The organism is Massilia sp. IC2-477 (assembly GCF_020707265.1).
GTDB lineage: Bacteria > Pseudomonadota > Gammaproteobacteria > Burkholderiales > Burkholderiaceae_D > Telluria.
In genome coordinates, this window is record NZ_JAJFEQ010000005.1 from 1 (window position 1) to 111,205 (window position 111,205).

The 111,205-nt window shown below is 66.1% G+C and carries 108 protein-coding genes and 2 tRNA genes (1 of these 110 cut by a window edge); 40 read left to right on the forward strand and 70 right to left on the reverse strand.

The annotated features are described in order from the left end of the window. Positions 1–217: 217 nt before the first annotated feature. Positions 218–580, reverse strand: a complete 363-nt coding sequence (locus LK542_RS24940) for a hypothetical protein (protein WP_373889532.1) — start codon at positions 578–580, stop codon at positions 218–220. On the opposite strand from LK542_RS24940, the gene LK542_RS11210 reads away from it, so the two are divergent. The 15 genes from LK542_RS11210 (at position 543) to LK542_RS11280 (ending at position 16,547) form a co-directional block, all read left to right on the forward strand. Next, complete coding sequence (locus LK542_RS11210; protein ID WP_374040135.1) at positions 543–2,174, forward strand: polysaccharide biosynthesis protein; 1,632 nt, start codon at positions 543–545, stop codon at positions 2,172–2,174. The genes LK542_RS24940 and LK542_RS11210 overlap by 38 nt on opposite strands. A gap of 37 nt (positions 2,175–2,211) precedes the next feature. Next, on the forward strand, positions 2,212–3,540 hold the full coding sequence (locus LK542_RS11215; protein WP_227811972.1) for a nucleotide sugar dehydrogenase: 1,329 nt from the start codon (positions 2,212–2,214) through the stop codon (positions 3,538–3,540). A gap of 47 nt (positions 3,541–3,587) precedes the next feature. Beyond that, positions 3,588–4,649: a Gfo/Idh/MocA family protein gene (locus LK542_RS11220; protein WP_227812253.1), complete on the forward strand. Its 1,062-nt coding sequence runs from the start codon at positions 3,588–3,590 to the stop codon at positions 4,647–4,649. 1 nt (position 4,650) lies between these two features. Continuing rightward, a complete protein-coding gene (locus tag LK542_RS11225; protein ID WP_227811973.1) occupies positions 4,651–5,253 on the forward strand; it encodes an acyltransferase in 603 nt (200 codons plus the stop codon). A 10-nt stretch (positions 5,254–5,263) separates the two neighbouring features. Continuing rightward, positions 5,264–6,400, forward strand: coding sequence for a DegT/DnrJ/EryC1/StrS aminotransferase family protein (locus LK542_RS11230; protein WP_227811974.1), 1,137 nt, complete (start codon positions 5,264–5,266; stop codon positions 6,398–6,400). A gap of 8 nt (positions 6,401–6,408) precedes the next feature. After that, on the forward strand, positions 6,409–7,704 hold the full coding sequence (locus LK542_RS11235) for a lipopolysaccharide biosynthesis protein (protein ID WP_227800936.1): 1,296 nt from the start codon (positions 6,409–6,411) through the stop codon (positions 7,702–7,704). Beyond that, complete coding sequence (locus LK542_RS11240; protein WP_227811975.1) at positions 7,701–8,987, forward strand: hypothetical protein; 1,287 nt, start codon at positions 7,701–7,703, stop codon at positions 8,985–8,987. Before LK542_RS11235 ends, LK542_RS11240 begins: the two co-directional genes overlap by 4 nt. After that, positions 8,950–10,077, forward strand: a complete 1,128-nt coding sequence (locus LK542_RS11245; RefSeq protein WP_227811976.1) for a glycosyltransferase — start codon at positions 8,950–8,952, stop codon at positions 10,075–10,077. The genes LK542_RS11240 and LK542_RS11245 overlap by 38 nt, the downstream gene beginning before the upstream one ends. A gap of 87 nt (positions 10,078–10,164) precedes the next feature. Continuing rightward, entirely contained in the window at positions 10,165–10,851 is a 687-nt protein-coding gene (locus LK542_RS11250; protein ID WP_227811977.1) for a hypothetical protein, read from the forward strand. Between the two features lie 5 nt (positions 10,852–10,856). Beyond that, positions 10,857–11,645 (forward strand): hypothetical protein, encoded by a 789-nt coding sequence (locus LK542_RS11255; protein ID WP_227811978.1) that lies wholly within the window; start codon positions 10,857–10,859, stop codon positions 11,643–11,645. Positions 11,646–11,671: 26 nt separating this feature from the next. Beyond that, a complete protein-coding gene (locus LK542_RS11260) occupies positions 11,672–12,919 on the forward strand; it encodes a glycosyltransferase family 4 protein (protein WP_227811979.1) in 1,248 nt (415 codons plus the stop codon). Then, a complete protein-coding gene (locus tag LK542_RS11265; RefSeq protein WP_227811980.1) occupies positions 12,912–14,138 on the forward strand; it encodes a DegT/DnrJ/EryC1/StrS aminotransferase family protein in 1,227 nt (408 codons plus the stop codon). The genes LK542_RS11260 and LK542_RS11265 overlap by 8 nt, the downstream gene beginning before the upstream one ends. Continuing rightward, the gene (locus LK542_RS11270; RefSeq protein ID WP_227811981.1) at positions 14,135–14,725 is read left to right on the forward strand and encodes a sugar transferase; all 591 of its coding nucleotides are present in this window, start codon (positions 14,135–14,137) and stop codon (positions 14,723–14,725) included. The genes LK542_RS11265 and LK542_RS11270 overlap by 4 nt, the downstream gene beginning before the upstream one ends. A 15-nt stretch (positions 14,726–14,740) precedes the next feature. Next, positions 14,741–15,331 carry a hypothetical protein gene (locus LK542_RS11275; protein ID WP_227811982.1) on the forward strand — a complete coding sequence of 197 codons (591 nt, stop codon included), beginning with the start codon at positions 14,741–14,743 and terminating at the stop codon, positions 15,329–15,331. Positions 15,332–15,356: 25 nt separating this feature from the next. Then, positions 15,357–16,547 (forward strand): acyltransferase, encoded by a 1,191-nt coding sequence (locus LK542_RS11280; RefSeq protein WP_227811983.1) that lies wholly within the window; start codon positions 15,357–15,359, stop codon positions 16,545–16,547. Between the two features lie 1,049 nt (positions 16,548–17,596). Here LK542_RS11280 and LK542_RS11285 read toward each other — a convergent pair. The 11 genes from LK542_RS11285 to LK542_RS11335 form a co-directional block, all read right to left on the reverse strand. After that, the gene (locus tag LK542_RS11285) at positions 17,597–19,873 is read right to left on the reverse strand and encodes a polysaccharide biosynthesis tyrosine autokinase (RefSeq protein ID WP_227811984.1); all 2,277 of its coding nucleotides are present in this window, start codon (positions 19,871–19,873) and stop codon (positions 17,597–17,599) included. A gap of 39 nt (positions 19,874–19,912) precedes the next feature. Next, positions 19,913–21,052 carry a polysaccharide biosynthesis/export family protein gene (locus LK542_RS11290; protein ID WP_227811985.1) on the reverse strand — a complete coding sequence of 380 codons (1,140 nt, stop codon included), beginning with the start codon at positions 21,050–21,052 and terminating at the stop codon, positions 19,913–19,915. A gap of 107 nt (positions 21,053–21,159) precedes the next feature. Further along, positions 21,160–22,887: an energy transducer TonB gene (locus LK542_RS11295; RefSeq protein WP_227811986.1), complete on the reverse strand. Its 1,728-nt coding sequence runs from the start codon at positions 22,885–22,887 to the stop codon at positions 21,160–21,162. Positions 22,888–22,982: 95 nt separating this feature from the next. After that, entirely contained in the window at positions 22,983–23,948 is a 966-nt protein-coding gene (locus LK542_RS11300) for an MBL fold metallo-hydrolase (protein WP_227800922.1), read from the reverse strand. A 98-nt stretch (positions 23,949–24,046) separates the two neighbouring features. Next, a complete protein-coding gene (locus tag LK542_RS11305; RefSeq protein ID WP_227811987.1) occupies positions 24,047–24,388 on the reverse strand; it encodes a DUF5710 domain-containing protein in 342 nt (113 codons plus the stop codon). A gap of 40 nt (positions 24,389–24,428) precedes the next feature. Continuing rightward, positions 24,429–24,505: transfer RNA gene (locus LK542_RS11310), tRNA-Arg, on the reverse strand. 74 nt (positions 24,506–24,579) lie between these two features. Then, positions 24,580–24,656: transfer RNA gene (locus LK542_RS11315), tRNA-Pro, on the reverse strand. A 41-nt stretch (positions 24,657–24,697) separates the two neighbouring features. After that, entirely contained in the window at positions 24,698–26,038 is a 1,341-nt protein-coding gene (glmM, locus tag LK542_RS11320) for a phosphoglucosamine mutase (RefSeq protein WP_227811988.1), read from the reverse strand. Between the two features lie 73 nt (positions 26,039–26,111). After that, positions 26,112–26,957: a dihydropteroate synthase gene (folP, locus tag LK542_RS11325; RefSeq protein ID WP_227811989.1), complete on the reverse strand. Its 846-nt coding sequence runs from the start codon at positions 26,955–26,957 to the stop codon at positions 26,112–26,114. A gap of 95 nt (positions 26,958–27,052) precedes the next feature. Continuing rightward, positions 27,053–28,936 (reverse strand): ATP-dependent zinc metalloprotease FtsH, encoded by a 1,884-nt coding sequence (gene ftsH / locus LK542_RS11330; RefSeq protein WP_227800918.1) that lies wholly within the window; start codon positions 28,934–28,936, stop codon positions 27,053–27,055. A gap of 216 nt (positions 28,937–29,152) precedes the next feature. Further along, the gene (locus LK542_RS11335) at positions 29,153–29,800 is read right to left on the reverse strand and encodes an RlmE family RNA methyltransferase (RefSeq protein WP_227800917.1); all 648 of its coding nucleotides are present in this window, start codon (positions 29,798–29,800) and stop codon (positions 29,153–29,155) included. Positions 29,801–29,844: 44 nt separating this feature from the next. Here LK542_RS11335 and yhbY point away from each other — a divergent pair, with 44 nt between their 5' ends. Further along, on the forward strand, positions 29,845–30,315 hold the full coding sequence (gene yhbY, locus LK542_RS11340; RefSeq protein WP_227800916.1) for a ribosome assembly RNA-binding protein YhbY: 471 nt from the start codon (positions 29,845–29,847) through the stop codon (positions 30,313–30,315). An 87-nt stretch (positions 30,316–30,402) separates the two neighbouring features. Here yhbY and LK542_RS11345 read toward each other — a convergent pair whose 3' ends face one another. The 8 genes from LK542_RS11345 to LK542_RS11380 form a co-directional block, all read right to left on the reverse strand. Then, entirely contained in the window at positions 30,403–30,873 is a 471-nt protein-coding gene (locus LK542_RS11345; protein WP_227811990.1) for a DUF4149 domain-containing protein, read from the reverse strand. Continuing rightward, a complete protein-coding gene (greA, locus tag LK542_RS11350) occupies positions 30,873–31,352 on the reverse strand; it encodes a transcription elongation factor GreA (RefSeq protein WP_227800914.1) in 480 nt (159 codons plus the stop codon). Before greA ends, LK542_RS11345 begins: the two co-directional genes overlap by 1 nt. Positions 31,353–31,452: 100 nt before the next feature. After that, positions 31,453–34,683, reverse strand: a complete 3,231-nt coding sequence (gene carB / locus LK542_RS11355) for a carbamoyl-phosphate synthase large subunit (RefSeq protein WP_227800913.1) — start codon at positions 34,681–34,683, stop codon at positions 31,453–31,455. Continuing rightward, complete coding sequence (gene carA, locus LK542_RS11360) at positions 34,684–35,847, reverse strand: glutamine-hydrolyzing carbamoyl-phosphate synthase small subunit (RefSeq protein ID WP_227800912.1); 1,164 nt, start codon at positions 35,845–35,847, stop codon at positions 34,684–34,686. A 504-nt stretch (positions 35,848–36,351) separates the two neighbouring features. After that, positions 36,352–36,762 (reverse strand): heme-binding protein, encoded by a 411-nt coding sequence (locus LK542_RS11365; RefSeq protein WP_227800911.1) that lies wholly within the window; start codon positions 36,760–36,762, stop codon positions 36,352–36,354. A 12-nt stretch (positions 36,763–36,774) separates the two neighbouring features. Further along, positions 36,775–37,695, reverse strand: a complete 921-nt coding sequence (locus LK542_RS11370) for a patatin-like phospholipase family protein (protein WP_227811991.1) — start codon at positions 37,693–37,695, stop codon at positions 36,775–36,777. Between the two features lie 60 nt (positions 37,696–37,755). Then, a complete protein-coding gene (locus LK542_RS11375; RefSeq protein WP_227811992.1) occupies positions 37,756–38,712 on the reverse strand; it encodes a hypothetical protein in 957 nt (318 codons plus the stop codon). 48 nt (positions 38,713–38,760) lie between these two features. Then, positions 38,761–40,233: a hypothetical protein gene (locus tag LK542_RS11380; protein ID WP_227811993.1), complete on the reverse strand. Its 1,473-nt coding sequence runs from the start codon at positions 40,231–40,233 to the stop codon at positions 38,761–38,763. A gap of 274 nt (positions 40,234–40,507) precedes the next feature. Here LK542_RS11380 and LK542_RS11385 point away from each other — a divergent pair, with 274 nt between their 5' ends. After that, positions 40,508–41,134 (forward strand): hypothetical protein, encoded by a 627-nt coding sequence (locus tag LK542_RS11385; protein ID WP_227811994.1) that lies wholly within the window; start codon positions 40,508–40,510, stop codon positions 41,132–41,134. A 51-nt stretch (positions 41,135–41,185) separates the two neighbouring features. Here the strand turns inward: LK542_RS11385 and phoR are convergent, their stop codons facing one another. The 10 genes from phoR to alr form a co-directional block, all read right to left on the reverse strand. Next, positions 41,186–42,478 carry a phosphate regulon sensor histidine kinase PhoR gene (gene phoR, locus LK542_RS11390; protein WP_227812254.1) on the reverse strand — a complete coding sequence of 431 codons (1,293 nt, stop codon included), beginning with the start codon at positions 42,476–42,478 and terminating at the stop codon, positions 41,186–41,188. 31 nt (positions 42,479–42,509) lie between these two features. Further along, positions 42,510–43,196, reverse strand: a complete 687-nt coding sequence (locus LK542_RS11395; protein ID WP_227811995.1) for a response regulator — start codon at positions 43,194–43,196, stop codon at positions 42,510–42,512. Positions 43,197–43,198: 2 nt separating this feature from the next. Further along, complete coding sequence (phoU, locus tag LK542_RS11400; protein WP_227800908.1) at positions 43,199–43,900, reverse strand: phosphate signaling complex protein PhoU; 702 nt, start codon at positions 43,898–43,900, stop codon at positions 43,199–43,201. 40 nt (positions 43,901–43,940) lie between these two features. After that, a complete protein-coding gene (gene pstB, locus LK542_RS11405) occupies positions 43,941–44,735 on the reverse strand; it encodes a phosphate ABC transporter ATP-binding protein PstB (RefSeq protein WP_373889539.1) in 795 nt (264 codons plus the stop codon). A gap of 33 nt (positions 44,736–44,768) precedes the next feature. Beyond that, complete coding sequence (gene pstA, locus LK542_RS11410) at positions 44,769–45,626, reverse strand: phosphate ABC transporter permease PstA (RefSeq protein WP_227811996.1); 858 nt, start codon at positions 45,624–45,626, stop codon at positions 44,769–44,771. Next, a complete protein-coding gene (gene pstC, locus LK542_RS11415) occupies positions 45,626–46,651 on the reverse strand; it encodes a phosphate ABC transporter permease subunit PstC (RefSeq protein ID WP_373889530.1) in 1,026 nt (341 codons plus the stop codon). The genes pstA and pstC overlap by 1 nt, the downstream gene beginning before the upstream one ends. Positions 46,652–46,723: 72 nt before the next feature. Continuing rightward, positions 46,724–47,761 (reverse strand): phosphate ABC transporter substrate-binding protein PstS, encoded by a 1,038-nt coding sequence (pstS, locus tag LK542_RS11420; protein WP_227811997.1) that lies wholly within the window; start codon positions 47,759–47,761, stop codon positions 46,724–46,726. Between the two features lie 520 nt (positions 47,762–48,281). Further along, complete coding sequence (locus tag LK542_RS11425) at positions 48,282–48,602, reverse strand: PilZ domain-containing protein (RefSeq protein ID WP_227800905.1); 321 nt, start codon at positions 48,600–48,602, stop codon at positions 48,282–48,284. Between the two features lie 58 nt (positions 48,603–48,660). After that, a complete protein-coding gene (radA, locus tag LK542_RS11430) occupies positions 48,661–50,037 on the reverse strand; it encodes a DNA repair protein RadA (protein WP_227811998.1) in 1,377 nt (458 codons plus the stop codon). Then, positions 50,030–51,136 (reverse strand): alanine racemase, encoded by a 1,107-nt coding sequence (alr, locus tag LK542_RS11435; protein WP_227811999.1) that lies wholly within the window; start codon positions 51,134–51,136, stop codon positions 50,030–50,032. The genes radA and alr overlap by 8 nt, the downstream gene beginning before the upstream one ends. Positions 51,137–51,284: 148 nt before the next feature. Here alr and lplT point away from each other — a divergent pair, with 148 nt between their 5' ends. Continuing rightward, positions 51,285–52,535 (forward strand): lysophospholipid transporter LplT, encoded by a 1,251-nt coding sequence (lplT, locus tag LK542_RS11440; protein WP_227812000.1) that lies wholly within the window; start codon positions 51,285–51,287, stop codon positions 52,533–52,535. A 44-nt stretch (positions 52,536–52,579) separates the two neighbouring features. Here the strand turns inward: lplT and LK542_RS11445 are convergent, their stop codons facing one another. Genes LK542_RS11445 through tsaB form a run of 4 tightly spaced genes read right to left on the reverse strand, consistent with a single transcriptional unit; the run spans position 52,580 to position 55,560 of the window. After that, positions 52,580–53,533, reverse strand: a complete 954-nt coding sequence (locus tag LK542_RS11445) for a DUF1853 family protein (RefSeq protein ID WP_227812001.1) — start codon at positions 53,531–53,533, stop codon at positions 52,580–52,582. Further along, the gene (locus tag LK542_RS11450; RefSeq protein ID WP_227812002.1) at positions 53,517–54,380 is read right to left on the reverse strand and encodes a uracil-DNA glycosylase; all 864 of its coding nucleotides are present in this window, start codon (positions 54,378–54,380) and stop codon (positions 53,517–53,519) included. Before LK542_RS11450 ends, LK542_RS11445 begins: the two co-directional genes overlap by 17 nt. Then, the gene (gene rimI, locus LK542_RS11455) at positions 54,377–54,847 is read right to left on the reverse strand and encodes a ribosomal protein S18-alanine N-acetyltransferase (RefSeq protein WP_227812003.1); all 471 of its coding nucleotides are present in this window, start codon (positions 54,845–54,847) and stop codon (positions 54,377–54,379) included. The genes LK542_RS11450 and rimI overlap by 4 nt, the downstream gene beginning before the upstream one ends. Further along, on the reverse strand, positions 54,844–55,560 hold the full coding sequence (gene tsaB / locus LK542_RS11460; RefSeq protein ID WP_227812004.1) for a tRNA (adenosine(37)-N6)-threonylcarbamoyltransferase complex dimerization subunit type 1 TsaB: 717 nt from the start codon (positions 55,558–55,560) through the stop codon (positions 54,844–54,846). The genes rimI and tsaB overlap by 4 nt, the downstream gene beginning before the upstream one ends. An 82-nt stretch (positions 55,561–55,642) precedes the next feature. Between tsaB and LK542_RS11465 the strand changes: the two genes are divergently transcribed. After that, positions 55,643–56,062 carry a thioredoxin family protein gene (locus LK542_RS11465; protein WP_227800897.1) on the forward strand — a complete coding sequence of 140 codons (420 nt, stop codon included), beginning with the start codon at positions 55,643–55,645 and terminating at the stop codon, positions 56,060–56,062. Between the two features lie 126 nt (positions 56,063–56,188). Here LK542_RS11465 and LK542_RS11470 read toward each other — a convergent pair whose 3' ends face one another. Continuing rightward, positions 56,189–58,495: a xanthine dehydrogenase family protein molybdopterin-binding subunit gene (locus tag LK542_RS11470; RefSeq protein ID WP_227812255.1), complete on the reverse strand. Its 2,307-nt coding sequence runs from the start codon at positions 58,493–58,495 to the stop codon at positions 56,189–56,191. Further along, complete coding sequence (locus LK542_RS11475) at positions 58,464–61,646, reverse strand: EAL domain-containing protein (RefSeq protein ID WP_227812005.1); 3,183 nt, start codon at positions 61,644–61,646, stop codon at positions 58,464–58,466. Before LK542_RS11475 ends, LK542_RS11470 begins: the two co-directional genes overlap by 32 nt. A gap of 179 nt (positions 61,647–61,825) precedes the next feature. On the opposite strand from LK542_RS11475, the gene LK542_RS11480 reads away from it, so the two are divergent. Beyond that, positions 61,826–62,332, forward strand: coding sequence for a DUF1993 family protein (locus LK542_RS11480; protein ID WP_227812006.1), 507 nt, complete (start codon positions 61,826–61,828; stop codon positions 62,330–62,332). Positions 62,333–62,447: 115 nt separating this feature from the next. On the opposite strand, the gene LK542_RS11485 is transcribed toward LK542_RS11480, so the two are convergent. Together LK542_RS11485 and LK542_RS11490 are read right to left on the reverse strand one after the other, a co-directional pair. Continuing rightward, positions 62,448–62,657 (reverse strand): DUF1289 domain-containing protein, encoded by a 210-nt coding sequence (locus LK542_RS11485; RefSeq protein WP_227812007.1) that lies wholly within the window; start codon positions 62,655–62,657, stop codon positions 62,448–62,450. Further along, complete coding sequence (locus LK542_RS11490) at positions 62,638–63,207, reverse strand: DUF1415 domain-containing protein (protein WP_227812008.1); 570 nt, start codon at positions 63,205–63,207, stop codon at positions 62,638–62,640. Before LK542_RS11490 ends, LK542_RS11485 begins: the two co-directional genes overlap by 20 nt. Before the next feature lie 322 nt (positions 63,208–63,529). Between LK542_RS11490 and LK542_RS11495 the strand changes: the two genes are divergently transcribed. Together LK542_RS11495 and LK542_RS11500 are read left to right on the forward strand one after the other, a co-directional pair. Continuing rightward, positions 63,530–64,846 (forward strand): transglycosylase SLT domain-containing protein, encoded by a 1,317-nt coding sequence (locus tag LK542_RS11495; protein ID WP_227812009.1) that lies wholly within the window; start codon positions 63,530–63,532, stop codon positions 64,844–64,846. 380 nt (positions 64,847–65,226) lie between these two features. Further along, positions 65,227–66,888, forward strand: a complete 1,662-nt coding sequence (locus LK542_RS11500) for a DEAD/DEAH box helicase (RefSeq protein ID WP_227800892.1) — start codon at positions 65,227–65,229, stop codon at positions 66,886–66,888. A 67-nt stretch (positions 66,889–66,955) separates the two neighbouring features. Here the strand turns inward: LK542_RS11500 and LK542_RS11505 are convergent, their stop codons facing one another. Together LK542_RS11505 and LK542_RS11510 are read right to left on the reverse strand one after the other, a co-directional pair. After that, positions 66,956–67,231 (reverse strand): hypothetical protein, encoded by a 276-nt coding sequence (locus LK542_RS11505; RefSeq protein ID WP_227812010.1) that lies wholly within the window; start codon positions 67,229–67,231, stop codon positions 66,956–66,958. 33 nt (positions 67,232–67,264) lie between these two features. Further along, positions 67,265–67,531: a hypothetical protein gene (locus tag LK542_RS11510; RefSeq protein ID WP_227812011.1), complete on the reverse strand. Its 267-nt coding sequence runs from the start codon at positions 67,529–67,531 to the stop codon at positions 67,265–67,267. A 172-nt stretch (positions 67,532–67,703) separates the two neighbouring features. On the opposite strand from LK542_RS11510, the gene senB reads away from it, so the two are divergent. Next, the gene (gene senB, locus LK542_RS11515; protein ID WP_227812012.1) at positions 67,704–68,693 is read left to right on the forward strand and encodes a selenoneine biosynthesis selenosugar synthase SenB; all 990 of its coding nucleotides are present in this window, start codon (positions 67,704–67,706) and stop codon (positions 68,691–68,693) included. Further along, positions 68,690–69,745, forward strand: a complete 1,056-nt coding sequence (gene selD, locus LK542_RS11520) for a selenide, water dikinase SelD (protein ID WP_227812013.1) — start codon at positions 68,690–68,692, stop codon at positions 69,743–69,745. Before senB ends, selD begins: the two co-directional genes overlap by 4 nt. On the opposite strand, the gene LK542_RS11525 is transcribed toward selD, so the two are convergent. From LK542_RS11525 to egtD, 5 genes are all read right to left on the reverse strand, one after another. Continuing rightward, positions 69,732–71,054, reverse strand: a complete 1,323-nt coding sequence (locus LK542_RS11525) for a glycosyltransferase (RefSeq protein ID WP_227812014.1) — start codon at positions 71,052–71,054, stop codon at positions 69,732–69,734. The two genes, selD and LK542_RS11525, sit on opposite strands and share 14 nt — an antisense overlap. Next, positions 71,008–71,190, reverse strand: a complete 183-nt coding sequence (locus LK542_RS11530; protein ID WP_227800886.1) for a hypothetical protein — start codon at positions 71,188–71,190, stop codon at positions 71,008–71,010. Before LK542_RS11530 ends, LK542_RS11525 begins: the two co-directional genes overlap by 47 nt. A gap of 126 nt (positions 71,191–71,316) precedes the next feature. Continuing rightward, entirely contained in the window at positions 71,317–72,252 is a 936-nt protein-coding gene (locus LK542_RS11535) for a YihY/virulence factor BrkB family protein (RefSeq protein ID WP_227812015.1), read from the reverse strand. Beyond that, a complete protein-coding gene (gene egtB, locus LK542_RS11540; RefSeq protein WP_227812016.1) occupies positions 72,249–73,466 on the reverse strand; it encodes an ergothioneine biosynthesis protein EgtB in 1,218 nt (405 codons plus the stop codon). Before egtB ends, LK542_RS11535 begins: the two co-directional genes overlap by 4 nt. Next, a complete protein-coding gene (egtD, locus tag LK542_RS11545; protein WP_227812017.1) occupies positions 73,466–74,437 on the reverse strand; it encodes an L-histidine N(alpha)-methyltransferase in 972 nt (323 codons plus the stop codon). The genes egtB and egtD overlap by 1 nt, the downstream gene beginning before the upstream one ends. 193 nt (positions 74,438–74,630) lie before the next feature. Here egtD and LK542_RS11550 point away from each other — a divergent pair, with 193 nt between their 5' ends. The 6 genes from LK542_RS11550 to LK542_RS11575 all read left to right on the forward strand — a co-directional run bounded on the left by LK542_RS11550 (position 74,631) and on the right by LK542_RS11575 (position 79,098). Then, positions 74,631–75,521 carry a putative selenate ABC transporter substrate-binding protein gene (locus tag LK542_RS11550; RefSeq protein ID WP_227812018.1) on the forward strand — a complete coding sequence of 297 codons (891 nt, stop codon included), beginning with the start codon at positions 74,631–74,633 and terminating at the stop codon, positions 75,519–75,521. 13 nt (positions 75,522–75,534) lie between these two features. Next, positions 75,535–76,353 carry a phosphonate ABC transporter ATP-binding protein gene (locus LK542_RS11555; protein ID WP_227812019.1) on the forward strand — a complete coding sequence of 273 codons (819 nt, stop codon included), beginning with the start codon at positions 75,535–75,537 and terminating at the stop codon, positions 76,351–76,353. Beyond that, entirely contained in the window at positions 76,353–77,186 is an 834-nt protein-coding gene (locus LK542_RS11560) for an ABC transporter permease (RefSeq protein ID WP_227812020.1), read from the forward strand. The genes LK542_RS11555 and LK542_RS11560 overlap by 1 nt, the downstream gene beginning before the upstream one ends. Beyond that, positions 77,183–77,974: a phosphonate ABC transporter, permease protein PhnE gene (gene phnE, locus LK542_RS11565; protein WP_227812021.1), complete on the forward strand. Its 792-nt coding sequence runs from the start codon at positions 77,183–77,185 to the stop codon at positions 77,972–77,974. Before LK542_RS11560 ends, phnE begins: the two co-directional genes overlap by 4 nt. 12 nt (positions 77,975–77,986) lie before the next feature. Next, a complete protein-coding gene (locus tag LK542_RS11570; protein ID WP_227812022.1) occupies positions 77,987–78,631 on the forward strand; it encodes an ABC transporter ATP-binding protein in 645 nt (214 codons plus the stop codon). A 179-nt stretch (positions 78,632–78,810) separates the two neighbouring features. Beyond that, a complete protein-coding gene (locus tag LK542_RS11575) occupies positions 78,811–79,098 on the forward strand; it encodes a hypothetical protein (RefSeq protein WP_036211798.1) in 288 nt (95 codons plus the stop codon). A gap of 38 nt (positions 79,099–79,136) precedes the next feature. Here the strand turns inward: LK542_RS11575 and LK542_RS11580 are convergent, their stop codons facing one another. The 11 genes from LK542_RS11580 to LK542_RS11630 form a co-directional block, all read right to left on the reverse strand. Then, on the reverse strand, positions 79,137–79,598 hold the full coding sequence (locus tag LK542_RS11580; protein WP_227812023.1) for a hypothetical protein: 462 nt from the start codon (positions 79,596–79,598) through the stop codon (positions 79,137–79,139). Positions 79,599–79,804: 206 nt separating this feature from the next. Then, positions 79,805–80,941, reverse strand: a complete 1,137-nt coding sequence (locus LK542_RS11585; RefSeq protein WP_227812024.1) for a two-component system response regulator — start codon at positions 80,939–80,941, stop codon at positions 79,805–79,807. Next, complete coding sequence (locus tag LK542_RS11590) at positions 80,938–83,982, reverse strand: response regulator (RefSeq protein WP_227800875.1); 3,045 nt, start codon at positions 83,980–83,982, stop codon at positions 80,938–80,940. Before LK542_RS11590 ends, LK542_RS11585 begins: the two co-directional genes overlap by 4 nt. A gap of 16 nt (positions 83,983–83,998) precedes the next feature. Further along, positions 83,999–84,793 (reverse strand): ABC transporter substrate-binding protein, encoded by a 795-nt coding sequence (locus LK542_RS11595; protein WP_227812025.1) that lies wholly within the window; start codon positions 84,791–84,793, stop codon positions 83,999–84,001. An 80-nt stretch (positions 84,794–84,873) separates the two neighbouring features. Beyond that, a complete protein-coding gene (locus tag LK542_RS11600; protein ID WP_227812026.1) occupies positions 84,874–85,872 on the reverse strand; it encodes a hypothetical protein in 999 nt (332 codons plus the stop codon). 75 nt (positions 85,873–85,947) lie between these two features. Beyond that, a complete protein-coding gene (locus LK542_RS11605; RefSeq protein WP_227812027.1) occupies positions 85,948–86,541 on the reverse strand; it encodes a hypothetical protein in 594 nt (197 codons plus the stop codon). A gap of 52 nt (positions 86,542–86,593) precedes the next feature. Further along, positions 86,594–86,803, reverse strand: a complete 210-nt coding sequence (locus tag LK542_RS11610) for a hypothetical protein (protein WP_227800871.1) — start codon at positions 86,801–86,803, stop codon at positions 86,594–86,596. 26 nt (positions 86,804–86,829) lie between these two features. Next, positions 86,830–87,111, reverse strand: coding sequence for a hypothetical protein (locus LK542_RS11615; protein ID WP_227800870.1), 282 nt, complete (start codon positions 87,109–87,111; stop codon positions 86,830–86,832). After that, positions 87,108–87,635 carry a hypothetical protein gene (locus tag LK542_RS11620; RefSeq protein ID WP_227812028.1) on the reverse strand — a complete coding sequence of 176 codons (528 nt, stop codon included), beginning with the start codon at positions 87,633–87,635 and terminating at the stop codon, positions 87,108–87,110. The genes LK542_RS11615 and LK542_RS11620 overlap by 4 nt, the downstream gene beginning before the upstream one ends. A 160-nt stretch (positions 87,636–87,795) precedes the next feature. Then, complete coding sequence (locus LK542_RS11625; RefSeq protein WP_227812029.1) at positions 87,796–88,968, reverse strand: diguanylate cyclase; 1,173 nt, start codon at positions 88,966–88,968, stop codon at positions 87,796–87,798. Positions 88,969–88,982: 14 nt separating this feature from the next. Next, on the reverse strand, positions 88,983–89,258 hold the full coding sequence (locus LK542_RS11630) for a hypothetical protein (protein ID WP_227812030.1): 276 nt from the start codon (positions 89,256–89,258) through the stop codon (positions 88,983–88,985). Between the two features lie 83 nt (positions 89,259–89,341). On the opposite strand from LK542_RS11630, the gene LK542_RS11635 reads away from it, so the two are divergent. The 3 genes from LK542_RS11635 (at position 89,342) to LK542_RS11645 (ending at position 93,449) form a co-directional block, all read left to right on the forward strand. Then, entirely contained in the window at positions 89,342–90,103 is a 762-nt protein-coding gene (locus tag LK542_RS11635; protein ID WP_227800866.1) for a fused MFS/spermidine synthase, read from the forward strand. 118 nt (positions 90,104–90,221) lie between these two features. Continuing rightward, a complete protein-coding gene (locus tag LK542_RS11640; protein ID WP_227812031.1) occupies positions 90,222–93,098 on the forward strand; it encodes an EAL domain-containing protein in 2,877 nt (958 codons plus the stop codon). Between the two features lie 117 nt (positions 93,099–93,215). After that, complete coding sequence (locus LK542_RS11645) at positions 93,216–93,449, forward strand: hypothetical protein (protein WP_227812032.1); 234 nt, start codon at positions 93,216–93,218, stop codon at positions 93,447–93,449. Positions 93,450–93,473: 24 nt separating this feature from the next. On the opposite strand, the gene LK542_RS11650 is transcribed toward LK542_RS11645, so the two are convergent. Together LK542_RS11650 and LK542_RS11655 are read right to left on the reverse strand one after the other, a co-directional pair. Further along, the gene (locus LK542_RS11650; protein ID WP_227812033.1) at positions 93,474–93,848 is read right to left on the reverse strand and encodes a hypothetical protein; all 375 of its coding nucleotides are present in this window, start codon (positions 93,846–93,848) and stop codon (positions 93,474–93,476) included. A 67-nt stretch (positions 93,849–93,915) separates the two neighbouring features. Beyond that, complete coding sequence (locus LK542_RS11655) at positions 93,916–94,053, reverse strand: hypothetical protein (RefSeq protein ID WP_227812034.1); 138 nt, start codon at positions 94,051–94,053, stop codon at positions 93,916–93,918. A gap of 155 nt (positions 94,054–94,208) precedes the next feature. Between LK542_RS11655 and LK542_RS11660 the strand changes: the two genes are divergently transcribed. Next, on the forward strand, positions 94,209–94,406 hold the full coding sequence (locus LK542_RS11660) for a hypothetical protein (RefSeq protein ID WP_227812035.1): 198 nt from the start codon (positions 94,209–94,211) through the stop codon (positions 94,404–94,406). A gap of 154 nt (positions 94,407–94,560) precedes the next feature. On the opposite strand, the gene LK542_RS11665 is transcribed toward LK542_RS11660, so the two are convergent. Continuing rightward, the gene (locus LK542_RS11665) at positions 94,561–94,752 is read right to left on the reverse strand and encodes a hypothetical protein (protein ID WP_227812036.1); all 192 of its coding nucleotides are present in this window, start codon (positions 94,750–94,752) and stop codon (positions 94,561–94,563) included. A 55-nt stretch (positions 94,753–94,807) separates the two neighbouring features. Continuing rightward, a complete protein-coding gene (locus LK542_RS11670) occupies positions 94,808–94,990 on the reverse strand; it encodes a hypothetical protein (protein WP_227800859.1) in 183 nt (60 codons plus the stop codon). A 127-nt stretch (positions 94,991–95,117) separates the two neighbouring features. Between LK542_RS11670 and LK542_RS11675 the strand changes: the two genes are divergently transcribed. Next, positions 95,118–96,020: an alpha/beta hydrolase gene (locus LK542_RS11675; protein ID WP_227812037.1), complete on the forward strand. Its 903-nt coding sequence runs from the start codon at positions 95,118–95,120 to the stop codon at positions 96,018–96,020. Here LK542_RS11675 and LK542_RS11680 read toward each other — a convergent pair. Continuing rightward, positions 96,017–96,313: a 2Fe-2S iron-sulfur cluster binding domain-containing protein gene (locus LK542_RS11680; RefSeq protein ID WP_227812038.1), complete on the reverse strand. Its 297-nt coding sequence runs from the start codon at positions 96,311–96,313 to the stop codon at positions 96,017–96,019. The two genes, LK542_RS11675 and LK542_RS11680, sit on opposite strands and share 4 nt — an antisense overlap. A gap of 114 nt (positions 96,314–96,427) precedes the next feature. Here LK542_RS11680 and LK542_RS11685 point away from each other — a divergent pair, with 114 nt between their 5' ends. Beyond that, a complete protein-coding gene (locus tag LK542_RS11685) occupies positions 96,428–97,450 on the forward strand; it encodes a L,D-transpeptidase (protein ID WP_227812039.1) in 1,023 nt (340 codons plus the stop codon). Positions 97,451–97,478: 28 nt separating this feature from the next. Next, a complete protein-coding gene (locus LK542_RS11690) occupies positions 97,479–98,189 on the forward strand; it encodes a M23 family metallopeptidase (RefSeq protein ID WP_227812040.1) in 711 nt (236 codons plus the stop codon). Here the strand turns inward: LK542_RS11690 and LK542_RS11695 are convergent. Both LK542_RS11695 and LK542_RS11700 read right to left on the reverse strand, forming a co-directional pair. After that, the gene (locus tag LK542_RS11695) at positions 98,186–99,979 is read right to left on the reverse strand and encodes a M4 family metallopeptidase (protein ID WP_227812041.1); all 1,794 of its coding nucleotides are present in this window, start codon (positions 99,977–99,979) and stop codon (positions 98,186–98,188) included. The two genes, LK542_RS11690 and LK542_RS11695, sit on opposite strands and share 4 nt — an antisense overlap. Positions 99,980–100,086: 107 nt before the next feature. Further along, positions 100,087–102,219 carry a TonB-dependent receptor gene (locus LK542_RS11700; RefSeq protein WP_227812042.1) on the reverse strand — a complete coding sequence of 711 codons (2,133 nt, stop codon included), beginning with the start codon at positions 102,217–102,219 and terminating at the stop codon, positions 100,087–100,089. A gap of 112 nt (positions 102,220–102,331) precedes the next feature. On the opposite strand from LK542_RS11700, the gene LK542_RS11705 reads away from it, so the two are divergent. Then, positions 102,332–103,546, forward strand: coding sequence for a PepSY domain-containing protein (locus tag LK542_RS11705; RefSeq protein WP_227812043.1), 1,215 nt, complete (start codon positions 102,332–102,334; stop codon positions 103,544–103,546). Here the strand turns inward: LK542_RS11705 and LK542_RS11710 are convergent. From LK542_RS11710 to LK542_RS11725, 4 genes are all read right to left on the reverse strand, one after another. After that, positions 103,543–104,193: a hypothetical protein gene (locus LK542_RS11710; RefSeq protein WP_227812044.1), complete on the reverse strand. Its 651-nt coding sequence runs from the start codon at positions 104,191–104,193 to the stop codon at positions 103,543–103,545. The genes LK542_RS11705 and LK542_RS11710 overlap by 4 nt on opposite strands. Before the next feature lie 9 nt (positions 104,194–104,202). Beyond that, positions 104,203–105,387, reverse strand: coding sequence for a zinc-dependent alcohol dehydrogenase (locus LK542_RS11715; RefSeq protein WP_227800850.1), 1,185 nt, complete (start codon positions 105,385–105,387; stop codon positions 104,203–104,205). 176 nt (positions 105,388–105,563) lie between these two features. Beyond that, a complete protein-coding gene (locus tag LK542_RS11720; protein ID WP_227812045.1) occupies positions 105,564–106,421 on the reverse strand; it encodes a neutral zinc metallopeptidase in 858 nt (285 codons plus the stop codon). Positions 106,422–106,435: 14 nt separating this feature from the next. Then, positions 106,436–106,624: a hypothetical protein gene (locus LK542_RS11725; RefSeq protein WP_227800848.1), complete on the reverse strand. Its 189-nt coding sequence runs from the start codon at positions 106,622–106,624 to the stop codon at positions 106,436–106,438. A gap of 162 nt (positions 106,625–106,786) precedes the next feature. Here LK542_RS11725 and LK542_RS11730 point away from each other — a divergent pair, with 162 nt between their 5' ends. Beyond that, a complete protein-coding gene (locus tag LK542_RS11730; RefSeq protein WP_227812046.1) occupies positions 106,787–107,722 on the forward strand; it encodes a class I SAM-dependent methyltransferase in 936 nt (311 codons plus the stop codon). 191 nt (positions 107,723–107,913) lie between these two features. Here the strand turns inward: LK542_RS11730 and LK542_RS11735 are convergent, their stop codons facing one another. The 3 genes from LK542_RS11735 to LK542_RS11745 all read right to left on the reverse strand — a co-directional run bounded on the left by LK542_RS11735 (position 107,914) and on the right by LK542_RS11745 (position 110,642). After that, positions 107,914–109,368, reverse strand: coding sequence for a glycoside hydrolase family 30 beta sandwich domain-containing protein (locus LK542_RS11735; RefSeq protein ID WP_227812047.1), 1,455 nt, complete (start codon positions 109,366–109,368; stop codon positions 107,914–107,916). 90 nt (positions 109,369–109,458) lie between these two features. After that, a complete protein-coding gene (locus LK542_RS11740; RefSeq protein ID WP_227812048.1) occupies positions 109,459–109,881 on the reverse strand; it encodes a DoxX family membrane protein in 423 nt (140 codons plus the stop codon). A gap of 59 nt (positions 109,882–109,940) precedes the next feature. Beyond that, complete coding sequence (locus LK542_RS11745) at positions 109,941–110,642, reverse strand: YjjG family noncanonical pyrimidine nucleotidase (RefSeq protein WP_227812049.1); 702 nt, start codon at positions 110,640–110,642, stop codon at positions 109,941–109,943. Positions 110,643–110,759: 117 nt separating this feature from the next. On the opposite strand from LK542_RS11745, the gene LK542_RS11750 reads away from it, so the two are divergent. Continuing rightward, positions 110,760–111,205, forward strand: the beginning of a protein-coding gene (locus LK542_RS11750) for a nodulation protein NfeD (RefSeq protein WP_227812050.1). 904 nt of this gene lie beyond the right edge of the window; only the first 446 of its 1,350 coding nucleotides appear in the window; its start codon is at positions 110,760–110,762; its stop codon lies beyond the right edge, outside the window.

The following is a 111,205-nucleotide window of genomic DNA, read 5'->3' on the forward strand; positions in this document are numbered from 1 at the left end:
TCCTAGTATTATTTTTCCGGCATTTCAAATTAATTCACTTGCTGCCGTTGAGTCAGGTCAAACTCCATTAGGAGTGGACGCCAGATAATAAATTTACAAAACTACCTTACTTATTTTCCGAATAAAGATCCGGATAACTCCCATTACAGGAATGCGTTTGCATTCGCTATCACGGCATTTCACCCATTCCTAACCAGCAGCGGATTGCCATGTCCAATTACAGCGCCGATCTTTTCAGACAGCTTTGCGTACGAATGGTGTCGATGAGCCGCACCAGCAAGATCGCCATGATGGTCACGGCCGATTTGCTGGCATTACCGGTCTGCTTTCTGATTGCGATGATATTGCGTGGCGGCGATTTGCAGCTCGCGAAGAATTTCGGACCGGCCTCGTATGCGCTGGTGGCCGTGGTGACGATCGCCGCTTTTTCGGTATCCGATTTATACCGCGCGGTTATCCGTTTTATCGACCAGCGATTATTGAGTTTCACCGGCGCCGCACTCGCCTTTGCCATCTTGTGCGTGTATGTCGTATTAATCATCATGAACGAGCCGCGTTTCCCGCGCAGTGCGCTCGCCATTTACTGGTTCGTGGTGTTTTCCTATGTCGTCATTTCGCGCATCGGCCTGCGCAACCTGTTGCGCGCCCATGGCGGGCGGCGCTCGTCCACCTCCGACGCGGTCGCCGTCTATGGCGCTGGCGAGGCCGGGGCGCGCCTGGTGCAGGCGATGCGCCACAGCGACGAATACCGTCCGGTCTGCTTCTTCGACGACAAGCGCGCCCTGAACGAGCGCACCATCGCCGGGCTGCGCGTGTTCAACACTACCCGCTTGGCCGAACTGGTCGCGTCCCAGGGCATCCGCACCATTGTTATCGCCCTGCCCTCGGTGTCGCCGGAGCGCCTGCGCGACATCATGCAGCGCCTGGGCCAGGCCGGGGTCCCGGTCAAGATCCTGAGCCGCCTGGTCGACCTGGCCGACGACCGGCCGCCGGCGCGCGGCTCGATCCGCGAACTCAAGTTCGAGGACCTGCTGGGCCGCCCGCCGGTGCCGCCGCGGCTCGACCTGTTCGCCCGTTGCGTGCGCGGCAAGAACGTGCTCGTCACCGGCGCCGGCGGTTCCATCGGCAGCGAACTGTGCCGCCAGATCGTCACCCTCACGCCGCACGAGCTGCACCTGCTCGATCACTCCGAATACGCCCTGTATACCATTCGCCAGGAGCTGACCGCGCGCTTCCCGGGGCTGGCCATCCACGCCCACTTGGGCTCGGTCTGCAACCACGAACTGGTCGAGCGCATCCTGCGCGACGGCAAGGTCGACACCATCTACCACGCCGCCGCCTACAAGCACGTGCCCCTGGTCGAGGCCAACATCGTCGAGGGCCTGCGCAACAACGTGATCGGCGCCCAGGTGGTGGCCAGCGCCGCGGCCCGCCACCGGGTCGAGACCTGCGTGCTGATCTCCAGCGACAAGGCGGTGCGTCCGACCAACATCATGGGCGCCAGCAAGCGCATCGCCGAGCTGATCTTCCAGGCGGCCGCCGTGCGCCACGGCGCCCACACCACCTTCTGCATGGTCCGCTTCGGCAACGTGCTGGGCTCGTCCGGCTCGGTGATCCCGCTGTTCCAGCGCCAGATCGCGCGCGGCGGGCCGATGACCATCACCCACCCCGAGGTGTCGCGCTACTTCATGCTGATCGCCGAGGCGGCCCAGCTGGTGATTCAGGCCGGCGCCATGGCCAAGGGCGGCGACGTGTTCGTGCTCGACATGGGCGAGCCGGTCAAGATCGTCGACCTGGCGCGCACCATGATCGCCATGTCCGGCCTCACCGAGCGCACCCCGCAAAACCCGCGCGGCGACATCGAGATCCAGTTCGTCGGCCTGTTCCCGGGCGAAAAACTGCACGAGGAGCTGCTGACCGAGGGCACCGTCTTCCCCAGCGAGCACCCCCGCATCATGCGCATGAAGGAAAGCGCACTGCGCCCCAGCGTGCTGGAAACCTGCATCACCTGCCTGATGATGGCCTGCGAGACCCATGAGCGCGGCACCATCGAATCGATGGTCAAGGCCATTGTCGCCGAATACGTGCCCACCACCCCCGATGTCGCGCCGCCTCTCGTGGCCGACACCCAGTCCCCCAGCCTGATCAAGAAATTCGTGCCTTTCCGTATCTGACACTTCCCTTTACCGCCACTGACCGACGAGGAAACACATGCGCGACGAGAACACCTCCCCACACCTGGAGCAGCTGCTGGCCAAGCTGCGCGACCGCACCGCCGTGATCGGCATCGTGGGCCTGGGCTACGTCGGCCTGCCGCTGACCCTCTGCTACGCCGCGCAGGGTTTCAAGGTGCTCGGGATCGACATCGATACCGACAAGGTCGAGCGCCTGAACCGTGGGGAAAGCTACATCAAGCACATCGACGCCCGCGCGATCGGCGCGGCGCGCGAACTCGGCTTCGAGGCCACGGCGGACTTCACCCGCGCCGGAGAGCCGGACGCCCTGATCATCTGCGTGCCGACCCCCTTGAACGCCTTCCGCGAACCCGACCTGTCCTATGTGCTGGGCACCGTCAGCGCCCTGCTGCCCTATGTGCGCGAAGGCCAGGTGGTCTCGCTGGAAAGCACCACCTACCCCGGCACCACCGAGGAAGAATTGCGCCCGCGTCTGGAGTCACGCGGCTTTACCGTCGGGCGCGATTTGTTCCTGGTGTTCTCGCCCGAGCGCGAAGACCCGGGCAACCCCGATTTCCAGACCCGCACCATTCCCAAAGTATGCGGCGGCACCACGCCCAATTGCCTGGAAGCGGGGCTGGCCCTGTACCGGGCCGCGGTGGACCGCGTGGTGCCGGTCAGCTCGACCCGCGCCGCCGAGCTCACCAAGCTGCTGGAAAACATCCACCGCGCGGTCAACATCGGCCTGGTCAACGAAATGAAGATCATTGCCGACCGCATGGGCATCGACATCCACGAGGTCATCCGCGCCGCCGCCACCAAGCCCTTCGGCTTCACGCCCTACTACCCGGGCCCCGGCCTGGGCGGCCACTGCATCCCGATCGATCCCTTCTACCTCACCTGGAAGGCGCGCGAATACGGCGTGCACACCCGCTTCATCGAGCTGGCCGGCGAGATCAACAGCGACATGCCGCACTGGGTGATCGGCAAGGTGGCCGACGCCCTCAACGAGCGCGGCCGCTCGATCATGGGCAGCCGCGTGCTGGTGCTGGGCATCGCCTACAAGAAAGACGTCGAGGACATGCGCGAATCGCCCTCGGTGGCCCTGATGGAGATCCTGCGCCGCAAGGGCGCCACCGTCGACTACTCGGATCCGCACGTGCCGGTCTTCCCGCGCATGCGCGAACACCGCTTCGAACTCTCCAGCGTGCCCTTGAGCCCGAACGCGATCGCGTCCTATGACGTGGTGCTGGTGGCCACTGCCCACAGCGCCTTCGACTACGAGCTGGTGCGCCAGTACGCCAACTTGATCGTCGACACCCGCGGGGTCTACACGGAGCGCCTGCCGAACGTCGTCAAGGCCTGAACCACGAGAAGCGCCGCATGAGCACCCGAACCACGCCGGAGAACACGATGCGTTCCTACCCCCCTGCCATTCTCGACCGCAAGATCCGCTTTGCCCTGGTCGGCTGCGGCCGCATTGCCAAGAACCACATGAACGCCATGCGCGAGCACCACGATCGCTGCGAGCTGGTGGGTGTCTGCGATGTCGACCCGCGCGCCCTCGAAGCCGCCGCCGGCGCCACCGGCGCCCGCGCCTGGCGCAGCCTGGACCGCATGCTGGAAGAATGCGAGGCCGACGCCTTCGTGTTGTGTACCCCATCCGGGCTGCATCCGCACCAGGCGATCCAGGTGGCGCGCGCCGGCCGTCACGTCGTCACCGAAAAGCCGATGGCCACGCGCTGGGAAGACGGCAAGGCCATGGTCGCCGCCGCCGACGCGGCCGGGGTGCGCCTCTTCGTGGTCAAGCAGAACCGCCGCAACGCCACCTTGCAGCTGCTCAAGAGCGCGGTCGAGAAGAAGCGCTTCGGGCGCATCTACATGGTCAACCTGAACGTGTTCTGGACCCGGCCCGACGAGTACTACAACAGCGCAACATGGCGCGGCACCTGGGAGTTCGACGGCGGCGCCTTCATGAACCAGGCCAGCCACTACGTCGACCTGATCGACTGGATCGTCGGGCCGGTGGAAAGCCTGCAAGCCTATACGGCGACGCTGGCGCGCGACATCGAGGTCGAGGACACCGGCGTGATCAGCCTGCGCTGGCGCAACGGCGCGCTCGGCTCGATGAACGTGACGATGCTGACCTACCCGCGCAACATGGAAGGCTCGATCACCATCCTCGGCGAGCACGGCACCGCGCGCATCGGCGGGGTGGCCGTCAACGAAGTACAGCAGTGGGAATTCGCCGCACCCGACCCGGACGACGAACGCATCCGCGACGTCAGCTACCAGACCACCTCGGTGTACGGCTTCGGCCACCCGCTCTACTACGACAACGTGATCAAGGTGCTGCGCGGCGAGGCCGAGCCCGAAACCGACGGTCGCGAAGGCTTGAAGTCGCTCGAAGTGCTGGTGGCGGCCTACCGCTCGGCCCGCGACGGCAAGCGCATCGCACTGCCGCTGGAGTACTGACATGGCGATCGTCATCCATTCCAGCGCCATCGTCGACCACGGCGCCGAGCTCGGCGACGGCACCCGGGTCTGGCACTTCGCCCACGTCTGCGCCGGCGCGCGCATCGGCAGCGACTGTTCGCTGGGCCAGAACGTCTTCGTCGGCAACGACGTCGTGCTCGGCAATGGGGTCAAGGTCCAGAACAATGTCTCCATCTATGACGCCGTCAACCTGGAGGACGACGTCTTCTGCGGTCCCAGCATGGTGTTCACCAACGTCTACAACCCGCGCGCGGCCGTCACCCGCAAGCACGAATACCGGCGCACGCTGGTGCGGCGCGGCGCCACCATCGGCGCCAACGCCACCATCGTGTGCGGGGTCACCGTGGGTGAATACGCCTTCGTCGCCGCCGGCGCCGTGGTCAACCGCGACGTGCCCGCTTTCGCCCTGGTGGCCGGGGTGCCGGCGCGCCAGATCGGCTGGATCAGCCGCTTCGGCGAGCGCCTGGACCTGCCGCTGCCGGGCTCCACGCACACGTCCGAGGCGCGCTGCCCGCACACCGGCGACCTGTACGTGCTGCATGAAGGCGTCTGCCGCCTCGAGCGCGCCGCCGTCCAACCCTGACGAGGACCCCATGGATTTCATCGATCTCAGACTGCAATACCTCGCTTCGCGCGAACTGATCAACGCCCGCATCCAGGCCGTCCTCGACCACGGGCAGTACATCATGGGACCGGAAGTGGCCGAGCTGGAGGGCCGCTTGGCCGCCTTCAGCGGCGCGCGCCACTGCATCACCGTGTCCTCCGGCACCGAGGCGCTGGTGATCGCCCTGATGGCGCTCGGCGTCAAGCCGGGCGACGAAGTCATCACCACGCCGTTTTCCTTCATCGCCACCGCCGAGGCGATCGTGCTGCTGGGCGCCACGCCGGTATTCGTCGACGTGCAGCCCGATACCTGCAACCTCGACCACCACCTGCTGGAACAGCGCATCACGCCGCGCACGCGCGCCATTATTCCCGTTTCGCTGTACGGCCAGCCGGCCGACATGGACGAGATCAACGCCATCGCCGAACGCCACGGCCTGGCCGTGATCGAAGACGCCGCCCAAAGCTTCGGCGCCAGCTACCGCGGGCGCAAGAGCTGCAACCTGTCGACCATCGGCTGTACCAGTTTCTTCCCGAGCAAGCCGCTCGGCTGCTACGGCGACGGCGGCGCCCTGTTCACCAATGACGACGCCCTAGCGGCGGCCATGCGCGAAATCCGCGTGCACGGGCAATCGCGCCGCTACGTGCACACCCGCATCGGGGTCGGCGGACGCATGGACACCCTGCAATGCGCCATCGTGCTGGCCAAGCTCGAGCGCTTCGAGTGGGAGATCGAGCAGCGCCAGCGCGCCGCCGCCTGCTATGACGACCTGCTCGGCACGCTCGGGGAGGCACTCGCCCCGGTCGGCTGCCGCCCGGACCGGACCAGCGTCTACGCCCAGTACACGCTGCGGGTGCGGCCGCCCCAGCGCGAGCGGATGCAGGAAGTCCTGCATGCGGCCGGGATCCCGACCGCCGTCCATTATCCGGTCCCGATCGACCGCCAGCCCGCCTACGCGCACTGGGCCGCCCCCGGCGGCTGTCCGGTCGCCGCGCGCCTCGCCCAGGAAGTGCTGAGCCTGCCCATGGGTCCCTACCTCGACCGCGCCAGCGCGCACCGCGTGGTCCAGGCCCTGGGCCAGGGACTGGCGCAGCTGCAGGTGCAGTCCGGCGAGAAGGCCGCCTGAGCGGATCCATGATGCAGCGGCTGGACAAACGACTGCGCAGGCGGATCGCCCAGCGTCTTGGGCACAGCGCGTCCTTCTGGCGCAACGTGGCCACGGTGCTGGGCGGCGCCGTCGGCGCGCAGGCGCTGCCGCTGCTGGCCGCGCCGCTGCTCACCCGCATGTGCACCCCGGGCGAGCTCGGCGCCTACAGCGTCTGGCTCGGCATCGTTGCCATCGCCGCGATTGGCGCCACGCTGCGCATGGAAGCGGCGATGATTCTCGACCATGAGCCGGAGCGCCAGCGCGCCTGCTTCCGGGTCGTGTTCTACAGCACCACCGTCACCGCCCTCCTGCTCACCGGGCTGGCGGTGGGGGCGCGCCTGGCCGGCGTGGAAGCCGCGGGACGCCTGTCCTGGACCGCCCTGCTCACCCTGGGGGCCGGCACCTGGCTCACCGGCTGCATGCAGACCACGCTCGCTTTTGCCACCTCACACAATGCCTTCGGCAAGGCGGCGCGCGCCAAGGTCGCCACCGCCGCCGTCATCGTTGCCTCCCAGCTGGCCCTGCTGCAGGCCGGCCTGGGCGGCGTCGGCCTGGTGCTCGGCCACTTGCTCGGCACCGCCGCGGGCTTCGCCACCGCGCGCCTGCTGCTGCGTCCGCCGAAGGCGCCGATCGGCTGGCGCCTCGACGCCCAGCAGCGCGCGCACCTGGCGCGGCACCGGAAGTTCTGGCGCTACTCGCTGCCCTCGAACCTGCTCAACGGCGCGGTCAGCCAGCTGCCGCTGTTCCTGATCGGCATGCGCCACGGCGCGCTGGCCGCCGGCCTGTACGCCCTCACCCAGCGCGTGCTGGCGGCGCCGGTCTCGCTCGTTGCCTCCTCGATCCTGGAAGTCTTCAAGCGCGAATCGGTGCGCGAATTCGAAGAGCACGGCAACTGCGCGCGCGCCTATCGCCACACCTTCAAGGCGCTGGCCCTGCTGGGCGCCGGTCCCTCGCTGGTGCTCCTGCTGTTTGCGCCCTACCTGTTTGCCTGGGTGTTCGGCGCCAACTGGCGCGCTTCTGGCGAACTGGCCCAATTGATGGCCCCGCTATTCCTGTTGAACTTCATCGCCAGCCCGCTCAGCTACGTGTTTTTCGTGGCCGGGCGCCAGCAGGCCGACCTGTGGTGGCAGGTGAGCCTGTTCGCCATGACCCTCGGCGCCTTCCTGCTCCCGGGCAGCGTGGCCCAGAACGTGCTGTGCTACACGATCGGGTACTGCATCCTCTACCTGGTCTACCTGCACATGTCCTGGCAGTGTTCGCGCAACGTCCTGGCGGCCGCATGACAACCCGGCACACGCCTGAAGTCCAGCTGCGCGGCCGCGAAGGGCGTGACCAGCTGGTGCTGGTCGCCTGCTTCTTCATGCTGTTTCCCGGCTTTTTCTTCTACCACAGCCTGCTCGGCACGGGCACCACCGGCGCGTTCCTGGGAGGCTATTTCGCCCCGGTGGCGGTGGCCTTCGCCCTGCCCGTAGGCCTGGTCTACCTGGCCCGCATGCGGCGCGACCCGCGCCGGCTGACCATGGTCGACCTGCATTACGGCCTGTTCTTCGCCTATTTCCTCACCGTGGTGGCGGTCAACGGCGCCGTCGGCGCCAACCGCACCATCGTGACCAACCACATCCTGGCCGTGCTGTTCATGGTGCTGGTCTACATCCAGTTCAGCTTCATCGACTTCGACAGCCGGCGCTTCCGCGTCGTCGGCCTGCTCAGCCTCGCGGCAATGTCCACCATCGCCTTCGCCAACTCGGTCGACGGGGTGTTCTACCTGGGCTCGCTCGGCATGGCCAAGGATGCCGACGCACTCGCCACCTACCAGGGTTTTTCGCGCTCCTACCTGTTCACCTACCTGGCGATCGTCAGTTTCACCCGCACGCTGCCGCTGCGCCTGGTGCTGCATGCGCTGGGCGCGGCCACGCTGTTCGTCAACACGGCCCGTAGCGAATTCGTGGCCCTGCTGTTCGCCATCCCCGTTATCGAGTTCTATTACTCGCGCCACAAACTGTATTTCCTGCTGGCGGCCGCCATGCTGGCAGTCCTGGTGTCCATGTATTTCGACCAGATCCTGGCGGCCTTGCCCGCCAACCGCATCCTCGAACTGCTCGACCTGTCGCACTCGACCTCGGCCAACAAGCGCCACCAGCTCACGGTGCACGCCTGGCAGACCGTTGCCGCCCACCCGCTGTTTGGCGACTACGCCAGCTACAAGCCGGGCTATTACTCGCACAACGTGCTGTCGGCCTGGGTCGACCTCGGGTTGTTCGGCATGATCTACCTGGCGGCGCTGGCGGTGCTGCCGATCACCCCGATGTTCATCCACGAATACTTCGCCGCCCGCGAACGCGGCCTGTTCATGTGCGCGTTTGCCTTTGCCTGCGTCACCGTCCTGCTGCTGCTGACATCCCATTACTTCACCGACATGCTGCTCAGCGCCACCCTCGGCGCCTGCGCACGCTACTCCTACGAGAGGAAACATGGCCCGCATCGCGCACCTCAGCTCGGCACATCCGCGCTTCGATACACGGATTTTCGTGAAGCAGTGCCGCAGCCTCGCCAGCCACGGGCATGAGGTGGCCCTGGTGGTGGCCGACGGCCTGGGCGAGGCGCGCTGCGACGGCATCCGCATCGTCGACGTCGGCCGCCCGTCCGGCCGGCGCGAGCGCATGCTGCGCACCACCGGCCGCGTGGGCCGCGCGGCGCTGGCGCTGGACGCCGACGTCTACCAGCTGCACGACCCCGAACTGATCCCGGTCGGCCTGCTCCTGGCCCTGGCCGGCCGCCGGGTGGTGTTCGACGCCCACGAAGACGTTCCTTCCCAGCTGCTCGACAAGCCCTACCTGTCGCCGCGCAGCGCGCGCGTGGTATCGCGTGCCTATGCGGCGCTCGAACGGCTGGCCCTGCGCCGCTTCGATGGGGTGCTGGCCGCCACGCCCCTGATCCGCGAGCGCCTGGCCGCCTTCAACCCGTTGACCGTGGACATCAACAATTTCCCGCGCGCCGAGGAGTTCACGCAGGCACCGGATAAGGCAGCCGACGCCGGCGTGCGCAACAGCTTCTGCTACGTCGGCAGCATCTCGGCCATCCGCGGCGTGCGCGAACTGGTCGCGGCATGCGCGCTGCTGCGCACGCCGGCCCGGCTGGCGCTGGCCGGCGGCTTCGCCGAAACGGAGCTGGAAACGCAGGTCCGGCGTCTTCCGGGCTGGAACCGCGTCGACGCCCTGGGCCACCTCGACCGCAGCGGCGTGGCCGGAGTGATGGAACGGGCCTTCGCCGGCCTGGTCACGCTGCTGCCGACCGCCAGCTACCGGGAAGCCCTGCCGGTCAAGATGTTCGAGTACATGGCGGCCGGCATTCCCGTGATCGCCTCGGACTTTCCCCTGTGGCGCGAGATCGTCGAGGGCAGCCGCTGCGGCCTGTGCGTGGATCCGCACGACCCGGCCGCGATTGCCGCCGCCATCGACCATCTGGCAAGCCACCCCGGCCTGGCGCGCGAGATGGGCGCCAACGGCCGCCGCGCCGTCTTCGAACGCTACAACTGGGATCGCGAAGCGGACAAGCTGAACGCCTTCTATGCCGACTTGCTGACGCCGCGGCCGACACGCAGCCGCTTTTCGGGAAAAGGCGCTTTTCCGGCCCGTTCGATGCGATCGACCGATTGAATGCACAGGTCCGGCTTTACGTTAGTTCAAAAGGAATCGGGGCCATCCGCCGTATTGTCTAGTTATTAAAGAATGTTGAGATCGACTATGTTCCTGCAACATTACAATACGTTTCTTGAGGTAATGAAATTGCCGCGTGCCCGGCTCAATTTCTCGCAGCGTATCGATCCGGACGATATCCAGGCCACTTACCGCAATTACACGAAACCGCATCCGCGTTTCAAGATCATCCGCCATAAAACCATTGGCGCGGCGCTGATCGATCTCGCCCAATTTCCCCACCGCGAAGCCTACCTGGAACATATCAAGGGAAAGAACCACGGCGGCTACCACGCCAGGCGCGCGCGCAGCCGCGGTTATGTCGTGCGCGACATCGATCGCAATGCCTATGTCGACGATATCCACGATATCAACACCAGCCTCGACACGCGCCAGGGTCGGCCCCTAGACCGGAAATATTTTGAAAAACAGGAACGCTTCGACAATCAAGATCATTTCCGCTATTGGGGCGTATTGAATGCGCAGGGAAAACTCGTCGCTTATGCCACCCTCGGCATTTACGGGAATTTCGCTTCCTTTTCCCAAATGATGGGAATCCGGAATAACGACGGCATCATGCATCTGCTGCTCAGCGAAGCGGTATGCCAGCTGATCGACGCCGGCCAGGTGCGCTACATCATGTACGACACCTTCTTCGGGGCCCAGCCTGGCCTGCGCCACTTCAAGACCATCCTGGGCTTTCGCCCCTACCGCGCCAGCTATACGCTGCAATAAACGCCATGCTCAACCGTGTCTATGCCGATTACCTGATGCCGAGCCGCCTCGGCGAATACGAGGCCCTGGTACGCAAGGTGGCCGCCGCCGGCTATACCCAACTGTCGGTGCGCGACTTCTTCCGCCAGGTCCGGCGCAGCGGCTGCGCGCCCGGTGGACCGCTGGGGCGCAGCTTCGTGCACCGCCACGACATCGACAGCGACCTGCGCACTGCCAGGAAGATGTTCGAGATCGAAACGCGCCACGGCGTCCGTGCCAGCTACTACTTCCGCCTCAGCACGCTCGATTTCGGCTTCATGCGCGAGATCGAAGCGGCCGGCAGCGAAGCAAGCTACCACTACGAAGAAGTAGCCGATTTCGCCAAGCGCCACCGCCTGCGCAGCGCCGACGCGGTGCGCGCGCGCTTTCCCGAGATCCGCGAACAGTTCGCCCGCAACGTCGCCCGCATCGTCGACGGCCTCGGTCTTCCACTCACCACGGTGGCCAGCCACGGCGATTTTGCCAACCGCCGCCTGAAGGTGATCAACCACGAGCTGCTGCGCGACGATGCGCTGCGGCGGCGCTGCGGGATCGAATGCGAATCCTACGACGCCGAGCTGCTGCGCTGCTTCGACATCTACATCAGCGACCGCAAATATCCGGTCTATTACTACCCGCTGTCCCCATTCGACGCACTGGGAGAATACCGGCACATCTGCCTGCTAACCCACCCGGTGCAGTGGGAAACCAACTGGGTCGAGAGCACGCGCTGCAACGTGCGCCGCCTGGTCGAAGAAGTGGCCTGGCGCGCATAGCGCCGCCGCGCACAGTCCGCACAATCATGAACATCCTCCTGATCAACCACTACGCCGGATCGGTCCACCACGGCATGGAGTACCGGCCCTACTACCTCGCGCGCGAGTGGGTGCGGCTCGGACACCGGGTCCGCATCGTCGCTGCCAGCCATGCGCACGTGCGCACGCGCCAGCCCGCGCTGGCCGGCCGCAGCCGGCGCGACGAAAACATCGACGGCATCGACTACACCTGGTTCGCCACTCCGCCCTACCGCGGCAATGACCTGGCGCGGGTGCGCAACATGGGTGCCTTTGTCCTGCGCCTGTGGGTCGAAGCGCGCCGGCTGACGCGCGAGTTTGCCCCGGATGTCGTGATCGCCTCGAGCACCTATCCGCTCGACATCTGGCCGGCACACCGCATTGCGCGCCTGGCCGGAGCGCGCCTGCTGCACGAGGTGCACGACCTGTGGCCGCTGTCGCCAATGGAACTGGGCGGCTTCTCGCGCCGCCACCCTTTCATTCGCCTGTTGCAGGCGGCCGAGGATTACGCCTGCCGCCATGCCGACACGATCGTCTCGATCCTGCCCAAGGTGCGCGAGCACCTCGAAGCGCGCGGCATGGCGCCGCACAAGCTGCACCTGATCCCGAACGGCCTCGATCCGGCCGAGTGGCTGGCCGCGCCGCCGGCCCTGCCCGAGGCGCTCGACGCCCTGCTGTCCGGCCTGCGCGCCCAGGGCCTGGCGGTGGTCGGCTACGCCGGCAGCCACGGCCTGGCCAACGCCCTCGACACCCTGCTCGAAGCCGCCAGTCTCATGAAGAACCAGCCGCTCGCCTTCGTGCTGGTGGGCGACGGCCCGGAAAAGCCGCGGCTGGAGCGGCGTGCGCGCGAGCTGGGCCTGGCGCGCGTGCACTTCGTGGCGCCGGTGGCCAAGGTCCAGATCCCGGCCCTGATGGCGCGCCTGGACATCGCCTACCTCGGCTGGCAGCGCCAGCCCCTGTACCGCTTCGGCATCGCGCCCAACAAGCTGCTCGACTACATGATGGGCGGCTGCCCGGTGCTGCACGCGGTGGAAGCCGGCAACGATCCGGTGCGCGAAGCCGGCTGCGGCATCACAGTAGCGCCGGAAGACCCGGCCGCCGTCGCCCGCGGCCTGGCGGCGCTGCTGGCCATGAGCCGCGCCGAGCGCCGCGCGCTCGGCGAGCGCGGGCGCGCCCACGCCCTTGCCAACCTCACCTACCCCGTCCTCGGACGACGTTTCCTGACCACTTTCGCACACGAGGTTCCCCATGGCTGAACAGGCACAGGCACAGGCTCAGGCAAAAACACAAACAGCGCCGAGCGCCGATCCGCTCGACGATCTTCCTTCGCGCTTCCTGCCCTTCGCGCTGCCCGACATCGGCGACGAAGAAATCCGCGCCGTCGAAACCTGCCTGCGGTCCGGCTGGGTGACCACCGGCCCGACCACGCGCCGCTTCGAGCAGGATTTCCGCGCCTACCTGGGCGGCGACGTCGAGGCGATCGCCGTCAACTCCGCCACCGCCGGCCTGCACCTGGCGCTGGAAAGCGTGGGCATCGGCCCGGGCGACGAAGTCATCGTGCCGACCATGACCTTCACCGCCACCGCCGAGGTGGTGCGCTACCTTGGCGCACGGCCGGTGTTCGTTGACATCGATCCCGCAACGCTCAATATCTCGCCGGCGGCGGTGGCGGCGGCGATCACGCCGCGCACCCGCGCCATCATGCCGGTCCACTACGCGGGCCTCGCCTGCGACATGGACGCGATATTGGCGCTGGCCGCGCGCCACGGCCTGCGCGTGATCGACGACGCCGCGCACGCCTTTCCCACCCGCCTGGACGGCAAGCTGGTGGGCACCCTGGGCAGCGACATCACCGTCTTCAGCTTCTACGCCAACAAAACCATGACCACCGGCGAAGGCGGCATGATCGTCACGCGCGACCCGGAACTGGCCGCGCGCATGCGCTGCATGCGCCTTCACGGGATCAGCCGCGACGCCTTCGACCGCTACACCTCGCGCGTGCCGGCCTGGTACTACGAAGTGATCGCGGCCGGCTTCAAGTACAACCTGACCGACATCGCCGCGGCGATCGGGATCGAGCAGCTGCGCAAGATCGACCGCTTCCAGCAGCGCCGCAGCTGGCTGGCGCAGCGCTACGACGAAGGCCTGGCCGGACTGCCCTTGCTGCTGCCGGTCCATCCGGAACTGGGCAGCACCCACGCCTGGCACCTGTACGTGGTGCGCCTGAGCGAAGGCGCGCCGATCGGGCGCGACGAGCTGATCAATGCCCTGGCCGAGCGCGGCATCGGCACCAGCGTGCACTTCATTCCACTGCACCGCCAGCCCTACTGGCGCGACAGCTGCGGCCTGAATCCCGAAGCCTTCCCGGTGGCCGAGGCCAGCTTCGAGGCGATGCTGACCCTGCCTCTGTACACGCGCATGCGCGACTCCGACCTCGACCGCGTGGTCGCGGCCCTGCACGAGCTGCTGTCATGAGCAAGCGCGCCTTCGACCTGCTGGGCGCGACGCTGGGACTGGTGCTGCTGGCGCCGCTGCTGATCTTGATCGCGCTCTGGATCAGGCTCGATTCGCGCGGCCCGGTGCTGTACCGCCAGCAGCGCGTCGGGCGCGGCGGCCAGCTGTTCACGATCTACAAGTTCCGTACCATGGCGCAGCGCCAGGTCGACGGTCCCGAGCTGACGGTCGGCGCCGATCCGCGCGTGACCCGTGCCGGACGCTTCCTGCGCCACTACAAGCTGGACGAACTGCCCCAGCTGTGGAACGTCATGGAAGGCAGCATGAGCCTGGTCGGTCCGCGTCCGGAGGTGCCGCGCTACGTCGACTGCTACCCGCTGGAGCAGCGGCGCCTGGTGCTGTCGGTCGCGCCCGGCATCACCGACTGGGCTGCGATCCGCTACAAGGACGAGAACGCAGTCCTGGCGCGCGCGGCCGATCCCGAGCGTGCCTACGTGGAGTCGGTCCTGCCGGTCAAGCTCGACTACTACGTGCGCTACGTCAGGGAGCGTACGTTCTGGGGCGACATCCGCATCCTGGCGCACACCCTCGCTGCAATCGTGCGCTGAGCGGCGGCTTACACCATGCGTCTCCTGCATCTGGGCGACCTCGAGCTGACCCTGCCACTGGCCGTGGCGGCCGGCGGCTGGCTGCTTGCCGCACGCGCCTGGCGCGCGGCCGGTGCCTGGGCCCTGCTGTACGCGGGCGCCATGGCCCTGGTCGGCGGCAGCAAGGTTGCCTACCTTGGCTGGGGCACGGACATTGGCGCCCTCGATTTCAAGGCCTTCAGCGGCCATGCCGCCGGCGTGACGGCCGTGTACCCGGTGCTCGGCTACCTGCTATGCCGGCCGATCGGGCGCGCCTGGGGGCTGGGCGCCGCGGGCGGCGGATTGGCCCTCGGCCTGGTGCTTGCCGTCGCGCTGGTCGGGCAAGGCGAACATGCGGTGGCGGAAGCGGCCACCGGCTGGCTGCTTGGCGCCGGCGCCAGCCTCGGCACCCTGTACCAGCTTGAATCGCGCGGCGTTGCGCCCGGGCCGGCCTCCGCTGCCTGCGCGGTCGCACTCTTTCTCGTAGCGGCGCTGTTGATGCAATCGGCGCATGTCGGCTACTGGATGATCAGGCTCGCGCTCGCGCTGTCGGGCAATGCACGTCCATTTTCCTGGGACACATGCTAGCGTCTATTTACCAATGGAGAGACTCATGACTTCCTTCCCCTCGATACATTGGCAGGCACGGGCGCCACTGGGCGAGAACGCAGTGCAGTCCCTGCTGATTTCGGCGCTGCGGGGGCTGGCGGCCCTGCAGGTGGCGGCGTCGCACCTGCGCGCCGAAATCTATCCCGGCCTGCGCACGCTCGAAGACCCGACCCTGGCCTACCTGGGCCTGGCCTTCTTTACCGGCTTCGCGCACCAGGCCGTGATCGTGTTCTTCCTGATTAGCGGCTGGCTGGTGGGCGGCAGCCTGATGAACCGCTTCGGCAAGCCGCAGGCGCTGGCCCATTATGCGATCGACCGCTTCACGCGGCTGTGGACGGTCCTGGTCCCTACCCTGCTGCTGACCCTGGGCGTCGGCCTGCTGATCGGCGCCGCCACGCCCGGGCCGGTCGACTTCGACCCCGCCAACGAATTCTCGGCGGCCTCCTTTGCCGGCAACCTGTTCGGCCTGCAGACAGTCACCGTGCCCGACTATGGTGGCAATTATCCGCTGTGGAGCCTGGCGCATGAAACCTGGTACTACATCCAATTCCCCCTGCTGTTGCTGGCTATCGCCGGCACCGGCGTACTGCGCCGCGCGGCCGCGGCGGCCGCCCTGGTCCTGCTGCTCGCGACGCTGCGCGACATGATTTCGCTGTACTTCGCCATCTGGCTCCTGGGCGCCGCGTTCTCGCGCATCCGCATCGATTGCGGCAAGCTCTGCCGCGGTCTTCTGCTGGTGCTGACCCTGGCGCTGTTCGTCTATTACCGCCTGCGCGGCAACAACGACGACCTCGTGCCCGGCTCCTTCGTGCAAGACATCATGTGCAGCATTCCTTTCCTGTTCCTGCTGGCTTCGCTCCAGCAAGGGGTGGATGTCAAGGCGCCAGCCTACGTCCGGGCCAACCGGGTGGCGGTGTTCTTCTCGGAGTTCTCGTTCTCGCTCTACGTGCTCCACATCCCCGTCATCGAACTGATGCGCTACCTCGGGCGCCAGTTCCTGGGACGCGACCGCCTCGATCCTGCCGTCGCCACCGACTACCTGTGGTACTTCACAGTGCTCGGCACGATCGTGGTGGTTTCGTATGTGTTCTATCTGCTGTTCGAACGGCACACCATCCGGATCCGGAATGCGCTCAAGGGCTGGCTGCTGACGCCGCGGGCCAAGCCGGTGCAGGTGGTGCTGTCCCCGGACTGAAGGAGTTCGTCGGTGCAGAAGTGGCCAGCGCCCGGCCAGCAACCATGGTTGGTCGCCGGGCCACGATCTGCGCCTTGCCCGGCCGCGTTGCTGCCTGACGATGCGTAGCGCGGTCCTTCGAGGCCCTTGCGATTCCGGTCAGGTGGCCGGAAGGATACTTCCGTCTTCAATACCCGGCAGGATTCTCCAGCGCTCTCAAGCGCTCTGCCGATAGTCTCTGGAGACCGGCGGCTCGGAACGATAAGCCCGAGAACGGGACGGTCTCGAATCAGCGGTGCGTGTGCAGACGTAAGCATGGATGGTCGCTCATCCTCCGTCGAACCTCGGTCTCCATCACTCGGCGAGCGTCAGGACCGTGCACGCCGGCCCCGGCGACCGTTGACAGGCGAGCGCACTGTGGGCCGGCGATCCGTCCACATGCTTTTCTCACACCGGCATACTGCCCAACCCGGCAGGCCCGCTGCAAGGAGCCGGCCTGGCGCCACCTCTTGGCGGCCGCGCCAGCATGCAGGTGATGCGGTCTGGCTGAGCGACATGCGGTCACCTGTAAGTAGAGGACAGGTCGCAGCGTCGCGATCAATCACGCTGGCTGGGTTGGCAGGCAAAAATGTGCTGGGATGCCATGTCCGCATTCAGCGGAGAGATCGACGCGAGAGATCAATCGGTCGGATGTCTAAGACCAGGGCGCCACGAAGCACCGCCCCTTTGATGCAGGTGGCCAGGCACGTCGCACAGAAAGAGCGCTCCGCCGGCACAGCGCGAAGCGCACGCAAACACCATGCGTAACAGTGAGTTTTTTTACCGCCCGACAGTGATCACCGGCGCGTAGGAGCATCCAAGGCTCGGGTGTCGTCATACGGCCGACACGCCGGGCATCTTGCTCCCCCAAGGGCAGCAGCCGCGCTCCGGACTTCTGGCGGTGTCAGCGCCGGCCGCACCCAGGACACCCCGTTCGGCTGATGCGCTCCAGCTGCGCTGAGGCCCCTGTCTGACCTATTGGTGCCGGCGCTACCGAGGACTCCTCGTCTGGCCCACGTTGCCGGCACTGATCAGGCAACATAGGCCAGCTGCGGCCCACCGCCATACTGCGACCGATAATCGCCCAGCCTGAGCGCCATGTCGTTGAACAGCACTCCGCGCGGCGAGATCCCCGCGTGGTTCAGGCGCTTGATCGATTCGTTGATCTGTCCCTCGGTGGTCACCCCGGAGCGTGTCACCAGGAAGACGGCTCCCGCATGGGCGCCGATGATCAGGGCGTCGGCGACGGCGAGCAGCGGCGGCGGATCGATCAGCACCAGGTCGTACATGGGGCTGACGGTCTCGAGCAGGTTGCCGAAGTTCAGGTGCAGCAGGAACTCGGCCCGGTTGGAGGGCAGCTCGCCGGTCGGGATGAAATCGAGGCGCTCGAGCACATCGCGATGGATGACTTCGTCCACGGTAGCCCCGCCGGCGATCGCCCGCGACAGCCCCTTGCCCCGGTCGACGCCGAAGTAGCGGTGCAGGTGGCCGTTGCGCATGTCGGCGTCGATCAGGAGCACCCGCTTGCCGCTGGCCGCCATCACCGCTGCAAAGTTTGCGGCAATGAAGGACTTGCCGAGGTCGCGCGTCGGCCCGACCATCATGACCACGTTGTTCTTGAAGTGCGGCATCGAGAACTGCAAGGCGGCGCGGAAGCTGCGCAGGCTCTCGACTGCCGGATCCTCGGGCAGGATCTGCGCCAGCAGCGGCAGCACGCCCCCGGGCTTCGACTTGCGCATCAGCTTGTCCTGGTTGCCGCTGTGCGGAATCGAGGCGTACACGACCCGCGCGCGCAGCATGCGCTCGATCTTCTGCGGGTCGTCGATCCCGCCGCGCATGGCCTTGCGGGTAAAGGCGATCAGGGTGCCAAGGAACAGGCCGGTGACGACCGCCATCGCGACGATCAGGGGCCGGTTCGGCTTGATCGGTTTTTCCGGCGCGATCGGTGCATCCACCAGGCGCACATTGCTGACCCGCCCGACGGAAATCAGGCGCAGCTGCTGCGCCGTGTTCGACAGCGCCGTGTACAGGTCGGTGTTGACCTTGATGTCGCGGGTCAGGCGCGCCTCGTCCTGCTCCATCACAGGCAGGGTGCGGATGCGGCCGGCGATGGCTTCGATCTCGGCGTCGACCTCCTTGCGCTGGCGGTTGACGGCGGCCACCACCGGGTGGTCTTCGGTGAAGCGGGCCAGGAGTTCGGTCTTCTTCTGCATCAGTTCCATGCGGCGCGTGCGCGCCGCCGCGGCCTGGGTCAGGCTCATGCGGGCCTCCTCGCGCAGGTCGACGGTGCCGTGCGCATTGCGGAACTGGTTGTAGCGGTCTTCGGACTGCTCCAGCTGGCGCTTGAGGATGGGCAGCTGCTGGTTCAGGAAGGCCAGCGACTTCTCGGCTTCCTCGGTCTTGCGCGCCAGGTTCTGGCGCATGTACTCGCGCCCGATCTCGCTCAGCAGGCTGTTGATGCGCGCCGAGCTCTCCCCCTGCAGCTTGACTTCGATGACGCCGGACTGCTTGCCCTGCTCGGTGATCACCATCGAGCTCTGGATGGCCTGGATCGTGCCCAGGCGCGACTTGCGCTTGATGCGAAAGCGTGCGCCCGGATTGGCATACAGGCGGTCGACCTTGATTTCGAGCAGGCCGTCCGGCAGCGGGACCCGGTAGCGCTGGCCGACGGTGCCGTCGAAGGCCAGCCGTTGGCCGCCGCCCGAGAAGCGGTAGCGGTTGCCGGCGCGCGCGGTGAGCACGAATTCGCGGTTGAGCCAGGACTCGGGCACCTCGAACACCGACACGTCGGCCTTCTCGCCGCCCCACACGTAGCCGCCATAGCCGAACAGGCCCGGGTTGGACAGGTTGCCCGCGTTCTGGGTAGCGAACCAGAAGCCGGCCACGGGAAAGTACTTGGGCTGGACTTCGATGTAGAGCTGCAGGTTGTCGACCGCGCGCGAGACGACCATGCGCGAGCGCAGCAGCTCCATCTCGGCGATGGCCGCCTTCTTGGTTTCGAACAGGGACGAGGCCTCGCTCAGGATGTTCTTGGACGCGTTCGGGCTTTCTTCCTCGACGTGGATCATGAGGTTGGCCTCGTACACCGGCTTGGCCACCAGCGCGTACAGCACCGCCACCACGGTAATAAAGGCCGTGATGCTGCCGATCAGCCAGCGGCTGTCGTACAGCGTGTTGAAGTAGCCTTTCAGGTCGACCGTGGGTTCCTCCGGCAGGGGCTCCGGCGGCCGTGGATCGAAGGGCACCGACAGCACCGGTGGACTGTGCGCGATGTGGGTCAGCGGGTGGGCGTCGGCAGGATTGCTCATGGTGGCAGACCTCGCAGAGACGGTAGGCGAAAGCGGTGCTCAGGGACGGGTGGTGACGCCGACTGCGGAGGTCAACGCGCCCGGGAACAGCAGGCTCAGCTGCCGGTTCCAGTTGGCCAGCGGCGAGGCGGCTACGTAGACGACGTCCTTTGGCCGCAGCTCGAAGGATTCCGCCATCGCCAGCGCGCCGCTGACGCGGGCGTCGAGCTGGAACACGCGGGTGCGCTCGGGCGTCTTGCGCACCACGTAGATCTGGCGCGCGTCGCCGCTCAGGGGGCTCACGCCGCCGCTCTCGCCGAGCGCCTCGTTCAGGGTCAGGCGGCCGTTGTGCATCGTGAGGGCGCGCGGGGTGACCACTTCGCCGGACACGAACACCTTGCTTTCGTCGCGCGAGTGGACGCGCACCACGTCGCCGGGCGCCAGCAGCACGGTGCCCGGGTTGACGCCTTTCTGCACCAGGTCGCGCAGGTTGATCAGGTAGCGGCCGGGACCGCGCTCGATCATGATCCGGCTCTGGTCGGCGCTGGGCAGCATGCCGCCGGCGCGGTTCAGCGCTTCGACCAGGGTCATCGGAATGTCGTTGATGGCCTGCAGACCCGGCGCCTTGACCTCGCCGTCGATGTAGACCCGCTTGCTGCGGTAGGACTGCACGCGCAGGGTCAGGCTGGGATGGGCGATGTAGCGCGCCAGCTTCTTGGTGATCATGGCCCTGGCCTGCTCCTCGGTCAGCCCCTCGACCTGCAGCAGGCCGATCAGCGGGAACTGGATGCGGCCCTGGTGGTCGACCGCGAAGCCGGGCGGCACGGCAGTCGGCGGCAGCGTGCCGCTGTCGAAGGCGGCCGTGGCGGCCGTCATGCCGCTGCCGGCCAGCTCGGGGTGATCCCAGACGACGATCGACAGCACGTCGCCCTGGCCGATCGTGTAGGGAGCGGGATTGGGATTGATCAGGGGCGTGAGGTCTTGCCGGGCCTGCTCGGCCAGCGCGCGCCGCTCGCTCTCGATGAGCTGTTCGGTGATCTTCTCGGTAGGCGGGGCTTCGCCCTCGCCGTCCTTGCCGCCACCCGCAAACTGGATGCCGGTGGTGCAGGCCCCCAGCGCAGCGCAGAGGCCCAGGCTGCAGACCAGATTAACAGCGAGCCGCCGCCAAACGACTATTGCAACTGAACAAAAGGAAGCCATGATTGTTGCCTATCAAAAATAGACGCAGTTCTGGAACGGTTCAGTCCAGCGTACGGCGTCCATCAGGCTTGGCTTTGCAGCTGATCAAATAGCGGATGCGCGGCAGATCAGCGGATTTCCTCGAGTAATTTCAGGCCATCGGCGAAGCGCCAGACGCGCCGGATCTCGATGACGTCGAAGCGCGCCGCGACATTCGGCGGGAAGGCGGAATAGCGGGCATTGAGCTGCACGAAGCGGCGCACGGCGTCGTCCATGTCGGCGCGGCCGCTGGAACGCACGATGGTCACGTCGTCGACGCTGCCGTCGCTGCGCAGGGACAGGCTGACCAGCGGGTCGATCCGCACGTCTTGCAGCGAGAAGCGGGCGCCGCCCAGGATCGCGGTGCGCTCCAGTTTCTGGCGCACGCTGTCGACGTACAGGCGCAGCGGCACGTCGCGCTCGCCGCCGTCGGCCAGCACCCGGCGCGCATTGCTGGCGCTGTCTTCCGGCCGCGTGGGCGGCGGCGCCACGTTCGGAATGGTCAGGCCGCGCAGCAGCTCACGGGCGCGGCTCGCCATGGCGCCGCCCGGGATCGCGCCGCCCGGACGGTCGCCCGCGCCGCTTCCCGCGCCCGGTCCGCCGGGGCCCGGATTGCCATTGCCGGGTCCCGGTCGGGACTGCGCCGCCAGGCGTTCGGCGGCTGCGCGCCGTCCCGCCTCTTCGGCGCGCTCGCGCGCCTGCCGTTCGGACTGGGCGCGCTCCTCGGCCAGGCGGCGCGCTTCCTCTTGCGCCTGGCGCTGGAGCTGCTCTTCGGCGCGCTGGCGTTCGCGCGCCTGGGCCTGGCGGCGCTCGGCTTCCTCGAGCGCCAGCCGTTCAGCGGCCACCCGTTCCAGCTCGCGCTGCTGCTGCGCCTGGCGCGCCAGGACTTCCTCGCGTCCGCGCAGCTGCGCCAGGCGCTGCTGTTCGGCCTCGGCGCGGCGCCGCTGTTCCAGCTGCTGCTGGGCGATGAGCTGTTCAGCCTGGCGCTGTTCGGCCTGGCGCTGCTCGGCCAGCTGCCGTGCCTGCTCGACTGCCTGCTGTTGCGCCATGCGCTGCGCTTCCGCCTGCGCCGCCTGCTGCTGCGCCAAAGCTTCACGTGCGCGTTGCGCGTCCACTTCACGCTGGGCCGTGAGCCGCTCCTGCTCCTCGCGCAGCTGGCGCGCGTTCTCCTCCTTGCTACGCGCTTCCTCGGCGGCGGCCAGGCGCGCCGCTTCTTCCTGCTCAAGGCGTTGGGCGGCGGAGCTGCGCTCCGCCTCCTCGGCGCGGGCCGCGATCGCCATGTCCTCAGGCTGCGCTTTCTCCTCCGGTTCACCGCTGACGGTACTCGGGATGGCGCCTGGTTCGACTTCGGGCAGCGGCGGCGCCACCGCAAACGCGGCATCGGAGTCGGTCGATGCGATCAGGGGCGGCGCCACCGGCATGCGCAGCTTGCGGCGCGTGGGTCTCGCGGCGCGCTTCGGCGCCGGCGTGGCCTGCGCCAGTTTCGGTGGCTCGGGCGGACGCGGATCGACCAGGCGCAAGCCCGTGGCCGGCGCCACAGGCGACACCGGAAGCGGAGGCGGAGGCGTTGCGGCCAGGGGCGGCGTCGGCGTCGGAGGAAGCGCAGAAAGCGGAGGAAGCGGCTGCGGCGCAGGGGTCGGCGGCGACGCCAGCCTGACCTCGATCGGTCCGCCGGGACCGGCGTCGAACCCGGGGATGCCGAACTGCAGCGACAGCAGCAGGGCGTGCAGCAGCGCCGACACCGCGATGCCCGCAACGAGCCGCCGGTCGCGCTGGGCCAGGGAATCGTTCGGACTAGGATCGTGCGCTCGGGGCATGCCGTGGCTGATGCGAATATTGTCAGGCTGGCATCATAACGTTTACTCAGCAGTATGGCGAGGCGCGCACGATTGAAGCCGGCGTGCCCTCCCCGCTAGCGTTGGACCCGGGTGAACGAATACGTTTCGCCGTGCGCCAGGTAGACCACGTCCTTCTCGAGCCCCGCCGCCTTGACCTCGCGCGCGAAGTCCTCGAGCGGCGACTTGAACACGTCGTAGTCGTTATAGTGGATCGGCACGGTCTTCTTCGGACGCACGACCTGCATCATGCGCACGCCGTCCTTGCCATCCATCGTCACCTTCAGCACGCCGAGGATGCGGGTGCCGCCCAGGTGCAGCAGGGCCAGGTCGATGTTCGGGAAACGCTGCGGAATGGCGCGGATGTCGTCGTAGACCAGGGTGTCGCCGCTGATGTACATGCGGTAATCGGGGGCCGCGGCATCAGGCCCGAAATCGAGGATCGAGCCCATCACCTTGGGCAGCAGCACGGCCACGCCGGCCGGACCGTGGCGTCCTGGCGTGGCGGTGATGCGCAGGTTTGATGCGCCCTTGCTGACCTGCAGCTTGTCCCAGCTGCTCAGGCCAAAGGTGCGGGTAAACCCGAGGCGCTTGAGCCGCTCGCTGCCTTCCTTGGTGGTGACGATCGGCGTGGCGCGATTGAGCTTTTTCTCCACCAGCTGGTCGAAGTGGTCGCCGTGGAAGTGCGACAGCACGACCAGGTCGATCGGCGGCAGTTGCTCGAACTTGATGGCGGGGTTCGTCTTCCGTTCCGAAGTCAGGCCATAGCCGAGGTGCACGTGGTCGCCCTTGTGCAGGAAATTCGGGTCGGTCAGGATGGTGAAGCCCTGGTAGCGGATGATCACGGTCGCCGTGCCGATGAACTGGACCGTGCCCGTGTTCGCGTCCTGTGCCGGGGCCTCTGCCCCTGCCAGTTGCAGGGTGAAGGTCTCGCCCTGTGCCGGCGTGGCCGGAGCATCGGCGGCGCGCGCCGCGGGGACCATTGCGCAGGACAGCGCCATCAGGATGCAGAGGCAGGGCTGGAACAGTCGTGCTAAAGGCATGGGTGTCTCCGGGATCGTGCGCACCGGGTGCGGTGAGCGATGCCAGAACGTTAACACGGTAGCGCAGCGGGCGGCGTCCGCTTGCCTGAGGGATCGAATCAGCGTTTGCCGACCATGGCGGCCAGTTGCTGGCGCGCCTTTTGCCATTCGGTGCCGCTGAGAAGCGCCGTACATTGCGGACAGGGTTCGAAGGGATTGCAGTCGTGTTCGAGCGCGATGTAGTTGGCGCCGGTCACCAGTTTTCCCGCGTAGCTGTCGACGCGCCCCTTCGATGCCGCAGGCGCGGAAGCCGCACCATCGATCCCTTGAGCAGCCCACTTCGCGAAAGCCTCGGTGGCGACACCGTCCGGCACATACCAGCGGCGTTTGGTGGGATTCCAGCGGGCGCCGAGCGCCTTCGCCTCATCCTTTTCGGCATAGGGAACAGTCAGGAAAAGCATGCAGTCCTAGAGTCTCGTTCAAGAATGGTCAATCGCGTGGTGGCCTGCCCAGCTGGGTTCGAACCAGCGACCCTCAGCTTAGAAGGCTGATGCTCTATCCAACTGAGCTATGGGCAGATCGGACGGCGCGCCGTGTGGGTGCGCGCCGGAAATGAAACGGGCTGTCGAACGACAGCCCGCGGAGGAAGCTTTGGTCGGAGTACAAGGATTCGAACCTTGGACCCCCTGGTCCCAAACCAGGTGCGCTACCGGGCTGCGCTACACTCCGATCTGGGGCCGATGATACTCCCGCAGCCGGTGCGCGTCAAATCACGCAGCCAGCTTGTCCGCGATGCGGCGCGCCATGCTCTCGGCGATGTCGGCTTCCTTGGCCTCGACCATGACACGGATCAAGGGTTCAGTGCCGGAGGCGCGGATCAGCACGCGGCCGGACTCGCCCAGCTCGCGCTCGACCGCTTCTTTCTCGGCCACCAGGGCGCCGTCCTTGGTCCAGTCGAAGCCTGGATTGACGCGCTTGTTGATCAGGGTCTGCGGATACAGCTTCAGTTCGCTGCAGCATTCGGACAGAGATTGACCGCTGCGCTTGAGCGCCGACAGCACCTGCAGCGCCGAGACAATGCCGTCGCCGGTGGTGTGCTTGTCCAGCGCCAGCAGGTGGCCCGAGCTTTCGCCGCCGAACAGCCAGCCGCGCTCCTGCATCACTTCCAGCACGTAGCGGTCGCCGACCTTCGCGCGCGCAAAGCCCACGCCCATCTGCTTGAAGGCAACTTCCAGCGCCATATTGGTCATCAAGGTGCCCACCGCGCCGGCCACCGGGCCGGTCGACAGGCGGTCGCGCACCATCAGGTACAGCAGCTCGTCGCCGTTATAGACGCGCCCTGCTGCATCGACCATGATCAGGCGGTCGGCGTCGCCGTCCAGCGCGATGCCGAGGTCGGCCTTGTTGGCGACCACCGCTTCCGACAGCGCCTTCGGTGCGGTGGCGCCGACGCCGGCGTTGATGTTGAAGCCGTCCGGCGAAGCGCCGATCGAGACAACTTCGGCGCCCAGTTCATGGAACACGTGCGGGGCGATGTTATAGGCGGCGCCGTGGGCGCTGTCGACCACGATCTTCAGGCCGCGCAGGTCCAGTTCGTTCGGGAAGGTGCTCTTGCAGAATTCGATGTAGCGGCCCTGGGCATCGCGCAGGCGGGTCGCGCGGCCCAGCTTGTCGGACGGGACGCAGCCCATCGGCTGGTCGATGGCTTCTTCGATTTCGAGCTCGACAGCGTCCGGCAGCTTGGTGCCGTGTTGCGAGAAGAACTTGATGCCGTTGTCCTGGAAAGGATTGTGCGAGGCCGAGATCACCACGCCGGCCTGCAGGCGCAGCGCGCGGGTCAGGTAGGCGATGGCGGGGGTCGGCATGGGACCGGCCAGCATCGAGTCCACGCCGGCGGCCGAGAAACCCGCTTCCAGCGCGGCTTCCAGCATGTAGCCCGAGATACGGGTGTCCTTGCCGATCAGGACGACCGGACGGCCGCTGCTCGACTTGGCGCCCTTGGCCAGCACCCTGCCGGCTGCGTAGCCGAGGCGCATGACGAATTCCGGAGTAATCGGCGCCTCCCCTACCAGACCGCGAACACCATCCGTACCGAAATATTTGCGTGCCATTTTCTTCTCTTTCTTTCCGTAATTAAACGCCGGGCGTATTTTATCTGTAGTAATTATTTCACGTCGTCACGATTCATTCATGCGCGGCATGCCAAACCTTCAGCGCGTCGACGGTCTCTGCGACATCGTGCACCCGTACAATTCTAGCGCCATGCGCTACCGCAGCCAATGCGCCAGCAATACTGCCTGCAATACGTTGCTCCACCGGACGCCCGGTGACAGCACCGATCATCGACTTGCGCGACAGGCCGGCGAGCACTGGCAGGCCGACCGCATCGCGGATCCGGCCGAGCGCGCGCAGCAGCGCGTAGTTGTGCTCGACCGTCTTGCCGAAACCGAAGCCCGGGTCGATGCAGATGCGCTCGCGTGCGATGCCCGCGCGCACCAGGGTGTCCACCCGCTCGTTCAGGAAGTCGATCACCTCGCCCACCACGTCGACGTAGCTCGGGGCCTGCTGCATGGTCTGGGGCGTGGCCTGCATGTGCATCAGGCACAGGCCGCAATCGCTGTCGCGCACCGCCTCGATCGCGCCCGGCGCGCGGAAGCCGTTGATGTCGTTGATCATGTCGGCGCCGGCGATGATCGCCTCAACCATGACTTCCGGCTTGCAGGTGTCGACCGACAGCGCGCAATCGAGCGTGCGCAGCGCGTACAGGGTCGGCATCACGCGCGCCAGCTCTTCGGCCACCGGCACGCTGGGGGAGCCCGGGCGGGTTGATTCGCCGCCGATGTCGATCATGGTGGCGCCGTCGCGGATCATTTCCTCGGCGTGCGACAGGGCGAACTCGAGGCCCTGGTAGCGCCCGCCGTCGGAGAAGGAATCGGGTGTAACGTTCAGGATGCCCATCACGATGGGATGGGTGGAGGCTGGGCCGTCCAGCGCGAAGCTGTACTGGCCGCATTGCAGTTGCTTGGGCATGGGGAAAAACGGGGTAGCGAACGGGTTACGTAAACGAGCAAAAGGCATCCTGGGGATGCCTTTTGCTTGGGTGAATCAGCGAATCAAACTGCAGATCACGCCGGTGCGGTCGCGTTCGGCGCCACGCCACCGCCGCTGTCGCCCGGCGGGTTACGCTTGGTCAGCAGGCCGGTCTTCGGCTGGCGCGGCTCGCGGCCGGCCATGATGTCGTTGATCTGCTCGGAGTCGATGGTTTCCCAGTCGAGCAGCGCCTTGGTCATCATCTCGACCTTGTCGCGGTTTTCTTCGAGCAGGCGGCGCGCCAGGGCGTACTGCGTGTCGAGGATATTGCGGATCTCGGCGTCGACCTTCTGCTGCGTCGCTTCCGAGATGGTCTTGGTGGCGCCGCCAAAGAAGCCTTCGTTCTCGCTGTCTTCGTAGACCATCACGCCCATGCTCTCGGACATGCCGAAGCGGGTCACCATCGAACGGGCCAGCTTGGTGGCACGGGAGAAGTCGTTCGAGGCGCCGGTCGACATCTGGCCGACGAAGATCTCTTCGGCGATGCGGCCACCGAACAGGATCGAGATCTCTTCCAGCATCTTGTCCTTGTAGCCCGACAGGTTGTCGTGCTCCGGCAGCTGCCAGGTCAGGCCGAGGGCATAGCCGCGCGGCATGATCGTGACCTTGTGCACCGGGTCCGCCTTCGGCAGCAGCTTGGCGACCACCGCGTGGCCCGACTCGTGGTAGGCCGTGTTGCGGCGCTCTTCCTCGCGCATGACCATCGACTTGCGCTCCGGGCCCATGTAGATCTTGTCCTTGGCGTCTTCGAAGTCGATCATCTCGACCAGGCGCTTGCTGCGGCGCGCCGCGAACAGCGCTGCCTCGTTGACCAGGTTGGCCAGGTCGGCGCCCGAGAAGCCCGGGGTGCCGCGCGCCAGGATGTCGGCCTTGACGTCGGTACCGATTGGCACCTTGCGCATGTGCACGTTCAGGATCTGTTCGCGGCCGCGGATGTCCGGCAGGCCCACCATCACCTGGCGGTCGAAACGGCCCGGACGCAGCAGCGCCTTGTCCAGCACATCGGCACGGTTGGTGGCGGCGATGACGATCACGCCCGACTGCGCCTCGAAGCCGTCCATCTCGACCAGCAGCTGGTTCAGCGTCTGTTCGCGCTCGTCGTTACCGCCGCCCATGCCGGCGCCGCGATGGCGGCCGACCGCGTCGATCTCGTCGATGAAGATGATGCAGGGCGAGTGCTTCTTGGCGTTCTCGAACATGTCACGGACGCGCGATGCACCCACGCCGACGAACATCTCGACGAAGTCGGAACCCGAGATCGAGAAGAACGGTACTTTCGCTTCGCCGGCAATGGCGCGCGCCAGCAGGGTCTTACCGGTACCCGGAGGACCGACCATCAGCACGCCGCGCGGGATACGGCCGCCCAGCTTCTGGAATTTGGTCGGGTCTTTCAGGAAGTCGACGATTTCCGAGACTTCTTCCTTCGCTTCGTCGCAACCGGCGACGTCGGCGAAGGTGACGGTGTTATTGGTTTCATCGAGCATGCGCGCCTTCGACTTGCCGAAGGAGAAAGCGCCGCCCTTGCCGCCGCCCTGCATCTGGCGCATGAAGAACACCCACACGCCGATCAGGAGCAGCATCGGGAACCAGGAGATGAAGACCTGCTGCAGGAACGAAGGTTCCTCGGGCGGCTTCACGTCGAAGCGCACGCCGTTCTCGCGCAGGTCGCCGATCAGGCCGCGGTCGAGGATGGTCGCGGTGGCGCGGACCTTGCTATCGTCCTGGCGGGTCGCGGTAATGTTCGAGCCCTCGATCACGACGTCCTTGATGCGACGTGCCTTGACTTCGTCGAGAAGCTCGGAATATGCGATGGTCTTGCTGCCGCCGGCGACGCTGTGGTTGTCGAACTGCTTGAACAGCATGAACAACAGCAGCGCAACGACCACCCAGATGGCGGATTTGGAAAACATATTATTCACGAAAACTCCTCCGATGCGATCGCATCTCTACCGATTTCAGTATGACGATTTTAACCGCAATAAGCCGACGCCGCCACGCAACGTAAGCAATAGTGCCAAAATGCCATTTTTCTACGTACTGCCGGGCTCGCAACCGTTTGCGCAGCCAGCCTCACGCGGCTGATGTGCGGTTGCCGCGCCGAATATCAAGGGCAAAACGCATTCCAAATGCGGATTTCACGCTGCTGGATTCTTCAGACCGCGCCCAAGCAGGAAAATTTCAGACGATTTGTCCCGGCTTGCCTTTGGTTTGACCTGTTTGACCGTCTTGAATTCATCCCGGAATTTCTCCAGTATCTGAGTAAATCCCATATCTTTAAAGCACTTCACCAGCAATGCGCCACCCGGTTTCATGTGCATTTGAGAAAACTCAATGGCGAGGTCGATCAGGTGTTCCATTCGCGCCGCATCGGCGGTTGGAATACCGGACAGGTTGGGCGCCATGTCGGACAGGACCAGGTCGGCCTTGCGGCCCTGCAGCAGCTCGTCGAGCTGCCCCAGGACTTCCTCTTCGCGAAAATCGCCCTGGATGTACTGGACGTCGGCAATCGGCTCCATCGGCAGCATGTCGAGGCCGATGATGGTGCCGTTGATGCCGCCGCCATCAGCGCCGGCCAGCTTGCGCCGGGTGTACTGGGCCCAGCTGCCGGGGGTGCAACCGAGGTCGACGATGACCTGGCCCGGCTTGATCAGTTTCTCGCCCTCGTCGATTTCCTTGAGCTTGTAGGCGGCGCGGGCGCGAAAGCCCTCTTTCTGGGCCAGTTTGACGTAGGGGTCGTTAATATGGTCGTGCAACCAGTTTTTGTTTAATTTGTTCTTGGCCATTCGCGTAGAATACTGCTTTTAAAGGTACTTCCCAAAAAATTATTATGCTTAAACTCACTCCGGCCGAGCGCAGCGCTCTGCGCGCCGAGGCCCACGGACTCAACCCAGTCGTCATGATCGGCGAATCCGGCCTGACCGAATCGGTCATGAAGGAAATCGCTTCGAGCCTGGACGCGCACGGCCTGATCAAGGTACGCGTGTTCGGCGACGACCGCGAAGCCCGCATCGAGATGTATGAACAGATCTGCGAGCAACTGGACGCGGCGCCGGTCCAGCACATCGGCAAGCTGCTGGTGCTCTACCGTCCGAAGAAGGAAGCCGTCAAGGAACGCAGCAGCAAGAGCGGCAAGGGCATGCGCGAAGTTACCATCGTCAAGGCCAGCGCCAGCGGCACCAAGAAGCCGAGCGTCACCAAGGTCATGCTGAAGGGGAACGAACGCGTCACCGCGGGCGGCAACATCAAGCGCGCCAAGCCGCGCCAGACTTCGACCAAGAAGAATTCGCTGAACAAGTGATGGCACGCGCCGAGCGAAAACCGGGGAAACCCGGTTTTTTTTCGCCTGCCGAATCGAGCATCAGCCTTCTAAGCTGAGGCTCTCCGGTTAACGGCTTTTCAGAACGAGGATCGCGGCCAGAATACTTTCCACCACGTGGAACAGCTGCGACACTCCATGCATGACGGCGAATTGCGTCCAATACGGCGACGCCCTCACCCCGCCCGGCCCGGCCAGTTCGCGCATCTGCGCCATGGCCGGCTGCAGGCCGATCCACATCACCAACGCACAGGCCAGCATGGCCAGCACCAGCAGGTTCAGGGAACGGCGCCGTCCCGCATCAAGGTCGGGCGAGAGGCGCACCAGTGCCAGCATGACCGCAGCGCTGGCGATCGATACCCACCCAAGGCGATGCAGCAGCACCGCCACGACATCGCCAGCAACAAGGCTCGGCACCGCCGCAAACACCGCGGGCGCCGCGATATAGCCGAGCACCCACAGCGTTCCCGCCCACAGCACCGCCACCAACAGCCTTGCGGCCGCCAGGCGCGATGCCGAGCGCGAGGAGCTGTCCGCCATCAGACGTAGCGGACTTCGAGGATTTCGTATTCGCGCGGACCCGACGGAGCCTGCACTTCCACCACGTCGCCGGCGTACTTGCCGATCAGGGCGCGGGCGATCGGCGAGGTCACCGACACCTTGTTCAGCTTCAGGTCGGCTTCGTCGATGCCGACGATCTGGTAGCTCACCTTCTGGCCGCTTTCCAGGTCTTCCAGGTCGACGGTCGAGGCGAAGACGACGCGGCCTTCCGCATCCAGCGTGGCCGGGTCGATGATCTGGGCAGCGCTCAGCTTGCTTTCCAGCTCGGCGATGCGCCCTTCGACGAAGGCCTGGCGCTCTTTTGCGGCATCGTACTCGGCATTCTCGGACAGGTCGCCGTGCGAACGCGCCTCGGCGATGGCGTCGATGACGACACGGCGCTCCTTGGTCTTGAGCTGGTGCAGCTCTTCCTTCAGGAGTTCGGCGCCGTATTTGGTCAGTGGTACGGTAGTGTTCATGTCGCTCTATGCTGTTCGTGATTGGAGGTACCAAGTGAAAACCACAGAGGCGCGCGACGCTAGCCGCGCGAGCTCTGTGGTTCTTGGTACTACTTGCTGCTTAGTTTAAGGTTTTATGGAGACCTTGTAAATCATAGACGCGCAGCTCGTCCAGATGGCGCATGCCTTCGATCGCGGCTTCGGCGCCGGCGATGGTGGTGTAGGTCACCACGCGCGACTGCAGGGCCGAGGTACGGATGGTGCGCGAGTCGGTGATCGCCGAACGCTTCTCTTCCACGGTGTTGATCACCATGACGATCTCGCGGTTCTTGATCATGTCGACCACGTGCGGACGGCCTTCCAGCACCTTGTTCACCTGGCGCACCGGCAGGCCGGCCGCTTCGATGACGGCGGCGGTGCCCTTGGTGGCCACCAGCGAGAAGCCCAGCGCCACCAGTTCGCGCGCCACGGCGACGGCGCGCGGCTTGTCCGTGCCCTTCACCGACAGGAACACCGTGCCCTTGGTCGGCAGGATGATGCCGGCCGCCAGCTGCGACTTCACGAAGGCTTCGCCGAAGGTTTCGCCCACGCCCATCACCTCGCCGGTCGATTTCATCTCCGGTCCCAGGATGGTGTCGACGCCCGGGAACTTCACGAACGGGAACACGACTTCCTTGACGCTGTAGAACGGCGGCGTCACTTCCTTCGTGATGCCCTGGCTGGCCAGGGTCTGGCCGACCATGCAGCGCGCTGCGATCTTGGCCAGTTGCAGGCCGGTTGCCTTCGAGACGAAAGGCACGGTACGCGAGGCGCGCGGGTTCACTTCCAGCACGTAGACGGTATCGACGGTCTTGCCGTCCACTTCCGACTGCTGGATCGCGAACTGCACGTTCATCAGGCCGACCACGTTCAGGGCCTTGGCCATCAGCGAGGTCTGGTGCTTGAGCTCATCGATGGTCTCCGGCGACAGCGAGTACGGCGGCAGCGAGCAGGCCGAGTCGCCCGAGTGCACGCCAGCCTGTTCGATGTGCTCCATCACGCCGCCGATGAAGGTGGCTTCACCGTCCGAGATGCAGTCGACGTCGACTTCGATGGCGTCGTTCAGGAAGCGGTCCAGCAGCACCGGCGAATCGTTCGAGACCTTGACCGCTTCGCGCATGTAGCGCTCGAGGTCGCGCTGCTCGTGGACGATCTCCATCGCGCGGCCGCCCAGCACGTAGGACGGGCGCACCACCAGCGGGTAGCCGATTTCGTCGGCCAGCGCCAGCGCGTCGGCTTCGGTGCGCGCGGTGCGGTTCGGCGGCTGGCGCAGGCCGAGCTTCTGCAGCAGCTGCTGGAAGCGCTCGCGGTCTTCGGCGGCGTCGATCATGTCCGGCGAGGTGCCGATGATCGGCACGCCGTTGGCTTCCAGGTCCAGCGCGAGCTTCAGCGGGGTCTGGCCGCCGTACTGCACGATCACGCCTACCGGCTTTTCCAGGTCGACGATTTCCAGCACGTCTTCCAGGGTCAGCGATTCGAAGTACAGGCGGTCCGAGGTGTCGTAGTCGGTCGACACGGTCTCGGGGTTGCAGTTGACCATGATGGTCTCGTAGCCGTCGTCGCGCATGGCGAGGGCCGCGTGCACGCAGCAGTAGTCGAACTCGATGCCCTGGCCGATACGGTTCGGGCCACCGCCCAGCACCATGATCTTCTTCTTGTCGGTCGGGTTGGACTCGCACTCCTCGTCGTAGGTCGAGTACATGTAAGCAGTATTCGTCGCGAACTCGGCGGCGCAGGTATCGACGCGCTTGTACACCGGACGGATGCCCAGCGCATGGCGGCGCTCGCGCACGGCCTGTGGCGTGGTCTGCATCAGGAAGGCCAGGCGGCGGTCCGAGAAGCCCTTCTGCTTGAGCTTGTAGAGCAGCGGCTTGTCCAGGCTTTCCAGCTTCTGGTGATCCAGCCACAGTTCGATGTCGACGATCTCCTTGATCTGCACCAGGAACCACGGATCGATCTTGGTGAGGTTGTGCACCTCTTCCAGCGTGAAGCCCTGGGCGAATGCGTCCCCCACGTACCAGATGCGCTCCGGACCCGGCTCGCCCAGTTCCTCTTCGATCTTCTCGCGGTCGCGGGTCTTCTCGTTCAGGCCATCGACGCCCACTTCCAGGCCGCGCAGGGCCTTCTGGAAGGACTCCTGGAAGGTGCGACCCATGGCCATCACCTCGCCCACCGATTTCATCTGGGTGGTCAGGTGCTTGTCCGCGGTCGGGAATTTTTCGAAGGTGAAGCGCGGGATCTTGGTGACCACGTAGTCGATCGAGGGCTCGAACGAGGCCGGGGTGGCGCCGCCGGTGATCTCGTTGCGCAGCTCATCCAGCGTGAAGCCGACCGCCAGTTTCGCCGCAACTTTAGCAATGGGGAAGCCGGTGGCTTTCGAGGCCAGCGCCGAGGAACGCGACACGCGCGGGTTCATCTCGATGACGATCATGCGGCCGTCCTTCGGGTTGATCGCGAACTGCACGTTCGAGCCGCCGGTGTCGACGCCGATCTCGCGCAGGACGTTGATCGACGCGTTGCGCATGATCTGGTATTCCTTGTCGGTCAGCGTCTGCGCCGGCGCGACGGTGATCGAGTCGCCGGTATGGACGCCCATCGGATCCAGGTTCTCGATCGAGCAGATGATGATGCAGTTGTCCTTCTTGTCGCGGACGACTTCCATCTCGTACTCTTTCCAGCCGAGCAGCGACTCTTCGATCAGCAGCTCGCTGGTGGGCGAGGCTTCCAGGCCGCGCTTGCAGATTGCTTCGAATTCCTCTTCGTTGTAGGCGATGCCGCCGCCGCTGCCGCCCATGGTGAAGGACGGACGGATGATGGTCGGGAAGCCCAGCTCGCGCTGCACCTCACGCGCCTCGTCCATCGAATGCGCCACCCCCGAGCGTGCCGAACCGAGGCCGATCTTGGTCATCGCGTCCTTGAACTTGGAACGGTCCTCTGCCTTGTCGATCGCTTCCGGAGTCGCGCCGATCAGCTCGACCTTGTACTTTTCCAGCACGCCGTTGTGGTGCAGGTCGAGCGCGCAGTTCAGCGCGGTCTGGCCGCCCATGGTCGGCAGGATCGCGTCCGGACGTTCCTTGTCGATGATGCGCTCGACGACCTTCCAGGTGATCGGCTCGATGTAGGTGACGTCGGCCGTTTCCGGGTCGGTCATGATGGTCGCCGGGTTCGAATTGACCAGGATGACCTTGTAGCCTTCTTCGCGCAGGGCCTTGCAGGCCTGGGCGCCCGAGTAGTCGAATTCGACGGCCTGGCCGATGACGATCGGGCCCGCGCCGATGATCAGGATGCTTTTGATATCACTACGTTTTGGCATTTATTTCTTCTCCGCGGCTTGCATCATGTTGATGAAGCGGTCAAACAGGTAGGCGACGTCGGTCGGGCCGGGCGAGGCTTCCGGGTGGCCCTGGAAGCAGAAGGCCGGCTTGTCGGTACGCTCGAAGCCCTGCAGCGAGCCGTCGAACAGCGACACGTGGGTGACGCGGCAGTTGGCGGGCAAGGTCTCCGGGTCGACCGCGAAACCGTGGTTCTGCGAGGTGATCAGGACCTTCTTCGAATCGAGGTCCTGCACCGGGTGGTTGGCGCCGTGGTGGCCGAACTTCATCTTCATGGTCTTGGCGCCGGAAGCCAGCGCCATGATCTGGTGGCCGAGGCAGATGCCGAAGGTCGGAATGCCCTTCTCGATCAGCTCGCTGCTGGCCTTGATGGCGTAGTCGCAGGGTTCCGGGTCGCCCGGGCCGTTGGCCAGGAAGATGCCGTCCGGATTCAGCGCCAGCGCGTCGGCGGCCGTCGCTTGGGCCGGCAGCACGGTCACCTTGCAGCCGCGCTCGGCCAGCATGCGCAGGATGTTGCGCTTGACGCCGTAATCAAAAGCGACCACGTGGTATTGCGGATTGTCCTGCTTGCCGAAGCCTTCGCCGAGCTTCCACTCGGTCTCGGTGAACACGTACGGCTCTTTCACCGACACCACCTTGGCCAGGTCCATGCCGGCCAGGCCCGGGAAGGAACGCGCCAGTTCCAGCGCCTGCGCCTCCAGCGGCTCCTTGCCCTGGATGCCGGTCAGGATGGCGCCGGCCTGCGCGCCCTTCTCGCGCAGGATGCGGGTCAGCTTGCGGGTGTCGATGCCGGCGATGGCGACCACGTTTTCCTGCTTCAGGTAGTCCGACAGCGATTGGGTGGAACGGAAATTCGATGCCAGCAGCGGCAGGTCACGGATGATCAGGCCGGCGGCGTGGACCTTCGAGGCCTCGACGTCGGCGGCATTCACGCCGTAGTTGCCGATGTGCGGGTACGTCAGGGTAACGATCTGACGCGAATAGCTGGGGTCGGTGAGGATTTCCTGGTAGCCCGTGATCGCGGTATTGAAGACCACTTCACCGGTCGTGTGGCCGGTGGCACCAATGGAATAGCCTTTGAAAATCGTTCCGTCTGCGAGGGCCAGGATGGCCGGGACGGCTGGGCCAGAAAAAAATGGCGGCAAGGGTAACTCCCAATAAAGTTACCGTAGCTGCGCCACGTCAGACCGACATCCAACAAACCCGGGCGGAAGAGCATCTGCCGGTAGCTGGACATCTAGTTGAATGAGGGATGGTGGGTAGTCGCTACGGCAAATGTGTGAATGGTTAAACTTCCAAATTATAGCGCAGATTGCCCTTATTCGGCAATGCAGCAATTTTAGAAAAGGGCCTAGATTTTGCCCAGATGTGCGCAAAAGCGGCGCGCGAAGCGCTGTTTGCTGCTTTCACGAAATAAAAGAAAAGCGCCCGCAGGCTAATGCCGGTCACTTAAAAGCCGCGGCTCATCCGTAGGGTGGGCGGGTCTCCCGCCCACGCGGTCAAATTACAGTACCGCAGCTCGTACGGCTGTTCATATTGCAACTACACCGCGTGGGCGGGGGACCCGCCCACCCTACAACTGCTTTCACGAAATAAAAGAAAAGCGCCCGCAGGCGCCTTTCCGGAACAACCAGGTAACAGGATGGGGCTTATACCGCGGTCAAGGCAGCGATGCCGGCCTTGGCGACCTGCGCATCTTCGTTCGACTTCACGCCCGATACGCCGACCGCACCGATGACATGGCCGTCGACGATCACCGGCACGCCGCCTTCGAGCATGCCTTCCAGCTCGGGCGCCGACAGGAAGGACATGCGGCCGTTGTTGATCACGTCCTCATAGACCTTCGATTCGCGGCGGCCGAGCGCGGCGGTCTTGGCCTTGGCCGGGGCGATGTAGGACGAGGTCGCCGCAGCGCCGTCCAGGCGCTGGAACCACAGCAGGTGGCCGCCGTCGTCCACGATGGCGAAGGACACGGCCCAGTTGTTGCGCAGCGCTTCGGCTTCAGCGCCCGCAGCGATCTTCTTGACGTCTTCCAGGGTGAGGTAAGGCTTGGTTTGCATAGGGCTTCCTGTTTATTGTGGTGCTTGTTGCTTGGCCTTGAGCTTGGCCTTGATCTGCGGCATCACGGCTGCGGCCGCCTGCTCGCCGGCGAGGATCGCCAGGTTCCGGTTACTGAAATCGGCGCTGCCCATGTTACCGAGGTTCGGCGTGATGACCACGTCCGCTTCCTTCAGCTCGAAATGGTTGAGGCGCTGGCCCATGATGCTGAAGGTCTGCATCAGGACGTCGAGCGAACTGGCGGTGGCCGCCCCTTCGGTCGCGCTCGAGATGTTCACGGCGATAATGAAATCAGCACCCATGTCCTTGGTAAACTTGACCGGCACCGGCGCCACCAGGCCGCCGTCGACGTAAGTATTCGCACCGATCTTGACCGGCTGGAACACGCTCGGCACGGCGGACGAGGCGCGCACGGCCATGCCGGTATTGCCCTTGTTAAAGAGAATCGGCTTGCCGGTCTTGAGGTCGGTGGCCACGGCGCCGAAGCGGATCTTCAGGCGCTCCATCGGCACATTGCCGATCGCCTTGTTGACGTAACTCTGCAGCGCCTCCCCTTTCAGCACGCCGGTGGACTTGCCGAACAGCGGCAGCGCCCAGTCGGAGATGGTCGCTTCGTCCATCGCCAGCGCCGTCTTCTGCAGGGTAAAGCCGTTCATGCCGGAAGCGTACAGGGAGCCGACCACCGAGCCGGCGCTGGTGCCGACCACGATCTCGGGCACGATGCCCTGGGCTTCCAGCGCCTTGATGACGCCGATGTGGGCGAAGCCGCGGGCGGCGCCGCCACCGAGGGCGAGGCCGATTTTCACCTTGCGCGGCGGCGCGGGCGGGGTCACCTGCTGGACGACCGGCGTGGCGGGCGGCGGGGTCGGGGTGCTGCCGCAGGCGCTCAGAAGCAGCGCGGCGCAGGCGATCAGGGAGCTACGACGAGAGTACATATGGCGTGCCGAAAAGAACGAGGCACGATTGTAACCTGAGTGCGCCGCATCTCGAACAGCTCAGCTTGTCGGTGCCGGCTTCTCTCCTTGGGATGACTGTCCAGCTCGCTTGCCTTTGCCAGATCTGCCACGTTTGGCGTGCTTGTCGGCGGGGGCGGGTTCAACCCGCAGCTCCTGGGACAAGCGGCCCATGAAATGATCCACAGCCCTTGCAGGGACGCGCAGGTGTTCGACGATGGTGTGATGCCGTTGCCATGCTCTACCCCCATCCGACCGGATCTCCGTCACCTCCACGGATATGAAAGTCTCGGCCCTGCCGGCATACAGCACGACTTTGGCATGGCAGTTGCGTTGCGAATTCAGCGGCGACAAGGCCGCCAGCAGCGCTTCTGGGTGCCTGACAAGATGTTCACGTGCCTTCAGTAAGGTCACTCCCGCGAACTCCTGCGGAAGGCAAATGGGTGTCACCCATTGTCCCGAGGCTTCGCAGAACGGTTTGCCGGCCTGCGCGAAACCTGCCTGTTGGGGCATGAGCAGGAGCATGCCGAGTTCGACCAGCCACGCGACTGCGCGCAAGAACTGATCGTCCAGGTGATTTGTCCATCCGGCTACCGCCCCGGCGGCAGCAAATCCCTGAGAGAGTGCTCCGGGCGTGGAAAATAGATCGGTGATCGCCATCGCGATCGATTGGCCAGGCATCTCCCGGACGCCGTCGTAGCACGCCAGGACGATCCAGAATATCCACTGCACCAGCCAGGCAGACATGCCAACGACGAGGCCGAACTGCCTCATCAGCCCTGGGTTGCGAACCTTGGCAAGAAGACAGGCTGCGCGCACCACCAGCACAAGCCAGAACGCGAAGGCCCATGTCAATAGGATGCTGAGACACCACCGGTCAGCCAGCGTAACAAAAGCGTACAGGAAGGCCCCGAACGCGCCACAGCAACAGGAAAAGACGAGCGCGAGGCCGGTTTGCACTGGCACCCGGCCCGCCGGCTGGTAAGTGGCTGATCTCATGGTGGGCTGATTCAGGCTGCCGGCGGCACAAGGTGCTGTGCGAGCAGCTTAGGCCTGCGCTGGCGCCCGTTGAAGCCAGTCCATCAGCTCCGCCTTGCCCCGCTCGTCCAGATCCGGAAGCATCGATGCATACCATTCCCGCGTTGCGCCCTTGTCCAGGACCTTATCGACGATCTCCGCGCTTTTTTCCAGAAACACGTGGAATAAGGGCATGCGATGTCCGAACAGGAAGGTCGGGTCGGTCACGTGCAGGTGCGTGTACCAATCCCGCAGCTGTTCCAGCAACGGCATGGCGGCATGTACGTGATTTGCCCTGCTCAGGGCAGAGAGCATATTGGTCAGTATCGAGATGCCGGACATCTCCTCCGACTCTGCATTGAGTGCGCGCGCGCGCTCCGCCCATTCCATTCCCTGCTCGACCTGATCGGCCATGACCGAGCTGGTTGCACACTGCAAGGCATTATGCGCACTCGACTCGCAGGCAAACAATGCCTGCCAGTAGGCGGTAGCCTTCGGCCATTGCGCGGTTTCCGAACATACGATTGCACAGATGCGGTTGGCATCGCAATACAAATGATTGTTTAGGGACGCGATAAACGGCAATGCTTCCTCATAGGCGGCTTGAAACTCGCCTGCTTGCAGGTGGGTGATGGCACTGGCAAGTTCGGGGGGATCGGCCTGCTGCATCCCGGCCGAACTGATTGCGGCAAGCAACGCGTCCAGCTCGACCTTTGGTACACGCAAGTACGTGCCGGGCGAGCTTTCAACGACGTGCTCCTGTTGATGCTCGCCTCTTATCTCGACGGTTACGAAGGACACCAGGATTTCACTGCCTGTGCCGCGATACACCCGCAATCTTGAAAATTTCTTGCTCGCTTCGTCGGGTTCCCGGACAAGAACATTCGCCAGGGAGGCCGATGATTCCGTTATGAAGTGCATGAGCGCAGCCTTGCCGACCAGCTTCAACTTCTCTGGTAACTCGTCATATTCCGCCCATCTGCCGGTCGACTCGTCAAAGAGCTCTTCCGCACGCATTTTCCCCAGATAGTGCGGAAAAAAGAGCAAGGTCCATAATTCGCCAAACCACGCCAACACCATCACGGACTTGGTGAGCCAGTTCTCGGCCGACCAGATGTTCAGGACTTGATTGAAGGCCGTGGCGGGATGGCTTGCCATGTGGAGGGCGCCGGCCAAAAGCGCTGCACTACTTTGGTCGGCATCTGCCTGCAAGGCTATCCACACTGGCCATTGGATCAACCATGCGAACAGGCCAAGCAAAAGGCCGAACAATCCGGCCCACCATGGATTTCGAACCCTGGCGTTCGCGCAGACGCGTTTCACCAAATGCGTTAGCAGGAATGCAAAAGCGAAGCAAATGAAGAAGTTGAAGAAGAATGGCAGCAGGTGGATGAGCCAGGCATACAGGGCTGCTGCCGGAGGCGTCAGGGCGAAACAGCCCAGTGCCGGGGGCATGACACTGCGTGGAACAACACCTGAAGGCTGGTAGACGGAATAGGACATGGGAGTGGGAGATAGTGAGCGAATCGTCGGCGAATGCACCGCTACAGAATCTACTCTCCCTCAAGGCGCAGCTATTGCCTGAGCGCAATATTATCGAACGCCCGATTGGCTGGTCTTGCGCGAACGCTGCACTCCAGAAAACTTTGACAGTACGATGAATCACCAAGGGTGTCTTGCTCTCGTAAGCGGGAGCGCGTCCGAAGCGATCCCCCCGTCCGGGCCCCTTAGCAATCATTGCGCTACCAGAACGATTCTTTCATTGCATGGATATCTCATGATTCACCGACTCGCACGGAGTTTGCCTATCGCAATCGCAATGATGAACATCGTTGCCATCCCTGCTGCCGAATGTGGAAATTTGCATGGCCAGCAGATCGAGCCGATCGCGATCGATCCGCAAGAGGCAATCGCTCACGGCGGCACCGCCTATTCCGTTCGGTATGAACCACGCACCAGGACGATTGCGTTGTTGAACGGGCGAAAACGAATAGTCTTAAGCTCCGTGGTGAGAAATTTCGACCCGACCATAGTAGGTGCTGAACGGGTGATCGGGCTGCTACCGGAACACCTTCAGCTCTACCGGAACGCAAACGTGCTGGTGTATGTCTCTGCTATTCGGACCAGCGGCGGAGATGGAGGCGGATACTGTGGCGGTGGGTCGGAGACTTTCCTGAACTTCCTGGACGTGAGCAACCCGAAGCCCACCCAAAAGGCCAGCCTTCTCATTGCCAGCTGCGAACATTCAATCGAACTGTACGACCAAGATCTGCCGAAGGGAATTCTCGGCCTTCTATTGAACATCAATGGACGTCTGGCCATGCAGTTCCTATCTTACGGAGACCGCGAAGGCTCGCTCACTGCCGTCGTTTCAGTGGATTTCCGGACGCTCGAATTCCAGTGAAACTGCTGAGCGACTCACACGCGAGCATTGTTCTGCTCAGCAGTTACGCGCTCAGCCCGGCAGCGAAGTATTCGGCAGCACCGCCGTAAAAATACTGCCCTTCCCCGGTACCGAACTGACCTGCAGTCGGCCGCCGTGGCGCAGCAGGACGTGCTTGACGATCGCCAGCCCCAGGCCGGTGCCCTGGGTCTCGCGCGAGCGGCTCTTGTCCACCCGATAAAAGCGTTCGGTCAGGCGCGAGATGTGGATCGGTTCGATGCCGATGCCGCAGTCGGTGACCGAGAAGCGCAGGTCGTCGGGGCCGCGGGTCCACGACAGGCGGATGGTGCCGCCGTTCGGCGAATAGCGCACCGCATTCGAGGCCAGGTTGGCAAAGGCGCTGCGCAGTTCTTCCAGGCTGCCCATCACGTCGGGGCCATCGATCTCGATGTCGACCTGGTGGCGGCCGCCGGACAGGGCGCGGGCTTCCGCGGCGACCGAATCGACCATCGCGCGCATGTCCACCCGCTCGCGCTTGAGCGGGAATTCGTCGGACTCCAGGCGCGACAGGGTCAGCATGTCGCCGATCAGGCGCTGCATGCGGTGCGCCTGTTCGGTCATCAGTTCCAGGTGGGCGGTACGGGTGGCCACGTCCAGGCCCGGGTCGGACATCGCGATCTCGAGGAAGCCAACGATCACCGTCAGCGGTGTGCGCAGTTCGTGCGAGGCGTTGGCGATGAAGTCGCGCCGCATGGCCTCGATGCGCTCGGTATCGGTGGCGTCGTGCGTCACCAGGATCTGGCGCCGGTTCTCGAAGGGGATGATGCGGCATTCGAGCTTGCGGCCACGGAAGGACAGCGTCAGCGGCTGCTCGTAGCGGCCCAGGATCACGTAGTCGATGAACTCGGGATGGCGCACCAGGTTAGTCACGCGCAGGCCCTTGTCGCGCGCCATGGTGAGACCGAGGTGGCGCTCGGCCGCCTCGTTGCACCATTCGAGGAACAGCACGTCGTCCATGATCGCCACGCCTTCCGGCAGCAGCTGCATCGCCTGGCGGAAGCGCGCCAGCCATTCGGCCATCTCGGCCTGGTGGCGCTCGTCCTCGCGCCGCAGGCGGTACAGGCGCGCAAAGACGTCGGTCCAGGCGCCCCACCCGTCCGGCAGGCGGCTCGAGTGCGGGTCGTTCAGCCATTCCCCCAGTTCGTGCAGGTAGCGCAGCTGGACGAACAGTGCGATCACCACGGCGGCCAGCGCGAACACGAGCGCGGACACCAGGTCGGACATCCACCACACGATGCCGGCGGCCGCGAACACGAGTCCCAGGCGCAGGACGGCCGGCACCCAGAACAGCAGCTTCGGATTGATGGAGCTCACCGTTTCGTCAGCCACGCGCCGCTCACTTCTCGGACAGCATGTAGCCGACGCTGCGCACGGTGCGGATCAGGCCATCTGCGCTCTTCAAGGCCTTGCGCAGCCGCAGCACGTGCACGTCGACCGTGCGCTCCTCGATCACGGCGTGGTCGCCCCACACCTTGTCGAGCAGCTGGGCGCGCGAGAACACGCGCTCGCGGTGGGCCATCAGGAACTTCAGCAGCTTGTATTCGGCGTTGCCGATGTCGATCTGCTGGTTCTCGACCGAGACCGTGCAGCTGTTCGGGTCGAGCACCACGGTGCCGGCGCGCAGGGGCGCTTCGGCCAGGTGCGGGCTCTTGCGGCGCAGCAGCGCGCGCGAGCGCGCCAGCAGCTCGCGCGGCGAGAAAGGCTTGGTGACGTAGTCGTCGGCGCCCGTGTTCAGGCCGGCGATCTTGTCCTCCTCCATGCTCTTCGCGGTCAGCATGATCACCGGGATCTCCTGGAAGTCACGGTCGCCGCGCAGGCGCGAGAGCAGGCGCAGGCCGCTCTGGTCGGGCAGCATCCAGTCCAGCAGCACCAGGTCGGGCTTGCCGCGCGTGATGCTGTCCCAGGCGCCGCCCACCGTGTCGGCGGTGCGGATGTCCCAGCCGGCTTCGCGCAGCGAATACTTCACCAGTTCGACGATCGCGGGTTCGTCTTCGACCAGCAGGACGCTCGTGTTGTCCGCCATGCCTAGTAGCCCGCCTGCTCGGTGACCACCGGCTTGCTGTGGCGGATGTCGCGGCCTTCGACCACGTAGATCACGTATTCGGCGATGTTCTTGGCGTGGTCGCCGATGCGCTCGATGGCCTTGGCCACCCACAGGGTATCCAGCGCCGACGAGATGGTGCGCGGGTCTTCCATCATGAAGGTGATCAGGTTGCGCAGGATGGTGCGGAATTCGTGGTCGATCACTTCGTCGGCCGCGATCATTTCCAGCGCCTGCTTGCCGTCCAGGCGCGCAAAGGCGTCGAGCGCATTGTGCAGCAGGTCGGTGGTGGCGCGCGCGATGGTGCGCACCATGTCGTAGTGGGCGAACGGGGTGCCGCCGCGCTCGTGCAGGCCCTTGGCGGTGCGCGCGATCTTCGAGGCTTCGTCGCCGATGCGTTCCAGGTCGGTGATGACCTTGATGGTGGCCATCACGGTGCGCAGGTCGTTCGCGGTCGGCTGGCGGCGCACGATCAGGTGGGAGCAGGCGTCGTCGAGCTGCACTTCGAGCTGGTTGACGGCCTGGTCGTCGGCGATCACGCGGTCGGCGCGCGCCGAATCGCCCACGCGGAAGCATTCGATCGCTTCGTCGAACGCGGTTTCCACCATGCCGCCCATCAGCAGGACCTTGGATCGAATCGCTTCCAGTTCCTGATCATACTGTTTGGATGAATGCTCGCCCGTCATAACTGCTCTCCAATCTCGTAATCGTATTCTATTCTTGTGATCAGCCGAAGCGGCCGGTGATGTAGTCTTGCGTCTCTTTGCGGGCCGGATTCATGAAGATCTGGTCGGTCTCGCCGAATTCCACCAGCTCGCCCAGGTACATATAGGCAGTGTAATCGGAACAGCGGGCCGCCTGCTGCATGTTGTGGGTCACGATGGTGATCGTGTAATCCTGTTTCAGCTCGCTGATCAGTTCTTCGATCTTGGCGGTCGAAATCGGGTCGAGGGCCGAGGTCGGCTCGTCCAGCAGCAGGACGTCGGGTTTCACCGCCACGCCGCGCGCGATGCACAGGCGCTGCTGCTGGCCGCCGGACAGCGACAGGCCGCTCTTATTCAGCTTGTCCTTGGCTTCTTCCCACAACGCCGCCTTCTTCAGCGCCCACTCGACGCGCTCGTCCATCTCGCCCTTGGACAGGTTCTCGTACAGGCGCACGCCGAAGGCGATGTTGTCGTAGATCGACATCGGGAACGGGGTCGGCTTCTGGAACACCATGCCGACTTTCGCGCGCAGCATGTTGACGTCCACGCCTGGCTCCAGGATGTTGCGGCCGCGGTAGAGGATCGAACCTTCGGCGCGCTGGCCCGGGTACAGGTCGTACATGCGGTTCAGGGTGCGCAGCAGGGTCGACTTGCCGCAGCCCGAAGGACCGATAAAGGCGGTCACCTGCTTGTCGTGGATGTCGAGCGACACGTTCTTCAGGCTCTGGGTCTTCCCGTAGAAGAAATTCAGCCCCTCGATCTCGATCGTCTTGGCTTTGGCGGCGCTAGGTGCCGTCTTGGTCATGGCTTGGGTCATCACGTTGGTCATTCCAAATAGGTTCGTTGTCGGTCAGCGCGGGGTCTTCTGGGTGAACAGGGTGCGCGACACGATGTTCAGGGCCAGCACGGTGAAGGTCACCAGCAGCGCGCCACCCCAGGCCAGCGAGCGCCAGTCGTCGTAGGGGCTCATCGCGTAGGTGTAGATCACCACCGGCAGGTTGGCCATCGGCTGGGTCATGTCGGTGCTGAAGAACTGGTTGTTCAGGGCGGTGAACAGCAGCGGCGCGGTTTCGCCCGAGACGCGGGCCACGGCCAGCAGCACGCCGGTGATCACGCCGGCCTTCACGGCGCGCAGGCGCACCGTCATCGCCACCTTCCAGTGCGGTGCGCCGAGGGCGTAGGCCGCTTCCAGCAGGCTGTTGGGCACCAGGCGCAGCATGTTGTCGGTGGTGCGCACCACGACCGGAATCGCGATCAGGGACAGCGCGATCGAGCCGGCATAGCCGGCGAAGTTGCCGACCTTCGAGACATACAGGGCGTACACGAACACGCCGATCACGATCGACGGCGCCGACAGCATGATGTCGGTGACGAAGCGCGTCACTTGCGCAAACTTGTTGTTCTCGCCGTATTCCGCCAGGTAGATGCCGGCCAGGATGCCGATCGGGGTGCTGACCAGGGTCGACAGGCCGACCATCATCAGGCTGCCGACGATGGCGTTGCGCAGGCCGCCCGGGCTGCCCGGGGCCGGCGTGTCCATCGTGAACAGGGCGGTCGACAGGCCGCCAAAGCCTTCCTTGACCAGGGTGGCCAGGATCCAGAGCAGCACCGCCAGGCCGAGGCCCATGGCAACGATCGACAGGAAGATGCCGATGCGGTGCGCCAGCAGGCGCTTGCGGTAGACAGGGTTTTTCACGGCGCCGTGCATTATTTGGTTCCTTCTTTGCGGGACATACCGATCAACATCAGCTTCGCGGCCGACAGCACGATGAAGGTGATGGCGAACAGGATCAGGCCGAGGGCGAACAGCGAAGACTGGTGCATCGCCGAGGTGGCTTCGTTGAACTCGTTGGCCAGGGTCGAGGAGATCGAATTACCGGCCGAGAACAGTGACCAGGACAGGTCGTGCGCGTTGCCGATCACGAAGGTGACGGCCATGGTCTCGCCCAGGGCGCGGCCCAGGCCCAGCATCACGCCGCCCACCACGCCGGTGCGGGTATAAGGCAGCACCACCTTGCGCACCACTTCCCACTTGGTGCAGCCGAGGCCATACGCCGATTCCTTCAGCACGGTCGGCACGACTTCGAACACGTCGCGCATCACGGACGCGATGAAGGGGATGATCATGATCGCCAGGATCAGGCCGGCGGTCAGGATGCCGATGCCCATGGTCGGGCCCTGGAACAGCTGGCCGATCACCGGCAGCTGGCCGATGGTGTTCTTCAGCAGCGGCTGCACGTGGTCGGCGAACAGCGGGGCGAACACGAAGAAGCCCCACATGCCGTAGATGATCGACGGGACGCCCGCCAGCAGCTCGACCGCAGTGCCCAGGGGACGGCGCAGCCAGGCCGGGCAGATCTCGGTGAGGAACAGGGCGATGCCGAAGCTGATCGGAAACGCCACCGCCAGCGCGATGATCGAGGTGGCGAGCGTACCCCAGATCGCGATCATGGCGCCGAACTGGTCACCCACCGGATCCCACTCGACCCGGGTGATGAAGGCGGGGCCGAATTCCTTCAGCGCCGGCGCCGCGCCGAGGAACAGGGAGACGATGATCCCGACCAGCACCAGGAGCACGGTGGCCGCGAACAGCAGGGTAAGTTTATGGAAGAGGAAGTCCTGGATGCGCTGCTTGCGCATGGTATTGCGCAGGGCCGCGGCCTGGCGGGCTTCGGTCTCGGATAAGGCCTGGCCGGTCAGCTCGTCCAGCGCGACGGAGGGTTGTACGCTCATGGCTATTTTGTCAATCTTCTTGGCAAACGGAAGGGCCGTACTGGCCGGCCCTTCCCTGCGCGGTTTCAATGATTACCAGATCGCCTTGCCCGATGCGTCTTTCACGTTGGCGCGCCAGGCGTCCTGCACCAGCTTGGTCACGCTATCCGGCATCGGCACATAGTCCAGCTCGACGGCGGAAGCGTCGCCGTTCTTGTAGGCCCAGTCGAAGAACTTCAGGACTTCCTTGCCGCGGTTTCCGTCAGCCTGGCTCTTGTGCACCAGGATGTAGGAGACACCGGTGATCGGCCAGCTGGCCTTGCCCGGCTGGTTGGTCAGCACCACGGCGAAGCCCGGGGTACCGGTCCAGTTGGCGCCGGCGGCCGCGGCCTTGAAGGCTTCGTCGTCCGGCTGCAGGAAGGCGCCATCCTTGTTCTGCAGCTGGGTGTGCTGCATCTTGTTGCGCTTGGCGTAGGCCCACTCGACGTAGCCGATCGCGCCCTTGATGCGCTGCACGTTGGCGGCCACGCCTTCGTTGCCCTTGCCGCCCACGCCCACGGCCCACTTGACGGTGGTGCCGGCGCCGATCTTGGCCTTGAATTCAGGGCTCATCTGCGACAGGTAGTCGGTGAACAGGAAAGAGGTGCCCGAGCTGTCCGCGCGGCGCACGACGGTGATGTCGTCGCTAGGTAGCTTGACGCCCGGGTTCAGCGCGGCGATCGGCTGGGCGTTCCATTTGGTGATCTTGCCCAGGTAGATATCGGCCAGCACCGGACCGGTCAGCTTGATCTGGCCCGGGGCGGTGCCCGGCACGTTCACGACCGGGACCACGCCGCCCATGATGGCCGGGAACTGGAACAGGCCGGCGCTGGTGAGCTCGGCGGCCGGCAGCGGCATGTCGGAGGCGCCGAAGTCCACGGTCTTGGCCTTGATCTGCTTGATGCCCGCGCCCGAACCGACCGACTGGTAATTCAGGCCGGTGCCGGAGGCTTTCTGGTACAGCTCGGCCCACTTGGCGTAGACCGGATACGGGAACGTGGCGCCGGCGCCGGTGATGGTGGCTGCCTGCACGTTGGCGGCGAGGCTGGCGGCTGCGATAGCGATGGAGGCGAACAGGTGCTTCATGCGCATGATGGATCCTTTCGAGAGGTCCGGGATTCGGTCCCGTTTCATTGACGCTGCGAAGTCTACTGGCCGAATATGACAAGTTGATGACAGATGAAATAATCGGCGTCACACAGAGCGAAAGCCGTGCGTCATGCGGCCGGGTTGGCGGGGGCGCGCCAACGCGATTGTGACAGCTCCCGACGCCTCCGAAGCAGGCCGATCCGATGTAAAAATATTCACGCAAGCGGCAGCCTGGCGACCTTGTAAATACGAAGCGGTCTGCTAAGCTGAAAGCGTATCTTTACAGGGAGGGGATGCTGAAAAGCGTTCGTATGTATGTTGAGTGTTATGGTGTTTGGCATACTCAGCGGCCTGGTGGGTCTCGTGGCTTTCGAGATCTGGCAGGAAGTGCAGGGTAGCCGGGATGGCTTGTACGATCACTATCACGAATAGTGCCGGTCCGATTCTCCGGACCATGTCATAAAGCGACAAAACGGCGAGGCCCAGAGGGCACTCGCCGTTTTGCTTGTGAAGCGGATCGGTATCAGCGCAGGAAGCGCGCCACCGCCGTCATCGCCGCCAGTTCCAGGTTCAGGAACTGGAAGCCGACCTTGAATTCGCCATTACTGAAGATGCAATACAGCGCCTTGGCGCGCGCGCTGATCGGGACTTGCTTGCCGTCGACCAGCAGGTCGAAGCTGACCTGCCCGGTCTGTCCGACCAGCAGCGGGTCCGGCAGGTTGATGCTGACGCCGTTGGCGCCCAGGTCGCTGGTGCGGCCGCTGACGGGCGCCGCGCCTTCCATCGCGACGCGCGCCCGCACGCGCAGCACCTTGCGTTCGGATTTTCTTTGTTCTGTAAACACGTTAAGCCATTGAGAATACGGTTGAGCCAGGCGCTATTATAAAAGCTCGGCCGCGCATTTAGTCCAGTTCGCGCAGCTTGGTAAACGCCTCGTCGATACGCTCCACCGCCACGATGGTCATGCCCTCGATCTTCTGCTTCGGTACGTTGGCCTTCGGGATCACGGCGACCGAGAAACCGAGCTTGGCCGCCTCGCGCAGGCGCTCCTGGCCGCGCGGCGCCGGACGGATTTCGCCGGCCAAGCCGACCTCGCCGAACACCACCAGCCCACGCGGCAGCGGCTTGTTGCGCATCGACGAGTTGATCGCCAGGAGCACGGCCAGGTCGGCCGCCGGTTCGGTGATCTTCACCCCACCCACGGCATTGATGAACACGTCCTGGTCGAAGGCGGCGATGCCGGCATGGCGGTGCAGCACCGCCAGCAGCATGGCCAGGCGATTCTGTTCCAGGCCCACCGACAGCCGGCGCGCGTTCGGCAGGTGGCTGGCGTCGACCAGGGCCTGGATCTCGACCAGCAAGGGACGCGTGCCCTCCTGGGTCACCATCACGCAGGAGCCCGGCACCTGGCTGTCGTGCTGCGACAGGAACAGGGCGGACGGGTTCGACACGCCCTTCAGGCCCTTTTCCGTCATCGCGAACACGCCCAGCTCGTTGACGGCGCCGAAGCGGTTCTTGATCGCCCGCACCAGGCGGAAGCTCGACTGGGTATCGCCTTCGAAATACAGCACGGTGTCGACGATGTGCTCGAGCACGCGCGGACCGGCCAGCGCGCCCTCTTTCGTCACGTGGCCAACCAGGATGATGGTCACCCCGGTCTGCTTGGCCACGCGGGTGAGCTGGGCCGCGCATTCGCGCACCTGGGCCACCGAGCCCGGCGCCGACGTCAGCGCGTCGGAATACAGGGTCTGGATCGAGTCGATCACCGCCACTTCAGGCTTCAGGTCAGCCAGGGTGCCGAGGATTTTTTCTAACTGGATCTCGGCCTGGAGCTTGAGTTCGGCCGAGTCCACCGACAGGCGGCGCGCCCGCAGCGCGATCTGGGCGCCGGATTCCTCGCCGCTGACATATAGCGTGTTGCGGGTGGCGGCCAGGTTGGCCAGGGCCTGCAGCAGCAGGGTCGACTTGCCGATACCGGGGTCGCCGCCGATCAGCACCACGCCGCCCGCCACCAGGCCGCCGCCCAGCACGCGATCGAATTCCTCGATGCCGGTGCCGAAGCGCGGCACGTCGAGGGCTTCGATGTCCTTCAGGGACAGCACCGGCGCGGTCTGCGCCAGGGCCTTGTGGGCGGTCTGGGACATGCGGTTGACGCCGGGAGCGTCGACCACGGTTTCCACCATCGTGTTCCAGGCCTTGCAATCCGGGCACTGGCCGGACCAGCGGCTGGCGACGCCGCCACACTCGCTGCAGACAAAAGAGGTACGTGCCTTAGCCATCGCTTCCCATTCTTCCTTCAAGTACGCGCACCCGCGGGGCGAGTGCGCACATCAGTTCATAGCCGATCGTGCCGGCGGCCTGGGCCACCTCGTCGATCGGCAGGCCGTCGCCCCATAGCAGCACCTTGCTGCCGACCCGGGCATTGGGCACCGGGGTGAGATCCACCGTCATCATATCCATCGACACCCGGCCCACCAGAGTGGTTCGCCTGCCGTCGACGATCACCGGGGTGCCGTGCGGCGCGTGGCGCGGGTAGCCGTCGGCATAGCCGCAGGCCACCACCCCCACCGTCATCGGCCCCGGCGCTTCGAAACGGCTGCCGTAGCCGACCGTCTCGCCCGCCTCCAGCTGCTGGATCCCGATGATCTCCGAGCGCAGGGTCATGGTCGGACGCAGGCCGTAGTCCGCCGCCGCCCGTCCGCCCGGGGTGCCGCCGTACAGCATGATGCCGGGGCGGACCCAGTCGTTCGACAGCATGCCGGCCAGCTCGGCGCCGTGCAGCACACCGCCGGAATTCGACAGGCTGCGCTCGCCCGGCAAGTCGCCCGCGCCATACTGGAAGCGGCGCACCTGTTCGGCGATGGTCAGGCGCGGGTGCTCCAGCTCGTCCGCATTGGCGAAGTGGGTCATGTGGGTGATGTTGCGGATGCCCGGGATGGCGCGCAGGCGCTTGTACGCGGCCGCGTACTCGTCCGGCGTAAAGCCCAGGCGGTTCATCCCCGTATTCATCTTCAGGTGCACGTCGATCGGGCGGTACAGCTGGGTATATTCCAGCATCTTGACCTGCTCGATGTTGTGGACCGTACTATTGATATTGTGTTCGGCCAGCAGCGGCACGTCCGAGGCATCGAAAATCCCCTCCAGCAGCAGGATCGGCTTGATCCAGCCCGCTTCGCGCAGGCGCAGCGCGTTTTCGGTTTCCACCAAGGCCAGGCCGTCGGCCTGGGCAAAGCCGCGCATGCCGCGTTCGAGCCCGTGACCATAGGCGTTGGCCTTGACCACGGCCCAGATCTTCGCGAGCGGCGCCTCAGTGCGCACCCGGGACAGGTTGTGCTGCATCGAGTCGAGGTGGATGGTGGCGGAAAGCGGTCGGGGCATGGCAAAAACCGGCTTCGAGCGGTGTGGGGAACAAGGGGTCTATTTTACCGGACCGGGCCCGACTACGCTTTTGACATGGCGGGTTTTCTTTTGGCGCAGGGGGCATTCATGGTATAAAGCAACTCGGACCAGTTTTTACTCTTTTCGAATGAACCGTGGTTTTTATACCATCATGGCGGCGCAGTTCTTCTCGTCGCTGGCAGACAATGCGCTCCTCTTTGTTGCGATCCGTCTGCTGACGTCGATGAACGCCCCGGCTTCACTGACTCCCCTGCTGAAGCTGTCATTCGTACTCTTCTACGTACTGCTGGCCGCCTTCGTCGGCGCGTTCGCCGATTCGCTGCCCAAGGGCCGCGTGATGTTCATCGCGAACCTGATCAAGATTTCCGGCTGCGCGCTGATGTTCTTCGGCGTGCATCCGCTGCTGGCTTATGCCGTGGTCGGCTTCGGCGCTGCCGTCTATTCCCCTGCCAAGTACGGCATCCTGACCGAACTGCTGCCGCCCGAGAAGCTGGTGCCGGCCAATGGCTGGATCGAAGGCCTGACCGTGATGTCGATCATCCTCGGCACCGTGCTGGGCGGGACCCTGGCGGGCGAGCGCGGCTCCGCCTTCCTCCTCAGCCTCGGTGTGCCGGGCCTCGACACCGGCGCCCATGCCGCAATGAGCGTGGTGGTCGTGATCTACGTGCTGGCCGCCCTGTTCAACCTGCGCATCCCGGATACCGGCGCGCGCTACGAGCACCAAGAGCGCAATCCGGCCAAGCTGATCGCCGATTTCGCCAACTGCTCGGCCACCCTGTGGCGCGACAAGCTGGGCCAGATCTCGCTGGCCGTGACCACCCTGTTCTGGGGCGCCGGCGCAACCCTGCAGTTCATCGTGCTGGAATGGGCCGAGCGCTCGCTGCACATGCCGCTCGACAAGGCCAGCAACCTGATCGGCGTATTCGCGATCGGCGTGGCCCTGGGCGCGGCGATGGCCGCGCGCATGATCCCGCTGCGCAAGTCGCTGACCGTGATCCCGCTCGGGATCATCATGGGCCTGGTGGTCTGCATCATGATTTTCGTGACCTCGGTGACCCTGGCGTTCCCGCTGCTGGCCCTGATCGGCTTCCTGGCAGGCTTCTTCGTGGTGCCGATGAACGCCCTGCTGCAGCACCGCGGCCACGTCCTGATGAGCGCTGGCCACTCGATCGCGGTCCAGAACTTCAACGAGAACCTGTCGATCCTGACCATGCTGGCGCTGTACGCGATCATGATCACCTTGAACCTGGACCTGGACATCATCATCGTCCTGTTCGGCACCTCGCTGGCCGCTCTCATGTACTTCATCGGGCGCCGCCACGCGGCCAACCAGCGCGAGCACGATTCGCTGGCGCTGATCGGCGAGGAAAAACACTGATTCATTCCACGTATTACAGGGGCGCAAAACCTCTGTGATACGTATCACACGGCCTTGACCATCCGTCGTGCGGCGGCGCGCTCGCGCCAGTCGTTCGGCACGATGAAGCCGCGCTCGACTTCCTCGATCGTCCCCGGCGTGTAACGCACGCTGGATACCAGCACCGGCGTCGATGAGGTCTCGAACTGGGCCGACAGCTCGGCGTGGAGCTGGGCGCGACTGAGCATCCAGGTCGCCGACGCCGCCTTGAACGGCGCCAGCCACTGTAGGCGCGGCAGCATCAGGAATTCTTCACCCGCTAGCCCGTCGATCTCGTCCAGCGAGCACCAGAAACCGCGGCAATGGCCGGCGGCGATGCCGCGCATGTCGGGCCAGGAGCCGGCCGGGTAGAACAGCCAGCCCTTCACCAATGCCCGGGCCCTGGACACGGGACGCGGCAGCAGGGCCTGGGCGGCCGGATGCGCGCCCAGACTGAGCTGGCGCTCGAACACCTTGCGCATCTTGATCCCGAGGCTGTCGGCCAAGTTGGGACCGACCAAAGCATCGAATTGTTGGCCGCCCTCCCCGTCCAACAGGTAAAACTTGGTGGCGAACTCGATGTGCTCGAGCGCCTCGGCACCGTCTTCCAGCAGAAAGTCGAATTCGCCGATGGTGTCATTGGGGCTGGCGCGTACCTGCAGGCCGTGCGCCACCAGGCGGCCCTGCTCCTGGTAATAGACGGCCATCAGCTTTTCGGCATACAGGCCGAGGCGCGTGTAAATCTTGCCGCCCAGCGCCGCGTCGAGCGGCGCCGGATCGAAGTCGAGGCGCGCGAGCCAGTCGGCGACGTCAAGGCCTACCGGACCGATGGTGGCGATGCGGCCGGCCCATTGCGGGTCGTCGGCATCGAGCAGGTCCGGCGCGTCGAGCAGCCAGGCCAGCGCCCGCACCCGGGCGCGCCGCAGGTGGCCCCAGCGGCGGTGAAAGCCTTGCTGGTAGCTCTCAGCCGGCGCGTCCATGTTCGGATCGAGCGCGGCACAGGTCGGCCCAGGCCAGCGCCTTGTCGGGGCCCCGGCGCAGCAGTTCGCCCGGATGCAGGGTCGCCACCAGCGGCACCGCGCCCAGCGCATGCACCGCGCCGCGGCTGCCCGCGAGCGGCTCCGCCAGCGGTTTGCCGAGCAGGCCGTTGGCGGCCACCTGGCCCAGGGTCAGCACCAGGCCAGCGCCCGTCAGTTCGCGCTCGCGCTCCAGGAAGGGACGGCAGGCCGCCGCTTCTTCGAGGGTGGGCGCGCGGTCCCCGCCATTCGCATTCGCGGGACGGCATTTCACCAGGGCGGTCACGTACACATCGCTTTCCCTCGACATGCCGACCGCCGCCAGCATGTTGTCGAGCAGCTTGCCCGGCTCGCCCGTCATCGGCGAGCCCGCTTTTTCGTCCAGGGCGCTGGCGGTGCCTGCCGCGACCAGCCAGCGGGCCTGGCGCGCGCCGCTGCCCAGCACCGGCTTGCGCCCTTCGCTGCAGGCGCTGCAGTGCTTGCAGCTGGCAATGGCCTGGCGCAGCGCGGCCCAGTCCATGGTGGAGACATCGGCGCGTTCGGACTCGGCCACGTCGCCCCAGGCACTGTCCTCGACGGGCGGCGGCGTCCACGCGGGACGGACAGGCGCTTCGGCGACCTGGCGCGGCATCGGGGGTGGGGCCAGCGGCTGCGGCGCCTGCGGCGCGACCGCCTCGATCACGGCCACAGTCTCGGGCGCGGGTTCCGGGGCGGCAGCCGGCTCGGGCTGCGGCGCGGCGCGCGGGCTCCACAGCGGGCCGATGCCCATCTCGGCCAGGAAGGCCGCGTCGCGGTCGCTGATACGATTCACAAGTCGATCCTCATCACGATGGCGTCCTCGCGCTGGCCGCCATGCGCCGGATAATAGCCCTTGCGGCGGCCGATCTCGCGGTAGCCGTAGCGCCGGTAGACGGCCAGCGCGCGCTCGTTGGACGGGCGCACTTCCAGTAGCACCGAGGCCATGCCCTGCTCGCGCGCCCGCTCGCCGATCCGGTCCAGCAGGTGGCGTCCCAGGCCCTGGCGCTGGCGCCCGGCGGCGACTGCCACGTCCAGCAGGTGGGCTTCGTCCACCGCGTACATCAACAGATAATAACCAGCCAGGGCGCCCGATTCGTCGCGCGCAGTCCAGGCATCGTAGCCGCTGGCCAGCGACTCGCTGAAGTTGGCGCGGCTCCAGGGGTACGGGAACACGCTGCATTCGAGCGCGTGGACCTCGTCCACGTCGCTTGCTGCCATCGGCGCGAAGCGCAGGCGGGTGAGCTCAGTCAGCACCGTCATGCCCCGGCCTTTGCAGCATTGATCGCCTGGCGCTCGGCGCTGGTGTAGGCGACCTTGTTGCGCAGGTAGATCGGCTGGGCCTGGGCCGGCGGCACGGCCAGCCCCGCAGCCAGCGCCGGGGCGCCCAGCAGCGCCAGTTCGCGCGCGTGCGGCAGGATGTCGCGCAGTGCACCTTCGGCAAAGGGCTTGCCGGCAAACGCGTCCGGATAGGCGGAAAAACCATTGCCGCAGGCGGCCAGGCCGGCGGCCGGCAGCGGTGCGACGTCCTGCGGCGCGCACAGTGCGGGCGCGGCGACTTCGCGCCAGGCGCCGCGTGCGGCATCGAATGCATACTGGGCCCAGTAGACCTCACCCATGCGCGCATCCAGCACGGTCAGCACCTCGGTTGCCCCGGTACGTGCGCGGCAGCTTTCCGCCATCGCCTCGAGTGTCACCAGCGGCAGCACCGGCAGACTGGCGCCGAAGGCCAGGCCCTGGGCCACGCCGCAGGCGGTGCGCACGCCCGTGAAGGAGCCGGGACCGGCGCCAAACGCGACCGCGTCGCAGTCGGCCAGCTGGATCCCGGCTTCGCCCAGCAGTTCCTGCACCATGGGCAGGACCGATTGCGAATGGGTGCGCACGCCGGAAGTGGAACGGGCGATGACGTGGTCCCCGTCGAGCAGCGCGCAGGAGGCGAGCTCGGACGAGGTTTCGATGGCGAGAATCTTGGGCATGGCGTTATTTTACCTGCTCGGCCGAGCCTCGGCCACGTCGCGGCCACGGCGCGCGGACACAACACACGGTACAATCCGGCACATGCAAAGCCTGACCCTGGATTCCGACAACCGCGCCGCCATTGCCGCCGCCATCGACGGCGACAGCTTGATGGTCGCCTGCCTGTGCGCCGCCTGGTGCGGCACCTGCTCGTCCTACCGCGCCACCTTCGAGGAGCTGGCCACGCGCCACCCTGACAAGACTTTCGTCTGGATCGATATCGAAGACCAGGCCGACGTGGTCGGCGACCTGGACGTGGAAAACTTCCCCACCCTGCTGGTGCAGCGCGGCGATACGGTCGCCTTCTTCGGCACCATGCTGCCCGACGGCGCCGTGGCCGATCGCCTGGTGCAGGCGCAGGCCGCCGCCACGCTGGACGAGCTGGCGCGCCTGGCCGCGTCCAGCGAAGAGCGGCGCGGCTGGCAGCGCGACTGCAACCTGCGCGTGCTGCTCGCTGCGTAGGGTGGGCGGATTCTCCGCCCACGCGGTGATGGTTGTCGATTGAGCAGTCGCGTCGTCAGATCTAGTGTCAGCCGACCGCGTGGGCGTTCGTGTTTCAGGCCACTGGCCTGAAACACCCCGCCCACCCTACGCCAAGCGCAGCGGCAGGCTGCGCAGGCGCTGCCCCGTAAGCTTGAACACTGCCGACGCCACGGCCGGCGCAATCGGCGGCACCGCCGGCTCGCCGACACCTTCCGGATGCTCGGCGCTCGGCATGATGATGGTCTCGACATGCGGCGCCTCGTTCATGCGCAGCACCGGGTAGTCGCCGAAGTTCGACTGCTCTACCCGTCCCTCCTTGATCGTGATCTCTCCGTGCAGCGCGGCGGACAGGCCGAACAGCACGCCGGATTCCACCTGTTGGGCCACGATATTCGGGTTCACCACCAGCCCGCAATCGATCGCGCACACCACGCGGTGCACGCGGATCGTCGTGCCTTTCACTGACACTTCGGCCACCTGGGCCACCGTACTGCCGAATGAGCGGTGCAGCGCCACGCCATGGGCGCGCCCCGCTTGCGGCTGGCCGGCGCGCGCCACCGCCGCGTTCAGCACCGCCAGCGCGCGCGGGTGTTCCTTGAGCAGGGCGCGCCGGAATTCCACGCCGTCGCGTTTGGCCGCGTGCGCGACCTCGTCGAGGAAGCCCTCCTTGAAGAAGGCGTTATGCGAGTGCCCCACCGAGCGCCAGTAGCCCAGCGGCACCTTGCTGTCCACGATCACGTGGGCGATGCGCTGGTTGGCGATCGCATACTGCATGTCGTATTCGCCCTCGGCCGTGGTCTTGTCCGGCCCCACGCCGGGCAGCCCGAGGTTACGCGGGAAGTACTGGTGGCCGATGGCGCCGCTGGCCGACTTGTTGTCCCAGGCCAGGATGTTCCCCTGCGCGTCCAGGTGAGCGCGGAAACGCGCCAGCGCGGCCGGGCGGTAGACGTCGTTCTGGATGTCCTGTTCGCGGGTCCAGATCAGCTGCACCGGCTTGCCGTCCGCCGCCATCGCCACCGCGACCGCCTGCGCCACCATGTCGACCTCCAGCCGGCGCCCGAAGCCGCCGCCCAGCAGCATCACCTCGATCGCCACGTCGTCGCGGTCGACGCCGGCCGTGCGCGCCGCCACGTCCACCGCCACGCTCGGCACCTGGGTCGAGGCCCACAGGCGCACCTTGCCATCGACGACCTGGGCGGTGCAGTTAATAGGTTCCATCGCCGCATGCGCGAGAAAAGGAGCGCGGTATTCAGCGGACACCGTCAGCGCCACGCCAGCCACGTCCTGGGTGCCGCTTTCGTGGTACACGAAGCCGCTTTCCCCGTCGAGCGCACGCGCGAAGCCCTCGAACACGGTCTCGCTGGAGAGCCTCTCGGTGTCGACGCCTACCCAGGTGACCCGTAACGCTTCCAGCGCCTGCCTGGCCTGCCACCAGCTGGTGGCGAGTACGGCGACGCCGGCGCCGATGCCGCTGTTTTCGTCGCCCAGGCCCGGCGTCTGCACCAGTTTTAGCACGCCCGGCATCGAGGCCGCGGTGCGCTCGTAATCGGTCAGGACGACGCCGACCATGGGCGCCGTCTTCACGGCCGCGTAGAGCATGCCAGGCACGCGAGCATCGATGCCGAAGCGCGCGCTGCCATCGACCTTGGCGCGGCTGTCCAGGCGCGCCAGGGATTTGCCGATCAGGCGGAAGTCGCGCGGCTCCTTCAGGCGCACGTCGCCGGCTTCGATGCCTGCGCCCACGCGCGCCGCTTCTGCGGCAAGCGCGCCGTAGCCCAGGCGCCGCCCAGCCGCATCCAGCACGAAGCCGTCCTCGGTGCGCAGGCGCGCCACCGGCACCCGCCACTGCTCGGCCGCGGCCTTGAGCAGCATGGCGCGCGCCACCGCGCCCGCTTCGCGCATCGGGATCCAGGCATCCTTCACGCTGGTGGAGCCGCCGGTGAACATGATGCCCAGTTCGCGTCCCAGCTTGGCCATCAGCCACTGCGCGCCCTGGCGCGTGCTGCCGGCATCGTCGGGATGGAAGGGCAGGTTCTCGCGCAGCACCGTGAGGTTGGCGAAGATCTTGTCGATCGGCGCCTGCACGATGCGCACGCGATCGAGCGGAAGGTCGAGCTCCTCGGCCACCAGCATCGGCAGCGCGGTATGCACGCCCTGCCCCATCTCGCTGCGCGGCACCACCACCGACACCGTGCCGTCGGACGCGATCGCGATCCAGCCATTCAGCGCCACGACATCGTCGGCGACCGCCAGCGGATGCGCCGTATGCAGGCGCTGGCGCGGCGGCTGCACGCCCCAGCCGACCAGCAGCGCGCCGCCGGCGAGCACGCCGCCCAGCAGGAAGCGGCGGCGCGTCAGGCCGCGCCCCTTCGCCGCTTCCTCAGGCCTGGCTTGCTTCGGCTGCGCCGGCATCGTTCGATTCATCGTGTCGCTGTTCCTCTACCAGTCTCCAATGCGCCAGTATATCGCCTGGGGCCGCCGGGCGGCTGTAGAGATAGCCCTGGGCCAGCCGGCAGCCGTGGCGCAGCAGGAAGCCGGCCTGCTCTTCGTTCTCGACGCCTTCGGCCACCACCGCCAGGCCCAGGCTCTTGCCGAGCTGGATGATGGCCACCGCGATCGCCTCGTCGTTGGCATCGACCGAGATATCCTGGATGAAGCTGCGGTCGATCTTGAGCGTCTGTACCGGCAGCTGGCTCAGGTAGGCCAGCGAGGAGTAGCCGGTGCCGAAGTCGTCGATCGCCAGGCCGACGCCGATCGCCCGCAGGTCGTTGATGTGCTCCAGCGCGTCGCCGGTATTCATGATCACCGACTCGGTCACTTCCAGCTGCAGGCGGTCGGCGGCCAGGCCGGTCTCCTGCAGCACCGCGGCGACAGTCGGCGCAATGCTGCCGCGCTCGAACTGGCGCACCGACAGGTTGACCGCCATCTTCGGCACCCGCAGCCCGGCATCGTCCCAGGCCCGCATCTGGCGGCAGGCTTCGGCCAGCACCCACTGGCCCAGCTGGTTGATGAAACCGGTGTCCTCGGCCACCGGGACGAAGCGCACCGGCGGCACGTTGCCCAGTTCCGGGCTGGCCCAGCGCACCAGGGCCTCGACCCCGACCAGGCGCCCGCTCTCGATCTCGACCTGCGGCTGGTATGCCAGATAGATCTCGCTCTTCTCGATCGCGCGGCGCAGCAGGGTCTCCAGGCGCAGGCGCTCGACGCCCTCGCCGCTCATCGAGGGCGCGTAGAACTGGTAGCCGTTGCGGCCGCGCGCCTTGGCCTGGTACATCGCGACGTCGGCGTTCCGCACCAGCATGTTCAGGTCAGTGGCGTCCTGCGGATACAGGCTGATGCCTACGCTGCCGGTGACGAACAGCTCGTGGCCGGCCACGGTAAGCGGCTGCCCGAACAGGTGCATGAGCTTTTCCGCCACCTGGATCGCGCCGAAGGCGCCGTCGATGTCTTCCAGCAGCACGATGAATTCGTCGCCGCCCAGGCGCGCCAGGGTATCGCCCTCGCGCAGGCAGCGCGTCAGCGCAGCGGCGACTTGCTTGAGCAGCTCGTCGCCCACGTGGTGGCCGAGGGTGTCGTTGACGTTCTTGAAGCGGTCCAGGTCGATGAACAGCACCGCCAGCTCCTGCCCCTCGCGCCCGGCGCGCGCCATCGCGTGCTGCAGGCGGTCGTGGAACAGCAGCCGGTTCGGCAGCCCGGTCAGGGGGTCGTGGTGCGCCAGGTGATCGAGCTTTTCCTGCGATTCCTTGACCTTGGTGATGTCGCTGAACACGCAGACGTAGTGGGTCACCTCGTCGGCGTCGTTGCGCACCGCGGAAGCGGTGAGCCATTCGAGGTAGACCTCGCCATTCTTGCGGGTCTGCCAGCTTTCGCCGCGCCAGAAGCCGGTGTCGGCCAGGTCGCCCCACAGCTGCTGGTAGAAGCCCTCGTCGTGGCGGCCGGCGCGCGTCAGGCTCGATTGCTGGCCCAGGGCCTCGCGCTCGGTATAGCCGGTGATCTGGGTGAAGGCCGGGTTGGTGGCGACGATGCGCCCGGCCGGGTCGAGCACCATCACGCCGTCGGCGATGTGCTCGAGCACCGTGGCGGACAGGCGCAGCTTTTCCTCGGCCAGCTTGCGTTCGGTGATGTCGGCGAACACCCAGATGCTGCCTTCGTTCGGGCGCGCCGCGTCCAGCGCGCAGCCGCTGACCAGGAGCCAGAACACGCTGCCGTCGCCGCGGCGGAACTGGATTTCCTCACCGGCGTCGGTGCCGCTGGCGAGCCTCGGATACTTTTCCAGCCACAGGCGCTCGTACTCGGCGCGGCCCGGGAACAGGATCTCGGTCGAGCGGCCCACCATCTCCCCTTCGCCGTAGCCAAACAGTTCTTCGCTGCGCCGGTTGGCCGAGACGATGCGGCGCTCGCGCACGAACAGCACCCCGAACATGACGTTGTCCAGGATCGCGCCCTGCTCGGTCAGCAGGGCTTCGATGCGCATCTCGTCGTGCTTGCGTTCGCTGATGTCGTAGATGATGCCGTCGACGCGGAATTCCGCGCTGCCGGCTTCGCCCAGTGGCTGGCCGCTCTCGAGCACCCAGCGCTCGATGCCGCCGGCGTCGATGATGCGGTATTCGACCTCGTAGGGACTGCCCGCCTGCAGCGCATCGCGCACCACGTGACGGTGCATGCGGCGGTCTTCGGGATGGATGATGTCGGCCCAGTCGTCGGTGGTGGCCAGCATGAAGCGCTCGGCGGCATAACCCGAAATCTCCTCGATGGCGTCGCTGACGAAGTCGATGTGGCCGCCCGGCCGGGCGCGGAACACGGCCCCCGGCACCTGGGTGACGATGGTGCGGAACTGCTCCTCGCGCCGGCCGATGTCGGCGAACAGCTGGCCGATCGCGGTGCGCATTCCCTCCATCTGGGTGCCCAGGCGCCCCAGCTCGTCGTGGGCCGGCAACGCCAGCGGGGTGTCGAAGTCGCCGCGCGCCAGCCGGTCGGAGAAGCTGGTGAGCGTGCGCAGGGGCGAGAGCAGGCGGCGCTTGAAGAGCAGCGCGATCAAGAGCAGCGACACCACCAGCTGGAGCGCCAGCACCAGCGCGTAGTTGCGCTGCTTGGTGCGCAACTCCTGCTGGTAATAATAGTCGCCCATCTCGATCGCCACGTGGCCGATGGTCTGCCCGCGCACCACGATGGTCCGCTCGGCGCGGTAGGCGCGCGCACCCGGCAACAGCAGTGCACGCCGGTTGATGAGCTCATTCTGCGCCAGGTCGCGCACCGCCACGTGCACCACGGCCGGATCGCGCATGAAGGAATCGGCCAGCGCGCGTGCGGCTTCCAGGTTCATGTCCCATAATGATTCCTGGATGCCGAGCGCCAGCAGGTCGGCGTTGCGCTGCAGGGCGTCATTGAGGGTACGGGCGCTCGACTCGCGCTCGTGGACCCCGAGCAGCACGTAGCCGCCGACCAGCGCCGGCACCGCCAGCCCGAAGAAGACCACCAGCAGCAGCGCGCCGTAGATCGAGCGGCCGTACAGCTCGCGCAGCCTGGCGGGCAGCCGGCGAAGTGAAAATCGGGGCAAGGACATCGGTATTCGGGCTGCACCCTGCCAGCGGCAGGGATTTACGTATGGCAATTGATAACCCGATTATGCACCCCGTATGACCAAGAGTCAGCAAATAGCATGCCGCACCCGGTCGTCGTCTTTACGGGTGTCGGCAGGACGCGACAAGACTTGTTATGATTGAATCTTTCGAAGGAGAAACTTTGAGCCTGTCCATGTATTCCGCATCGGTTCCGGTGTTCCAGAAGATGCTGCGCGCCCTGGCGGGTGTGCTGGAAAAAGCCGAGGCCCACGCCCAGCAGCACAAGATCGACCCGAACGCCCTGCTGCAGGCGCGCCTGTACCCGGACATGTTCCCGCTGGTGGGCCAGGTCCTGATCGCCACCGATTTCGCCAAGGGCGCGAGCGCGCGCCTGGCCGGCCAGGAAGTGCCGCGCTACGAGGACAATGAACAGAGCTTCGCCGAACTGCAGCAGCGCATCACCAAGACCCTGGGCTTCATCGAGTCGCTTCCGCGCGAGGCCTTCGATGCGGCCGGCGAGCGCGCCATTACCCACGGCGCCGGCGAACGCGCGCGCCACTTCGAGCGCGGCGACGACTATCTCACCAGCTTCGTGCTGCCGAACTTCTTCTTCCACGTGACGACCGCGTACGCGATCCTGCGCCACAACGGGGTGCCGGTCGGGAAGCGGGATTACCTGGGTCTTTAATCAGGTAGGGTGGTCGGCTTTGCCGACCGCGCGTTCAGCCGACGTTTGAACAGTCGTTTCGTCAATTCAAACGTGATGTGAACGCGCGGTCGGCCGAGCCGACCACCCTAAGTTATTAGGTATTCCGGCGCGGGTAGCCCTGCGCCAGGATCCGCACCCACACCCTTTCCTTCTCCTCGGCGCTCATCGACACCCACTGCGCCACCTCGGCCACGGTCCTCCCGCAGCCGCGGCAGACCTCGTCGAAGGTGGTCGAGCACACCGCCACGCAGGGCGTGTCCGGACGCGCCGGCGCGGCGCCGCCCTCAGCGCGCGGGGCCGACATCGAGCTTGTCCCAGCCGTCAAGGCCGAGCTTTTCCATGGTGTCGATATTCTTCTCGAAGATCTCGGCCGCCTCAGGGAAGGCCTCGACCGCGCGGTCGATGCTGTCCTCGCGCAGCAGGTGCAGGATCGGATACGGTGCGCGGTTGGTGTAGTTCGAGATGTCGTTCACGTCGGTGTCCGCGAACTGGTAGCGCGGGTGGAAGCTTGCCACCTGCAGCTCGCCATCCAGCTGCATGTCTTCCACCGCCGCATCGGCCACGTCCAGGAATTCGTTGTAGTCCTCGAAGTCTCCGAGGACGAAGGGATGGATCAGGAGGGTCGTGTCGACCTGCTCCGCCGGGGTGTCGGACAGGAACTGCAGCTCTTCCATGAGCTGCTCGAGCAGGGCTTCGGGCGTGGTCGCGTTCGAGACGACGTAGCGCACCTGCTCCTTCACATAGACGGACTTGGCGAAGGGGCACAGGTTGAGGCCGATGACGGCCTTTTCCAGCCAGCGGCGGGTGGCGGCGACGATGGCATCGTCGTCGGCATGCGGGTTTGGGGTACTCATGGATGACAGCTTCATATCAAAACGCCAGGGGCGGAAGCCGGATTGTACGCACACTTTGCGTGCCCTCATAGATTGACACCCCTGCGGCGCTAGGCTACGTGAAAACGGATGAGCATACCGGGTCCTGCGCGTTGACTGATCTCTGCCGCAATCTCCTGCCAACAAGCGCGTATTTCCCGGCAATTTCCGTTTTCATGATGGCAATTTACATATATGAACGCTGGAAAGAAATTTGTAACGGTGCCTTGACTGACTCATGCATGACTACGTACACTGCCCTCTTGACCAGTACGTTCGTTCTCGAACGCAACATTGGAAAGCGATGCACGACATGATCCGCAACACCGTAGCGACTGCCGCGCTGGCACTCCTGGCCACCTCCCCGCTCACCCACGCGATGGACAATGCGCCATCCGCAACCGCAAGCGCCCTCAACGCTCGTTCGACCGCCCCGCTGGCGCCGAGCCTGCTGAAGGCCGACGAGTACAAGGAAACCGACGTCTGGGGCCGTATCCGCAGCGGCTACGCCATTCCCGACATCGACAACAGCCTGGTGCAGCGCCATACCCAGGCCTACAGCGCCCGTCCGGACAGCCTCAAGCGCATCTCGGGCCGTGCCTCGCCCTACCTGTATCACATCGTGCAGGAACTCGAAAAACGCGGCATGCCGACCGAACTGGCCCTGCTGCCGGTGATCGAGTCCGCATTCAATCCGCAAGCCCTGTCGACTGCGGACGCGGCCGGCCTGTGGCAGTTCGTGCCGGGCACCGGCAAGGACTACGACCTGAAGCAGAACATGTTCAAGGACGAGCGCCGCGGCGTGCTGGCCTCGACCGATGCGGCCCTGAGCTACCTGCAGCGCCTGTACACCATGTTCGGCGACTGGCAGCTGGCCCTGGCGGCCTATAACTGGGGCGAAGGCAATATTCAGCGCATCGTCAAGAAGAACCAGGCGCTTGGCAAGCCGACCGACTTCGAGAGCCTGGCCGAGCTGATGCCTGCCGAGACCCGCAACTACGTACCGAAGCTGCAGGCGGTCAAGAACATCATCGCCAACCCGGCCCAGTACAACGTGGCCCTGCCGGCGATCGACAACCAGCCCTACTTCACCGCCATCGACAAGACCAGCGACATCGACGTCGCCGTCGCCGCCCAGCTGGCGGAAATGTCGCTCGACGAATTCAAGGCGCTCAACCCGCAGTTCAAGAAGCCGGTCATCACCGGCGGCGAAAAGACCAAGATCCTGCTGCCGAAGGCGAATGCCGAGAAGTTCCAGCTGAACCTGGCCCAGTGGGGCCGCGAACTGTCGAGCTGGACCACGCACAAGATCACCAGCGCCCGCACCAGCATCGCTGCCCTGGCATCGAAGTTCGGCACCACCCCGGAAGTCATCCGCCAGGCCAACAACATCCCGGCCAAGTCGACCGTCACGGCCGGTTCGACCATCCTGGTGCCGAAGGTGTCGGCCTCGAACGCCGGCGACATCGCGGAAAACATCATCGACAACGCCGTGGTGGCATTCGAAGCGGAACGCAGCCCGCGCGTGAAGGCCTCGACCTCGCGCTACAAGGCCAAGGCCGCGACCTCCTCGAAGAACCGCATCGCACGCAACACCTCGTCCAAGCGCAAGCAGCGCTGATCAAACAGTCAAGCTCGCCTTAGGGCGGGCTTAATCTGCCTCCTGCGCCGGCCGCACATCGATGTGGCCGCGTGCAGACTTTCCTTTTCTGATGTATGATGTCGTTTGTGCGCTGCAATAAGCAGTCCGAACAGACAGGACGCAGCAGCTCACCGAAGCAGTACCACTAGCAGCATCGCAAGCCTTGGCGACAGTGGTCGCCCTTTCAAAAAAGCCCTCCCGCCCTGCGTGTCAGCATCCAGACACCGTCCCGGCGCAAAGCTTTTGTGCCGAAATTTCTTTTCAGTTCTGAGTCATTTCGTAGTGTTGGTTCGCGTTGCTATTTTGCGCTCGTCATATCGACCGCGCGATCATGATTTATTCCGAAAGTAAAAGTACACATGAGTTTTGAAGCACTAGGTTTACACGCGTCGCTCGTCAAGGCAGTTGCCGCCGCCGGCTACACCAAGCCGACCCCGGTGCAGGAGCAGGCGATCCCTGCCGGCATCGCCGGCCGTGACCTGCTGGTGTCCTCGCAGACCGGCTCGGGCAAGACCGCGGCATTCATGCTGCCGGCCCTGAACAAGCTGGCCAACATGGAGCCCGCTCCGCAAGCCGCCCGCACCCCTGCGCAGAATGCGCAGTCGGCGCGCGCCCGTGGCGAACGCGTCCGCTTTACCCCGGCCCAGCCGAAGATGCTGGTCCTGACCCCTACCCGCGAACTGGCCCTGCAGGTGACCACCGCGACCGAACAATACACCTCCGACATGCGCCGCATCCGCGCCGTGTCGATCCTGGGCGGCATGCCCTACCCGAAGCAGATGCAGCTGCTGTCGAAGAATCCGGAAATCCTGGTGGCGACCCCGGGCCGCCTGATCGACCACATGGAGTCGGGCAAGATCAACTTCTCGCAGCTCGAGATCCTGGTCCTGGACGAAGCCGACCGCATGCTGGACATGGGCTTCATCGAAGACATCGAGAAAATCGTCGAAGCGACCCCGGACAGCCGCCAGACCATGCTGTTCTCGGCCACGCTGGACGGCGTGGTGGGCAACATGGCGCGCCGCATCACCAAGGATCCGCTGGTGATCCAGATCGCCAGCGCCACCAACCGCCACGAGAACATCGTGCAGAAGGTGCACTTTGTCGACGACCTGTCGCACAAGAACCGCCTGCTCGACCACCTGCTGCGTGACGAGAGCCTGGACCAGGCCGTGGTGTTCACCGCGACCAAGCGCGACGCCGACATGATCGCCGACCGCCTGAACATCGCCGGCTTCGCGGCCGCCGCCCTGCACGGCGACATGCACCAGGGCGCGCGCAACCGCACCCTGGACAGCCTGCGCCGCGGCCAGGTGCGCGTGCTGGTGGCGACCGACGTCGCCGCCCGCGGCATCGACGTGCCGAACATCACCCACGTGGTGAACTACGACCTGCCGAAGTTCCCGGAGGACTACGTGCACCGCATCGGCCGTACCGGCCGCGCAGGCCGCAACGGTATCGCGATCTCGCTGGTGAACCACGCCGAGAACATGAACGTGCGCCGCATCGAGCGCTTCACCAAGCAGTCGATCCCGGTCGACGTGGTGGAAGGCTTCGAGCCGAAGCGCGCCGCCCCGACCCGTTCGGCCAGCCGTCCGGGCTGGAAGCCGGGCGACGGCCGCAACGCGCACAAGCCGGGCCAGCGCAGCTTCGCCAAGCCGGGTTACGGCGACCGTGCGCCGCGTGAAGGCGGCTACGGCGATCGTCCGCAGCGCGAAGGTGGCTACGGCGACCGTGCGCCGCGTGAAGCCGGTTACGCACGTCCGGCGGAAAGCCGTTACGCCGACCGCGGTCCGCGCGAAGCTTACAGCGCCCCGCGCGAAGGTGGCTACGGCGACCGTCCGCAGCGTGAAGGCGGTTACCGCCGTGACGCGGCGCCGACCGGCGCTCCGCGTGAAGGCGGCTACCGCGGCAATCGCCCGGAAGGCGCGCGCTATGGCGAAAAGCGTGAAGGCGGCTACAGCAAGTCGGCGCATCCGCGCTCGGCCGACGGCGCCCGCCGCACCTTCGGCGATTACTGATCGCTGAAATCTCAATGAAAATGGCTGCCCGCGGGCAGCCATTTTTTTTGCCTGCGGCGCAAACTCCTCAATCGCCGCTGTCGCCGATATCGATCCCGTCCCCGTCATCCCCGCGCTGGGCGCGCCGGCTACCAATCCGCGACCCGAGCCCCTCGGTATGCAGGTCCGCGGTCGCGTCATGGATGGCATCCTCGCGCTCGCGCCGCCACAACAGCAGTATTCCCGCCACAAACAGCACCACGGCCACGAAAGCCCAGGCGTGCGCGTTGACGGTCCACGCCGTCACCCCGAGCGAGAGGCTGGCCGCAATGCGCAGCAGACCGAATGCGTCACGCAGTTTCATGCAGGCCCCCGCAAAGTGATCTGAGCACTTGTGCTATTGAAAAATTAAAGACATGAGTAGGCACGCCAGCCCGGCGACTAAAAGGCAGTAGCTCGATTTGTCGAGGAACTCGTTCAACTTGTAATATTGCAGCTCGCCCCGCTCCACCGAACTCAGGTTCTCCCCGTTTTTTTCTTTCGCCAGCAGACTGTCGAGTTTGGCCTGGACTTTTTTCGAGTAATTGAATAGCCCAAAGCAGTTACCATAGAGAACCAACCATGCGCATGCGCTGAAGATCAGGAGCAGACCAGCGTCGACCATTGCCATCCTCCTTGGGATTAGCCTTCACACTGGCAGAGAATAGATCGTTCCTTCAGGAAAAACAATTCGCCAGCAGGTGCTGCGCGGTCCGCTCGGATTTCCGATTTCCCCGCGTCCCGCGTTTGAGACGCGCAGCCGGTATAATCGCGCTCCATTTCTGGAGAACCCGGCAGTGCGCAAGCACATCCTCATCGTCAGCCCCGCCAGCGAACGCGACAACAACGGTAACTGGCAGACCGCCAGCCGCTGGGCGCGCTTTCTGCGCGGCTCGCATGGGGTAACGGTGGCAGGCGGCTGGACGCCGGAACAGCCGGCGCCCGACCTGTTGATCGCCCTGCATGCGCGCCGCTCGGCCGCCGCGCTTGCCGCCTTCAGCGACGCCCACCCCGACAAGCCCTCGGTGCTGGTATTGACCGGTACCGACCTGTATCGCGACATCGCCGTCGACCCGGACGCCCAGGCCTCGCTGGCGCGCGCCCATGCCCTGGTGCTGCTGCAGCCGGCCGGACTGGCGCTACTGCCGCATGCATCACGTACCAAGGCGCGCGTGATCTACCAGTCGGCGCCCAGCCTGCGTCCCTACCCGCGCGCCGCCGTTCCACGCTGCTTCGACATTGCGATGGTCGGCCACCTGCGCGCGGAGAAGGATCCGCTGACCTTCATTCGCGCCGCCGATCTGCTTACACATCCTGCGGCGCGCCTGCTGCACATCGGCGGCGCGCTCGACCCGGCGCTGGGCGAGGCGGCGCGCGCTGCGCAAGCCGCCAGCCCGCGCTATCGCTGGCTCGGCGCCCTGCCCCATGCGGCCGCGCGCCAGCGCCTCAAGCGCTGCCGGGCGATGGCAATCACGTCCAGCATGGAAGGCGGCGCCAACGTGATCATCGAAGCCGTCACCAGCGGCGTCCCCGTGCTCGCATCCGATATCAACGGCAACCGCGGCATGCTGGGCGAGGACTACGCAGGCTACTTCGCGCCGGGCGACGCGGCCGCGCTGGCCCGGCTGATCGACCGCATCATTGAGGATGCGGCGTTCGACGCCCTGCTGCGCCGCCAGTGCGCCGCGCGCGCCGCCCTGTTCGCCCCGAGCGTCGAGCAAGCGGCGCTGCGTGACTTGGTGGATAATCTGCTCCTTCAACCTGACACATACGGAAGACCTCGATGAGCACCACGCCAGAACAACCCATCAAACTGACTTCGTTCTCGCACGGCGGCGGCTGCGGCTGCAAGATCGCGCCGGGCGTGCTGTCCGAAATCCTGAGCAAATCGGCCGGTTTCCCGGTGCCGAAAGAGCTGATGGTCGGCATCGAGACCGCCGACGACGCCGCCGTCTACAAGCTCAACGACGAGCAGGCCCTGATCGCCACCACGGACTTCTTCATGCCGATCGTCGACGATCCCTTCGACTTCGGCCGCATCGCCGCCACCAATGCGATCTCGGACGTGTACGCGATGGGCGGTACCCCGATCATGGCGCTCGCCCTGGTCGGCATGCCGGTGAATAAGCTGCCGCTCGAGACCATCGGCCAGATCATCCGCGGCGGCGAATCCGTGTGCGCCGACGCCGGCATCCCGATCGCGGGCGGCCATACCATCGATTCGGTCGAACCGATCTACGGCCTGGTGGTGATGGGCCTGGTGCATCCGTCCAAGGTCAAGCGCAATGCCGATGCGCGCGCCGGTGACGTACTGGTACTGGGCAAGCCGCTCGGCGTGGGCGTGCTGTCGGCTGCCCTGAAGAAGGATGCGCTGGGTGCGGAAGGCTACGCAGCCATGATCGCCAACACCACCAAATTGAACAAGCCGGGCCGACTGCTGGCCGACATGCCGGGCGTGCACGCGCTGACCGACGTCACCGGCTTTGGCCTGCTGGGCCACCTGCTGGAACTGGCGCGCGGGGCGCAGCTCTCGGCGACGCTCGACATGGACAAGGTGCCGCTGCTGCCCGGCGTGCTGCAGCTGGCCCAGGACGGTTTCTTCACCGGCGCATCCGGCCGCAACTGGGACGCCTACGGCAAGGACGTGGACCTCGGTGCCGCCATCACGCCATCCCAGCGCGCCCTGCTGACCGACCCGCAAACCTCGGGCGGCCTGCTGGTCTCCTGCGATCTGGCCAGCGTCGACGAGGTGCTGGCCCTGTTCGCGCGCGAAGGCTTCGGCGATGCAGCCGTCATTGGCCGCATGGAAGCGGGCGCGCCGCGCGTCACGGTCGCGTAAATCTCTCCGCCAGCGCTTCGAAACGGTCCGCCAGCGCCTCCGCCTGCTGCTGCGGGTCGTAGCCGGCATAGCGCCGCGCAAAGCCGGCCGCGGCCTCGCGCCAGGCCGGCTCGCCCAGCAGGCGCGCCACCATTCCATCCCAGTCGCGCGGGCGCGGCGTCGCCATCGCATTGATACCCGCGCCCAGCTGCGCAACGCGGCGCGCCATCAGGAAGCTTTCCGCCGCATGCGGCAGCAGCAGGAGCGGCCGCCCCGCCAGCAAGGACTGCGCCACCAGCGCTTCGCCCGCATGGCTCACCACAAAGGCGCACTGCGCCAGCGCCTCCGGCAGCGCCACCGGCGTCGGCGCATACGTCACCAGGGGACTGTCCACCGGCGCCGGCGCGCCGGCCGCCACGTCCGGCATATAGCACAGCACCCGGCAGCCCTGGCGCACCAGCGCCGCCAGCACCTCGCCAGACTCGGGAATGGCGCGGCGCAGATAGGCGAACACGCGCGGACCTTCGCCTGCCGGGAACGCGGCACGGCCGCTTGCCGGCGGCGGCAGGTTCGGACCCAGCCAGGGCCCGCCGCCGCTGCGGCCGTAGTGGTCGAGTTCCGGCCAGGTGCACAGGAATGGATGTTCGCCCAGCAGCAGGTCGGCCCCGTGGCCGAACGGCGCCGCGCCGTGCCCCGCCAGCACGCGGTTGGCGCTGTCCAGGAGGCGCGTTTCGGTTGCGCGCAGGCGCGCTGCCGGCGGCGCTTCCCAGCCGCGCAGCGGAGGCAAGGCTTCGCCCGCAGGTGGCATGTAGAAGCCAGGACCGAGCGCCGCGCTGGCCAGGCCGAGGCTGCGCGCCGCCAGGATGGCGGTGGGCGCGTAGTCGGCAATCACGAGGCCGGGCCGCCCCTGCATGAACAGTCCACGCCAGCCCTCGCACAGGCCGGCCAGCGCGTCCGCGTCCAGGTAGCCGCAGGCGAGCAGGATCTCGGCCAGGCTGGCCTGGTCCGGCGGCAGGCCGGCGGTGCGGTGCAGCCAGACGGGCGCCTGGAACAGGGGCATGTCCAGGCCCGCCAGCTGACGCCGCGTGAGCACCAGGTCGCGCAGGACCAGGCTGACCGTGTGGCCGCGTGCGCGCAGCGGCAGCGCGATCGACTTGAGACGGCCGGCGTGTCCGGGGCCGCCGCCGAGTTCCCAGCAAAGGTAGAAGTGAGCCATGCCGGGCAGTGTAGCCGATGCGCCGGCGCGACCGTCCAGTCCCGGCGCCGCGCCGGAACGCCGCGGGTCAGGCTTCGCCGTGCGGCGCGGCCGGCCGGGACGTTTCGCCGGCATCAAGGCTGGGCGCGCGCACCGGCGCCGGCCTGCGGAAGGACAGCGCGACCGCGCTCAGCGCCAGCATCACGATCAGGACAAAGACCAGCGCGATGGCGATCGGCAGGGGCAGGACAATGGCAACTAGCTCGCTCATGGCATCTCCCGATGAGGTTGACCGCGCGTCCGATTGAGCCAGGCCAAGTCGGCCGCGCAAGGCCATACTGTGCCACTCCTTCACGTAGAGTAATTGACCCAGCGCAAGCACACTCCCATGCGGTGCTCAGGCAGGCGGCTCCATGACCATGGGCTGGGGCGGCCGGTCGGCCTGGCCGTGCCCGACGCGTTCGTACTCGGCGATCACCTGGGCGCCCAGCAGCAGCAGGGTGGCGGCAATCTCGAGGCTGAACATGACGACGATCGCCGTCGTCATCGAGCCGTACACCACGTTCACCTGCGACAGGGTCGAGAAGTACCAGACCAGCACGTGGCGCGCGAGTTCCCACAGCAGGGCCGCGCTGACCCCGCCCACGGTCGCATGCCAGATCGACAGGCGTCCGACCGGCATCACCAGGTAGATCGAGGTCAGCACCAGGATTTCGCCGAACAGTCCCAGCAGGTAGAGCAGCACCCCGGATACGCCGCCGAGCGACCACTGGTAGCCGAACAGCCAGACGCTCTCCTCGCCCATCACTTCCAGCGTGCCGGCCACCAGGGTGACGATCATGACCCCGAAGCCGAGCGCCAGGATGTAGCAATACGGGAGCACGGCCGACACCAGGAAGTGGCGGCGCCGCACCGCTACCCGGTGGATGAAGATCACGCTCATCGCGTTTTCCAGCACGGTAAAGGCGAGCGAACTGAAAAACAGCATGGTGGCGCCCAGCAGCCAGGTGATCAGCTCGCGGTTCTCGAGGAAATGCGCGACTTCCTCCACCAGCGGCCCCACCTGCCCCGGCACCAGCAGGCCCAGGTAGCGCTGCAGGGTCTCCAGCAGCTCGGCCTGGTCGATGAAGTGCGACAGCGCCACCACGACCAGCATCAGGAAGGGCACGATCGAGAGCAGCGCGTAATAGGCGACGGCGCCGGCCAGCAGCAGGCCCTGGTTGGCGCGAAAGCCGCGCACGACCTGGAGGGCAAAGGCCAGCGGGTGGGCCAGGATCCAGGCGTTCGCGCGCTGGTCCATCAGGCGCTCGCGCCAGCTACGGCGCCGGCTCATCGGGCCAGCCTGATCCCGGTGAACTGCCAGCGCGCTCCGGCCGGGAAGAAGTTGCGATAGCTGGGTCGTGCATGGCCCTCGGGCGTGGCGCAGGACGAGCCGCGCAGCACGTACTGGTTGACCATGAACTTGCCGTTGTACTCGCCGATGGCGCCGGCGGCCGGCGCATAGCCGGGATAAGGCGCATAGCTGCTGGCGGTCCACTGCCAGCAGGCCCCAAACATCTGCAGCAGGCCTTCGCCGTCGGCCGCTTCCGGATGCAGGGTGCCTGCGCCCAGTTGCGCCTGGCGCGCGGCGAATTCCCACTCGCTTTCCGTCGGCAGGCGCGCGCCGCGCCAGCGCGCATAGGCGTCGGCCTCGTACAGCGACACATGCGTGACAGGGCGTGCCGGATCGAGCAGCTGTAGTCCGTGCAGGGTGAATTCCTGCCAGCCCTCCTCGCCTGCGACCCAGTACAGCGGATGCGTGATCTCGCCCGCGCACACGCGGTCCCAGCCCTCGGCCAGCCACAGTGCCGGGTCGCGGTAGCCCCCGGCCTCGACGAACTCGCGGTACTCGCCGTTCGTCACCAGGCGCGACGCCAGCTCGAAGGGTGCGAGATAGGTGCGGTGGCGCGGCAGCTCGTTGTCGAAGCAGAAGCCACTGCCGCCATAACCGATTTCGGCCAGGCCGCCGTCAAACACCACCCAGGACAACGGCGGCGGCGGTGCGCCTTCTTCCATCGCCTGCACGGTATAGGCCGGGTACAGGGGATTGCAGCCCAGCAGATGCTTGAGGTCGGTGAGCATCAGCTCCTGGTGCTGCTGCTCGTGCTGCAGGCCGAGTTCGACCAAGGATGTTATCGGTGCCCCGATGGCCAGCAGGCGCGCGATACGTTCGTCCACGTCGGCGCGATAGGCGCGCACCTCGTCCAGCGAGGGCCGCGTAAGCAGGCCGCGCTGCGGCCGCGGGTGCTTGGCGCCGATGCCGTTGTAGTAGGAATTGAACAGCACCCGGAAGGCCGGGTGGAAAGGCGCGAACCCCGCTTCATGCGCTTCCAGGATGAAGGTCTCGAAAAACCAGGTGGTGTGCGCCAGATGCCACTTGATCGGGCTGGCGTCCGGCATCGATTGCGCGCAGCAATCCTCGGCAGACAGCGGCGCGGCGATCTCGAGCGAGCGCCGGCGCACGCGTTGAAAAGCGTGCAGGAGGTCTTCGCGCTGCCCGATGCCCATCAGCCGATTGCCTGTGCGTGGATCACCGCGAACCAGCGCTGCGGGTCGGTCCACACGCGGGTGGCCTCGAACCCGGAACGCTCCAGCAGCGCGATCGCATCGGCCTGCTGGTACTTGTAGCTGTTCTCGGTGTGGATGGTATCGCCGGCCTCGAACACGCGCGCACCGCCCTTCCACTGCACTTCCTGACGGTGCACCGCCTCCAGATGCATCTCGACGCGTCCGCGTGCGGGGTTGTAGAAGCCGTGGTGGCGCCAGGCACGGATATCGAAGTCGGCATCGATCAGGCGGTTCACATGGCGCAGGACATTCAGGTTGAAGGCGCCGGTCACCCCGAGCGCGTCGTCGTAGGCAGCGTCGAGCACATCCTTGTCCTTGGCCAGGTCCACGCCCAGGAGCACGCCGCCATCGGGGCCGCATTGGGCGCGCAGGCGGCGCAGGAAGCCTTGCGCTTCTTCCGGGGTGAAGTTGCCGATCGAAGAGCCCGGATAAAAGAACAGGCGCCGCTCGCTGCCGACCTGCTCGGGCAATTCGAATCTGTTGGAAAAGTCCATGCCCAGCCCTTCCATGGCGATATGCGGAAAGCGCTGGCGCAGGCGTTCCAGGGAGTCGCACAGGAACTCGGCCGAGATGTCGACCGCCACGTACTGGCTTGGGGCAAGCAAGGGGAACAGCGAAGCCGCCTTGGCACAGTTGCCGGCGCCCAGGTCGATCAGCGTCGCCCCGCTGCCCGCCACCCGGGCGATCTCGGCGCCATGGCGCGCGAAAATGGCGGCCTCGGTGCGGGTCGGGTAGTACTCGGGCAATTCGCAGATCGCTTCGAAGAGTTTCGAACCGAGGGCATCGTACAGGAATTTGGGCGAAATCCAGGGGTCGATCGCTTCCAGGCCGGCCTGCAGCTCGTCGGCCACGTGGGCATTGGCGGCGCGAGGCCGGTCTTGCGTGCAGGAGATGTACATAAGCGTTATCATTCGTGCCGCCACGGCGCACCATGCGCCAGGGCATAGGATGTCAGACCTTGGACCTGGAACTCGAGTTGCAGTTTTTGCCATGATAGCGGAATTCAGTCATGTGCCGTTTCCGCCTGCCGTACAGGCGTTACTACTCCGGTTCACCTATTTCCAAAGTTCAATCACTCAGCCAATAATCAAGAAGAAAGCCGCCATGACCCTGTTCTCGCCTTCGCGTGTCCTGAAAAACCTGTTCGCTGCAACCGCCACTGCCGGCCTGATGTTTGCCGCCGCCGGCGGCGCCTATGCCCAGAATACCCCGGGCGTGCTGCGCGTTTCCGCCATCCCCGACGAGGCGCCGACCGAACTGCAGCGCAAGTTCAAGCCGCTGGGCGACTACCTGGCCAAGGCCACCGGCCTGAAGGTCGAATTTACCCCGGTCACCGACTACGCCGCTTCGGTCGAAGGCCTGATCAACCGCAAAATCGACATGGTCTGGTTCGGCGGCTTCACCTTCGTACAGGCCAATGTGCGCAGCAAGGGACAAGTCACGCCGCTGGTGCAGCGTGCCGAGGACGAGAAGTTCCGCTCGGTCTTCATCACCACCAATCCCGCCATCAACGGCCTGGCGGACCTGAAGGGCAAGACCCTGTCCTTCGGTTCGGAATCCTCGACCTCGGGCCACCTGATGCCGCGTTCCTTCCTGCTGGGCGCTAAGATCAACCCGGACACCGACCTCAAGCGCATCGCTTTCTCGGGCGCGCATGACGCCACCGTGGCCGCGGTCGCGGGCGGCAAGGTCGATGCCGGCGCCCTCAACATCTCGGTGTGGGAAAAGCTGGTCGAAGCCAAGAAGGTCGATCCGAAGGCGGTGCGCGTGTTCTACACCACCCCGGGCTACTACGACTACAACTGGACCGTGCGCAGCGACATGAACCCGGCCCTGCAGAAGAAGATCACGGACGCTTTCCTGGCGCTCGACGAATCGACTCCGGAAGGCAAGCAGATCCTGGAACTGCAGCGCGCCACCAAGTTCATTCCGACCAAGACCGCCAACTACGGCGCGATCGAAGCGGCGGCGCGCAACGCCGGCCTGCTGAAGTAAGCAAAGGCAGTCGATGAGCTTCCGGCTCGAGAAACTCACGGTACGGCATTTGGCGGCCGCCCGGCATGCCGCCCCCGCCCTGGTCGACCTCGACCTGGTCGTCGCACCCGGCGAGCAGCTGGCCCTGATCGGCCCTTCGGGGGCCGGCAAGACCACCATGCTCGCCACCCTCGCCTGCGCCCACCAGCCGGCCGAGGGCAGTTTCACCGCCTTCGAGCAGGACCCGTGGACCTTGAGCCAGGCCGAGCGCCACCGCCTGCGCGCGCGCCTGTTCCTGGCGCCGCAGACCCCGCCGCTGCCGCCGCGCCAGCGCGTCGTCACGGCGGTGCTGGCGGCCCGCCTGCCGCACATGAGCCTGTGGCAGGCTTTTGCTTCGCTGGTGCGCCCGAGCGACCCGGACGCGGCGCATGCCGCCCTGTCGCGCTTCGGCCTGGGCGACAAGCTGTATGCGCGCGTCGACCGCCTGTCGGGCGGCGAGCGCCAGCGCTGCGGCCTGGCGCGCCTGCTGCTCTCCGACGCCGAAGCCCTGCTGGTGGACGAGCCGATCTCCGCGCTCGACCCGGCCCTGGCCCAGCACACCTTGACCACGCTGCAGCAGGAAGCGGCGGCGCGCAATGCCTCGCTGGTATGCAGCCTGCACCAGGTCGAGATGGCGCGCGCCCACTTCCCGCGCCTGGTCGGCCTGCGCGACGGCCGCATTGTGTTCGACGCGCCGCGCGAACAGGTGAGCGACGCCATGATCGCCGCGCTCTACGACAACGAGACCGTGCAGCCCCACCCTGGACATCCGCACGAATCGCCCGACCGCATCGCCGTGGGCGCCTGTTTCTGATGGCGGCACTGAAGGGGGCTGCGCATCCGGACCCGGCCTGGCGCGGCCGCGTCACGGCCACCGTCGTGTGCCTGCTGCTGCTGTGGCCCATGCTCACGGCCAGCGAGTTCAAGCCCTGGCTGCTGTTCGACCCGCAAAGCCTGGCGGCTGCCTGGGGCTTCCTGTCCGACTTCCTGCATCCGGCGACGGGGGCCGAATTCCTCGTGCTGGTGCTGCGCGAGACCTGGCAGACGGTGGCGATCGCCACCGCCGGCTTGACGCTGGCCCTGCTGGGCGCGATTCCCGCCACCATGCTGATTACCGAGCGCCTGTCGATTTCGCGCCTCGGCACCGGGCGCATGCGTCCGCTCGCCATGCTGGTGCGCCAGCTGGCGCGCTGGGTGCTGGTGCTGCTCAGGAGCGTGCCGGAACTGGTATGGGCGCTGCTGTTCGTGCGTATCGTCGGCCTCGGGCCGACCGCCGGCGTGCTCGCCATCGCCCTGACCTATTGCGGCATGCTGGCCAAGGTCTATGCCGAGATCCTCGAATCCTCGGACGCGCACGCGCTGGAGAGTCTGCTGGCCAACGGCAGCGGGCGTCTGCCGGCGCTGCTGTATGGCGCGTTGCCCGAATCGGCGGCCGAACTGGTGTCCTATACCGTCTACCGCTGGGAGTGCGCGATCCGCGGTTCGGCGGTGATGGGCTTCGTCGGCGCCGGCGGACTGGGCCAGCGCATGGAAGAATCGACCAAGATGATGGCGGGCGGCGAAGTGTCGACCATGCTGATCGTGTTCGTGCTGCTGGTCGCCCTGGCCGACCTGGTCTCGAAGCTGCTGCGCCGGAGGCTGGGATGAAGCCGAAGCTGCCGCCTCCGCCGCCGCGCAACATCGGCACCCCGCTGCTGCTGGCCGCCCTGCTTGCCCTGGTGGTAGCCAGCTTCGCCTCCTTGCAGCTAGAGTGGTCGGCCTTCTTCACCCCGGAAGCGCTCGGCTCGGCCAGCGAATTCCTGGCCGGCTTCACGCCGCCCGAGACCAGCCCGGCATTTCTCAGCAAGACCCTGGGGGCGCTGTGGGAAACCCTGGCCATGTCGCTGGTGGGAACCCTGCTGGCCGTGATCGGTGGCCTGCTGCTGGCGCTGCCGGCCGCTGGCCGCCTGGGCCGCGCCTCGCGCGGCGCGACCCGGGTGCTGCTCAACATCCTGCGCTCGATTCCCGAACTGGTGTGGGCCGCGCTGCTGCTGGTCGCGGCCGGCCTGGGGCCGTTTGCCGGCACGCTGGCGCTGGCAGCCCACACCAGCGGCGTGCTGGGACGCCTGTTTGCCGACGCCCTCGAGAACGTCGAGCCGCTGCCGGAAAGCAGCCTGCGCACCAATGGCGCCGCGCCGCTCGCCGCCTTCCTGTACGCTACCCTGCCGCAGGCCCTGCCGCAGATGCTGTCCTACACCCTGTACCGCTGGGAGAACAACATCCGCGCCGCCGCCGTGCTGGGCGTGGTCGGCGCCGGCGGCCTGGGACAGATGCTGAAGTACCACCTGTCGCTGTTCCAGATGCAGAGCGCCGCCACCGTGATCGTCGCCATGCTGCTGCTGGTCGCAGCCGTGGATGGCGCCAGTTTCGCCCTGCGCCGCGCCCTCACACGCTAGAGAAGGACCACCATGCTCGTACTCGACAACTTGAGCAAGGCTTACGGCGGGCGCACCGTGCTGTCGCAGCTGTCGCACAGCTTTCGCGCCGGCGAGTTCGTGGCCATCATGGGCGAGTCGGGCGTCGGCAAGTCGACCCTGCTGAACATCATCGCGGGGCTGGACGCGCCGGATGGCGGCCAGGTGATCGTGGACGGCACGCCCATGTCGGCCCTCGACGACGACGCCGCGACGCGCCTGCGCCGCACCCGGATGGGTTTCATCTTCCAGGCCTTCCACGTGCTGCCGCACCTGACGCTGCGCCAGAACGTGGCGCTGCCGCTGCTGCTGAACCGCGCGCCCGATGCGCGTGCGGACGAGATGCTGGACGCCGTCGGCCTGCAGGGACGCGGCGCCGACTTTCCGCGCCAGCTATCCGGCGGCGAGCTGCAGCGCGTAGCCATTGCGCGCGCACTGGTGCATCGCCCCGCCCTGCTGCTGGCCGACGAACCGACCGGCAACCTCGATCCCGAGACGGCCGAGGGCATTCTGTCGCTACTGCGGCGCGAAACGCGCGCCAGCGGCGCCGGCGCCATCATGGTCACCCACTCGCACGCCGCGGCCGCCATGGCCGACCAGGTGCTGCTCCTGACCCGTTCCGGATTGAAATTAGCGTAAATTCCTCGCGGAAAGAACGAACTTACGGTTTGTTACGCTCAATTCGTAAATCGTGTGGAGCGCAATCGTAGTAATATCACAACGACCCGCCACCAAAACCTTCTCACAAGAGGCCGGGGTGTATTTCCAGAACAAGTCGATCTGTCCCGAATCCATGTTTACATATTCGGAGAAGCAACATGAGCGTACGACAGAAAAAACAGGAAATGCTCGCCGCGATGCACCGGGCTCGTGCCCTGGAGCCGTCGAGCTTCGTGCCCAACAAACTGCTCGACACCCTGATCGAGCGCATGCAACTCAAGAATGACGCCGAGCTGTGCCGGGTCCTCGAGGTGCAGCCGCCGATCATCAGCAAGATCCGCCATCGCAAGCTGAACGTCGGCGCGACCATCCTGCTGCGCATGCACGAGAAATCGAACATCCCGATCCGCGAACTGAAGGAACTGACCAGCGCCTCGATCCACTAGCGCGGCCGGTCCGCAGCCGCGTCGTGGCGCAGGACGCGCTAGGACGCGGCTGGAGGCCGGCCGGTCTTGAGCTGGGGCAGCGCCGCCAGCACCGACTTGAGGGTAGCGATATCGACCTGGCCCAGCAGGGCCACGCCGATGCGCAGCAGTTCGCTCTTCTTGACGTCGATGCCGGCGCGCAGGCAGGCCTGCTTGACGTCGGCAAGCACGGCGTATTCCTGCTCGGGCATGGTGAAGCTGTCGCGCACCAGCACCGGGCGCGTGCTGCTCGGTGTTGGCTCGCGCACCGGGCTTGACGCCGCCTTGCGCGCGGCGCGCTTGGGCGCGGGTGCTGCCAGCGTTTTCGCGGCCGCCTTGACGGCGCTCTTGACGCTGGGCCTGGCTGCTTTTGCGGGTTTGACCGCCGGTTTCGCCGCGGGCTTCGCGGCCTTTGCCGGCGCGGCTTTTGCGCGCGCGGCTCCCTTTGCTGCCGCCGGAACGGCAGCTGACTTCCTGGGCATTACGGACTCCATTGTTCAACGAACTAAACAATATAGTCGATATGCCCCGCGCATGCCAAGGCGCAGCTCAAACGAACGTAGGGGTGAACTGGTCCGGTGGACCAGTTCACCCTATGCCGCCCACGCAGTGATAGGTTGCTGCAAGACTATCCGGCGCGAGAGCGAAGCCGCTAGCAATCACCGCGTGGGCGGGAAACCCGCCCACCCTACTCGCCGGCCTCTTCCTCGTCCGCGAATTCCTGCGCGATGCGGGCGAATTCGGTTTCGAGCGTGAAGAAGGCGTCGAGCACGTCCGGGTCGAAATGGCTGCCGCGGCCCTGGCGCATGATCTCGAGCGACTGCTCGTGCGAGAACGGCGGCTTGTACACGCGGCGCGAGATCAGCGCGTCGTAGACGTCGGCCACTGCCATCAGGCGCGCCGCGAGCGGGATCTCGTCGCCGCTCAGGTTTTCCGGATAGCCGCTGCCATCCCATTTCTCCTGGTGCGAGTGCGCGATCTCGCGCGCGAACATCAGGAAGCTGTTGGTGCCGCCCAGGTGCTTCTCGGCCAGCATGATGGTGTCGCGCCCATAGGCCGCGTGCAGCTTCATGACCTCGAATTCCTCGGGGTCGAGCTTGCCCTGCTTCTGCAGGATGTGGTCGGGGATCGCGACCTTGCCGATGTCGTGCAGCGGCGCCGTCTTGTACATCAGCTCGATGTTCTCGTCGGTCAGGCTGGCGGCGAAACGCGGGTGGCTGCGCAGCTTCATCGCCAGCGCGCGCATGTAGTTCTGGGTGCGGCGGATGTGGTTGGCGCTCTTGGCGTACACCTTCCCATCGCGCATTTCCGCCATCGAGGCCATTGCCAGGATCAGGGCTTCCTGCATCAGCAGCAGCTGGGCGGTGCGCTGCTCGACCATGCGTTCGAGGTTCTGGTTGTGCTCCTGCAGGAGCTTGCGCGCCGCGCGCAGGGTCAGGTGGGTCGACACGCGCGCGAACAGGATCGGCGGGCTGATCGGTTTGCCGAGGTAGTCCACCGCGCCCACCGACAGGCCCATGGCCTCGTCCTCGATCTGGTTCTTGGCGGTCAGGAAGATCACCGGGATGTCGGTGGTGGCCGGATTCGCCTTCAGCTGGCGGCAGGTCTCGTAGCCGTCCATTCCGGGCATCATCACGTCCAGCAGGATCAGGTCGAGGTCGGGCGTGGCCGCGGCGACCTGCAGCGCGGTGCTGCCGTTGGTGGCCACCTTGGTGTTGTACTTGTCCTTCAGCAGGCGCGACAGCAGCATGATGTTGTCCGGCGTGTCGTCGACGATCAGGATCGTCGGCCGGTATGCCTGCTTGTCCTTCAGGGCTGCGCTCATATGTGTTCCGCAATGGAGGAAGAAGCGCCGTTGGCCTGGGCCAGCACCTGGCGCGCTTCTTCGAATTCGTAACGCGACAGGTGCGCCTCGAGGCGCGCCAGCGCGCCCGGGCCGAGCAGGCGGCCCAGCGGAGCGCGCACGGTGTCGAAATAGTCGGTGGCTTCGCCCGAGAACTCGGCCAGCAGGCTTTCCAGCTGGGCCACGGCCTGGGCGGCGTCAAGCGTGTTGTCCTGGCCGCCGGATGCCGGCGCGGCGGCCGGTACTTCGGGGGCGTTGGCGAAATACGTGTCGAGCGAATCCATCAGGTCGGCGAGCGCGCGTTCCAGCGCGCCGACGCTGCGGTCGAGCGAGGGGTCGTGCGGCGCGCTGCGTACCGCCTGCTCTTCGATCTCCTGGGCCAGCGACATCACGTCGCGCGCGCCGATGTTGCCGGCCACGCCGCGCAGCGCATGGGCGCGGCTGGCGACCTCGCGCAGGCGGCCGCCATCGAGGTCGCTGCGGATGCTGCAGCCGGCGTCGCGCTGGGAAGCGCGGAAGCGGTCCAGCAGCTCCACATACAGCGCGCTGTTGCCGCCCACGTTCCTCAGGCCGAAGGCCGAATCGATGCCGACCAGGCCGGGCAGCGGCGCCAGGTCGGGCGCCGGCAGCGCAGCCCGCGCCGGCATCGCCTTGCCCATCCAGCGCGCCAGCGTCGCATACAGCTTTTCCGGATCGACCGGCTTGGTGATGTAGTCCTGCATGCCCTCGTTCAGGCAGCGCTCCCGGATCTCGGACAGCGCGTGGGCCGTCATCGCGACGATCGGCAGGTCATCGAAGCGTGGATCCTTGCGCAGTTCGACGGTGGCTTCGTGGCCGTCCAGCTGCGGCATCTCGAGGTCCATCAGGACCAGGCGGTAGCCGCCCGGGCCCGCCGCCGCCAGCTTTTCCAGGGCCTGGTGGCCGGTCGAGGCGACGTCCACGTCCACGCCCTGGGCCTCGAGCAGTTCGCGCGCGATCTGCTGGTTGACCAGGTTGTCTTCCACCACGAGAACGCGCGCCCCGTGCTGCTGAGCGCGCACCACACCGGCGCCGGCCGCGCCGGCGGGCGCGTTGCTGAACAGGCCGGCCAGGGTATTCGACAATGCCGACTGCACGAAGGGCTTGAACAGGAAGCCGTTGACGCCCGCCTCTTCCGCACTGGCCTGCACGTCTTCGCGCCCGAAGGCCGTCACCAGCACGGTCAGCGGCGGCGCGCACAGGTCCTTGTTCGAGGTGATGCGCCGCACCAGTTCGATGCCGTCCATGCGCGGCATGGTGCAGTCGGTCAGCACCAGGCGGTATGGCATGCCGGCGGCGTCGGCGGCAATGATCGCGCCTTCCGCGTGGCGCGCGTCCGAGGCGCACTCCACCCGCAGCGGCAGCGCCGCCAGCGCTTCGCGCAGGATGGCGCGCGCCAGCGCGCTGTCGTCCACCACCAGCACCCGCGCGCCGGTCAATTCTGACGGTGCCACCAGCGTGGATTCCGGCTCGCCGGACAGGGCAAAATCGAGGTCGAAGTGGAAGGTCGAACCGGCGCCGGGCGCGCTGTCGACCGCGATCCGTCCGCCCATCAGGCCCACCAGCTGCTGCGAGATCGACAAACCGAGGCCGGTGCCGCCGTATTCGCGCGTGGTCGAGCCGTTGGCCTGGCTGAAGGCGCGGAACAGCTTGGCCTGCTGCTCGTCGGCGATGCCGATGCCGGTATCGCGTACCGCAAAGCGCAGCTTGACGCGCCCCGGCTCCGCCCCCTTGAGCGGAATGCAGGACAGCTGCAACTCGCCCGCCGGCGTGAATTTCACGGCGTTGTTGACCAGGTTGATCAAGACCTGGCCCAGGCGCAGCGGGTCGCCCACGAGCTTGCGCGGCACCGCATGCGGCACGTGGAACAGGTATTCGAGGCGCTTGTCGGCGGCGCGCTGGCTGGTCACGCTGGCCACGTTGCCGAGCACCTCGTCGAGGCAGAACGGCACCTGCTCGACGTCGAGCTTGCCGGCCTCGATCTTGGAAAAGTCGAGGATGTCGTTGATGATCCCCAGCAGCGACAACGCCGCGCGGTGGATCTTGCCGACGTAGTCCTGCTGCTTGGGATTGAGATCGGTGCGCAGCGCCAGATAGGCCATGCCGATGATCGCGCTCATCGGCGTGCGGATCTCGTGGCTCATGTTGGCCAGGAATTCGGACTTGGCGACGTTGGCCGCTTCCGCGCGCAGGTTCGACTGCGTCAGTTCCTCGGTGCGGGCGGCGATCTTCTGTTCCAGGTCTTCGTTGAGTTCGCGCAGCTGCTGCTCGATGCGGCTTTTTTCGCGCAGCAGGCCGTTGGTCACCTGCTCGGCCTGGCGCAGCCGGTTCAGGGTGTCGCGGAAACTGCGCACCGCGGACGACAGGCGCCCGACCTGGTCGCGCCGGCCGATGCCGGACAGGCGGATGTCGGTCTCGCCGCGCGCCAGCTTCTCGAGCGCGTCCTGGATGTCGGCGAAAGGCTGCGACATGCGGCGCCCCACCAGGAACACGCAGCCGACGATGGCCAGTGTGAGCAGGATGTTGGCGGCGGCCGTGTGCACGATCTGGCTGCGCAGGTCCTGGTCGATCTGCTCGCGCGAGAAGGCCAGCTCGATCGCCCCGACCGAATAGGTGCGGGTGCCGTCGTTGTAGGTGATGCGGCGGCGCAGGCGCAGGTCGGCCTCGGCGTCGTCGCGGTTGCCGAGCGCCGCGATCAGGCTGCCGTCCGGCGCCAGCACGCGCAGGGTCTGCACCTCGGGGGTTGCGCCGAGCGCATCCACCACCGAGTTCACGGCCGCGCTGTTAATGTCGAACAGGGGCCGGGCGAGCGCCTGCTCCAGCACCTTGGCCTGGCGCTCGATGCGCTCCTGCAGGCGGGCGTCGGCATCCAGGCGCAGGGTATGCAGGGTGTAAGTGGTGAAGACGCCGGTCGACAGCGCGACCGCGAGCACGATCCCGGCGCCGAGCCGAAACACGATGTTCTGGCGCCAGTTCTCGACCAGGCGGCGCGGCACCACGCGCACCCGGGCCCTGCGGCGGCTAATAGGCCGCCCCCGGACGCATGCTGGTGGCCTGCTGCTCGCGCTTGCGGTAGGCCGGGCTGTTGCGCACCGCTTCGATCGCTTCCCACAGGCGCGCGACCAATTGTGGCCGGCTTGCCGCCAGGGCGCTCGACAGCACCAGGAAATACGGCTTTTCGACCAGCGGCACCGGCAGCAGTTCGAGCCGCTTGCCATACGGTCCGCGCATCAGGCGCGCGGCATCGTTCCCGCCCAGCGCGGCGCCGGCCAGCCGGCCCGCGATCAGCTTCTGCACCAGTTCATCGGAACGCTGGCTGCCGTCGTCGGTCTGCACGCCCTGGGCGCGCAGGAAGTCGCCCACCGAATAGCCGAGCTGGAAGCCGATGCGCCCGTCGAGGTTGCGGAAGGTCTTGCCGTCCCACTCCACGCGGCTGCCGCGCAAGCGCGCCAGCACATAGGTATCGGTATGCATGCGCTTGGAGGCGTCGGCCTGCGGCTCGGCTTCGTTGCCGCTCACGCCGGGATAGGCGCCGAGCGACATCCGGTCGCGGCTGAAGCTGACGGCGAACGCCCCGCCCACCTGGTTCGCCTTGAGCTGCTCGAGGCAGCGCTTCCAGGGCATGCTCTGGAAGTCGAAGCTGACCCCGGTGCGCCTGGCAGCTTCGCTCAAGAGCTCGAAATTCAATCCCCCGCCATCGAGCGTGCGCCACGGGCGCACTTCCTGGCGCTCGAAGCACAGGGTGATGCGCTCGCCGGGCGCGGCCTGGGCCGCCGCGCTACAAGCGGCCAACGCGAACAAGAGAAAGCGGCGCATGGAAAGCAATGGCAAACGTGGTTGAACGAACAATGGAAGTATGCCATTAGATGTTTCCAAACAACAGTAAAAACGGGGCTTTAACCCTGAAAACGACAATCCGCCCCTGGCCGCCCCCATGCTGGGGGTGAAGGCGCCGCGTCAGGAGTAGCGCGCCGGTGCAGGTCCCACAGCGCGCCGACCCGCAGGCCGGCATGGACCGGTTCCACTTCCAGCAGGCCGCACTCTTCCACCAGGGCGGTCAGCAGGGCCAGGCCGCCGGCCAGATGGGGGACGCGTGCGGCCGCCGGCCAGGCCAGGCGTACCCGCGCCACGTGGCCGGCCTGCAGGAAGCGTTCGCGCAGGATGCCCAGGCAGGCGCCGCTCAGGCAGCCGCCGTCGATCCCGTCCTCGCGCGCGATCTCGCTCAGCGCGCGCACGGTGCCGCAGGCGCCATAGGCCAGCGCCCAGCCGCGCCCGGACAGCACCGAGTCCGCGAAGCGGCTGCGCGCCGAGCGCACCGCGGCGTCGAAACCGGCGGCGTCGATGTGGCCCTCGGCGAAGAAGCTCAGGCTCTGGCGCACCGCGCCGATCGGGAAGGATTCGACGCGCTCGATATGGGATCCGCGGCCGAGCACCAGTTCGGTCGAGGCGGCGCCGATGTCGATCACCAGGCGCGCCGCGCCGCCAGGTGCGTCGGCGGCATCCAGCGTGCTGGCCACGCCCAGGTAGACCAGGCGGCCGGTCTCGCCACCTGCGACCAGTTCGATCGGACGGCGCAGCGCCTGCTCGGCGGCCGGCAGGAACACCGGGGCATTGCGCGCCATCCGCAGCGCGGCGGTGGCAACCACCCTCACCGCCTGCGGGCGCCACGCGTCCAGCGTATCGGCGAACTCGCGCAGGCAGCCCAGCGCTCGCCGCATCGCCGCTTCGCACAGGCTGCCGTCGTCTTCGAAGGACGCAGCCAGCGCGACGCGCTCGTTCAAAGTCGCTTCCAGCACCAGTTCATCGTGCTCGATGCGTCCGACGTGCAGGCGGAAACTGTCGGAGCCGAGTTCGACGGCGGCGTAGCGAGGGGAATCGGTAGGATGAGGAATCATGGACGGTCCTGCTGCGAATTGCCGCAGGATACGTCGGCGATATGACGGGAATGTGACGCAGCCGATCGGGTCGTGTCACGAATCGAGGCCGGCAGCCTTGATCGAAACGATCAGAAACCCGACCGGCGAGGGAGCAATACCGACATTCAGAAGTTGGCCCGGGCGCATCGCGGATGGAGGATAAAGGGCGTCCAGGCAGGTCTCCTTGTCGACTGACCTGAACCTCAAGGTCGCCACCTGATCGCAGCCCTTTCGCCGGGAGTACTCTCCAACCTTGATCGCGGTGGCACTTGTCTGGTGTACGTCCGCAGCCGACCACGCCGCCATTGCGAAGATCCACCCGAGCGGGGCCAAGCACACGAAGACAACTGCCAATGATGCCGAGAGTGGCATGGCAACCCACTTTCGCAACCATCTGGTCGGATATTGGTCTGCGAGCCTGGTCGCAAAAACGGAAGGAGCCGTCATGCGATAGAGCACAAACGGTGTGATCAGGAGCCACGACACGAATAGAAACCTGGTGTAGGCCTCGGCGTAGCGGAAGACGAAACGGCCCTCGAAGTACATCAGCAGGAATATCCCCGCTATCAGGAAAAGGAGCACGAGCAGCGAGCACCTGGGGCGGCGCTTGTGCGCTGCTGTATAGTCGGAATGAGGACTGTGCATCATGGGCGCTTGATCCGTGCGTGGGCGGCCGTGCCAGCCTGATGATGGGCGATGCTCAAACGCCGGACTTGACCACGGTTGCCCCGTTCACACCGACCACTTTCTCGGAGTGCCCGTCCGCTGGAGGAGGATTGATTGGATCGGCGCCTGGCGTAGCCACGATCAGCGTGCGCGTATCGTGCCGGTCTGCGCCCTTCTGCTGCACGATCTTGACGGCGACCGCGCGTCCGTCGACGACGGGCCTGGGATGGAGGAAGTTAAACATGCAATCCTTATCGTGAACGCGCCGAGCTATACGGAAAATCCACCGCAGACCTGCTTCGCCTCATCCCAGCAGAGGCAGCAGAAAATCTTGAAGCCCGCTTCCTTAAACCATGCGTCGGCATTGCTGCCGGCAAGAGCGACCAGCCTGTCCTCGCAGGCCTTGCACCAGGCATCCGGCCGCGCGAGGTCGGTCTGGTCTCCCCAGAAGAATCCGCCCCGCTCACCCGCGTCGATTGCGTGAGCGACATGGGTACACACGAGTCCGATACCTTGCTGGCCATGGGTGGGGCAATGACATGTTTTATTCATGGCCGGGCGTTGATCTTGAACGACTCCATAAAGATCCGGACGGCCTCTTTCGGAACACGGTTCGGCCATCCGGCAAAATGGATGGAAAACAGGCGCTGGTCCGCTAATACAAACTGCGACAGCGAGATCAAGCCGCTCCGATCACGCATCACGCTCTCGAGGGCGGGAAATCCTCCGATTTCCACGCTGTGACTTTCTACAATCGTGGAGTTCGTGCTCGCTGCGGCACCAATCATCGCCCCCTTCAGTAAGTCGACGGAGCGCACGTGCGTCGGCACCAGCAGCCCATCGTAAAAGTCCACGCTATAGAAGAGTTGTGCTTCCACGTTCGAATACGAGCAGACATGCATGACGACTGTTCTGCCCATAACTTCTACATTTCGTGCGCTGCACTCCGGCTTGGCGGGGAAGACCACTTCGAAGGCCTGGTCAGGCGGCGAGTATTTCACCGGCTCCGCACTGGCGGCGGATGCCAGCAGCAGCAAAGCCAGCACACTGCTCCTGAAAATGATGCGAACGCCCATATCAAGACAGCCTTTCTTGGATGTTTAGTGCCTATTCCCGGCTTGCCATTTACCGGTCTACCCAGGGTCAGGTCTGACATCAGGACACGATCTCTGCATTAGTCCAGGACGTATGTTGAGGTCGTGTCCGATTGTCAGACCTGACCCTGATTGACCCGGTTCAGGCCTCGACCGGCGCCGCCACCGCCTGGCTGACGCGGTTGCGCCCCGCCCCCTTGGCCGCCCGCAGCGCATCGTCGGCGCGCTGGAACAGGGTTACCGTGCTGTCCTCGGGGCGGATCACGGTCACGCCAAAGCTGGCCGTCATCGCGATCATGGCGCGCTCGCTCTTGACCGGCGAACTCGCGATCGCCGCGCGGATGCGCTCCGCCACCAGGGTCGCCTCGTCGAGGTTGGTGCGCGGCAGCAGGATCGCGAACTCGACGCCCACCAGGCGCCCGACCAGGTCGGAATCGCGCAGCTGGCGCTTGCACAGCTCGACCACGTGGCGCAGCACGGCGTCGCCGGCCGGGTGGCCGTAGCCGTCGTTGACGCGCTTGAACTGGTCGAGGTCCAGCACCACCAGGGCGGTGGGCAGGCCGGGACGGCGCGCCAGCGCCATCCACGGGCCCAGCGCATTGAAGAAACCGCGCCGGTTCGGCACATTGGTGAGCGGGTCGACCACTTCCAGCCGCGCCAGTTCGCGCCCGATGCGTTCGCGCCCCAGCAGCAGCATGCCGAAGCCGTTGACCAGCATGAGGCCGTACAGTGCGGCGCTGGAGAGCTGGCGCAGCAGTTCGCTCGAGAGCCAGCGCCATCCGCCCGGCAGCAGCAGCACCGACAGGCCGCGGGCCGCGACCACCAGCGCCAGCGCGGCGGTCAGGATGGCCAGGAAGCGCTGCAGCAGGCTGGCCTGGCGCCAGCCGGAACCGAGCGCCGCGGCCACGTTCAGGTAGAGCACGCCGAGCAGCAGCGAAGCGGCCAGGCTGCGCAGGCCCTGCTCGTCGATCAGGTAGCAGATGAAGAAGGCCAGGATCGCCAGCCCGCCGGCCAGCAGCGTAGGACGGCGCCAGCCATGGCGGCCCGCCTCTTCCCATGCCGCGCCGGCTTCGATGGCGACGCCGGCGAACAGCAGCGCGTAGCCGCCCGGCAGCGCCAGCGATTCCGGCACCACCCCCAGGCCGCCCAGCACCAGCAGGGTCCAGGCGCCGGCCTGCACCTGCTTCGACAGCGCCCAGGCGGCAAGGGCTGGCGGACGCACCGGTCCGTGATCGAAAAAGGTCAGCACTGCGCACAGGGCCAGGTTGCCCAGGGCTAGTACCAGCACCATCGTGCTTGCGTCCAGGTTCGTCATTTCGTCAATCGCAATCAGTACTCGTGTTCGACCAGGGAAGTGCCGTCGCCGATCTTGCTGGCCCAGGCCCGGCTGAAATACGCCTGCTCCTCGCTGGTGGGCGGCGCGTGCCAGAACACGATCAAGGTGCCCTTGTGGTCGTGCAGCTGGGTCAGTTTGTCGACGAAGCCGGTGTTGCCGGCGCTGTCGGCCAGGGCCATCGCATACCCGTACACGCGCTGCAGGCGCTCCAGACGATCGGGCTCGGTCTGGGCATTGGTGGCGGTGATGGAAGGATGGTCCAGGAACATGCGGGTTTCCTTTGTCGAGCGGTCAGCTTATCAGAAAGCCATGCCGTACAACAAGCTGCCATGGCTCCACTATACTGGAGGCCATGTCTCTACCCTCCGAGCTGCCGCCGCCGATCGTCTCGACCCGAGGCGACCGCCGTACGCTCGAATTCACGCCAGGCGACATCCAGAGCGAGATGCGGCTATCGCGCCCGGACGCCCTGGTGCTGTCGTATGCGCGCGCCATGATGTGCTTCGCGCTCCTGGTGCCGCATCCGCGCCACATCGTCATGGTGGGACTGGGCGGCGGTTCGCTCGTCAAGTTCTGCTACCGCCATTTCCCGCACACCCGCATCACGGTGCTGGAAGTGCGCGCCGACGTGATCGCGCTGCGCGAGCAGTTCCTGGTGCCGCCGGACGACGCGCGCCTGCGGGTGCTGCACTGCGATGCGGCGGCCTGGCTGGCGCAGGCGCCGGCCGCCGGCGCCGACGTGCTGCTGGTGGACGGCTTCGACGCGAGCGGCCTGCCCCCTGGCCTGTCGAGCGCCGCCTTCTATGCCGATTGCCGGCGGCTGCTGCGCCCCGGCGGCGTACTGGCCATTAACATCTTTACTTATGATCCTGACTATGTGACTGCGGTGCAACGTTTGCGCGCCGCCTTTGACGGTCATGCGTGCTGGCTGGCCGGCATGGCCGGCAACAACCAGATCGTGTTCGGGCAGCGCCCGGCGGCGCCCGGTGCCGCCCCGAGCCGCCCCCTGCAGGTCCTGCGCGACAGCCTGTACAACCGCGGACTCGGACTCTCCCTGCTCAACCGTCTGCTGGCCCGCCTGGTGGTCGCCTGGCTGGCGCAGAGGGCGCCGTGAACACCGTCGTTTGACGGGCCTCTCCCATTTTTCGTTTGCCCAACAGCATGGGGATGTGACACACTTCGCGTATTGATGCCTGCTGGCAAGCCTTCTTTATGGAATTCTGGACCCATCCATGCCGCGCCGCCTCCCCCTGTCGCTGACTCTTGCGGCAGCCCTCACGCTCGGGGGCGGCCTGGCCGCGTCCGGCGCCCTGTTCCTGGGAGTCGGCCATCTCGAGTACGACAACATGGCGCTCGCCTTCGCCCAGCGCGCCGACGAGCGCGTGGCGGCGGTGCGCCAGGGGATCGACCAGGCGGTCGAGGTACTGACCGTCACCAACCAGCTGTTCGCGCGCGGCGAACCGGTGAGCCGCGAGCAGTTTCGCGATTTCACGGCCGCCCTGCTGCAGCGCCACCGCTATATCCAGGCCTTCAATTTCCACCGCTCCGTCCCGGGAGAGCAGCGCGCAGCCGTCGAAAGCGAGCTGCAGCGCATCCTGCCGGGCACGGTGTTCACTGAACTGCAGGACAGCACACTGGTGCCGGCGCCGCTGCGCGCCCGCTATCACATCGTCGACTACATCGAGCCGATGGCCGGCAACGAACGCGCCTTCGGCCTGAACATCACCGAGAACGTGCAGGTCATGAGTGCGCTCGCGGTCGCGCGTGGCGAAGGCCGCGCCGCCGCCACCGATCTGTTCCAGCTGGCGCAGGACGAGCGCCAGCAGCCGGCCTTCGAGCTGGTCATGCCGGTGCTGGACCGCCAGGGCATGCTGGCGGGCGACACCGCGGTCGTCATCCGCGGTCCCGAACTGGTGCGCGCCTCGCTCGCCAATACCGGCCTGCTCGACCCGCGCGAAACGGCGAGCGACATCTTCGTGTCGGTCTATGCCGGCGAATTCCCGGCGCCGGAAAAGCTGATGTTCTCGACCGGCGACACCCGCAAGCGCGAGACGGGCTGGCTGGCCGGTTTCATGTCGCCCGGCCATAACGGCCACGGCAGCAAGCTGCTGCACATCGCCGGCAAGCCCTGGCGCATCGAGGTGGCCAGCGCCCCGCGCCCCTTCCTGCAAGACCACATGGCCTCGACCGCCCTGCTGGTCGGCGGCATCCTGATGACCTTGCTCGGCACGGCCTTCGTACAGGCTTCCGGCCGGCGCGCACGCAAGGTGCAGCAACTGGTGCGCCAGCGCACCGCGGACCTGCGCCGCACCAATCGCCGCCTGGTCGAGGACATGGCCGCGCGCGAGCGCGCCGAGCGCGCCCTGCAGCAAAGCGAGCAGCGCTTCCGCCAGCTGGTGTCGATGTCGTCCGACTGGTACTGGGAACAGGACCGCGAGCTGCGCTTTACCATGGTCACCGGGGGCTTTACCGAAAAAGCCGGCGTCGCCATCGAAACGGTGCTGGGCAAGACGCGCTGGGAATACGTGCCCGCATTGCTGGACAGCGAAGCCGGGCGCGCCCACATCGCCCAGGTCAAGGCGCACGAGCCCTTCGCCAACCTCGAATACCAGGTCGTCGACGAACACGGCGACACCCGCTGGTTCTGCGTCAACGGCCAGCCAGTGTTCGACGACTCCGGCGCCTTGATCGGCTACCGCGGCACCGGCAGCGACATCACCGAACGCAAGCTGACCGAGCAGCGCGTGCACCACGTGGCCCAACACGACGTGCTGACCGGCCTGCCCAACCGTTCGCTGCTGCAGGACCGCCTCAGCCAGGCGATCGCCTATGCCAACCGCAGCGGACGCCCGATGTGGGTAATGCTGATCGACCTCGACCGCTTCAAGTTCGTCAACGACTCGATGGGCCACAAGGCCGGCGACGTGCTCCTGATGACGGTGGCGGCGCGCCTGACCGGCTCGCTGCGCGACACCGATACCGTGGCGCGTCTGTCGGGCGACGAATTCGTCGTGATCCTGTCCGAGCACCACGACGAGCCGCTCGCACCCGAGATCGTGCAGCGCGTGATGGATTCGGTGGCCCAGCCGGTGATGCTCGGCACCAAGGAGTTCTTCGTCACCTGCTCGATCGGCGTGGCCGTCTACCCGAGCGAAGGCACGCCGGCCGAGAGTCTGATCGAGCATGCCGACATCGCGATGTACAGCGCCAAGAAGATGGGGCGCAACAACTTCCAGTTCTACACGCCGGCAATGAACGAGGAGTCGATGGAGCGCGTGCGCATCGAAAGCGCGCTGCGCAACGCCCTCGACCGCAACGAATTCGTGCTGCACTACCAGCCGCAGGTGGACCTGAAGAGCGGCCAGATCGTCGGCATGGAAGCGCTGATCCGCTGGCGCCATCCGGAACTGGGTATGGTCCCGCCTGGCCGCTTCATCGCCATCGCCGAGGAAACCGGCCTGATCGTGCAGATCGGCGCCTGGGTGCTGCGCACCGCCTGTGCCCAGAACAAGGCCTGGCAGGATGCCGGCCTGGGCCGCCTGCGGGTGGCGGTCAACCTGTCGGCGCGCCAGTTCGGCGCCGCCGACCTGATTGCCGGCCTGGAAGCGGTGCTGCAAGACACCATGCTCGACCCCGAATGCCTCGAGATCGAACTGACGGAAAGCCTGTTCATGAGCGACGTGACGCCTGCGGTGGAACTGCTGCACCGCATGAAGTCGCTGGGCGTGAACCTGTCGATCGACGACTTCGGCACCGGCTACTCGAGCCTGTCCTACCTGTCGCGCTTCCCGATCGACGTGCTGAAGATCGACCGCTCCTTCGTTGCCGACATCACCCACGACGCCAACGACGCCGCCATCGTCACCTCGATCATCGCGCTGGCCCACAACCTGAAGCTGGCGGTGATCGCGGAAGGCGTGGAAACGGCGGAGCAGCTCGACTACCTGCGCAGCCATGGTTGCGACGAAATGCAGGGCTATTTCTTCAGCAAGCCGCTAGCGGCCGAGGAGTTCGAACAGCTGCTGATCCAGCGCCGCGCGCTGCCGCCAGCACGCCTGGAAGCTTCCCAGGCTGCGGCGGACGCAACACCGGATATGGTTCCGGCATGATTTGCCGCAAATTTCCGTAGAAAAATAGTTTTTAGGCCATTTAGTTGTGGCCTTTTCAATATTGATGGCTTTAAAATAGCCGTGTCTCTTTAGCAACCCCGGACATACGGATATTTTATGATCATGAATGACACTGGCGAACTGGCCTCGGTCTCCGGCGTGGCGGCCGAATCGGGCAGCGTCCGCCGGCAGCGCACCGACATCCGCACCCGCGACCTGATCAACCAGGCGGTGGCCTCGATCCCGACGCTCGGCCTGCAGCGCGCAGCCGAGTTCCTGGCGACGATGAACGTGCCGGCGGAAGTGGCGGTGCGGGTGCTGGTGTATCCGAACCGCCGCCGCGCCAACTAACGCAGCAAGCGGACCATCCAGGCGTCAGCGGCGCTCTTGCTGCTGGCGCTTGATGTCGTCGAGCGTCTCGCGGCCCTTGTCGGTCAGGACATAGCCGCCTTCTTCGCGCGGCGCGATATGCGACTTGAGGCTCAGGAAGCGCGCCACGTCCGCATCCAGCGCTGCTTGCGGATCGTCCGCCAGCGCCGTCAGCGACTTCACGCACCGGCGCAGGAACAGCATCTGCTGCCCCTTCTCCGTCAACACGATACGCCCGTCGCGGGTGGTCTCCATCAGCTTGATGCCCGACAGGCGCTTGAGGTTGCGGCCCACGCAGGCGCCCGGGTTGTCGCGCTTCACGCCGCGGCGTACCAGTTCCAGGGCGTCGTATTCGTCCGTCGTTAATTGTTCGTTCTTCATTTGCTCGCTTCTCGGCCAGGGGGCGCCATGGTACCTGCCGCGCAGGCCGAGGGCAAGTTATAGGTGCTTAGCGCAGCGCGCGCAGTGCCAGCCAGCCGAGGCCGGCCCCGGCAGCCAGGCCGAGCGCCAGCACCAGTTGCGCGCGGCGTGAGTAGAACAGCGGGCTGCGGCCCAGGTAGATCGTGTTGTACAAGGTATGGCCCATGATGTCCTCCGGCGTGGGTGCTGCTTAAGCGTCCGACAATTATAGGCAGGCGATGTTGTCAGGGATATGACATGGATCGGAAGCCCTGCCGCGCGCCGACGCCGGCATGCTCCTGTTACGATCTTGCGACACTGATCATCAACCGGAGCACTACCATGAACGACCCCACGCTCAAGCCCGATCCCGCGGCCAAGGGCCCCAACGTGTACCACGAAGCAGACATCGGCAGCGGTGAAAAATCGCCCGGCGAACTGGAAACTGAAGAAATGATCCGCGAGATCCCGCCGCTGCCGCCATCGGGTGGGCAGGCCGGCCAGCAGCCTGCTGGTACGCAAGACACTCCCCGCGGCTGAATTCCACTACTCCAATTCCATACCCGTAGGGTGGGCGGGTCTTCCCGCCCACGCGGTCAAGAGGCGCCAGCACAGCCGCGACGGAGCATCAGGCAGCAATCACCGCGTGGGCGGAAAATCCGCCCACCCTACGAACTTCACAAGCATTGAAGCCCTAGTCCGCGCGAATCGGCGGCTCGGGATAACGCGGCTCCTCGACGGGCGCGTTGACGGGATCGGGTACGTCGTCCGGCACCGGCGGGCGCGGGTCGGGCGTCGGTTTCTGGTCCGGCATGTCCGGCTCCGGGGTACTGTGGGCCTGCACGGGGGATGAGCCGTGCAGCCTGTTTTGCGCAAGCATGGTCATGGTCAACCTCTCGGTGTGGGGTAAGCGCCGCCGCGTGGCGGCGCATGGGACTCGCTCAGCGGCGCGCCTTCTGCTTGGCGCCGCCGCCGGCGCCCTCGCCTTTGCCGGCTTTCACGCGCGACATGTGGTCGTGGCTGCTCTTGTCGCTCTTGCCTGCGCGCTGCTTGGCCAGGTCTTCCTCGGACATGTTGTCCGACTGCTTGTTGGTCTGGCTAGCGCCTGATTTCGATTGGCTCATTGCACTCCTCCTTGTCAACGTGGTTGCTTTGCGTGCAGGCTAGCATGAATGTGCTTGCCGGGTTTTCAATCGTGCGGGAGCCGCCTTCCTCGGCTATAGTGAGCCCTCGACTACTTTCCCGGCAACCATGAATCTCCGTCCCCTGCTGCTGGCCGCCCTGTGCGCGGGCAGCATTCACAGTGCCCTTGCTGCCACCCCAATGAAACTTGACGACTACCTGGCCCTGAGCGGCCCTGCGCCAACCGCGCGCCTTCCCTATGGCGAGGCGCCCTCGCAATATGCCGAACTGTTCCTGCCGACCGGCAAAGGTCCATTTCCGGTGGCGGTGCTGGTGCACGGCGGCTGCTGGACCAGCAAGTTCGGCGGCATCACCCAGCTGCGCAACATGGCGGGCGCGCTCAGGGAGCGCGGCATTGCGGTCTGGAACGTCGAGTACCGCCGCAGCGACGAGCCGGGCGGCGGCTACCCGGGCACCTACCAGGACATGCACGCGGCCCTCGAGCTGCTGGCCGCGCAGGCGAAGCAGCATCCGCTCGACCTGAAGCGGATGGTGGCCGTCGGCCACTCGGCGGGCGGGCAGCTGGTGCAGTGGATGGCGGGGCGCGGCCGGATTCCTGCTGGCAGCCCCCTGTACCGTGCGAATCCCCTGCCAGTGCCGGCCGTGATCAGCCTCGGCGGCCTGGCCGACCTGCGCAACGAAGCGGCCCTGATCAAGTCCAGCTGCGGGCGCGACACCGCCGAGCTGGCCGGCACCCCAAGCCCGAGCCGGCCCGACGTCTTCGTCGACACCAATGCCGCCGAACTGATGCCCAACGGCAGCCGCACCTGGCTCGTTACGGGCGAACTCGACACGATCTCGCCGCCGCGCGTGGCGCACGACTACGCGGCGCGGGCGCGCAAGGCGGGCGATGCTGCCACCGTGGTGATCCTGCCCGGCGCCAGCCATTACGACGAAGTGGCCGCTACCTCGCCCGCCTGGCCGCAGGTACTGGAGGTAATCGAAGGGGCGCTGGGCCGTACGCCGCGCTAGTCGAACACGACACGGCGCGCCAGCGGCGTCTCGAGCTCGAGATCGCTTGTGGCCACCGCCACGCAGGGCAGGATCCAGCCTTCGCGTTTTTCATCAACGGAGAGGCCGGGCCACTCGATCAGGTGGCGCGCCTGGCCACTGCGTACCCGGCAGATGCAGGTGCGGCAGGTGCCGTTGCGGCAGGAACTGGGCAGCTCGATGCCGGCGCTTTCCGCGGCGTGCAGGATGCTGGTCTCGGCGTCCGCCTCGAAGCGGATTTCGGCCGGATGCAGCAGGATGGCGTGGCTGGTCATGGCCGCGATTGTAGCGCCCTTGGCCCCGCTCCCTTGAGTTCGTTCACGCACAGACCCACACCTGGCGCAGAACTAATCTGAGGTTTCCAAACGTAAGCATTGCAGGAAACCAAAATGAACAAATCGCACGCGCTTCCCCTCGTCGTCGCCCTGCTGGGCGCCCTCCCCCTGGCCCAGGCACAGCAGGCCGTGCCGGCCCCGGCCCAACAACAGCAGGCGCCCGCCGTCCAGCAGCCGGGACAGCTTCCCGCGCAGGCCGGCGCCCAAGTCAACCCGGCCGCCGCCAAGCAGGCCGAATTCGAACGCAACCTGCGCGCCCAGGTCCTGCTCGACCGCGCCTACTTTTCACCAGGCGAGATCGACGGCGCCTACGGCTCGAACATGCGCCAGGCGCTGAGCAGCTTCCAGGCGACCCGCAAGCTGCCCGTTACCGGCAAGCTGGACGAGGCAACCTGGAACGCCCTGAACGGCGACAACACCCCGCACCTCGTCACCTACACGCTGGCGGAAGCCGACGTGGCCGGCCCCTTCCGCCCGATCCCGGAAGACATGATGGACAAGGCCAAGCTGCCTGAACTCGGTTATGCGAGTGTGACCGAGGGTCTGGGCGAGAAGTTCCACGCGAGCCCGGCCCTCATCGAACGCCTCAATCCGGGCAAGAACCTGGGCCGCGCCGGCGAACAGATCGTGGTGCCGAACGTGCACGGCAAGCAGCCGCTGGCGAAGGCGGCCAAGGTGGTGGTCAAGGAAGGCCCGAAGGTGCTGCAGCTGTACGACGCCGGCGGCGCCCTGCTCGCCCAGTATCCGGTCTCGACCGGCAGCTCGAACGATCCGCTGCCGATCGGCACCTGGAAGATCAACAGCGTGCACGCCAACCCGACCTACAACTACAACCCGAAGCTGTTCTGGGATGCCGAGCCGGGCGACAAGAAGGCGAAGATCGCCGCCGGACCGAACAATCCGGTGGGCGTGGTCTGGATCGACCTGTCCAAGGAACACTACGGCATCCACGGCACCCCGGTGCCGGCCCACGTGGGCAAGACCGAATCGCACGGCTGCATCCGCCTGACCAACTGGAGCGCCGCCGAAGTGGCGGGCGCGGTCAGCGCCGGCCTCGAGGTCGTGCTGGAGAGCTGAACCTGACCTAAACCCGACGGAGGATGAGATGAAATGGCTGATGAGCTTCGTGCTCGGCGTGCTGGTCGGCGCCGGTGGTCTGTTCGTGATTCTGCGCGCCGTGCCTGACGAGCCGGCCCCGGTGGCGGCCAGCACGGCGCCGCCGGCGGGGATTCCCGCCTCGCAGATCGAACCGCAGCTGCCGGGACCGCCGGTGGTGCAGGCCGACCTGAGCGACGTCGACCTGCCGCTACGTCCGTCCATGTCATCAATCCCGTCGGGGTCGCCGCAGGCGCCGGCCGATGCCGCCGCCGCCGCCGTCCACGGCAAGCTGGCAGTGCCGGTGCAAGGCATCAAGCTCGCCAGCCTCAGCGACACCTACGACCAGCCGCGCGGCAACCAGCGCCAGCACGAAGCGCTCGACATCATGGCGCCGAAAGGCACGCCGGTGCTGGCGGCGGCCGACGGCAAGGTCGCCAAGCTGTTCACCAGCAAGCCGGGCGGCACGACGCTGTACCAGTTCGATCCGAGCGAGAAGTACGCGTATTACTACGCGCACCTGGACCGCTATGCCGACGGCATCAAGGAAGGCATGGACATCAAGCGCGGCGACGTTCTCGGTTATGTCGGCGTGACCGGCAATTCCGACCCGAACGCGCCGCACCTGCACTTCGCCGTGTTCGAACTGACGCCGGAGAAGCAGTGGTGGAAAGGGACGCCGCTGAATCCCTTCCCGCTGCTGAGCGACGCCGGTCCTTAACGGGGCGTCGCGATCGCGCCCGGCTCGTCGATGTCCGGGCCGACGTTGATGGCGGCATAGGCGCGCTGCACGGCAACCACCTCGCGGCTATCCTTGCCGTACAGCTCCTCCGCCGCCAGGATCATCTTGGCGCGCGCATCGGCGTAGTTGGTGGACGAGTTGAACTTGGTCGTGTTCGCATGGAACCAGATGCGGAAGGCCTTGTCCGTGCCGATGCCGCTCATCGCCGCCGGCTGCTTTACCAGGTATTTGCTGAAGTGGTCGCCGGCGCTGTCGGCCTTTGAACCGCGCGCCAGGAAATAGAACATGCGGTTGTTGGGACCGCTGCTGTAGTGTACGTCGAGGCGGCGCAGCGAGGTGCTCCAGGCGTCCGGGCTGCTGCCGTCCTTGCTCGGGCGGTACATCCAGCGCAGCGGCGTGGCGTTCTTGCTGATCTCGGTGCCCAGCTGCCAGTCGTTGCCCTCTTCCGGGAATTTATCGCCCTTGCCGCCGGCGCGCGCATAAGCTTCCACCACCTCGCCCGAGATGTCCGAGCTCGATTCGTTCAGGCCGCCCGACTCGCCCGAATAGATCAGGTCCGAGGTGGCGGCCGTGATGCCGTGCCCCATCTCGTGGCCGACCACGTCGATCGCGCCCAGGCTGGTGAAATAGGTGCCGTCGCCGATGAACATGCAGCGGCAGGTGTCGCTGTAGTAGGCGTTGTCGTAGCCGCGGTTGACGTGGGCGGCGATGTAGGTGGCGGTGTTCTTGCCGTCCAGCGCCAGCCAGCCCAGCACGTTCTTGTGGGCGTCGTAAGTGTTCATCAGGCCCCACATCGCGTTCACCGCCGCGGTCTGGCCGTTCGGGCCCGTGGTGCTGCCGCCCTCCACGAACTGCTTGCCGTCGCCCCAGACGTTGGTGGCATTGGTATAGACCTTGCCGGCGCTGCTGCTGTTGTTGGCGTTGGTGATCGCCATCGCGCCGAAGGTGCCGCCCTTGCCGCGTTCGGGGTCGAGCATCTGGTAGCTGCCGTTCACCAGGCTGGTGCTGATCGGGACTTCGCCGTTGTACTGGCTTTTACCCACGCCCACCACGGTCTGCAGCATGCTCCACTGGTCGAGCACGGCGCCATCGCGGGCGCTGACGATGGTGTCGAAGTAGATCGGCTGCTCGCTCAGGCGCATGCGGGTGCGCACCAGGTAGCCCAGCTCGTAGCGCTCGACCACGTCCTGCACGTCGAGCCCGTTCAGCTCGGCCTCTTCCTTGGCGCCGGCGCCGACCACGCGCTGCATGCGCATCACTGGATAGATCACCAGTTCGGCCGTCGGCTTGACCACGTGCACCGCGTTCTGGCCGACGCTCGCCGCCAGCGAACCAAGCGCGCTGGAGATCGCCGCCTTGCTGTTGATCTGGGGCTGCACGCTGAAGCTGGCGGTCAGCGCACCCAGGCGATTGGCGGTACCGGTGCCCAGGTGCTGGCGGCGCTCGGAGGCGGACTCGGACAGCACCTTGGCGGAGCTGTCGAGCACGATCACCGAATCGGAACCGAACACGCGCACGCCTTTCCAGGTGTGGACGGCGCGCAGGATCTGGGTGCCGTTCGCGCCCGGATGCTGGGAGGTGATGCGGTAGTGGTGGTCGGCGTCGAGCCCCTTGGCCTGGCGGGCCGCCGTCAGCTGGGCCAGCACGGAGGATTTCGCGCTGGCGCTCAGCGTCGTGGGCGGGCTCATCATGGGCGCAGCGGCCAGCGGCTGCGCAAACAGCAAGGCGGCGCCGAGCAGCGCTGCCGGAAAAGTGGTGTGCGGGTTCATCTCGTCTCCGTCCGTGAGGACGCGGTCCAGACATGGACCGCGCCTCGGACAGTTTGGACGAGCTCAGCAGAAAGGATTTGCTTGAACGCAACCCTTATGCGGGCTGATCAGAAGCTGCGGCTCCAGCTCAGCGCCAGGGTGCGCCCGCGCCCGGCATAGGTGGCGTTCACGTCCACCGCGGATGCGGACTGCGAGTAGTAGCCGACGTACTGCTTGTCGAACAGGTTCTCGACGCTCAGGCCGAAGCGGCCGTACTGCGTATCCCAGGTGGCAGCGGCATCGACCAGGGTGTAGCCCTTGAAGTGCTCTTCGAGGTTGCTGGTGCCGACGCGGCGGCCGATGTTGATGTCGCGGTCGCGCAGGTGGGTGGCCTGCAGGCGCAGCTGGGCCTGTGGCCTGAAGCGCCAGTTGGCGCCCAGCACCGACTTGTCCGGGCCCTGCGAGCGCGCGCCGAGGTCGAGGTCCATCGGCGCGCCCTGGCTGGCGGCGGTCTTGCCATCCAGGGTGGCCCAGGTGCCGAACACGCTCCAGTCCTTGTTCGGACGCCATTCGGCATTCGCTTCCCAGCCCTTGACCGTGGTCGGCACGCGCTCGACCAGGCCGATGCCGGCCGAGGTAATCCGGATCACGCTGCCGAGCTTGGAGCGCGAATCGTAGCGCGACAGCCCAAACTGGCCGCTTTGCCCGCGCCAGTTGATCCCGACTTCGTTGTTGCGGGTGACGATGGGCTGCAGACTGATCAGGCTGGAGACCGACTGGTTCGGCACCGCGACACCGCGCAGCACCAGGCCGGCGTCCGGCAGGCCGAAGCCTTCCGAGCTGCCGGCGAACACCGACCATCCCGGAGCGAAGCGCCACACCGCGCCGATGTTCTTCACCGATTTCGAGAACTCGGCGGAACCGCCCTCTACCCGCCGGCTGCCATAGGCGGCCAGGGTGGTGTAGGTGTCGACGTCGAGCTTGGCGTCCTCGAAACGCACGCCGCCGCGCACGGTCACCGGGCCGAACTCGTATTCGAGCTGGGCGAAGGGTGCGAGCGAACGGAACTTCAGTTCGGGCACCCAGGTACGGCCGGTCCCGGCCAGGCGCTGCTGCGGATTGTCCTTCAGCCAGTCGAGGCCGGCCGTCAGTTCCAGGCCCTGGACCAGCAGGTCCGGGCGGGCCCAGGTGATGCGGGCGCCGCGCTTCTCGGTCACCACCTGGGACTGGTCCCACAGGGTGCCGACCGGAGCGAGCGCGCGGTCCTGGAAGGTGGACGTATTGGTGGCGCCGTACAGCGCCGAGAATTCGTGGCCAAACAGCTGCACGGCCAAGCTGCCGCCCGCCAGCTCATGGTGACGGTAGTCGAGGCTGGCGCTGCGCACCTTGTTACGGGGCGGCATGCCGATCGGCGTGCCGGGCGCGGAACTGGTCGGGATGCCCTCGGCCAGGTTGCCTGGCACGCTGCGGTAGTCGCCGTCGCCGGCCAGGTCGAAGCGGTTCAGCGTGAGCTGCAGGCGCTGGTTGCCGAAGTTCCTGCCGATCTTCAGGAACAGGTCGTTGCCGTGCGAATCCATGGTGTCGCCCTGCACCGCATCGATGCCCAGGGGGCGTCCGCTGCCGTCGTAGCCCATGCCGCGGCGCTGCACGCTGGCAAAGGCCAGCACGTCGATGTCGCCCGACTTGTGGCTGACGGTCAGGCCGGTCTTCCAGTCCAGGCTATCCGATTCGAACTGGCTGGCCAGGCGCGTGTTGACGGTGTAGGTCGTGCCTTCGGTGCGTGGGGTCTTGGTGATGTAGTTGATGATGCCGCCGGTGGCGCCCATGCCCTGCATCGCCGAGGCGCCGTTGATGACCTCGATGCGTTCGATGATGGCGCTGTCGGCGAAATAGCCCTCGCGCATGCCGGCGCGCAGCGGGTTCGATTGCGGAATGCCGTCGAACAGGATCAGCGGCTGGCGGCCGCGCAGCGATTCGCCGGTCGAGGTCATCTTCTGGCGGCTCGGCGCATAGCCGGGCACATAGGTCGCGAGTGCCTGCGAGGGGTCATCCGCGATCAGGTACTGGGTGGCGAGTTCCTGCTGGGTGATCACCGAGACCGCGCCCGGGATCCGGTCCACGGCCTTGGCGGTGCGGGTTGCAGTGACCACGACCGAGGCCAGCTCCCCTTCGTTTTCCGTGGGCTGTTCCTGCCAGGCCGCTGCCTGCGGCGCCGTCATCAGGAGGCAGGCAGCCGCTACGGCGCCGGCAAGCGGTTTCATCTTGTGCATCATGGGCAAATAAGTTTTTCTTGTTGTAAAGACTCGCAAATGATAACGATTCTCACCTAAAGACACAATAGGAATCATTCTCATTTCGGTTATCATCGCGTACATGAAAGCACTCATCCGCACCATCCACCTGTGGGCCGGCCTGGTCTTCGGCACCATTCTCGTCCTGCAGGGCCTGACCGGTACCGTGATCGGCTGGCGCCACGAGCTCGACGCCTGGCTCAATCCGGGATTACTGCAGGTGGCGCCGCCACCCGGCATGGTGCCTGGCGCCGAGGCTCGGCCCTCGCCCGCCCAGGTGGCGGCGGTGGCGGCGCGGCTGGCGGGCGACCCGGCCTACGGAAGGCCGGACACCCTGTTCCTGCCGGAGGTGCACGGGGACGTCTACGTGGCCTGGTACCGGCCGGGGAAGCCGGACTCCAGCTGGAGCCAGGGCGTGACGCGCCAGGTGATGGTCGACCCGGCGAATCTCGCGGTGCTGGGAGAACGCAACTGGGGCGAAGCAGGATTCTCGCGCCCGCTCCTGATGCCGACGCTGTTCCACCTGCATCGCTACCTGATGGTTGGCGACGCGGGCAAGCTAATCATCGCAGTGCAGGGCGTGGCCTTGCTGCTGCTGACGCTGACGGGCATCGTGGTGTGGTGGCCGAAAATGACCCTGTCCGCGTTCTGGCACGCGATCTCCGTGCGCCGCGGCGGCAACTGGCCGAAATTCAGCTTCCAGCTGCACCGCGCGGCCGGTTTCTACGTGGCGCCGGTATTGCTGGTACTGGCTTTTTCGGGGGTGTATTTCAACATGCCGGACTGGGTCACGCCGGCGATCCGCGCGGTGGCGCCGCTGACAAAAAACGGGAAGCTCACGAACGCCAGCAGCAAGGATGCGCCGCGCATCGATGCGGGCGTGGCGATGGCGGCGGCGCAGGCGCGTTATCCGCGAGGGCGGGTCTCGCGCATCGGCATTCCCGGCAAGCCTGAACAGCCGTATGAAGTCAGGGTGCGCCAGCCGGGAGAATTGCGCCACGGCGCCGGCGCCACCCGGGTGAGTGTCGACGCCGGCAGCGGCGCGGTGCTGCGCACCATCGATCCGCTGGCGGCAAGGGGCGGCGACTGGTTCACCAGCCTGCTCTACCCGCTGCACACCGGCGAAGCCTTCGGCCTGGCCGGGCGCATCCTGATCAGCGTGGTAGGCGTGACGCCGCTGCTGTTCTTCGTCACCGGCCTGGTGGTGTGGCTGAAGTTCCGCCGCAAGCCGGCAAAGCGCAAGACGCCGGCCGCAGAAGCGACGCGGCGTCCTTTGCCTTCCCGGGAAGCTGCTTAACGGTAGTAACGCTCGCCGTAGCGGTCGCCGTCGTAACGGTCGCCGTCATAGCGGCTTTCGTGACGGTCCCGGCCCTTTAGCAGGTACCAGGCGGCGCCGACCACGGCGGTGGTGATCAGGGCCTTCTTGGCCAGACCGGCCGGGTTGTGCTTCAGCTCGGCCTTGATGCCCATCTCGCCCAGCACGTTCGGGATGTGCCCGCGCGCCAGGTCCTCGGCCACGCCTTCGACCACGTTGACGCGATCCGCCAGCAGCAGGAGCAGCCAGTGGCGAAGATCGTTCTCGGTGGACTTGAAGGCCAGGCGCCGGATCATGCCCGACAGTCCCGAAGGCGGCTGCACGGTGCCGAAGATCTGGGTGATGCCCGGACGTTCTGGCGAGACCAGCACTTCCACTTTTTCCTGCTGCTGTACCGGGTCGCCCTCCAGCTGGGGAGTGTAGCGAGGCGGAGTGCGCTCCATCGGCACGGCGGGGCGGTTCTTGCGGTCGAGGTCGGCGCCCCAGCCGTTGATGTGCTGCAGTTCCTGGCGCGAGGGACGGCGCGGCGCGATGTGGCCCTGGCTCGGGTGATGCTGCAGGTGGCCGTGGTCGTGATCGTGGTCGTGTCCGTGATGGTGGTGTTCCTGGATATCGCTGCGTGGTTCCATGTTCGCTCCTTAATGCAGTGCGCTGGCCGAGACCGCTTTTACCTGGTTCGCGTTCGGCGGGATCAGGATGGTCTTGATGCAGTTGTCGAGCTTGCCCGAGAAGATGTGATAGGCATCCGACACTTCTTCCAGTGGCACGCGGTGCGTGATGATTTCCTTCGGATTCAGGCGTCCTTCGCGGATGTGCTCGATCAGGCGCGGCAGGTGGCGCTTGACGCTGGCCTGGTTCATGCGCAGGGTCAGGCCCTTGTTCAGGGCATTGCCGATCGGGACCGCATTGAAGGTCGGGCCGTAGACGCCGACGATCGAGACATTACCGCCCTTGCGCACCGAGTTAATGCACCAGTGCAGCACGGTGGCGGCGCCGGCCTGCATCATGGTGTAGCGGCCGGTGATGGTCTGCATGGCGCTGCCCGAGGCTTCGCAACCGACCGCGTCGATGCAGACGTCGGCACCCATCCAGTCGGTCATCTTCTTGATGTGCAGGGCCATGTCCTGCACTTCCTTGAAGTTGATCACTTCGCACTGGGCGTAGCGCTTGACGAACTCGAGGCGGTATTCGATGTGGTCGACCACGATCACGCGCCCTGCTCCCATCAGCCAGGCCGACTTGGCGGCGAAGATGCCGACCGGCCCGGCGCCGAACACGACCACCGTGTCGCCTTCCTTGATGTCGCCCATTTCCGCCGCCTGGTAGCCGGTCGGCACCGCGTCGGTGAGCAGCACCGCATCGTCGTCGTGGATGTCGTCGGGGATCACCATCGGGCCGACGTCGGCCATCGGCACGCGCACCAGCTCGGCCTGGCCGCCGTCGTAGCCGCCGGCCGTGTGCGAGTAGCCGTAGATCCCGCCGACTGCGGTGGCTTGTGGATTCGTATTGTGGCAATTGCCGTACAGTTCGCGGTCGCAGAAGAAGCAGGAACCGCAGAACAGGTTGAACGGCACCAGCACCTTTTGGCCGACTTTCAGGTTCTGGACACCGGGGCCCACCTCTTCCACCACGCCGATGAACTCGTGGCCGAAGGTGTGGCCGACGCGGGTGTCGGGCACCAGGCCATGGTACAGGTGCAGGTCCGAGCCGCAGATGCAGGACCGGGTGACGCGCACGATGGCGTCGCCCGGGTGCTCGATGACGGGGTCGGGCTTGTGATCGGCACGGACGCGATAGGGCCCGCGGTAGTTCATTGCCAGCATAACTCCTCCTCGATAATGTTCAGAACGGAATAACGGCGCCTGCCGACTTGGCAGGCTGTGCATTCACGTTATGTCAAAACGCCAAGGATTGCGATACGCGCACGGAAACGAACGGGGCATTTGTGCCGACTTTGGGTCGAGCCCGCTCCTAACGGGAAGTTCTCCTACAAGACGTCTTAGAGCTGACGCGCCTCGAAGGTATTGCACTGCTCCACGCTGCCGCTTTCCAGCCCGCGCCGGAACCAGCGCACGCGCTGCGCCGAACTGCCGTGGGTAAACGAATCCGGCACCACCGTGCCCTGCGACTGACGTTGCAGGGCGTCGTCGCCGATCGCGGTGGCGGCCGCCAGCGCGGCCTCGACGTCGCCCGGCTCGATGATCTGGCGGCGCTGGTTGGCCCAGATGCCGGCGAAGCAGTCGGCCTGCAGCTCGAGGCGCACCGACAGGCGGTTGCCCTCGGTTTCGGACATGCTGCGCTGGGCGTTGTGGACCTGGTCGGAAATGCCCAGCAGGTTCTGCACGTGATGGCCGACCTCGTGGGCGATCACGTAGGCCTGGGCGAATTCGCCCTCCACCTTGAAGCGCTGCTCCATCAGGCGGAAGAAGCTCAGGTCGATGTAGACTTGGCGGTCGGCCGGGCAATAGAAGGGACCGGTGGCGCTGCGGCCGGTGCCGCAGGCGGTGCCGGTAGCATTCTCGAAAAGTACCAGGCGCGCCGGCTGGTATTGCGCGCCCTGGCTTGAAAACAGGGCGGCCCAGGCATCCTCGGTCGAGCCCAGAGTGGCACGCACGAAGCGCGTTTCGGGATCGTTGGCCGGTTCGGCGCGCGGCGCCTGCTGCACCGGGACCGGGCCGCCGCCGCCGCCCAGCAGCGCCAGGATGGTGCCGGGATCGACGCCGAAGATGGCGCCGCCGACCAGGGCAATGACCAGGGTGCCGATGCCGACCTTGCCGGCGCCGATACCCCCAAAGCCCCCGCCGCCGCCGCGGCGGTCTTCCACGTTATCGCTCTGGCGTTCGCCTTCCCATTTCATCCTCGATCTCCTCGTTATCGCCCGGGGTGCCGCTTCAGCATGCCCGTGTCGGCGCGCTCGCGCGCATCCTTGATGCGGAATTCTTCTTCCAGCGCGCTCAAGCCGGCGCGCGCCTCGTCATGCAATGCCCGTTCGTGGCGCTCGCGCGCAATCTCGCGCTCGACGCGTCCGCCACCTGCTTCGATACCGTCCCTGCTTGCCATGTTCCCTCTCCCGGAAGCCCATTGTGCGATTGAGTATGTGGGGCGGCCGGGATTCGAACTGTTCGCATGCTCACATAGCGGTGGAAATTTCCCACGACCAAGCTGTTCTCTACGTGCGGTGACGCACAGCGCCGCAGCCCCCGGCATGCGACGCTGCACGGCATGACTAGCCCACACGCCAACGCCCTGCTCGCCGTCGGACGCTACCTGCGCGCGCACGACTACCGTTTCATCACGGTGACCCCGTCCACCCACCGCCGCATCAACCGCCGCCCCGGCAACGAACGCGCGATCGACCTGCGCGGCATCTTCGGCTGGAGCCGGCCGTTCGCGCCCGCCGATGTCGATCCCGAACTGCTGGGCCTGATGCGGGAGGCGCGGATCGTGGAGCCCGATGGCGCCCTGCTGCGCTCGACGCTGCGCGCGTCAACCCTGGGCGAGATGCTGGTGTTTCACTCGGCCTACCCGACCGACGACGACGATTCCGTGTTCTTCGGACCGGACACCTACCGTTTTGTGGGCACCATGGGGCGCGCCTTCCCCTGGCTGGCCGCGGGACCGACCCGGGCCGTGGACATCGGCTGCGGCGGCGGCGGCGGCGCGCTGGCGATCGCGCGCCAGTTCCCGCATGCCGAGGTGATCGGGGCCGACATCAATACCCGGGCGCTGGCGCTGACGGTGGTGAACGCGCGCCTGGCCGGGCTGGATAACCTGGAGGCGCGCCACAGCGACCTGTTCGCCGGACTGGATGGCGAGTTCGACCTGGTAGTGTCGAACCCGCCCTATGTGCTGGACCCGAGCGAGCTCCCCTACCGCCACGGCGGCGGCATGCGCGGGGCCGAGCTGTCGGTGCGCATCGTGCGCGAAAGCCTGGCCCATCTGCGCCGCGGCGGCAACCTGATGCTGTACACGGGAGTGGCGATTGCGGGGCCGGTCGACGACTTTCTGGAAGCAATCCGTCCGGACCTGGAGGCGCAGTGCGACCACTGGAGCTACGAGGAGCTGGACCCGGACATCTTCAGCGGCCAGCTGGGCGAACCGGGTTACGAAGACGTGGAGCGGATCGCGGCGGTGTGGCTGCACGCCATCAAGCGTTGAGTAGCCCGGCCCGCGGCCCAAAAACGTCGTACGCGCCACTGGCGCCTGCGACTTCCGGCGAAGGCCGGAACAATGCCACTGGCATTGTTCCGCCCAATTTTGCATGCGTACTAGTACTCGACGAACTTGGGCACCGGCCTTCGCCGGTGCGACGGTTTTACTGCTAACGGACGTAAAACAGTCGCTATGCGCTAACGCAGAACCGTCTGGATCGCGTGGGCGGGAATATCGACCGTGACTTCCTTGCGGTCCACGATCAGACGGTACTTCTGGGCCTGGTCCGTCTTGTTCATCACCACGATCGCGAGGCTCCCGTCCGTGTTGCGGAAGGCGGTGGTAGCCAGCACGCTGCGGCTGCTGGCCGCGCTCACGCGCCGGGCGCCCGGCTTGATGTAGCGGGTGAAGTGGCCCAGGTAGGCATAACTCGGGGTGTATACCAGCTGGCCGTCGTCGCTGGCATGCAGGGGCGCGAAGCAGAAGTTGCCCACGTGGTTGGGGCCGCCGCGGCTGTCGAGCAGCATGTTCCAGTCGATCCAGCCCACTGCGCCGGCGTTCAGGTCGGCGATGATCTCGCTGCCGTAGCGCTCGCCGTTGGCCCAGTGCTGCAGTTTGGCCGGGTCGAACTTCTCCACGGTCGCTTCGGTCAGCAGCAGGTTGACCTCCGGGTAAGCTTCGTGCACGGCCGCCACGTTGGCGTGCATCGGCTCGCCCTTGGTCCAGGTCTCGTACCAATGGAAGCCCACGCCCCAGACATAGGGCCGCGCTTTCGGGTCGGACAGGATGTGGGCGGCGCGCTGCGGCAGCAGGTCGCGGTTGTGGTCCCAGACCACGATCTTCTTGTCGCCCAGGCCCGCCTTCGTCAAGGCTGGCCCCAGGTGGTCGCCCAGGAAGCGGGTTTCTTCCTCGGCGGTGTAGATCATCGATTCCCAGCGCTGGGTCGCCATTGGCTCGTTCTGCACCGACAGGCCCCAGATCGGGATGCCCGCCTTTTCATAGGCCTGCACGAACTTCACGTAGTACTGGGCCCACAGCGCGCGGTCGCCCGGGTTCAGGCTGCCACCACGCAGCATGTTGTTGTTGGTCTTCATCCAGGCCGGGGCACTCCACGGGCTGGCAAACACGCGCAGCTGGCTGCCGTGCGCCTTGGTCGCCGCCAGCGCCTGGCGCAGCAGCGGCACCCGGTGCTGCATGTCGTGTTCGATGCTGAAGGACGCCAGAGAGCGGTCGCCCTCCTTCACATAGGTGTAGCTGCCGCTGCTGAAGTCCGAGCTGTGGATGGTGGTACGGACCACGTTGTAGCCCAGGCCCTGGCGTGGGTCGAAATAGGCGGTGAGGAAGTCCTTCTGCGCGCCCGGCGTCAGTTTGGCGTACACCTCGGCCACCGCATCGGTGACGGCGCCGCCGAAACCGAACACCTGTTGGAAGCGCTTGCTGCTGTCGACGAACACGGCGACTTCCGTTTCCAGCGGCTGGCCCGAGGCTTTCGCTTCAGGCAGCGCCTGCGCATCGAAGCGCTTGCCGCTGTCCTTGGCCGTGGTCACCACCTGCCAGGTATTGGCGGCTGCGGCCTGCGCCCCGTGTCCCATCAGCGCAGGCGCCAGGGTGGCGGCACACAGCATCTGGATGGCCTGTCGTCTCGTCTTCATCTGCTCTCCCGGTTGGAAACGTTACCACATCATTCCGAGCAATATAACATTGCCAATTCTCGGGTGTCAAAAGATGAGTTAAGCGTTTACCTAATTCCAGCGACCCTCGAGGCCGCCAAGGCTGAAGCGGCCCGCGCCGAGGAAGACCAGGGCGATCGCGCTGCCCAGGTACATGCCCTGCAGTTCCAGGGCCCAGCCGCCGGTGTCCGAGAGCGAGAAGAATTCGCCGGTATGCACCAGCAGCAGCGCCACCACCATGTTGACCGCGACCACAGCCGCCGCCGCGCGGGTGAACAGGCCGACCAGGAGCAGCAGCGGCGCCAGCACTTCGCCGACGTACACGCCATAGGCGAAGATGGCCGGCAAGCCGGCTTTTTGCAGCATGCCTTCGATGAAGCCGACGCCGCCGCCGATCTTCGACAGACCATGGAACAGCAGCAGGAGCGTGAGAACGACGCGCAGGATCAGTTTGCCGAGGTCGTCGTGGTTTCTTGCGGCAGGTGCGCTCTGCATGGTCGTCTCCCGGGTTGTTTGCCCGAGCATAGCACCGCCCTGCTACGCAGGCACGCCCCCTAGTCGGCCGCCAGCGCGCGCAGGGCGGGTACGACCTCGTGCAGGCTGGCCACCTCGACGCTGGGCAGCGCCTGCGTGTCGTTGGCCAGGCGCCCCGGATTGAACCAGCAGCTGTCGATGCCGAAGCGGTTGGCGCCGAGGATGTCGGCATCCAGGCGATCGCCGACGATGATGGTCTCGTGCCTGGCGAAGCGGCGCGCCATGCCGGTGGTGTATTCGAAGAAGCGGCTGTCCGGCTTGGCGTGGCCGCAGGCTTCCGAGGTCGCAACGAAGGCGATGTGCTCGCCCAGCCCGGAGCTGGCGATGCGCCGGTGCTGGATGTGGTGCACGCCGTTGGTGATGATGCCGATCTCGCCGATGGCGCTCAGTTCCGCGCACAGGCGCTGGGCGCCGTCGACCAGCACCACGGTCTCGGACAGCGATTCGAGATAGAGCCGGCTGGCGGCCTCCGGGTCCAGGTCCAGGCCGTTGTCGGCGAAGGTGCGGCGGAAGCGCTCTACCTTCAGCACGTCCTTCGACACGCTGCCCGCCTCGAACGCGCGCCACAGGGCCAGGTTGATCGCCTGGTATTGCTGGAACAGGCCCTCGAGTTCGTCGCTCAGGCCGAGTGCGCGCATGGTGCGGTCGAAGGAGAGCTGCTCGGAAGCCCGGAAATCGAGCAGGGTGTCGTCCAGGTCGAACAGGAATAAGCTGTGTTTCACTGCGTTGATCCGATGCGGCATTGCGTGACCTTGCATCTTAGCACGGGGCGCCATGGCCGCTTCCGGAACACCCGGCCCGGATGTGCTGTCCAAGCACATGAACGGGAGGAGACCATCTTGCGCCACACCCTCGCATCGGCCGGAGCCGCGATCATTCTCTTGATCGCCGCACTGCTGCCCGCCGCCGCCGCGCCGCCGGCGGTCGGCCTGCTCGACATCGACGGCGCCATCGGTCCCGCCAGTGCCGACCACGTGGTGCGCAGCATCGAACGCTCGGCCGCGCTCGGGCACGGCCTGCTGATCCTGCGCATGGACACTCCGGGCGGCCTCGACACCTCGATGCGCACCGTGATCAAGGCCATCCTGGCCTCGCCGGTACCGGTCGCCACCTGGGTCGCGCCCAGCGGCGCGCGCGCCGCCAGCGCCGGCACCTACATCCTGTACGCGAGCCACGTCGCGGCCATGGCGCCGGGCACCAACGTCGGCGCCGCGACGCCGGTCGAGGTCGGGCTGGCGCCTCCAGGCGACGCCGGCAAGGACGCCCCGAAACAGCCCTCTCCCTC

What these genes read in the sequence shown, in the direction of transcription:
- LK542_RS11735 (WP_227812047.1), bottom strand. Translation starts at nt 109,368, where the DNA reads ATGAAGACGAGACGACAGGCCATCCAGATGCTGTGTGCCGCCACCCTG.
- LK542_RS11530 (WP_227800886.1), bottom strand. Translation starts at nt 71,190, where the DNA reads ATGAGCGAGCTAGTTGCCATTGTCCTGCCCCTGCCGATCGCCATCGCG.
- LK542_RS11295 (WP_227811986.1), bottom strand. Translation starts at nt 22,887, where the DNA reads ATGCCCCGAGCGCACGATCCTAGTCCGAACGATTCCCTGGCCCAGCGC.
- LK542_RS11240 (WP_227811975.1), top strand. Translation starts at nt 7,701, where the DNA reads ATGACAACCCGGCACACGCCTGAAGTCCAGCTGCGCGGCCGCGAAGGG.
- LK542_RS11380 (WP_227811993.1), bottom strand. Translation starts at nt 40,233, where the DNA reads ATGTCCTATTCCGTCTACCAGCCTTCAGGTGTTGTTCCACGCAGTGTC.
- LK542_RS11625 (WP_227812029.1), bottom strand. Translation starts at nt 88,968, where the DNA reads ATGACGAACCTGGACGCAAGCACGATGGTGCTGGTACTAGCCCTGGGC.
- LK542_RS11335 (WP_227800917.1), bottom strand. Translation starts at nt 29,800, where the DNA reads ATGGCCAAGAACAAATTAAACAAAAACTGGTTGCACGACCATATTAAC.
- LK542_RS11675 (WP_227812037.1), top strand. Translation starts at nt 95,118, where the DNA reads ATGAATCTCCGTCCCCTGCTGCTGGCCGCCCTGTGCGCGGGCAGCATT.
- LK542_RS11600 (WP_227812026.1), bottom strand. Translation starts at nt 85,872, where the DNA reads ATGATTCCTCATCCTACCGATTCCCCTCGCTACGCCGCCGTCGAACTC.
- LK542_RS11695 (WP_227812041.1), bottom strand. Translation starts at nt 99,979, where the DNA reads ATGAACCCGCACACCACTTTTCCGGCAGCGCTGCTCGGCGCCGCCTTG.
- LK542_RS11580 (WP_227812023.1), bottom strand. Translation starts at nt 79,598, where the DNA reads ATGCCCAGGAAGTCAGCTGCCGTTCCGGCGGCAGCAAAGGGAGCCGCG.
- LK542_RS11485 (WP_227812007.1), bottom strand. Translation starts at nt 62,657, where the DNA reads ATGTCGGCCCCGCGCGCTGAGGGCGGCGCCGCGCCGGCGCGTCCGGAC.
- folP (WP_227811989.1), bottom strand. Translation starts at nt 26,957, where the DNA reads ATGCCCAAGCAACTGCAATGCGGCCAGTACAGCTTCGCGCTGGACGGC.
- radA (WP_227811998.1), bottom strand. Translation starts at nt 50,037, where the DNA reads ATGGCTAAGGCACGTACCTCTTTTGTCTGCAGCGAGTGTGGCGGCGTC.
- LK542_RS11630 (WP_227812030.1), bottom strand. Translation starts at nt 89,258, where the DNA reads ATGTTCCTGGACCATCCTTCCATCACCGCCACCAATGCCCAGACCGAG.
- phoU (WP_227800908.1), bottom strand. Translation starts at nt 43,900, where the DNA reads ATGACGGGCGAGCATTCATCCAAACAGTATGATCAGGAACTGGAAGCG.
- LK542_RS11710 (WP_227812044.1), bottom strand. Translation starts at nt 104,193, where the DNA reads ATGGAACCACGCAGCGATATCCAGGAACACCACCATCACGGACACGAC.
- LK542_RS11285 (WP_227811984.1), bottom strand. Translation starts at nt 19,873, where the DNA reads ATGAGCAATCCTGCCGACGCCCACCCGCTGACCCACATCGCGCACAGT.
- LK542_RS11730 (WP_227812046.1), top strand. Translation starts at nt 106,787, where the DNA reads ATGACTAGCCCACACGCCAACGCCCTGCTCGCCGTCGGACGCTACCTG.
- LK542_RS11620 (WP_227812028.1), bottom strand. Translation starts at nt 87,635, where the DNA reads ATGGGCGTTCGCATCATTTTCAGGAGCAGTGTGCTGGCTTTGCTGCTG.
- LK542_RS11685 (WP_227812039.1), top strand. Translation starts at nt 96,428, where the DNA reads ATGAACAAATCGCACGCGCTTCCCCTCGTCGTCGCCCTGCTGGGCGCC.
- LK542_RS11370 (WP_227811991.1), bottom strand. Translation starts at nt 37,695, where the DNA reads ATGTACTCTCGTCGTAGCTCCCTGATCGCCTGCGCCGCGCTGCTTCTG.
- LK542_RS11665 (WP_227812036.1), bottom strand. Translation starts at nt 94,752, where the DNA reads ATGACCATGCTTGCGCAAAACAGGCTGCACGGCTCATCCCCCGTGCAG.
- LK542_RS11650 (WP_227812033.1), bottom strand. Translation starts at nt 93,848, where the DNA reads ATGAAGAACGAACAATTAACGACGGACGAATACGACGCCCTGGAACTG.
- egtB (WP_227812016.1), bottom strand. Translation starts at nt 73,466, where the DNA reads ATGGGCATCGGGCAGCGCGAAGACCTCCTGCACGCTTTTCAACGCGTG.
- LK542_RS11560 (WP_227812020.1), top strand. Translation starts at nt 76,353, where the DNA reads ATGGCGGCACTGAAGGGGGCTGCGCATCCGGACCCGGCCTGGCGCGGC.
- LK542_RS11705 (WP_227812043.1), top strand. Translation starts at nt 102,332, where the DNA reads ATGAAAGCACTCATCCGCACCATCCACCTGTGGGCCGGCCTGGTCTTC.
- phnE (WP_227812021.1), top strand. Translation starts at nt 77,183, where the DNA reads ATGAAGCCGAAGCTGCCGCCTCCGCCGCCGCGCAACATCGGCACCCCG.
- LK542_RS11610 (WP_227800871.1), bottom strand. Translation starts at nt 86,803, where the DNA reads ATGTTTAACTTCCTCCATCCCAGGCCCGTCGTCGACGGACGCGCGGTC.
- LK542_RS11680 (WP_227812038.1), bottom strand. Translation starts at nt 96,313, where the DNA reads ATGACCAGCCACGCCATCCTGCTGCATCCGGCCGAAATCCGCTTCGAG.
- LK542_RS11225 (WP_227811973.1), top strand. Translation starts at nt 4,651, where the DNA reads ATGGCGATCGTCATCCATTCCAGCGCCATCGTCGACCACGGCGCCGAG.
- LK542_RS11660 (WP_227812035.1), top strand. Translation starts at nt 94,209, where the DNA reads ATGAACGACCCCACGCTCAAGCCCGATCCCGCGGCCAAGGGCCCCAAC.
- LK542_RS11575 (WP_036211798.1), top strand. Translation starts at nt 78,811, where the DNA reads ATGAGCGTACGACAGAAAAAACAGGAAATGCTCGCCGCGATGCACCGG.
- lplT (WP_227812000.1), top strand. Translation starts at nt 51,285, where the DNA reads ATGAACCGTGGTTTTTATACCATCATGGCGGCGCAGTTCTTCTCGTCG.
- LK542_RS11635 (WP_227800866.1), top strand. Translation starts at nt 89,342, where the DNA reads ATGTCTCTACCCTCCGAGCTGCCGCCGCCGATCGTCTCGACCCGAGGC.
- LK542_RS11655 (WP_227812034.1), bottom strand. Translation starts at nt 94,053, where the DNA reads ATGGGCCATACCTTGTACAACACGATCTACCTGGGCCGCAGCCCGCTG.
- LK542_RS11595 (WP_227812025.1), bottom strand. Translation starts at nt 84,793, where the DNA reads ATGCGCCGCTTTCTCTTGTTCGCGTTGGCCGCTTGTAGCGCGGCGGCC.
- LK542_RS11395 (WP_227811995.1), bottom strand. Translation starts at nt 43,196, where the DNA reads ATGGCGGACAACACGAGCGTCCTGCTGGTCGAAGACGAACCCGCGATC.
- pstC (WP_373889530.1), bottom strand. Translation starts at nt 46,651, where the DNA reads ATGAGCGTACAACCCTCCGTCGCGCTGGACGAGCTGACCGGCCAGGCC.
- LK542_RS11740 (WP_227812048.1), bottom strand. Translation starts at nt 109,881, where the DNA reads ATGCAGAGCGCACCTGCCGCAAGAAACCACGACGACCTCGGCAAACTG.
- LK542_RS11230 (WP_227811974.1), top strand. Translation starts at nt 5,264, where the DNA reads ATGGATTTCATCGATCTCAGACTGCAATACCTCGCTTCGCGCGAACTG.
- LK542_RS11300 (WP_227800922.1), bottom strand. Translation starts at nt 23,948, where the DNA reads ATGCCTTTAGCACGACTGTTCCAGCCCTGCCTCTGCATCCTGATGGCG.
- LK542_RS11475 (WP_227812005.1), bottom strand. Translation starts at nt 61,646, where the DNA reads ATGTCCTTGCCCCGATTTTCACTTCGCCGGCTGCCCGCCAGGCTGCGC.
- LK542_RS24940 (WP_373889532.1), bottom strand. Translation starts at nt 580, where the DNA reads ATGGCGAGCGCACTGCGCGGGAAACGCGGCTCGTTCATGATGATTAAT.
- pstA (WP_227811996.1), bottom strand. Translation starts at nt 45,626, where the DNA reads ATGCACGGCGCCGTGAAAAACCCTGTCTACCGCAAGCGCCTGCTGGCG.
- LK542_RS11700 (WP_227812042.1), bottom strand. Translation starts at nt 102,219, where the DNA reads ATGAAACCGCTTGCCGGCGCCGTAGCGGCTGCCTGCCTCCTGATGACG.
- tsaB (WP_227812004.1), bottom strand. Translation starts at nt 55,560, where the DNA reads ATGCCCAAGATTCTCGCCATCGAAACCTCGTCCGAGCTCGCCTCCTGC.
- LK542_RS11605 (WP_227812027.1), bottom strand. Translation starts at nt 86,541, where the DNA reads ATGATGCACAGTCCTCATTCCGACTATACAGCAGCGCACAAGCGCCGC.
- rimI (WP_227812003.1), bottom strand. Translation starts at nt 54,847, where the DNA reads ATGACGGTGCTGACTGAGCTCACCCGCCTGCGCTTCGCGCCGATGGCA.
- alr (WP_227811999.1), bottom strand. Translation starts at nt 51,136, where the DNA reads ATGCCCCGACCGCTTTCCGCCACCATCCACCTCGACTCGATGCAGCAC.
- selD (WP_227812013.1), top strand. Translation starts at nt 68,690, where the DNA reads ATGAGCACCACGCCAGAACAACCCATCAAACTGACTTCGTTCTCGCAC.
- LK542_RS11260 (WP_227811979.1), top strand. Translation starts at nt 11,672, where the DNA reads ATGAACATCCTCCTGATCAACCACTACGCCGGATCGGTCCACCACGGC.
- LK542_RS11535 (WP_227812015.1), bottom strand. Translation starts at nt 72,252, where the DNA reads ATGAGCCGGCGCCGTAGCTGGCGCGAGCGCCTGATGGACCAGCGCGCG.
- LK542_RS11255 (WP_227811978.1), top strand. Translation starts at nt 10,857, where the DNA reads ATGCTCAACCGTGTCTATGCCGATTACCTGATGCCGAGCCGCCTCGGC.
- LK542_RS11525 (WP_227812014.1), bottom strand. Translation starts at nt 71,054, where the DNA reads ATGCCGGCGAAACGTCCCGGCCGGCCGCGCCGCACGGCGAAGCCTGAC.
- LK542_RS11250 (WP_227811977.1), top strand. Translation starts at nt 10,165, where the DNA reads ATGTTCCTGCAACATTACAATACGTTTCTTGAGGTAATGAAATTGCCG.
- LK542_RS11270 (WP_227811981.1), top strand. Translation starts at nt 14,135, where the DNA reads ATGAGCAAGCGCGCCTTCGACCTGCTGGGCGCGACGCTGGGACTGGTG.
- LK542_RS11490 (WP_227812008.1), bottom strand. Translation starts at nt 63,207, where the DNA reads ATGAGTACCCCAAACCCGCATGCCGACGACGATGCCATCGTCGCCGCC.
- LK542_RS11275 (WP_227811982.1), top strand. Translation starts at nt 14,741, where the DNA reads ATGCGTCTCCTGCATCTGGGCGACCTCGAGCTGACCCTGCCACTGGCC.
- LK542_RS11470 (WP_227812255.1), bottom strand. Translation starts at nt 58,495, where the DNA reads ATGCCGGCGCAGCCGAAGCAAGCCAGGCCTGAGGAAGCGGCGAAGGGG.
- LK542_RS11555 (WP_227812019.1), top strand. Translation starts at nt 75,535, where the DNA reads ATGAGCTTCCGGCTCGAGAAACTCACGGTACGGCATTTGGCGGCCGCC.
- LK542_RS11495 (WP_227812009.1), top strand. Translation starts at nt 63,530, where the DNA reads ATGCACGACATGATCCGCAACACCGTAGCGACTGCCGCGCTGGCACTC.
- yhbY (WP_227800916.1), top strand. Translation starts at nt 29,845, where the DNA reads ATGCTTAAACTCACTCCGGCCGAGCGCAGCGCTCTGCGCGCCGAGGCC.
- greA (WP_227800914.1), bottom strand. Translation starts at nt 31,352, where the DNA reads ATGAACACTACCGTACCACTGACCAAATACGGCGCCGAACTCCTGAAG.
- glmM (WP_227811988.1), bottom strand. Translation starts at nt 26,038, where the DNA reads ATGGCACGCAAATATTTCGGTACGGATGGTGTTCGCGGTCTGGTAGGG.
- LK542_RS11280 (WP_227811983.1), top strand. Translation starts at nt 15,357, where the DNA reads ATGACTTCCTTCCCCTCGATACATTGGCAGGCACGGGCGCCACTGGGC.
- LK542_RS11290 (WP_227811985.1), bottom strand. Translation starts at nt 21,052, where the DNA reads ATGGCTTCCTTTTGTTCAGTTGCAATAGTCGTTTGGCGGCGGCTCGCT.
- LK542_RS11550 (WP_227812018.1), top strand. Translation starts at nt 74,631, where the DNA reads ATGACCCTGTTCTCGCCTTCGCGTGTCCTGAAAAACCTGTTCGCTGCA.
- LK542_RS11220 (WP_227812253.1), top strand. Translation starts at nt 3,588, where the DNA reads ATGCGTTCCTACCCCCCTGCCATTCTCGACCGCAAGATCCGCTTTGCC.
- LK542_RS11345 (WP_227811990.1), bottom strand. Translation starts at nt 30,873, where the DNA reads ATGGCGGACAGCTCCTCGCGCTCGGCATCGCGCCTGGCGGCCGCAAGG.
- LK542_RS11615 (WP_227800870.1), bottom strand. Translation starts at nt 87,111, where the DNA reads ATGAATAAAACATGTCATTGCCCCACCCATGGCCAGCAAGGTATCGGA.
- carB (WP_227800913.1), bottom strand. Translation starts at nt 34,683, where the DNA reads ATGCCAAAACGTAGTGATATCAAAAGCATCCTGATCATCGGCGCGGGC.
- LK542_RS11465 (WP_227800897.1), top strand. Translation starts at nt 55,643, where the DNA reads ATGCAAAGCCTGACCCTGGATTCCGACAACCGCGCCGCCATTGCCGCC.
- pstS (WP_227811997.1), bottom strand. Translation starts at nt 47,761, where the DNA reads ATGCGCATGAAGCACCTGTTCGCCTCCATCGCTATCGCAGCCGCCAGC.
- pstB (WP_373889539.1), bottom strand. Translation starts at nt 44,735, where the DNA reads ATGACCCAAGCCATGACCAAGACGGCACCTAGCGCCGCCAAAGCCAAG.
- LK542_RS11570 (WP_227812022.1), top strand. Translation starts at nt 77,987, where the DNA reads ATGCTCGTACTCGACAACTTGAGCAAGGCTTACGGCGGGCGCACCGTG.
- LK542_RS11265 (WP_227811980.1), top strand. Translation starts at nt 12,912, where the DNA reads ATGGCTGAACAGGCACAGGCACAGGCTCAGGCAAAAACACAAACAGCG.
- LK542_RS11210 (WP_374040135.1), top strand. Translation starts at nt 543, where the DNA reads ATGAACGAGCCGCGTTTCCCGCGCAGTGCGCTCGCCATTTACTGGTTC.
- LK542_RS11235 (WP_227800936.1), top strand. Translation starts at nt 6,409, where the DNA reads ATGATGCAGCGGCTGGACAAACGACTGCGCAGGCGGATCGCCCAGCGT.
- LK542_RS11715 (WP_227800850.1), bottom strand. Translation starts at nt 105,387, where the DNA reads ATGCTGGCAATGAACTACCGCGGGCCCTATCGCGTCCGTGCCGATCAC.
- LK542_RS11645 (WP_227812032.1), top strand. Translation starts at nt 93,216, where the DNA reads ATGATCATGAATGACACTGGCGAACTGGCCTCGGTCTCCGGCGTGGCG.
- LK542_RS11215 (WP_227811972.1), top strand. Translation starts at nt 2,212, where the DNA reads ATGCGCGACGAGAACACCTCCCCACACCTGGAGCAGCTGCTGGCCAAG.
- LK542_RS11505 (WP_227812010.1), bottom strand. Translation starts at nt 67,231, where the DNA reads ATGAAACTGCGTGACGCATTCGGTCTGCTGCGCATTGCGGCCAGCCTC.
- LK542_RS11305 (WP_227811987.1), bottom strand. Translation starts at nt 24,388, where the DNA reads ATGCTTTTCCTGACTGTTCCCTATGCCGAAAAGGATGAGGCGAAGGCG.
- egtD (WP_227812017.1), bottom strand. Translation starts at nt 74,437, where the DNA reads ATGATAACGCTTATGTACATCTCCTGCACGCAAGACCGGCCTCGCGCC.
- LK542_RS11500 (WP_227800892.1), top strand. Translation starts at nt 65,227, where the DNA reads ATGAGTTTTGAAGCACTAGGTTTACACGCGTCGCTCGTCAAGGCAGTT.
- LK542_RS11585 (WP_227812024.1), bottom strand. Translation starts at nt 80,941, where the DNA reads ATGAGCGCAGCCCTGAAGGACAAGCAGGCATACCGGCCGACGATCCTG.
- LK542_RS11375 (WP_227811992.1), bottom strand. Translation starts at nt 38,712, where the DNA reads ATGAGATCAGCCACTTACCAGCCGGCGGGCCGGGTGCCAGTGCAAACC.
- LK542_RS11690 (WP_227812040.1), top strand. Translation starts at nt 97,479, where the DNA reads ATGAAATGGCTGATGAGCTTCGTGCTCGGCGTGCTGGTCGGCGCCGGT.
- LK542_RS11720 (WP_227812045.1), bottom strand. Translation starts at nt 106,421, where the DNA reads ATGAAATGGGAAGGCGAACGCCAGAGCGATAACGTGGAAGACCGCCGC.
- LK542_RS11365 (WP_227800911.1), bottom strand. Translation starts at nt 36,762, where the DNA reads ATGCAAACCAAGCCTTACCTCACCCTGGAAGACGTCAAGAAGATCGCT.
- LK542_RS11725 (WP_227800848.1), bottom strand. Translation starts at nt 106,624, where the DNA reads ATGGCAAGCAGGGACGGTATCGAAGCAGGTGGCGGACGCGTCGAGCGC.
- LK542_RS11510 (WP_227812011.1), bottom strand. Translation starts at nt 67,531, where the DNA reads ATGGTCGACGCTGGTCTGCTCCTGATCTTCAGCGCATGCGCATGGTTG.
- LK542_RS11445 (WP_227812001.1), bottom strand. Translation starts at nt 53,533, where the DNA reads ATGGACGCGCCGGCTGAGAGCTACCAGCAAGGCTTTCACCGCCGCTGG.
- LK542_RS11640 (WP_227812031.1), top strand. Translation starts at nt 90,222, where the DNA reads ATGCCGCGCCGCCTCCCCCTGTCGCTGACTCTTGCGGCAGCCCTCACG.
- LK542_RS11385 (WP_227811994.1), top strand. Translation starts at nt 40,508, where the DNA reads ATGATTCACCGACTCGCACGGAGTTTGCCTATCGCAATCGCAATGATG.
- LK542_RS11670 (WP_227800859.1), bottom strand. Translation starts at nt 94,990, where the DNA reads ATGAGCCAATCGAAATCAGGCGCTAGCCAGACCAACAAGCAGTCGGAC.